Annotated in this window: 107 protein-coding genes, 3 tRNA genes and 1 pseudogene (1 of these 111 cut by a window edge); 48 read left to right on the top strand and 63 right to left on the bottom strand. The window is 63.5% G+C overall.

Annotation, left to right across the window (positions count from 1 at the left end; all coding sequences use genetic code 11):
- The 10 genes in view from GXH28_RS04865 to GXH28_RS04820 are tightly spaced (at most 6 nt apart) and all read right to left on the bottom strand, a layout consistent with a single transcriptional unit that may run on beyond the window.
- A protein-coding gene (locus GXH28_RS04865) for a DegT/DnrJ/EryC1/StrS family aminotransferase (RefSeq protein WP_169237891.1) crosses the window boundary here: on the bottom strand, positions 1-67 show its start. 1,076 nt of this gene lie to the left of the window's left edge; only the first 67 of its 1,143 coding nucleotides appear in the window; its start codon is at positions 65-67; its stop codon lies off the left edge, out of view.
- Complete coding sequence (locus GXH28_RS04860; RefSeq protein ID WP_169237890.1) at positions 45-695, bottom strand: acyltransferase; 651 nt, start codon at positions 693-695, stop codon at positions 45-47. Before GXH28_RS04860 ends, GXH28_RS04865 begins: the two co-directional genes overlap by 23 nt.
- Complete coding sequence (locus GXH28_RS16795) at positions 692-1,762, bottom strand: Gfo/Idh/MocA family oxidoreductase (protein ID WP_169237889.1); 1,071 nt, start codon at positions 1,760-1,762, stop codon at positions 692-694. The genes GXH28_RS04860 and GXH28_RS16795 overlap by 4 nt, the downstream gene beginning before the upstream one ends.
- A 3-nt stretch (positions 1,763-1,765) precedes the next feature.
- A complete protein-coding gene (locus GXH28_RS04850) occupies positions 1,766-2,944 on the bottom strand; it encodes a glycosyltransferase family 4 protein (protein WP_169237888.1) in 1,179 nt (392 codons plus the stop codon).
- Positions 2,945-2,950: 6 nt separating this feature from the next.
- Positions 2,951-3,751 carry a class I SAM-dependent methyltransferase gene (locus GXH28_RS04845; protein ID WP_169237887.1) on the bottom strand — a complete coding sequence of 267 codons (801 nt, stop codon included), beginning with the start codon at positions 3,749-3,751 and terminating at the stop codon, positions 2,951-2,953.
- A complete protein-coding gene (locus GXH28_RS04840; protein WP_169237886.1) occupies positions 3,748-4,875 on the bottom strand; it encodes a CgeB family protein in 1,128 nt (375 codons plus the stop codon). Before GXH28_RS04840 ends, GXH28_RS04845 begins: the two co-directional genes overlap by 4 nt.
- Positions 4,872-6,854: an asparagine synthase (glutamine-hydrolyzing) gene (gene asnB / locus GXH28_RS04835; RefSeq protein ID WP_169237885.1), complete on the bottom strand. Its 1,983-nt coding sequence runs from the start codon at positions 6,852-6,854 to the stop codon at positions 4,872-4,874. The genes GXH28_RS04840 and asnB overlap by 4 nt, the downstream gene beginning before the upstream one ends.
- Before the next feature lie 4 nt (positions 6,855-6,858).
- Positions 6,859-7,884, bottom strand: a complete 1,026-nt coding sequence (locus GXH28_RS04830) for a glycosyltransferase family 4 protein (protein WP_169237884.1) — start codon at positions 7,882-7,884, stop codon at positions 6,859-6,861.
- A gap of 2 nt (positions 7,885-7,886) precedes the next feature.
- Complete coding sequence (locus tag GXH28_RS04825; protein WP_169237883.1) at positions 7,887-8,813, bottom strand: FkbM family methyltransferase; 927 nt, start codon at positions 8,811-8,813, stop codon at positions 7,887-7,889.
- A 5-nt stretch (positions 8,814-8,818) separates the two neighbouring features.
- Positions 8,819-10,378 carry an oligosaccharide flippase family protein gene (locus GXH28_RS04820; protein ID WP_169237882.1) on the bottom strand — a complete coding sequence of 520 codons (1,560 nt, stop codon included), beginning with the start codon at positions 10,376-10,378 and terminating at the stop codon, positions 8,819-8,821.
- A gap of 216 nt (positions 10,379-10,594) precedes the next feature.
- Here GXH28_RS04820 and GXH28_RS04815 point away from each other — a divergent pair, with 216 nt between their 5' ends.
- Positions 10,595-10,837: a hypothetical protein gene (locus GXH28_RS04815; RefSeq protein ID WP_169237881.1), complete on the top strand. Its 243-nt coding sequence runs from the start codon at positions 10,595-10,597 to the stop codon at positions 10,835-10,837.
- On the opposite strand, the gene GXH28_RS04810 is transcribed toward GXH28_RS04815, so the two are convergent.
- The 8 genes and pseudogenes from GXH28_RS04810 to GXH28_RS16950 form a co-directional block, all read right to left on the bottom strand.
- The gene (locus tag GXH28_RS04810; protein WP_169237932.1) at positions 10,813-11,562 is read right to left on the bottom strand and encodes an ABC transporter ATP-binding protein; all 750 of its coding nucleotides are present in this window, start codon (positions 11,560-11,562) and stop codon (positions 10,813-10,815) included. The two genes, GXH28_RS04815 and GXH28_RS04810, sit on opposite strands and share 25 nt — an antisense overlap.
- A gap of 32 nt (positions 11,563-11,594) precedes the next feature.
- Positions 11,595-12,485 (bottom strand): ABC transporter ATP-binding protein, encoded by an 891-nt coding sequence (locus GXH28_RS04805; protein ID WP_169237880.1) that lies wholly within the window; start codon positions 12,483-12,485, stop codon positions 11,595-11,597.
- Positions 12,486-12,492: 7 nt separating this feature from the next.
- Positions 12,493-14,331, bottom strand: a complete 1,839-nt coding sequence (locus GXH28_RS04800) for an ABC transporter permease (RefSeq protein WP_169237879.1) — start codon at positions 14,329-14,331, stop codon at positions 12,493-12,495.
- 6 nt (positions 14,332-14,337) lie between these two features.
- Positions 14,338-15,372: a uroporphyrinogen decarboxylase family protein gene (locus tag GXH28_RS04795; protein ID WP_169237878.1), complete on the bottom strand. Its 1,035-nt coding sequence runs from the start codon at positions 15,370-15,372 to the stop codon at positions 14,338-14,340.
- Positions 15,373-15,445: 73 nt separating this feature from the next.
- Positions 15,446-16,600 carry an ABC transporter substrate-binding protein gene (locus GXH28_RS04790; protein WP_169237877.1) on the bottom strand — a complete coding sequence of 385 codons (1,155 nt, stop codon included), beginning with the start codon at positions 16,598-16,600 and terminating at the stop codon, positions 15,446-15,448.
- 389 nt (positions 16,601-16,989) lie between these two features.
- Positions 16,990-17,286, bottom strand: coding sequence for an FAD-dependent oxidoreductase (locus GXH28_RS16630; protein ID WP_255464521.1), 297 nt, complete (start codon positions 17,284-17,286; stop codon positions 16,990-16,992).
- Between the two features lie 58 nt (positions 17,287-17,344).
- Positions 17,345-17,734 (bottom strand): annotated as a pseudogene (locus tag GXH28_RS16625) (FAD-dependent oxidoreductase); the annotation flags it as partial.
- Complete coding sequence (locus tag GXH28_RS16950) at positions 17,676-18,314, bottom strand: FAD-dependent oxidoreductase (RefSeq protein WP_445082642.1); 639 nt, start codon at positions 18,312-18,314, stop codon at positions 17,676-17,678. The pseudogene GXH28_RS16625 and the gene GXH28_RS16950, both read right to left, overlap by 59 nt.
- A 248-nt stretch (positions 18,315-18,562) precedes the next feature.
- On the opposite strand from GXH28_RS16950, the gene GXH28_RS04780 reads away from it, so the two are divergent.
- Positions 18,563-19,324, top strand: a complete 762-nt coding sequence (locus GXH28_RS04780; protein ID WP_169237876.1) for an SDR family NAD(P)-dependent oxidoreductase — start codon at positions 18,563-18,565, stop codon at positions 19,322-19,324.
- Positions 19,325-19,334: 10 nt separating this feature from the next.
- Here the strand turns inward: GXH28_RS04780 and GXH28_RS04775 are convergent, their stop codons facing one another.
- The 14 genes from GXH28_RS04775 to GXH28_RS04710 all read right to left on the bottom strand — a co-directional run bounded on the left by GXH28_RS04775 (position 19,335) and on the right by GXH28_RS04710 (position 34,489).
- A complete protein-coding gene (locus GXH28_RS04775) occupies positions 19,335-20,627 on the bottom strand; it encodes an enolase C-terminal domain-like protein (RefSeq protein WP_169237875.1) in 1,293 nt (430 codons plus the stop codon).
- A gap of 73 nt (positions 20,628-20,700) precedes the next feature.
- Positions 20,701-20,773, bottom strand: a tRNA-Met gene (locus GXH28_RS04770).
- Positions 20,774-20,807: 34 nt separating this feature from the next.
- Positions 20,808-21,827 carry a Gfo/Idh/MocA family protein gene (locus GXH28_RS04765; protein WP_169237874.1) on the bottom strand — a complete coding sequence of 340 codons (1,020 nt, stop codon included), beginning with the start codon at positions 21,825-21,827 and terminating at the stop codon, positions 20,808-20,810.
- Positions 21,824-22,963 carry a Gfo/Idh/MocA family protein gene (locus tag GXH28_RS04760; protein ID WP_169237873.1) on the bottom strand — a complete coding sequence of 380 codons (1,140 nt, stop codon included), beginning with the start codon at positions 22,961-22,963 and terminating at the stop codon, positions 21,824-21,826. Before GXH28_RS04760 ends, GXH28_RS04765 begins: the two co-directional genes overlap by 4 nt.
- Before the next feature lie 89 nt (positions 22,964-23,052).
- Positions 23,053-23,820: an SDR family NAD(P)-dependent oxidoreductase gene (locus tag GXH28_RS04755; RefSeq protein WP_169237872.1), complete on the bottom strand. Its 768-nt coding sequence runs from the start codon at positions 23,818-23,820 to the stop codon at positions 23,053-23,055.
- Positions 23,821-23,905: 85 nt separating this feature from the next.
- Positions 23,906-25,960, bottom strand: a complete 2,055-nt coding sequence (locus tag GXH28_RS04750) for an ABC transporter ATP-binding protein (RefSeq protein ID WP_240550188.1) — start codon at positions 25,958-25,960, stop codon at positions 23,906-23,908.
- An 87-nt stretch (positions 25,961-26,047) separates the two neighbouring features.
- A complete protein-coding gene (locus GXH28_RS04745; RefSeq protein WP_169237871.1) occupies positions 26,048-28,024 on the bottom strand; it encodes an ABC transporter ATP-binding protein in 1,977 nt (658 codons plus the stop codon).
- Positions 28,025-28,067: 43 nt separating this feature from the next.
- Entirely contained in the window at positions 28,068-28,547 is a 480-nt protein-coding gene (locus GXH28_RS04740) for a MarR family winged helix-turn-helix transcriptional regulator (RefSeq protein WP_169237870.1), read from the bottom strand.
- A gap of 149 nt (positions 28,548-28,696) precedes the next feature.
- Complete coding sequence (locus GXH28_RS04735; RefSeq protein ID WP_169237869.1) at positions 28,697-29,578, bottom strand: amino acid ABC transporter permease; 882 nt, start codon at positions 29,576-29,578, stop codon at positions 28,697-28,699.
- A 137-nt stretch (positions 29,579-29,715) separates the two neighbouring features.
- Complete coding sequence (locus tag GXH28_RS04730; protein WP_169237868.1) at positions 29,716-30,630, bottom strand: transporter substrate-binding domain-containing protein; 915 nt, start codon at positions 30,628-30,630, stop codon at positions 29,716-29,718.
- Positions 30,631-30,706: 76 nt separating this feature from the next.
- On the bottom strand, positions 30,707-31,354 hold the full coding sequence (locus GXH28_RS04725; RefSeq protein ID WP_169237867.1) for an HAD family hydrolase: 648 nt from the start codon (positions 31,352-31,354) through the stop codon (positions 30,707-30,709).
- A 130-nt stretch (positions 31,355-31,484) separates the two neighbouring features.
- A complete protein-coding gene (locus GXH28_RS04720; RefSeq protein WP_240550187.1) occupies positions 31,485-32,345 on the bottom strand; it encodes a PIG-L family deacetylase in 861 nt (286 codons plus the stop codon).
- Between the two features lie 40 nt (positions 32,346-32,385).
- Positions 32,386-33,474, bottom strand: a complete 1,089-nt coding sequence (gene ltaE / locus GXH28_RS04715) for a low-specificity L-threonine aldolase (RefSeq protein WP_169237866.1) — start codon at positions 33,472-33,474, stop codon at positions 32,386-32,388.
- A gap of 166 nt (positions 33,475-33,640) precedes the next feature.
- Complete coding sequence (locus tag GXH28_RS04710) at positions 33,641-34,489, bottom strand: sugar phosphate isomerase/epimerase family protein (RefSeq protein WP_169237865.1); 849 nt, start codon at positions 34,487-34,489, stop codon at positions 33,641-33,643.
- A 275-nt stretch (positions 34,490-34,764) separates the two neighbouring features.
- Between GXH28_RS04710 and GXH28_RS04705 the strand changes: the two genes are divergently transcribed.
- Entirely contained in the window at positions 34,765-35,454 is a 690-nt protein-coding gene (locus GXH28_RS04705; protein WP_169237864.1) for a DUF1405 domain-containing protein, read from the top strand.
- 13 nt (positions 35,455-35,467) lie between these two features.
- On the opposite strand, the gene murA is transcribed toward GXH28_RS04705, so the two are convergent.
- The 5 genes from murA to GXH28_RS04680 all read right to left on the bottom strand — a co-directional run bounded on the left by murA (position 35,468) and on the right by GXH28_RS04680 (position 41,104).
- A complete protein-coding gene (murA, locus tag GXH28_RS04700; protein WP_169237863.1) occupies positions 35,468-36,757 on the bottom strand; it encodes a UDP-N-acetylglucosamine 1-carboxyvinyltransferase in 1,290 nt (429 codons plus the stop codon).
- Between the two features lie 112 nt (positions 36,758-36,869).
- On the bottom strand, positions 36,870-38,168 hold the full coding sequence (locus GXH28_RS04695) for a dihydrolipoamide acetyltransferase family protein (RefSeq protein WP_169237862.1): 1,299 nt from the start codon (positions 38,166-38,168) through the stop codon (positions 36,870-36,872).
- Positions 38,169-38,244: 76 nt separating this feature from the next.
- Positions 38,245-39,228 carry an alpha-ketoacid dehydrogenase subunit beta gene (locus GXH28_RS04690; protein ID WP_169237861.1) on the bottom strand — a complete coding sequence of 328 codons (984 nt, stop codon included), beginning with the start codon at positions 39,226-39,228 and terminating at the stop codon, positions 38,245-38,247.
- Between the two features lie 3 nt (positions 39,229-39,231).
- Positions 39,232-40,272 carry a pyruvate dehydrogenase (acetyl-transferring) E1 component subunit alpha gene (gene pdhA, locus GXH28_RS04685; RefSeq protein WP_169237860.1) on the bottom strand — a complete coding sequence of 347 codons (1,041 nt, stop codon included), beginning with the start codon at positions 40,270-40,272 and terminating at the stop codon, positions 39,232-39,234.
- Positions 40,273-40,552: 280 nt separating this feature from the next.
- Positions 40,553-41,104 (bottom strand): cob(I)yrinic acid a,c-diamide adenosyltransferase, encoded by a 552-nt coding sequence (locus GXH28_RS04680; protein WP_169237859.1) that lies wholly within the window; start codon positions 41,102-41,104, stop codon positions 40,553-40,555.
- Positions 41,105-41,150: 46 nt separating this feature from the next.
- Between GXH28_RS04680 and GXH28_RS04675 the strand changes: the two genes are divergently transcribed.
- Both GXH28_RS04675 and GXH28_RS04670 read left to right on the top strand, forming a co-directional pair.
- Complete coding sequence (locus GXH28_RS04675; protein WP_320447918.1) at positions 41,151-42,125, top strand: LysM peptidoglycan-binding domain-containing protein; 975 nt, start codon at positions 41,151-41,153, stop codon at positions 42,123-42,125.
- A 206-nt stretch (positions 42,126-42,331) separates the two neighbouring features.
- Positions 42,332-43,567 (top strand): saccharopine dehydrogenase NADP-binding domain-containing protein, encoded by a 1,236-nt coding sequence (locus GXH28_RS04670; RefSeq protein WP_169237858.1) that lies wholly within the window; start codon positions 42,332-42,334, stop codon positions 43,565-43,567.
- Between the two features lie 19 nt (positions 43,568-43,586).
- On the opposite strand, the gene GXH28_RS04665 is transcribed toward GXH28_RS04670, so the two are convergent.
- The gene (locus GXH28_RS04665) at positions 43,587-44,384 is read right to left on the bottom strand and encodes an HAD-IB family phosphatase (RefSeq protein ID WP_169237857.1); all 798 of its coding nucleotides are present in this window, start codon (positions 44,382-44,384) and stop codon (positions 43,587-43,589) included.
- Between the two features lie 43 nt (positions 44,385-44,427).
- Here GXH28_RS04665 and GXH28_RS04660 point away from each other — a divergent pair, with 43 nt between their 5' ends.
- From GXH28_RS04660 to GXH28_RS04545, 24 genes are all read left to right on the top strand, one after another.
- Positions 44,428-45,966, top strand: a complete 1,539-nt coding sequence (locus tag GXH28_RS04660) for a YifB family Mg chelatase-like AAA ATPase (protein WP_169237856.1) — start codon at positions 44,428-44,430, stop codon at positions 45,964-45,966.
- A gap of 46 nt (positions 45,967-46,012) precedes the next feature.
- Positions 46,013-48,421, top strand: a complete 2,409-nt coding sequence (locus GXH28_RS04655; protein ID WP_320447917.1) for an endonuclease MutS2 — start codon at positions 46,013-46,015, stop codon at positions 48,419-48,421.
- A gap of 26 nt (positions 48,422-48,447) precedes the next feature.
- Positions 48,448-49,533, top strand: a complete 1,086-nt coding sequence (locus GXH28_RS04650) for a type III polyketide synthase (protein WP_169237854.1) — start codon at positions 48,448-48,450, stop codon at positions 49,531-49,533.
- A gap of 7 nt (positions 49,534-49,540) precedes the next feature.
- Positions 49,541-50,806, top strand: a complete 1,266-nt coding sequence (locus tag GXH28_RS04645; RefSeq protein ID WP_169237853.1) for an AI-2E family transporter — start codon at positions 49,541-49,543, stop codon at positions 50,804-50,806.
- Positions 50,807-50,877: 71 nt separating this feature from the next.
- Positions 50,878-51,525, top strand: a complete 648-nt coding sequence (locus GXH28_RS04640; RefSeq protein WP_169237852.1) for a sulfite oxidase-like oxidoreductase — start codon at positions 50,878-50,880, stop codon at positions 51,523-51,525.
- Between the two features lie 84 nt (positions 51,526-51,609).
- A complete protein-coding gene (locus GXH28_RS04635) occupies positions 51,610-53,226 on the top strand; it encodes an MFS transporter (protein WP_169237851.1) in 1,617 nt (538 codons plus the stop codon).
- Positions 53,227-53,246: 20 nt separating this feature from the next.
- Complete coding sequence (locus tag GXH28_RS04630) at positions 53,247-56,276, top strand: FAD-binding and (Fe-S)-binding domain-containing protein (RefSeq protein WP_169237850.1); 3,030 nt, start codon at positions 53,247-53,249, stop codon at positions 56,274-56,276.
- Positions 56,277-56,394: 118 nt separating this feature from the next.
- Positions 56,395-56,766 carry an NADH-quinone oxidoreductase subunit A gene (locus GXH28_RS04625; protein WP_169237849.1) on the top strand — a complete coding sequence of 124 codons (372 nt, stop codon included), beginning with the start codon at positions 56,395-56,397 and terminating at the stop codon, positions 56,764-56,766.
- Between the two features lie 51 nt (positions 56,767-56,817).
- Entirely contained in the window at positions 56,818-57,300 is a 483-nt protein-coding gene (locus tag GXH28_RS04620; RefSeq protein WP_169237848.1) for an NADH-quinone oxidoreductase subunit B, read from the top strand.
- A gap of 53 nt (positions 57,301-57,353) precedes the next feature.
- Positions 57,354-57,863 carry an NADH-quinone oxidoreductase subunit C gene (locus GXH28_RS04615; protein WP_169237847.1) on the top strand — a complete coding sequence of 170 codons (510 nt, stop codon included), beginning with the start codon at positions 57,354-57,356 and terminating at the stop codon, positions 57,861-57,863.
- Positions 57,864-58,056: 193 nt separating this feature from the next.
- Entirely contained in the window at positions 58,057-59,211 is a 1,155-nt protein-coding gene (nuoD, locus tag GXH28_RS04610) for an NADH dehydrogenase (quinone) subunit D (protein ID WP_240550194.1), read from the top strand.
- 56 nt (positions 59,212-59,267) lie between these two features.
- On the top strand, positions 59,268-59,744 hold the full coding sequence (locus GXH28_RS04605) for an NADH-quinone oxidoreductase subunit NuoE family protein (protein ID WP_169237845.1): 477 nt from the start codon (positions 59,268-59,270) through the stop codon (positions 59,742-59,744).
- 101 nt (positions 59,745-59,845) lie between these two features.
- The gene (gene nuoF / locus GXH28_RS04600; RefSeq protein ID WP_240550186.1) at positions 59,846-61,210 is read left to right on the top strand and encodes an NADH-quinone oxidoreductase subunit NuoF; all 1,365 of its coding nucleotides are present in this window, start codon (positions 59,846-59,848) and stop codon (positions 61,208-61,210) included.
- A 12-nt stretch (positions 61,211-61,222) separates the two neighbouring features.
- The gene (locus GXH28_RS04595) at positions 61,223-62,233 is read left to right on the top strand and encodes an OB-fold nucleic acid binding domain-containing protein (RefSeq protein ID WP_169237844.1); all 1,011 of its coding nucleotides are present in this window, start codon (positions 61,223-61,225) and stop codon (positions 62,231-62,233) included.
- A gap of 3 nt (positions 62,234-62,236) precedes the next feature.
- Positions 62,237-64,528, top strand: coding sequence for an NADH-quinone oxidoreductase subunit NuoG (gene nuoG / locus GXH28_RS04590; RefSeq protein WP_169237843.1), 2,292 nt, complete (start codon positions 62,237-62,239; stop codon positions 64,526-64,528).
- A gap of 78 nt (positions 64,529-64,606) precedes the next feature.
- Positions 64,607-65,608, top strand: a complete 1,002-nt coding sequence (gene nuoH, locus GXH28_RS04585) for an NADH-quinone oxidoreductase subunit NuoH (protein ID WP_169237842.1) — start codon at positions 64,607-64,609, stop codon at positions 65,606-65,608.
- Positions 65,609-65,667: 59 nt separating this feature from the next.
- On the top strand, positions 65,668-66,192 hold the full coding sequence (nuoI, locus tag GXH28_RS04580; protein WP_169237841.1) for an NADH-quinone oxidoreductase subunit NuoI: 525 nt from the start codon (positions 65,668-65,670) through the stop codon (positions 66,190-66,192).
- Positions 66,189-66,689, top strand: a complete 501-nt coding sequence (locus GXH28_RS04575) for an NADH-quinone oxidoreductase subunit J (protein ID WP_169237840.1) — start codon at positions 66,189-66,191, stop codon at positions 66,687-66,689. The genes nuoI and GXH28_RS04575 overlap by 4 nt, the downstream gene beginning before the upstream one ends.
- 58 nt (positions 66,690-66,747) lie before the next feature.
- Positions 66,748-67,050: an NADH-quinone oxidoreductase subunit NuoK gene (nuoK, locus tag GXH28_RS04570; protein WP_169237839.1), complete on the top strand. Its 303-nt coding sequence runs from the start codon at positions 66,748-66,750 to the stop codon at positions 67,048-67,050.
- 14 nt (positions 67,051-67,064) lie between these two features.
- Positions 67,065-68,963, top strand: coding sequence for an NADH-quinone oxidoreductase subunit L (gene nuoL, locus GXH28_RS04565; RefSeq protein WP_169237838.1), 1,899 nt, complete (start codon positions 67,065-67,067; stop codon positions 68,961-68,963).
- Between the two features lie 80 nt (positions 68,964-69,043).
- Positions 69,044-69,739, top strand: a complete 696-nt coding sequence (locus GXH28_RS04560; RefSeq protein ID WP_169237837.1) for a dienelactone hydrolase family protein — start codon at positions 69,044-69,046, stop codon at positions 69,737-69,739.
- A 3-nt stretch (positions 69,740-69,742) separates the two neighbouring features.
- Entirely contained in the window at positions 69,743-71,194 is a 1,452-nt protein-coding gene (locus GXH28_RS04555) for a complex I subunit 4 family protein (RefSeq protein ID WP_169237836.1), read from the top strand.
- A gap of 20 nt (positions 71,195-71,214) precedes the next feature.
- Positions 71,215-72,075 (top strand): prolipoprotein diacylglyceryl transferase, encoded by an 861-nt coding sequence (gene lgt, locus GXH28_RS04550; RefSeq protein WP_169237835.1) that lies wholly within the window; start codon positions 71,215-71,217, stop codon positions 72,073-72,075.
- A gap of 4 nt (positions 72,076-72,079) precedes the next feature.
- Positions 72,080-72,946: a hypothetical protein gene (locus GXH28_RS04545; protein WP_169237834.1), complete on the top strand. Its 867-nt coding sequence runs from the start codon at positions 72,080-72,082 to the stop codon at positions 72,944-72,946.
- 50 nt (positions 72,947-72,996) lie between these two features.
- On the opposite strand, the gene GXH28_RS04540 is transcribed toward GXH28_RS04545, so the two are convergent.
- From GXH28_RS04540 to GXH28_RS16045, 4 genes are all read right to left on the bottom strand, one after another.
- Positions 72,997-73,827, bottom strand: a complete 831-nt coding sequence (locus GXH28_RS04540) for a DUF4230 domain-containing protein (RefSeq protein WP_169237833.1) — start codon at positions 73,825-73,827, stop codon at positions 72,997-72,999.
- The gene (locus GXH28_RS04535; protein WP_169237832.1) at positions 73,820-74,113 is read right to left on the bottom strand and encodes a glutaredoxin domain-containing protein; all 294 of its coding nucleotides are present in this window, start codon (positions 74,111-74,113) and stop codon (positions 73,820-73,822) included. Before GXH28_RS04535 ends, GXH28_RS04540 begins: the two co-directional genes overlap by 8 nt.
- 111 nt (positions 74,114-74,224) lie before the next feature.
- On the bottom strand, positions 74,225-75,163 hold the full coding sequence (locus tag GXH28_RS16050) for a vWA domain-containing protein (protein WP_240550185.1): 939 nt from the start codon (positions 75,161-75,163) through the stop codon (positions 74,225-74,227).
- A 38-nt stretch (positions 75,164-75,201) separates the two neighbouring features.
- A complete protein-coding gene (locus tag GXH28_RS16045; protein WP_206156706.1) occupies positions 75,202-76,308 on the bottom strand; it encodes an ATP-binding protein in 1,107 nt (368 codons plus the stop codon).
- Positions 76,309-76,398: 90 nt separating this feature from the next.
- Here GXH28_RS16045 and GXH28_RS04525 point away from each other — a divergent pair, with 90 nt between their 5' ends.
- Both GXH28_RS04525 and GXH28_RS04520 read left to right on the top strand, forming a co-directional pair.
- A complete protein-coding gene (locus GXH28_RS04525) occupies positions 76,399-77,544 on the top strand; it encodes a hypothetical protein (RefSeq protein WP_169237831.1) in 1,146 nt (381 codons plus the stop codon).
- A 235-nt stretch (positions 77,545-77,779) separates the two neighbouring features.
- Positions 77,780-78,754 carry an ATP-dependent 6-phosphofructokinase gene (locus tag GXH28_RS04520; RefSeq protein WP_169237830.1) on the top strand — a complete coding sequence of 325 codons (975 nt, stop codon included), beginning with the start codon at positions 77,780-77,782 and terminating at the stop codon, positions 78,752-78,754.
- A gap of 63 nt (positions 78,755-78,817) precedes the next feature.
- On the opposite strand, the gene GXH28_RS04515 is transcribed toward GXH28_RS04520, so the two are convergent.
- Entirely contained in the window at positions 78,818-80,080 is a 1,263-nt protein-coding gene (locus GXH28_RS04515) for a mandelate racemase/muconate lactonizing enzyme family protein (RefSeq protein WP_169237829.1), read from the bottom strand.
- Between the two features lie 71 nt (positions 80,081-80,151).
- Here GXH28_RS04515 and GXH28_RS04510 point away from each other — a divergent pair, with 71 nt between their 5' ends.
- Positions 80,152-81,255, top strand: a complete 1,104-nt coding sequence (locus GXH28_RS04510) for an XdhC family protein (protein ID WP_169237828.1) — start codon at positions 80,152-80,154, stop codon at positions 81,253-81,255.
- On the opposite strand, the gene GXH28_RS16205 is transcribed toward GXH28_RS04510, so the two are convergent.
- The 4 genes from GXH28_RS16205 to rplU form a co-directional block, all read right to left on the bottom strand.
- On the bottom strand, positions 81,212-82,051 hold the full coding sequence (locus tag GXH28_RS16205; RefSeq protein WP_206156705.1) for a cytochrome c biogenesis protein CcdA: 840 nt from the start codon (positions 82,049-82,051) through the stop codon (positions 81,212-81,214). The two genes, GXH28_RS04510 and GXH28_RS16205, sit on opposite strands and share 44 nt — an antisense overlap.
- The gene (gene rpmE, locus GXH28_RS04500; RefSeq protein ID WP_169237827.1) at positions 82,052-82,381 is read right to left on the bottom strand and encodes a 50S ribosomal protein L31; all 330 of its coding nucleotides are present in this window, start codon (positions 82,379-82,381) and stop codon (positions 82,052-82,054) included.
- Positions 82,378-82,656 (bottom strand): 50S ribosomal protein L27, encoded by a 279-nt coding sequence (rpmA, locus tag GXH28_RS04495; RefSeq protein ID WP_169237826.1) that lies wholly within the window; start codon positions 82,654-82,656, stop codon positions 82,378-82,380. Before rpmA ends, rpmE begins: the two co-directional genes overlap by 4 nt.
- An 84-nt stretch (positions 82,657-82,740) precedes the next feature.
- Positions 82,741-83,040 (bottom strand): 50S ribosomal protein L21, encoded by a 300-nt coding sequence (gene rplU, locus GXH28_RS04490; protein WP_169237825.1) that lies wholly within the window; start codon positions 83,038-83,040, stop codon positions 82,741-82,743.
- 466 nt (positions 83,041-83,506) lie between these two features.
- Between rplU and GXH28_RS04485 the strand changes: the two genes are divergently transcribed.
- Genes GXH28_RS04485 through GXH28_RS04475 form a run of 3 tightly spaced genes read left to right on the top strand, consistent with a single transcriptional unit; the run spans position 83,507 to position 85,284 of the window.
- Entirely contained in the window at positions 83,507-84,481 is a 975-nt protein-coding gene (locus GXH28_RS04485) for a LysM peptidoglycan-binding domain-containing protein (protein WP_169237824.1), read from the top strand.
- Between the two features lie 31 nt (positions 84,482-84,512).
- Positions 84,513-84,842 (top strand): nucleoside triphosphate pyrophosphohydrolase family protein, encoded by a 330-nt coding sequence (locus tag GXH28_RS04480; RefSeq protein ID WP_169237823.1) that lies wholly within the window; start codon positions 84,513-84,515, stop codon positions 84,840-84,842.
- Positions 84,843-84,861: 19 nt separating this feature from the next.
- Positions 84,862-85,284 (top strand): secondary thiamine-phosphate synthase enzyme YjbQ, encoded by a 423-nt coding sequence (locus GXH28_RS04475; protein ID WP_169237822.1) that lies wholly within the window; start codon positions 84,862-84,864, stop codon positions 85,282-85,284.
- Between the two features lie 23 nt (positions 85,285-85,307).
- On the opposite strand, the gene mltG is transcribed toward GXH28_RS04475, so the two are convergent.
- The 4 genes from mltG to alaS form a co-directional block, all read right to left on the bottom strand.
- Complete coding sequence (gene mltG / locus GXH28_RS04470; protein ID WP_169237821.1) at positions 85,308-86,438, bottom strand: endolytic transglycosylase MltG; 1,131 nt, start codon at positions 86,436-86,438, stop codon at positions 85,308-85,310.
- Entirely contained in the window at positions 86,435-86,878 is a 444-nt protein-coding gene (gene ruvX, locus GXH28_RS04465; RefSeq protein ID WP_169237820.1) for a Holliday junction resolvase RuvX, read from the bottom strand. Before ruvX ends, mltG begins: the two co-directional genes overlap by 4 nt.
- A gap of 95 nt (positions 86,879-86,973) precedes the next feature.
- On the bottom strand, positions 86,974-88,482 hold the full coding sequence (locus GXH28_RS04460) for a baseplate J/gp47 family protein (protein WP_169237819.1): 1,509 nt from the start codon (positions 88,480-88,482) through the stop codon (positions 86,974-86,976).
- Positions 88,483-88,508: 26 nt separating this feature from the next.
- Positions 88,509-91,220: an alanine--tRNA ligase gene (gene alaS / locus GXH28_RS04455; protein ID WP_169237818.1), complete on the bottom strand. Its 2,712-nt coding sequence runs from the start codon at positions 91,218-91,220 to the stop codon at positions 88,509-88,511.
- Positions 91,221-91,312: 92 nt separating this feature from the next.
- Between alaS and GXH28_RS04450 the strand changes: the two genes are divergently transcribed.
- The 4 genes from GXH28_RS04450 to GXH28_RS04435 are packed head-to-tail and all read left to right on the top strand — an operon-like array spanning position 91,313 to position 95,396.
- On the top strand, positions 91,313-92,491 hold the full coding sequence (locus GXH28_RS04450) for an AI-2E family transporter (protein WP_169237817.1): 1,179 nt from the start codon (positions 91,313-91,315) through the stop codon (positions 92,489-92,491).
- A 40-nt stretch (positions 92,492-92,531) separates the two neighbouring features.
- Positions 92,532-93,713, top strand: coding sequence for an iron-containing alcohol dehydrogenase (locus tag GXH28_RS04445; protein WP_169237816.1), 1,182 nt, complete (start codon positions 92,532-92,534; stop codon positions 93,711-93,713).
- A gap of 12 nt (positions 93,714-93,725) precedes the next feature.
- Positions 93,726-94,988: a glycosyltransferase gene (locus tag GXH28_RS04440; protein ID WP_169237815.1), complete on the top strand. Its 1,263-nt coding sequence runs from the start codon at positions 93,726-93,728 to the stop codon at positions 94,986-94,988.
- A 57-nt stretch (positions 94,989-95,045) separates the two neighbouring features.
- A complete protein-coding gene (locus GXH28_RS04435; protein WP_169237814.1) occupies positions 95,046-95,396 on the top strand; it encodes a VOC family protein in 351 nt (116 codons plus the stop codon).
- A gap of 18 nt (positions 95,397-95,414) precedes the next feature.
- Here the strand turns inward: GXH28_RS04435 and GXH28_RS04430 are convergent, their stop codons facing one another.
- Entirely contained in the window at positions 95,415-95,921 is a 507-nt protein-coding gene (locus GXH28_RS04430) for a GNAT family N-acetyltransferase (RefSeq protein WP_320447916.1), read from the bottom strand.
- A 105-nt stretch (positions 95,922-96,026) separates the two neighbouring features.
- Between GXH28_RS04430 and GXH28_RS04425 the strand changes: the two genes are divergently transcribed.
- Positions 96,027-97,484 carry a substrate-binding periplasmic protein gene (locus tag GXH28_RS04425; RefSeq protein ID WP_169237813.1) on the top strand — a complete coding sequence of 486 codons (1,458 nt, stop codon included), beginning with the start codon at positions 96,027-96,029 and terminating at the stop codon, positions 97,482-97,484.
- A gap of 108 nt (positions 97,485-97,592) precedes the next feature.
- Here the strand turns inward: GXH28_RS04425 and GXH28_RS04420 are convergent, their stop codons facing one another.
- On the bottom strand, positions 97,593-98,345 hold the full coding sequence (locus GXH28_RS04420; protein ID WP_169237812.1) for a class I SAM-dependent methyltransferase: 753 nt from the start codon (positions 98,343-98,345) through the stop codon (positions 97,593-97,595).
- A gap of 77 nt (positions 98,346-98,422) precedes the next feature.
- Here GXH28_RS04420 and GXH28_RS04415 point away from each other — a divergent pair, with 77 nt between their 5' ends.
- Together GXH28_RS04415 and GXH28_RS04410 are read left to right on the top strand one after the other, a co-directional pair.
- A complete protein-coding gene (locus GXH28_RS04415; protein ID WP_169237811.1) occupies positions 98,423-99,139 on the top strand; it encodes an SDR family NAD(P)-dependent oxidoreductase in 717 nt (238 codons plus the stop codon).
- Complete coding sequence (locus tag GXH28_RS04410) at positions 99,136-99,540, top strand: hypothetical protein (RefSeq protein WP_169237810.1); 405 nt, start codon at positions 99,136-99,138, stop codon at positions 99,538-99,540. The genes GXH28_RS04415 and GXH28_RS04410 overlap by 4 nt, the downstream gene beginning before the upstream one ends.
- A gap of 4 nt (positions 99,541-99,544) precedes the next feature.
- Here the strand turns inward: GXH28_RS04410 and GXH28_RS04405 are convergent, their stop codons facing one another.
- Both GXH28_RS04405 and phoU read right to left on the bottom strand, forming a co-directional pair.
- The gene (locus tag GXH28_RS04405; protein ID WP_169237925.1) at positions 99,545-100,213 is read right to left on the bottom strand and encodes a response regulator transcription factor; all 669 of its coding nucleotides are present in this window, start codon (positions 100,211-100,213) and stop codon (positions 99,545-99,547) included.
- 69 nt (positions 100,214-100,282) lie between these two features.
- On the bottom strand, positions 100,283-100,966 hold the full coding sequence (gene phoU, locus GXH28_RS04400; protein WP_169237809.1) for a phosphate signaling complex protein PhoU: 684 nt from the start codon (positions 100,964-100,966) through the stop codon (positions 100,283-100,285).
- Positions 100,967-101,100: 134 nt separating this feature from the next.
- Between phoU and GXH28_RS04395 the strand changes: the two genes are divergently transcribed.
- Positions 101,101-101,340, top strand: a complete 240-nt coding sequence (locus tag GXH28_RS04395; RefSeq protein WP_169237808.1) for a hypothetical protein — start codon at positions 101,101-101,103, stop codon at positions 101,338-101,340.
- A gap of 42 nt (positions 101,341-101,382) precedes the next feature.
- Here the strand turns inward: GXH28_RS04395 and GXH28_RS04390 are convergent.
- Positions 101,383-101,454 (bottom strand) — tRNA-Arg (locus GXH28_RS04390).
- A gap of 113 nt (positions 101,455-101,567) precedes the next feature.
- Between GXH28_RS04390 and GXH28_RS04385 the strand changes: the two genes are divergently transcribed.
- From GXH28_RS04385 to der, 3 genes are all read left to right on the top strand, one after another.
- Complete coding sequence (locus tag GXH28_RS04385) at positions 101,568-103,004, top strand: aspartate kinase (RefSeq protein WP_169237807.1); 1,437 nt, start codon at positions 101,568-101,570, stop codon at positions 103,002-103,004.
- Between the two features lie 24 nt (positions 103,005-103,028).
- Complete coding sequence (locus tag GXH28_RS04380; RefSeq protein WP_169237806.1) at positions 103,029-103,763, top strand: MIP/aquaporin family protein; 735 nt, start codon at positions 103,029-103,031, stop codon at positions 103,761-103,763.
- Between the two features lie 83 nt (positions 103,764-103,846).
- Entirely contained in the window at positions 103,847-105,349 is a 1,503-nt protein-coding gene (der, locus tag GXH28_RS04375) for a ribosome biogenesis GTPase Der (RefSeq protein ID WP_169237805.1), read from the top strand.
- Here the strand turns inward: der and GXH28_RS04370 are convergent.
- Together GXH28_RS04370 and GXH28_RS04365 are read right to left on the bottom strand one after the other, a co-directional pair.
- Positions 105,346-106,086, bottom strand: a complete 741-nt coding sequence (locus tag GXH28_RS04370) for a DUF554 domain-containing protein (RefSeq protein WP_169237804.1) — start codon at positions 106,084-106,086, stop codon at positions 105,346-105,348. The genes der and GXH28_RS04370 overlap by 4 nt on opposite strands.
- 73 nt (positions 106,087-106,159) lie before the next feature.
- Positions 106,160-106,372, bottom strand: coding sequence for an exodeoxyribonuclease VII small subunit (locus GXH28_RS04365; RefSeq protein WP_169237803.1), 213 nt, complete (start codon positions 106,370-106,372; stop codon positions 106,160-106,162).
- A 114-nt stretch (positions 106,373-106,486) separates the two neighbouring features.
- Here GXH28_RS04365 and GXH28_RS04360 point away from each other — a divergent pair.
- Positions 106,487-106,580 (top strand) — tRNA-Sec (locus GXH28_RS04360).
- Between the two features lie 421 nt (positions 106,581-107,001).
- On the opposite strand, the gene recA is transcribed toward GXH28_RS04360, so the two are convergent.
- The 5 genes from recA to GXH28_RS04335 form a co-directional block, all read right to left on the bottom strand.
- Positions 107,002-108,069, bottom strand: coding sequence for a recombinase RecA (gene recA, locus GXH28_RS04355; protein WP_169237802.1), 1,068 nt, complete (start codon positions 108,067-108,069; stop codon positions 107,002-107,004).
- A 132-nt stretch (positions 108,070-108,201) separates the two neighbouring features.
- The gene (locus tag GXH28_RS04350) at positions 108,202-109,485 is read right to left on the bottom strand and encodes an adenylosuccinate synthase (RefSeq protein ID WP_169237801.1); all 1,284 of its coding nucleotides are present in this window, start codon (positions 109,483-109,485) and stop codon (positions 108,202-108,204) included.
- Between the two features lie 63 nt (positions 109,486-109,548).
- On the bottom strand, positions 109,549-110,217 hold the full coding sequence (locus GXH28_RS04345) for a DUF6483 family protein (protein ID WP_169237800.1): 669 nt from the start codon (positions 110,215-110,217) through the stop codon (positions 109,549-109,551).
- A 5-nt stretch (positions 110,218-110,222) separates the two neighbouring features.
- Positions 110,223-111,317 (bottom strand): histone deacetylase family protein, encoded by a 1,095-nt coding sequence (locus tag GXH28_RS04340; RefSeq protein ID WP_169237799.1) that lies wholly within the window; start codon positions 111,315-111,317, stop codon positions 110,223-110,225.
- 5 nt (positions 111,318-111,322) lie between these two features.
- Positions 111,323-112,693: an MFS transporter gene (locus GXH28_RS04335; protein WP_169237798.1), complete on the bottom strand. Its 1,371-nt coding sequence runs from the start codon at positions 112,691-112,693 to the stop codon at positions 111,323-111,325.
- A gap of 179 nt (positions 112,694-112,872) precedes the next feature.
- On the opposite strand from GXH28_RS04335, the gene GXH28_RS04330 reads away from it, so the two are divergent.
- Positions 112,873-113,059 (top strand): hypothetical protein (locus GXH28_RS04330; protein ID WP_169237797.1); only part of this gene is annotated, 187 nt, incomplete at its 3' end.

The following is a 113,059-nucleotide window of genomic DNA, read 5'->3' as shown; positions in this document are numbered from 1 at the left end:
CTGCGTCGATCTCGAATTTGATCGTCGCATACTGCGCTTTCAGGTCAATGAGCGGGATTTTGCTCATGGTAAGCTCCGATGTAGTTAATTGAATTGATTACGCGAGCCGGGTTGCCGGCCACCACTTCGCGTGGCAAGACGTCGCGCGTGACGACTGCGCCGGCTCCCACCAGCGCTTCAGCGCCGATGCGCACACCCGGCAGCAGAATTGCCCCGGCGCCGATTCGCGCACCACGCTCAATATGGACGCCCTGCAATTGTGCTTTGGCGCGCGGTGAACCCGGGTAGCGCGCGTTGGTCATCACTACGCATGGCCCGATCCAACAGCCTGCCTCCAGGACGGAAAACTCCGGCACAAAGGCGTTAGAGTGAATACGCACATCGTCCCCGATCAGCACATGATGCTCGACAATGCTGTGGCTGCCGATGCTGACACGATGACCAATCTGATTGTCCTCACGGATGAGCACGCCATGACCGGTCTGGAAATCGTCACCGATCTGGTTGCCGGCATAGATGACTGTATGTGAGCGCACAATGGCCCGTGCGCCGATGCGGGTTGCTACCTCGCCGGCCAATCGCCCGCGCGCCGGTTCGCCAACAATGACAAAGGCGCCGAGCGTCACTGCTTCGCCAAGTGCGACGCCGGAGTAGACGATGCATGTAGGGTGGTATGTTGCGTCGGTGTAGCTCATGATGCTTTCTCCATGCCCTGTGTGGGTGAGTGCTTGAGTGTCGCCAAGTGCACTTCCGCACCACGCGCCATAGACTCGTACATTGCCAGCACCAACGCCAGTGAACGGCGGCCTTCGTGGCCGTGCGTCTGCGGTAGCCGTCCGTCGTGAATGGCTGCAATAGTGTCAGCGAGCACCGCGCGATGGCTCGTCCCATATACCGAGGGTGGATCAACTGCTTCGGTGCTAATCAAGTGCCGCTCTTGCTCGAGCTGTCCCTCAACCTTCCAGAGCACCCTGCGATTCAGCGCTGTGCCGCCCACCTTGACCGAGCCGCGCTCGCCGAAGATCGCCACCGAGCCTTCCAAGTTCTCCGGCCACGTCACCGTGGAGCCTTCGACGACGCCTAAAGCGCCTGAGGCAAAACGCCATACGGCCACACCTACGTCTTCGCACTCCATGCGGTGCGCCAGCGTCGCGCCATAGGCAAACACGCTATCCACGTCGCCCATCAGCCACTGGAGTGCATCAATATGATGGATAGATTGATTCATCAGCGCGCCGCCATCCATTGCCTGCGTGCCATGCCAGCCATCCTCATAGTAACTCTGCGGACGATACCAGCGCACGGTGGCGTTGCCGAGCAGCAGCCGACCCAGTTGGCCCGAATCTACTAACCGCTTCAAATCTTGCATCGGCGGGTTGTAACGGTTTTGCAATACTACGGTGAGGGTCACGCCGGCGCGCTCACAGGCCTGAATCAGCGCGTCGGCGTCGGCCAACGAGAGCGCCATCGGCTTTTCAACCACGACGTGTTTACCATGCCGAGCAGCCTCGATACCGATCTGCGCGTGCAGTCCGCTGGGCACGCAGATGCACACCACGTCAATGTCTTTTCGCTCCAGCACGCGCCGATAGTCGGTGAGCGGTTCTGCACCGAATTGCTGGGCAAGATGGATTGCCCGTGACTCGATCACATCCGCGACGGCAACCAGTTTGGCGGACGTACGCAAATCCACTAAGGACTGCGCGTGACGGGGCGCAATGCGCCCACAGCCGATGATAGCGAATCGGAGGACAGTCTTCACAGCTCAAAACCTTTTTGAGTACGCGGCGTCCGCGGCCGCTCGATACACCTTGAGCATGCGCTCGGCCATGATCTCGGCGCGAAACAGGCCGGCTCGTTCCCGCGCCGACTGCTGCCACTGTGCCCGCGTGCTCGCGTCAAGGCCGAGCACGCTGAGGAGTGCATCGCGCAAGGCAGGGGTGTCCGCCGGCGGCACGAGTAGGCCGTGTCTGCCGTGCACCACCACTTCCGGAATGCCGCCGACGCGCGTAGCCACGACCGGCAGGCCCGCGGCCAGCGCTTCAATCACCGATAGGGGCAGCCCCTCACCCAATGAGGGGAGCACAAACAGGTCGCTGCCGGCCAGTAAACGGAGTGTATCGGTGCGAAAGCCTAAGATGTGTACGTGATCGCTCACGTTGAGCGCAGCAGCTTGTTGCGCCAACGCTGCCTGTTCATCCGGCGCGCCGGCAAAGACGAAGTGAGCACGCGGAAAGCGTTGCAGTACCGCCGGCAGCGCCGCGATCAAATAACGGTGCCCTTTGTTAGCCGCCAAGCGGGCCAATGTCAGCGCGATCACGTCCTCTGCCGCAAGGTCTAACTCCGCGCGTAGCTCAGCCCGCGCCTGGGTGATGAACGACGGCTCGAACGTCGGCAAGGAGACGCAATTGTGAATGATCTCGATCTGCGTTGCCGGAATGCCGTAGAGCTGCGTCAACTTCTCGGCATTATCGTGCGAGACGGCGATGACGCGCGCGGCGTGTCGTCGCGACAGGCGGAACAACGTCGGTAATATGGGCTTAAGCGCCAGGGAGATGACGATATCGTTCAGTGGCGATACACTGTGTTCAACGCAGATCAACGGGGTTGCCGTCCCAGATAAAGCAAAGCTAAAGGCAATTCCTAGCCGGCTACCCGGATGATTCGAGTTGAGATGAACAACGTCGTACTGCCCACTCAAGCGACGCAGCGCCGGGATGACGGTTGGCCATTGTCTTGGGTGATCAAGCGGCCACGAATGCACTGAGCCGAGGGCGCTCAACTCTGTAGCGAATGCGCGGAGGTTGGGATGATCGGGTAGAACAAAGCTGAAGCGAGCATACCCCGCCAAGGCGCCGGCCAATTGCACGACATACCGCTCTGCCCCGCCAACTGAGCGAGCGGTGATAATGACCAGCACCCGCACCAATCTACCCTCAGCCATGCGGTATCACCGTGTTCCACGATGCATGGCCTGGATCGGCTGGCACCGCACAAAGATACGGTAGCCTAGCACAGTCCAGCCCCGCTGCGATACCCAACGGTCGAGTCGTTGCCACATGCGCGGTGGATTAGCCATGCGTCCGAACTTGTAGAAAAACTCCAACACGTAAGGAAAGGTCTCCCGACAGGCACGGTCGGTGATGCGCAGCCCGGCCTGGTGAAGGATGGCAAACACCTCATGTTGCGAGAATACCGTGTCAATCGGCTGTTCGGTGCGCAGTGGGTGTTCGTGCGGCAGAAAGCCGCGCATGGGGCGGATCAACGGCGCCAATAGCGCTGCCAGCCCACTGAAGGGCAGCCATGCCGCGCTGTTGGGAAAGGTGATGACAAACGCTCCCTGGGGCTTGAGCAGTGGCTTGAGGGCGAGCAGCGCTTGCAACGGCGAGCGTAGGTGCTCTAAGACTTCGGTCAGAATGACCGTATCAAAAAATGCTGCCGGCAATGGCGGTAGATTCGTAAGGCTCGCCTGCATAATATGAGCTGCATCCCCTAGATGGGTGCGCGCCTTATCAACATTGGCTGACGATATCTCCAGCCCGTAGAGTTCTGCCGTTGGATTGCGCCGGTGGAGCTCGACCAAAAGCTGTCCGGCGCCGCAGCCTGCGTCGAGCACGCGTTGCCCCCTTACATCACCGATAAACTCGGCCACGGCCGGGTAGAAATCCGAGTGCATGGATAGCTCGCCGCCGAAGGCGTCGTAGCGAGCCGCAATCTCAGCATCCGTAAGATCGTGGCCTACCTTGATCATGTCCGCACCTCCTGCATCAAGCGGAGCATCTTCTGGACACGACGCTCCCACGTATGGTCGCGCAGCACACGGGCGCGCGCCGCCTCAGCAATGCGCCGGCGCTCCTCTTCGTGGCTCAGGTAGTGGCGAATTTTGTCCAACATCTCTTCGGCAGTGTCAAAGCACACGATTTCTTTTCCCTCCTCGAAGAATTCGCCGACACTGGGCACGCGCTGCAGCAACTGAAACGTGCCGCAAGCGGCCAGCTCGAATGCTCGCACGTTCAAGCCGCGATCTAGTTCGCCAGGCTGATGGTCGACATGGAAGTTCAAGCCGATCTTGGCCGCGCAGAGCGCTTTGACCTGCTCTTCGCCCCAGATTTGCCCTTGCCATACCTTCAAGATTGGGCTGCCGATAAAGTGCTCGCGGTAGCCGCCCCACACTTTTACGTCCACGCCTTGGACGATGGCGAATTCGATCATTTGCCGGCGCGCTTGATGGAAGCGGTTGCTGAGGCCACCGATGAAGCACACATCGCTGCCGTAGCGGGCGCGCTCGGCTTCTGTGAGCGCGACTGGCCGATGGATTTCAGGATCAATGCCGATCGGCACATAGGCGATTCGGCCGGTCGCGCCGGCGGCGCGCAGCCCGGATTCTAAATTGGCCGGCTGGAAGATAAGATCGAAGTAGGGCAGATTGGCGCGGTCGCGCGGCAGCATGGTCTGGGCTGGCAACCCGCACCACTGCACCAGCGTCAGGCCGCGCTGTTTGAGCGTCTGTAGCGTGGATCGCCAGATGCTGCTGCCGAGCGGGATGAACACCACATCAGGTTTGAAATGCTCGATGCGGTGTAGCAAGCTGCGCTGGAGCAGCCACACATCGAAGCGCGTGCCCCACAGACCGGCGCGCGCGACCTTGGCCAGCGACAACGGCAGATGCGCGCGGCGATGCTGGGGCAACAAGAAGCTGCTGCGCATGTCCACCACTACCTGGCAGCCCAGCTCCTCAAATTCGCGCTTCCAACTGTAGAGCGTGTGCTGGGTGCGCAACAGATGCAAATTGAAATCGCCCCTTTGTGTCCGCCAGCTTTGATAGGCCGATTCGTAGTAACCGCGATCAACCTTGTAGTAAACGTAGATTTTCATGCGCACCTCTCGATCTGGCGCAGCCATACCTCTGCTGCCCCCCAGCGCCACAGGTTGGCGCCCATGATTGAGGCATCGGGTGTGCTTTCCGCTGCAAGCATCTTGCGCACCAAGCCCACGTCCAGCCAGTCGCTCAGGCGTGGCCGGTCGTGAAACAGCTCACGCCAAAATGGACGCAGCGCCCGCATCCACGCTTGTTCGGGCGTGACAAAGCCCTTCTTATCGCGCCGCCATACAATCGCTGACGGTAAGAGATTTCGGATCGCTCGCCGCAAGACATATTTCGACCAGCCGGCATGTATGCGATACACCGCCGGTAATTGACTGATGTATTCGGCCAATCGCACGTCGAGAAAAGGGGTGCGCGCCTCAATAGAGAATGCCATTGAGTTGCGATCCTCTGCCCGTAACAAGCGCGGCAGGTTGTATAGAGTGAGATGGGCAAGGTGGCTGGGCAGGTGAGCGTATGTCTCTGGCGGGAAGGCATGCCGGCGTCGCCGCATAGCTCGTTCGGCGACGCCGGCGCGCAGACCGGTCATGCGTCCCGACCAGCGCTGCTGCACCCAACGTTGGGCTGCCGACGGTAGTTGGTAGGCCACGGCGCGCGCAAGGACGCCTGCCAGACTGCGGCTGCCAACGCGCCGGATGGCTAACGTCTCTCGCCACAGTTGCCGCCAACGCCCAGCGCGTAATAATTGCGATACCCATACGTCAAACGGCAGGTAACCGGCCAGCAGCTCGTCCGACCCTTGACCGTCCAATAGCACAGTCACCCCGTGCTCGCGCGCCAGGCGCATCACACACCACTGCGCGTACATCGAGGTGGTGATCGGCGGCTCATCGTGATGCCAGACGAAGCGTTCGAGATCGGCTCGCAGCCCCTCTGCGGTGGGAAAAGTGCAGTGCCATTCGGCGCCGGTTTGCTCTACCACAATTTGGGCAAAGCGCCGCTCGTCACTGACATGGTCCTCGTAAGCAGCGGTGAAGGTCTTTTGCCGTGCGCCAAGCTGCTCGCGCGGTATGCCGTGTTCCGTCTGCATGAGCACGTTGACCAGCGCCACAATAGCTGACGAATCCAGACCGCCGGAGAGGCACGTGCCTACGGGCACATCACTGCGCAAGCGCAGGCGCACCGCGTCGGTCAGCAACTCCAACACGCGCTGCGCCGGTCCGTCGTCCGGTTGCGCTGGCCCAATGTCGGGGTTGACCGGCAGTGACCAGTAACGTTTGATCACAAAAGCACCCTCGGAGATGCTGAGCGAGTGGCCGCCGGGCAGTTGCCGAATGTTGGCGAACATGGTGCCATCGAGCCGGCTGGCCTCGTAGCCGGCCAAGAAGTCTTCGAGGATGATCTCGTCCACCTGCGGGGGTATGAGGCCGCTAGCCCAAAGCGCTTTTGGCTCAGAAGCGAACGCGAACAGCGTTGGCGTCTTGACGTAGTAAAAGGGCTTCACACCAAAGCGGTCACGGCTACAGAACAAGACCCGTCGTTGGGCATCCCAAAGGGCGAATGCCCACATGCCGTTGAAACGTTGCACACAAGCCTCACCCCATTGGCGATAGGCAGCCAGTAGCACTTCAGTGTCACCGCTGCTGCGAAAGGCATGGCCGAGCGTGACCAGCTCGGCGCGCAGTTCAATGTAGTTGTAGATCTCGCCGTTGAAGCAAAGGGTCAATGCACCGTCCGCTGTGGTCATCGGGGTATGGCCGGCCGGGCTGAGGTCAAGGATGGCCAGCCGGCGTTCGACTAAACCCAAGTTAACAAGCGGTTGTTCGCTTACGGTGCGCATGTCAGGCAAATCCACGCCGGGTGGACTGTCCGGCCCTTTGAGATGCAGCGCGGCGCCGGTTTGCGTGTTGAACAGCGCGAAGCCCTCATCGTCCGGCCCACGATGGCGCAACAGGCCGGCCATGCGCTGAAGCTGGGCTAGGTTGATTGGCGCGCCGTCGAGATGATAAATACCTGCAATGCCGCACATAGGCTCACAGTTTTCTACTGAATACGGCTTCCAGTTCTTCTTTAAGTAATTGCCGGCGGTGGGTCAGCGTGAAGTGATTGAGCACACGCCGACGGGCCGCCTTGCCCAGCTCTGGTCTGGCGAGGGCTTCAGCGATGCCGCGGGCCAGCGCCGGCGGATCGTTGAACGGCGTCAGGATGCCGGTCTCGCCCACGGTCTCTGGCATGGCGTAACGATTGGCGACCACAGGCACACATTCACAGGCCATCGCTTCGGCCAACGAGACCCCGAACCCCTCGTGAGCCGAAGCTTGGACGTAGACGCGCGCTCCTTGAAACGCCTGCGCGCATTCGGCAGCCGAAAAGCGCCGCTCGGTGAACTGTACGTTTGGTCCGGCGATGCGCTTCAGATAATCTATGCTGTCGTCCACAAATGCACCGATCACCAAGAACTCGACGTCGGGCAGGTAAGCAGCCGCGCGCACAAACGGTTCGATCCCCTTTTGCAACAGCGCCGCGCGCGAAATGGCGTGGCAAGCGGTGACAGCGCGCTGTGCGCGTGGCGCATCGCTAGGTCTGAACAGATCGGTGTCCACGGCCAGATGGGCCGTGCGCATGCGGCGTGGGCGCCCGTAACACAGCACTTCTTGCGCGGAGGAGTTTGAGAAGGGTAACACGGCATCGCTCAGGCGCATCACAAAGGCAAACAGTTTGCGCTTCACCGGATCACCCATGTCCCCCCATTGAATGTCCGGCACCCAAGTAGCGTCTATGCCGCCGGTGACGATGATCAGCTTGCGCCGCAGGGCTTTGGTGATGAGCGCCAGCAGCGGCGTGTATTTAGCGAGCACGAAGTAGGCAAATACGCCATCAGCGCGCTGGCGGATCAGGGCATCGAGCAGGCGCGTGTAATAGGTATAACGCTGAAAGCCGGCGCATTCCGCTAAATCCAGCGGGATCACTTCAGTCCATTCCGACAATAGGCGGATGTCGGTGGTCATGAAGCCTGGGTTGATGCGGGGTGCGGTGAAGATCAGTCGCAAGGGATGCATGGTCAAGCATTCTCCATTGTCACTGACGCACCACCCAAACGTGCTAGCACATGCTCCACTTGAGATGCCGGGATAAACAGGCCGTTTAAGGTAATCTTTGGGTTGTGGATCAGCTTTTCAGGTTGGAGTGGCTGTACGCAAAGTTGTGCTGAACTGCGCGGCCCGATGTTTACCTCGAAACCCCGATAGCCCAGATCGTTCAAATAACCGATGAGGTCGCTCACACTTCGTCCAAAGCGCTGATGATACGATTCCATTAATTCGCACAAAATCAGCGGTTGATTGCGGCGCAGCAAGCGGTATGCGCCGCACAGAGCCTCTAACTCGGCCCCTTCAACATCTATCTTCAAAAAGCTGATCTGTTCCTCGCCCAGTACGTCATCCAAGCGCTGTGCAGGGACAGATATGACATGAGTTTGTCGGCCAAACTCGGGTTTTTTAAGACCGGATACCGCCGGGTCTGACTCGACGTAATAAAAATCTAACATCCCCGGATGGTCAGATAGAGCGATCTGGTGAACCTCAATTTTAGGAGCCAAGCGTGGGTTCAGTGCGATGTTGGCGCGCATACGCCTGTAAGTCTCCGGTGCCGGCTCAAAAGCAATGACCCGCGCTGCGTACTTGGCCGCCAGTAAAGCGTACACACCGATATGAGCTCCGATATCTACAACCACGCTATCGCCGCTGAGCAATCTCGGGATGAGCAGCAGATCAGACTCAAGAGCGAATGCATTTCCAAAGAAGTATCCGCGAAACTGTGGCACGCGCAGGTCCAATTCAATGACGATGGTATCGTCAATCGTAATACGCTCAATCGGCGAGATTCGTGCGAGCAATCTTCCTGCACCGGTACCTCTGATTTGATGCAGGATGGGCACCTGTGTAGCTAGTGTGCGCGCGAAGTGCCTGAGTTTTGAGATAAGCGCCATGATTATCAATCCCTTTGAGATGCTTTCCCCATCGCTGACGCAGGCTGCCTGCGCCAGAGTCGCCAGAGATAACTGATCTGTGCGGTAAACTGCTTGGGCTGAAGAAGCAGCGCAAAGAGGAAAAACCCCGATGTACCCCAGCCCATTTTCCAGGCGACAGATAGCCACAACGAGTCGTGCGTATCGAGCAGTCTCACCAAGATCAGATAAGCTGCACAGGTGAGCGCTGCCGCCGCCAGCGGCCCTGCAAAGATGGGCCACAACTTCATTTCAAGATGCCTGCTGAACAAGCGATAGGCTGTCGCGAATGCAATACCGAGCGCCAGCGTAACGGCAACAGCAGTTCCGCCGGCTGAGAGCGTCGCAGTCAGGAGCGTGCCAATGATGGCGAGTAGGACGAGTTGCATCACCGAGACCCCAAGCGCCCAACGGGGCTCTCCGATGCCGACCAAGATTGCCCGACTATTCTCCCAGAGTGGCCTCAGGACAGCAGCGATGAGCAAAAGGCGCAAGAGTGGAACAGCCGGCGTCCATTGTTCGCCGTACAGCAGCATTACCAGATCGGGTGCGCTGAGGAACAGCGTCAGCGCTACCGGAATGGCAACGTTGGCTGAAATCCAGAGCATCATCGTCACTGAGCGTTGAAGCTGCTGTGCGCTCTCGCGCACCTGGCTATAGGTGAACACAGCAGCCCGCTCGATGACGGTGTTCAATAAGAGCGTCGGCCATTGCGCGAGACGATAAGCGCGATCATAGTATCCCAAGGTGGTTGTGCCGGCGAGTGTGCCCAGGATGAAGTTATCGGCGCTGGTCAGTAGGTTGGCAACGAAGGTGCTTAGGCCGGTGGGCGTGCCGAATGACAAGTATTGGCGCGCGAGCGCCGGCCGATAGCGCCAGCGCAGGCGCAACAGGTCGCGTCGCGCAAAAAAAACATACGCCAGAATACCCATGAGCACCAGCACGGTGTAGGTGACCGTTTGACTCGCCAGGCTGTACTGCCCCATGCCTTGCCAAGCCAGCCAAAACGCCGGCCCATACGACAGTGGCGTAGCCAGGGCTGTTGCAACGCTTAGCGGCTTGTAGTGCAGGTTCGCTTCGAAGACGATGGCGAATGGCATTACCCAACTCCCTGCAAATGACAATATGCACATTGCTAACATGGCGATTGCTGTCATCGGGGCATAGCCCAGCGCCAGCAAGACGGGCGTAGCTAGTAGCGCGAGCAGCAACGTGCCTGCGCCCATCACAACGCTGAGGATGGCCAGTGTTCCTATCGTCTCGCCGTTGACTTCGCGCTGTTGCGCAAAAGCAAAATTCAAACCCACTTTGCTTTGCAGATCGAAGAGGGTGTAGAAAAACATCGCCAGCGCAAACTCGCCGTAAATGGCCGGCGTGAGCAGGCGGATCAGCGCGATATTGGCGACAAAGCCAAAGCCGATGACCCAGTATGAGCCAAGCGCCACCCACACGCCGTTGCGCACTGCGCGATAGGCCAGCGGGGTAGCCGATTGTAGCGAGTTTTCACGCCTATCTTGAGTTTCTGCTTGGGATGGTCCTTTTACCATGGGCGAGTTTGAACGAAAGCCCCCCTGACAGGCACGAGGCGGGTTCTAGGCCGGTTGCACTCATGATAACCCCATCGCCCGCTCCGGCCCCGCCACGCGCTTCACCCCGCGCATCCCTACCCCACGCTGCCAAATCCGCCCAATCATCCGCTCAACACGATCATTCGTCGCCGGCGCCTCCGCCCACCTCCGATCCCGTCCATATCGCTCCCATTGATGGTGTCGGTGATCGCCAACGCGCTGATGTTCACGTTGCAAGAGCGCGACCCGCTGCGCGCCAGCGTGTGGTTGTTGGTGGCGCCGGTGTTTTCGCCATCTGCCAGCAGCCCGGGGCCGGGCGAGCCGATTCGCGCATTCGACGTGGGCGGCGCGGCCCTGGTGGTGGGCGGCCTGGTCATCGCCAGCGTGGTAGATGTGAGGCGCACCCTGACCATTCAGCGCGCGTCGCCGCCCAGATAGGCGTCGCGCACCTCCGAGCTGCCGAGCAGATCGCGCGCTGCGCCTTCCAGCACGATGTGGCCGTTTTGCAGCACGTAGCCACGGTGAGCGATTTGCAGGGCCAGGTTGGCGTTCTGCTCCACCATGAACACCGTCACGCCCTGCTGGTTGATGTGCTGGATCAGGTCGAGCACTCGGTCCACGAACAAGGGGGAAAGCCCCATCGTCGGCTCGTCCATGCAGATCAGCTTCGGACGGCTCATCAGCGCACGCGCCATGGCTAGCATCTGCTGCTCGCCGCCGCTGAGCACGCCGGCGCGTTGGTCCAGCCGCTGGCGCAGGCGAGGAAAACGCTCCAGCATTTGTTCGTAGTCGCGCCGCACTTCTTCGCGGTCGGCGCGCGCATATGCGCCCATCAGCAGGTTCTCGCGCACGGTCATCTCGGGGAAGATGCGACGCGATTCCGGCACCGACGCAATGCCGCGTCGGATGATCTGCGGCGTCGGCAGGTCGGTGATCGGTTGGCCGTCGAACAGCACGCGGCCCGCGCGCGGCTTGACCAAGCCAAGGATCACTTTCATGGTGGTGCTTTTGCCGCTGGCGTTGCCGCCCAGCAGACACACGATCTCTCCCCGGCAGACATGCAGATTCAAGCCGAAGTGCACCTGCAACACGCCATAGAAGGTCTGAATGCCCTCAAGCTGGAGCAGGAAGGGCGCGGATGCCGGCAGCATCGCTTGCGCCATCGGTGTTGAGGGGGGCGCGACCGGGGCGTTCATCAGCTCACCGAAGAAGGGCGCGTCTGCGCCAGAACGGCGCGCCGATCGTCTTCGCCGGCCGGCTGCACATCCCGCGCATCGCTGCCCGGACGCTTATGGCCCAAGTAGGCTTCGATCACCTTCGGGTCGTTGCGCACGCTTTGGGGCACGCCTTCGGCGATCTTGCGCCCGTCGTCCATGACGATGACGCGGTCGGAAAGCTGCATCACCAGCGACAGCTTATGCTCGATCAGCAAGAGGGTCAGGCCGCGTCCCTTGAGGGAGCGGATGAATTCGAGCATCTCGGCGGTCTCGGTTGGATTCATGCCGGCGGTTGGCTCGTCCAACAAGAGCAGTCGAGGGCGCAACGCCAACGCGCGGGCGATCTCGGTGCGCCGACGGTTGGCATAGGAGAGGCTATAGGCCGGCTGGTCGGCGCGCGGCAGCAGCCGGTCGCCGAACAAGGCCAGCACGTCGCGCGCTTCCTCGCGCAGCCGCCGATGCTCCTCACGCCACGCCGGCGGCTGAACCAGCGCCAGCGCTAACTCGGCGATCATGCCCAGCACCGGCGCGCGCAAGCGATGCGCCGCCTGGCGCGTGTGCGCCCCGATCAGCACGTTATCCAGCACGCTCAGGTTGCCGAACACGCGCCCGTGCTGAAAAGTGCGCGCGATGCCCAGCGCGGCCAACTTCTCCGGCGGCCAACCGGTGATTGGGCGCCCATCCAACAACACCTGGCCGGCATCCGGCTTGTCCAGGCCGGTGATCAGGTTGAACAGCGTGGTCTTGCCTGCGCCGTTCGGCCCGATCACGCTCACCGTCTCGCCCGCCTCGACAGTCAGATCCACACCGTCCACCGCAACGACCCCGCCGAATTCGCGGCGCAGGCCGCGAACTTCTAACAGCGCCATGCCTGCCTCACACCGTCCCCAGCAACCCCTGGGGGCGAAAGCGCACCAACAACAGCAACACGACGCCGTAGATCAGATAGCGCGCATCGGCCAGCGGACGGAACAGCTCCGGCAGCGCCGTTAGCGCGATGGCGCCGACGACCGCGCCGCTCATGTTGCCCATCCCGCCCAAGATGACCATCGTCAGGCCGAGGATCGAAGTCGTCGCCGCGAAGGTCTCGTTGTTGATATACGAATACATGTGCGCCGTGAACGCCCCGCTCAGCCCGGCGATGAACCCGCCAGCGATGAACGCCAGCGCCTTGTAGCGGTTCAGCGAGACGCCGAAGGCGCGCGCGGCAACCTCGTCCTCGCGCATGGCGCGCCACGTCCGGCCGAGGTGCGACTGCATCAGCCGCCATTGGAAGAGCGCGGCGACGACCAGCATCGCCAGGGCAAACCAGTAGATCGGCGACGTCTCGATGATCGGCAGGCCGAACAACGACAGCGGCGGGATGTTGCTCAGACCCAACACACCATTGGTCAACCCTTCCCAGTTGAGGATGATCTGATTGATCACCTCGCCGATGCCCAGCGTGGCCAGCGCCACGTATTGGCTGCGCAGGCGGAAGACCGGCCACGTGAGCAGCGTGCCCAGCGCCGCCGCAATGGCCGCGCCGGCGAGCAACGACAGCTCCAACGGCCAACCCAGGCGCATAGCCAACAAGGCCGAGGCGTAGCCACCGATGGCCAGGAAGCCCGCCTGGCCAAGCGACATCTGCCCCGCCGTGCCGGTGACCAGCGTGATGCTCAACGCCAGCATGGCGAACAGCCAGGCGTTGGTGAAGATTTGCAAGAGGTAGGGGTTGGATGAGATGAAAGGCAAGAGGACGGCGGCGACCAACCCGCCGATGACCACAAACCGCGGGACGCGCACCGGCCTGCTATTCGCCACGAACGTGCCGGTGAGCGGCTCAGGGGGCATCGCGCGACGCGCGCCGAACAAGCCAGTCGGTCGCAGCACCAGCACGCCGATGAGGATGACGAAGGTGAACAGGTTGCGGTAGGTCGAGCCAAGCAGCGCGACGCCAAACGTCTCGATCAGGCCCAGCAGCAAGCCGCCGATCACGGCACCGGGCACGCTGCCCAGCCCACCCAGCAGGTTGGCCGCAAAGCCCTTGAGCATCGCGCCGTAGCTCATGGTCGGATAGACCGAGGTGAAATACATGCCGATCATCACGCCGCCGATGCCGCCTAGAACCGCCGCGACCGCAAACGTGAGCGCCTGGATCGCGTTTACGTCCACGCCCATCTGTTGCGCTGCCTCGCGATCCTGCGCCGTCGCGCGCAGCGCCCAGCCCAGCCGCGTGAAGCGCAGAAAGGCAAACAACATCGCCGCGCTGGTGACCGTGATGACAGCGATGAGCGCGTCGAGCGCGCCGATGCTAACCCCGCCCAACATGACGCGCGTCGCCGGCAGCGGGCTGGGGAAAGACTGCGGGTTGGGCGAGAAGATGAGCTGCACCAACTGGTCGAGCGCAAAGCTGATGCCGATGGTAGCCAGCAACGGCGCGATGCGCGCTTCGCTCTGTAGCCGGCGCAGCCCAAGGCGTTCGATCAGCACGCCGAGCGCCGCACAGGCCACGGCGACCACAATGAACGTCGGCCCCAACGGCCAACCCAGCCAGGTCACGCACACCCATCCCACGTAGGCGCCGATCATGTACACCGAGCCATGGGCAAAGTTGATTAGGTTGGCCACCCCGAAGATGAGGGCGAGGCCGATGGCGATCAGCGCGTAGATGTTGCCGATGACCAGCCCGTTGACGAGCTGGTCGGCCAGTGTGCGCAGCGTGAACTCAGGCATGGGCGATCAGGCCGATAGAGGCAGCTCGGCGGCGCGACGCAGCGCGTGCAAGTTGGCCTCAGGTGCGTCCACGCTCACGCCGCAACCCGGCGCCAGCATAAAGCGGCGTCCGCCGGTGGCGCGAATGGCTTGTTGCGCTTCGGCGATGACGTCATCCGGCGCGCCGGTTTGCAGCGTCTTCAGCTCGTCCACCCCACCGACGAGTGTGCGCTGCGTCAGACATTGCGCCGCGCCCACGGTGGGGTTGTCCTGGTTGAGCGTGGCCCAATTGATGGCATGCACCGGATAGTCCATCACCGCGTCGAAGTACACCTGCGGGCCGCACACATGCAACAGGTTGAACGGCGCGCCCTGCACCGCGCCGAGCACGCGCAGGTCGTAGGGCCGGCCAAACTGGGCATATTCTGTTTCCGTCAGCACACTGCGACGGGCAAGCTTGACGATGGCGAAGAAGATGCCGCTGGCCCCGGCGTCCACCGCCGCAGCGGCGTAGCCGGCCAGCGCGTCGGCGATCACGCTCAGCGCGTGGTGAACCCCCTGTGGATTCTCGGCGATGGCGCGCCGGATGCCGTCGTACTGCGCCTGGATCAACTGGCCGGCGTCGTGCTGATCCGCGCGCGCCATCAGGAACGCCAGCACCGACAACGGTGAGAACACCGTCTGCACGAAGTGTGCTTCGCCGATGCCGGCTTTCACCCGCCGCACCAGGTCGAGATGTTCGGCAAAGACGCCGCCTTTGGGATCCACCGGCTCGAGTCGGTCGAGGTCGGCCGGCGAGCGAATCGGGCCATCCACCAGCCTGGGGAAGACCGAGGCGTAGTCGCCGAAATCGTAGCGGTTGCCCCACGCTTCGGCGTAGTATGTCGCGCGCGGGTTCAACTTCAGCCAATCCCAATCGAACGCGCGAAAGTGGGCGAGGCTGGCCATAGCTAATCGCTCGGCCGAGACTTCCTCGGGCACAAAATGCCGCCAAGCCGACACCGGCACCCGATCTACCGGTTCGCCCTTGAGCGCGGCTTCCACGCGCTCGCGTTTGTTCATGTTCATGATGATCTTCCGGCTCAGAGACTCAGTTCCTGCTAGAAAACTGGTCTCTGAGCCTCTGAGCCCTGACTCACCGGCCGGCCTTCTGGCTGCCGTCCCAAGTGACGAATTTGCCGTCCTTCACGATCAGGTCCACGAACTGCGGGTTGGCCACACGACGCGTCTCGGGGTTGAAGGTCACTTTGCCGTAGATCACGCTGGGCACATCCTTGATCTTGGTGAAAGCGTCGCGGATGGCCTTGCGGTCCGGGCCGGCGATTTCGATCAGCGCCGCGACGATGTTCATCGTGTCGTAGGCGTGGGCGGCGAAGAAGTCCGGCTCTTCGTTGTATTTGGCGCGATAGGCCTGCACGAAGGCTTGCACAGTTGGGCGGGGGTCTTCGGGCGAGAACTGGCCGCGAATGTACACGCCTTCCACCGCAGCGCCACCCAGCCGCAGGAAATCCGGCGAGTGCAGCGAAGACGCGCCGACGATGGGCACCTTGAGGTCGGTAGTCGCCAACTGCTGCACGATCTGCGCGCCGTCGGCCTGATACGAGATCAGCACGATGCCGTCGGGCTGGGCGTCGCGCACGCGCGTCAGCGCCGAGCGGAAATCCTTCTCGTCGGGCAGATACGCCTCGGCAGCGACGATCTCCGCGCCGATCTTCTGAGCGTGCTTTTGGAAGAGGTCATAGGTGGCCTTGCCCCAGTCGGTGTTCAGGTAGAACACCGCCAGCCGGTTCAGGCCCAGCGTGTTGTGCGCGAACTCCGCCAGCGCCGGCGACAGGTCGGCCTGCGTCGCGGAGTTGCTCCACATGTAGTCGCCGCCCTTGGTGAAGTCGGGGTGCGAGTTGGTGAAGCCGAATTGCACCAGGCCGGCGCGCTGATAGATCGGCGAAGCGGCCATCGAGGCCGGGCTGCTGAAGTCGCCTAGCTCGATCACGATGCGGGGGTCGGCGACAAACTTCTGCGCCACGACGACGGATTGCTTCGGGTCGCTCTGCGAGTCCTCAAAGATGTATTCGAGCTTGCGCCCACGCACACCGCCTTTGCCGTTGATCGCGTCGAGCGCAAGGTCGAATCCTTTCTTCCATTGCACGCCGTAGCGCGCATTCGGGCCGGTGAGCGGGCCGCTCACGCCGATGTAGATCGGCTCAGTCGAAGCCGCCGGCTGGGCTGGCGCAGCCTGGTCGGGCAACTTGGCGGCCGGCGGCGGTTGCACTGCGCAAGCCGATACGGCCATTGCCAACGCTGCAAAGACGCTCAAAAGGTTCAGTTTGCTTCTCCGCACAGAAGCGCATCGGTTGAAGAAACGGTTCATATTGACCTCAAGTTCAGGGATAACAACGCCGAAGGACGAACTCCGGCGCCAACGAAAGATACACTTCAAGAGAAGAGCAGTGCGCGCGCACTGCAGCGACGGAGCGTGATAGACGCGGGCAAAAAGGGCGCGCGGGCTTACCTGCGCTGGTCGGTTCCAGGCCGGCTCGCCCGCGCGGTACACAAGCACGCCTTCCCGATGCAGCAGAGACACATCGGATGAGTCGTGCGCCGTGATTTCGTGATTTGACGTGAACGCATGGGCATCGCTTGACCTGTTGACGCAGATGTTAACGAGATGTGCGGCGCTTGTCAATGGCCACGGCAACCGAGATCCCGTGGGACGCTGCGCTCGCTCAGCCGCTCCCGAAAGCGCACAAGCTGCATCGCGTCGTCGCGCACGCGGCGCGCTATGGCCCCCGCCTCACAGCAGAGCGCAGCCCGCGCGCCGGCGCTCTCCCCGATGTTCCACTCGACCGGATACAGGCGATAGGCGCCGTTGGTCAAGTGCGTCACACCGATGTTCTTGCACGCGGCGATGAGGTTCTCCGTGCGACGCGGGATGAGCGCGCCAAGTGGGATCTGGAACGGCAGGGTCGGCTCGAACATGGATTCGGGGATTGCCGACGGCCGGATGCAGATCCATGGGATACCAGCCGACGCCGACCAAGTCGGGCCAAGCCGCCTGCTTGGCGTCCGGCTGCAGCGCCGCCAAGATGTCCTGCTCGACGATGCGCGTGAGCGCGACGATCTGGCGCGACTCACGGATGTAAGGGAACTTGGACAAGCCGTCGGGCGTGCCCATCACCTCGGGCCGCAGCTTCAGTTCAGGGTAGCCGAAGCCGCCCTCGTCGCGCGGGCATTCGGTTTGCAGCCAATACAGGAAGCCAAGTGAAAGCCGCTTGGCTTCGTCCAGCGCTGCCGCCCGATCCGCGGGCGAAACGTCAATGATGCTGCGCCAGTGATAGTCATTGCTGTTCCAGTTGATCAGGGCGAGATCACGCAGGCCATGTTCCCGTGCGGGTCGAGCAACGCCTGTGAGAGCAACCGGCGACACGTCCAGAACGGCAAGCCGGTGACACCCGGCGCGAACATCTTGAACGGGCGCGGGCTGCCGTCCCGTTTGCGCAGCACCAGGGTGTACGGTTGTGCATCGCGCATGTACTCATAGCCAGGGGCTTTTCGATCACGTGACGCTCGCCAGGGCAATATTCGACCGCGAAACAGTAGGTGAAGCTTTGCACCTCACCGGGTCGCGCTCCGGGCGGCGCGTCCGGCTCACCGGTGTCGGCACGCGACTCTGCGCCGGTGACGTATTCCGTCCCTGTCAACGGCAGCAGGTCGCCCAATTCGGTGGCGTCCAGGAAGAAGCGTGCACGAATCGTCACTTCGGCAAGCTCAGCGACCATAGCAGCTCGAGCAGATGCGTCTGAAGCAACGGTCTGCAGTCGAACTTCGACCACGCGATCGTCTCGCACCACCGCCGACTGCGGTGTGCTATTGAGCAAGATGGCCAATCGGCCGCTCGCGATATGCAGTGCAAGCATCGCCTGCAGCGCAGCCGACCCGATGCGCGGCTCGAAGCACAGCCGGCTCACCCAGCCATCGCCGGGGTTGAGTGGCCGGCCATCGGGCATGGTCGGCACGCCATAGCGCGCCCGGTAATGCGCGCGGATTGCCTCGCGCAGCGCCATGTAGCTGCGTGTGCCACCCCAGGTCTCAATGTGTCGGTCAGCACGACGGATCGGCCGGCCTCACACGCCGCCAGCGCCGCTGCTACACCTCCCAAGCTACCACCCACCGATCACGGCAACGTCTACGTCATAGATCATCGCCGCGAGTATAGTGTGCAACTCAGCTCATTCAATCGTCCAAATCATCAACCATGTCCAACCTACGTTTCGCTGCACCGAAAGAGCGCCGGCTGGCCATCGTCACCGGCGGCGGACGCGGCATCGGCGCAGCGGCAGCCATTCGCCTGGCCGAAGAGGGCCGCGACATCGTCATCGCCGACCTAGACGAAGCCGAAGCCGCCGAAACGTTGGCCGCTATCGAAGCGCTCGGCCAGCGTGCGCTGTTCATCAAAACCGACGCCGCAGACGAGGTGGCCGTACACGCAATGGTGGCACAGGCGGTCGAGACATTCGGCCGGCTCGACATCTTGATCTGCTGCGCCGGGATCTTCGGTCGAGAGACGCCTTTCCTGGAGATGACGAGCGACTACTTCGACCGCATCATGAAAGTGAACGTGTATGGCGTCTTCTACTGCCATCAAGCGGCTATCCCGCATATGCTCCGGCAGCGCTGGGGGCGTTGCGTGACCATCACCAGCGGCGCCCGGCTGGGGGCGACACACAACGTCCCCTACGGCGTAAGCAAGGGCGCAGTCTGGTCGCTCATCATGGCGCTTGGCAACGCTTACCCGAACCAGGGCGTGTTCGTGAACGGCGTCGAGCCAGGGCGCGTGCTGACCCAGATGGTCGTGCCACGCTTCTCCAAGGAACACTTGGAGAACCCTGGCGTGCCGATCGGCCGCTATGCCGACGCCGAAGAGATCGCCGAGGTGATCGCCTTCCTGGCCTCGGAACGCAACACCTACACCACCGGTGCGGTGTGGAGCGTGAAAGGCGCAAGCGGCTGGAGCTGAAGTATCAACCTTACCAGCGCGTCTCCATGAATTTCCAGCCCGGTTGCACCTTCTGCATCTCGGCCTCGTCGTCGCGCTCGGTCAAGCCGCACTTGACGTAGTTCTCGTGCAGCCTGGCCAGCATGGCACGGTCGAGTTCGACCCCCAGCCCAGGCGCATCGCCGACGACCAAATCGCCATCGTCAAATTGCAGGCGCCCGCCGACGATCACTTCTTCGCACTGCCAGGGATAATGCGTGTCGCAGGCGTAGGTCAGATTGGGCACTGCGGCTGCCAGATGCGCCATCGCCCGCAGCGAGATGCCGACGTGGCTGTTCGAGTGCATCGAAAGCCCGCGCCCGAACGTGCGGCAGATGCGCGCCAGCTCGACCGACGCGCGCAGCCCGCCCCAGAAGTGGTGATCGCTTAGGATGATGTGCTCGCTGCCCAGCCGCACGCTGCCGGGGAGGTCCTCAAACGACGTGGTGCACATGTTCGTCGCCAGCGGGATATTCACTGCCTTCGCCACCTGCGCCATGCCCTCCTGCCCACGGGTCGGGTCTTCGAGATACTCCAGCGCGCCCTCCATTTGCTTGCCATACCGGATCGCTGTCTCAACCGACCACACCGCGTTCGGATCCAGTCGCAGCGGCGTGTGCGGTCCGAACGCCTCGCGCAGCGCAAAGATCGTGTCCACTTCGATCTGCGGCGCGAACACACCCCCCTTCAGCTTGAGCGACTTGAAGCCGAACTCGCGACACATCGCCTGCGCCTGGGCGACGATGCCATCGGGGGTGAGCGCCGCCGCCTGGCGCGCGGCAGCCCAGTCGGTCGCCTTTGGATCAATGGCAAAGCCCAATTCCCCACCGGCACCTTCGTACTTGTAGAACAGGTACGCTGAGAACGGCACGCGGTCGCGCACCTTGCCGCCCAGCAGGTCGCACACCGGCCTGCCAACCGCTTTGCCGATCAAGTCCAGGCAGGCGACCTCGACCGCGCCGAACGCCCGCGCCGCGCGCCGGCTGTGAATGGTAGTGCGCATGGGTTGCCAGTCGCCGCTCGTCGCGCTGCCGAAGTGCGCTTCGATGTCGCGCGCGATCGCATTCAACCGGAACGGATCGCGGCCCACAACCAAGTGGCGCACGCTTTCGAGATCGGCAAGCACATCTGCGCCGCCGGGCAGCTCGCTCACGCCGTAGATGTTGTCGTCGCTCACCACCTCGACGATCACGCGCAACGCATACGGCGCGTGCAGGCCGGCGGCATTCAACAACGGCGGATCCGAGATGGCGATGGGGGTGACGTGAAAATCGGCGATGCGCATGATGCGCCGGTTTTAGCACAACCTGCGCCGCTTCAAAAGCGACCAGCCCGACGCCGAAGCGGCCGGGCTGCGATGGTGACGACAGGACTTGAACCTGTGACCAAGGGCTTATGAGTCCCCTGCTCTACCGACTGAGCTACGTCACCGGAGAATTGACGACGCCAATTTTACCATTACGCTTCAACGCGCAAGGTGGGCCGGTTCGGGAATGCCGCCCGTCGCGCGCAGCAACGTCTCCTGTACGAGCAACTCATGCGCGAGCGGCCGGTCAGGCATCTGCGCGCCCGTGATGGTGCGGATGAACGCCTCCAACTCCAGGTTGTAGAGCTGCTGGCGAGATTGCGGCGACACAGGGACGACGTGCTCGCCAGCCTCGAAGCCGCCGCCGGCCTCTTCCAGACACAAGCGCAACGCGCGCGCCGGCTCGAACGGGTCGAGCAAAATCGCGCTGCCTTTGATGCCATAGACCTCGAACCGGCGCGCCATCGGTCGCGGCTCCATCGCCGCGATGTCCACGAAGGCGATGGCGCGCTCGAACTCGAACACACCCAGAGTATTGTCTTTGAACGCAGGCACGATGCCGCTGTCGTTGCGCAGGAAGGCTGTCACCCGCTGCGGCCGACCGAGCAACCAGACGATCTGATCGAGCATGTGGCCGGCCAGGTCGTAGAAGATGCCGCCGGCGTGTGTGCTGATCACCTCGCGCGCCGCCGGCGTGAGCCAGGTGGACATGTGCGCACGGACGGCAAAGACATCGCCTAGAAGTCCGCTCTTTACCCATTCGGCGATTTGCTGAAAGCCGTAGTGGTAGCGAAACATGTAGCCCATCTGGATGTGCACGCCCTGCTGTTCGGCGAGGTGGACGACGCGCTGCCAATGCGCCCAATCGTCGCCTGCCGGCTTGTCGTACCACACATGTTTGCCTGCGCGCACGATCTGCTCGGTGTGCGCCAGGCCCTCTGCGTTCAGCCCTTCCGAGGCGATGGCAACGATGGTCGGGTCGTCGAGCATCTCGCGCGGATCATCGAACCAGTGGACGCGCCGGAACGATTCACTCTCGCGCGACAGCCGCTTGCGCTGCGCGGGATCAGGCTCGTATACGCCGGCCAGCTCGACCTGCGGGTTGGTCTGCATGGCCAGCAACTTGCCTTCGGCATGGCCATGCTTGGTGCCGTATTGCGCCATGCGGATCTTGCTCATAGCGGGGCATAGACATCCGGCTCGTCGTCGCTGATCATGCGCTCACCACGCAACAGGAAGGCGCGAATGTCGTAACGCCCCGGCCGCTGCGGCACAAGATGACCCGACTCGACCATCAGATCGAGTGGGTTGACGCGCGTCTGCAACGGCAGCGTCACTTTCTCATGGCAGCGCGCCGATTCGTACACGGCGTGGATCATCTCCAGCGCCTTGTAGCCGTGGGCGGCTTCGCCGCGATGGGTCGCGATCTTGCCCTCGATCCAATCAGCCAACTCATCGGCCTGCGCCGCGCCACCCTCCAGCCATTCGAACTGCGCGCCCTGCTCAGCGGCCTTGAAGAACTTGCCATCCGGTGTGTGGGTCTGCCACCGGCCGTTGGTCTCGGCGTTGAGAAGTTGCGCCTGTTCCGTCGTCAACTGGATCATGCCGGCGCTGCCGACGATCAACGCGCCCTGAAAATAGTGAGGGACGAGATCGCTCAATAGCAGTGCACGCGCGCCGCTGCGAAACTGAAACACACCGATCGCGCAGTCCTCGATACGCGTGTTGCGCTCATACCGGTCGCTCTTACGTTCGACGTTGCCCATCACCCACTCGCACTCATCATCACCCAACAGATAGCGATACATGTCCGTTTGATGCGAGCTGAAGTTGGGCAAGCCGTCGCCACCCAGGCTTTGGATCAACTGCACCTGACCGATGGCGCCTCGAGCGATCCACTCGCGGGCGAGGGTGTAGGCCGGCAGGAAGCGGCGCTGGTGCGCGATGGCCAGCTTAACCTGGTTGCGCCGGCAGGCGATGATCATTTGCTCGGCGCGACCGAGCGTATCGGCCATCGGCTTTTCGCACAAGATGGCTTTAGGACGGTGCGCTGCCGCGGCGATCGTCCAGGTCGCGTGGCCGATGTGCCAGGTGCAGACCGAGACGACATCGGGCTTCTCCCGCTTCAGCATCTCGCGTGCGTCGGTGTAATGCCGGGGCAGGATGCGGAACTGTTGATCCACTTCGTGCATGGCCGAGGTGTTCAGATCGGCCAGCGCGACGATCTCGAAGCGGCCGCAGTCCAGATAGCCGCGAATGTGGTTGCGCGCGATCAGGCCGCAGCCAATCACTGCAACGCGATGCAGCGTAGGCATAGTGGGGTGATGAAGTCAAACGCAAAACGTCACACTTGAGGCGAAAGACGCTAGACGCAAGCCCAAGGACGCACCACGTGATGCGTCGCTCAGATCGCCGTGTAGCCACCATCCACGCACAGCACCTGGCCGGTGATCATGCGCGCCGCGTCCGAGGCCAAGAAGACCACCGCGCCGGCGATCTCCTCCGGCTCGGCGATGCGTCCCATCGGAATCTTCTCCAGGTTCTTCGCGAAGGCGGGGTTCTGCAGCGCTTTCTCCAGCATCTCGGTGCGCGTGAACGTCGGCGCGACCGCATTGACAGTGATCCGATGCGGCGCGAACTCGGCAGCCAGCGAGCGGGTGAGCTGGCCGACTGCGCCCTTGGCGCCGGCGTAGATCGAGCGCAGCGGCCCGCCGACAACACCGACCTGCGAGGTGATGTTGATGATGCGCCCGGCGACGCCGCGCTCGATCATGCTGCGAACCACCGTGGTGGTCATGAAGAACGCGCCCTTGAAGTTCACATCGGAGATGCGGTCGAAATCTTCCTCGGTGTAATCGAGAGCGGGCTTGGGCGCGTTGTAGCCGGCGTTGTTCACCAGCACGTCAATCCGGCCGAAGTGCTCCAGCGTCGCGTCTACGAACGCGCGAATGCTGTTCAGGTCAGCCACATCTAAGCGCCACGCTTCGGCGCGGCGGCCGAGCGCCCGGCATTCGGCCGCGACAGCCTCACATTCCTCAACCGTGCGGCTGCCCAGGGCGAGATCTGCGCCCCACTGCGCGCAGACAAGCGCGATGGATTTGCCGATGCCTTTCCCCGCGCCGGTGACGACGACGATTTTGCCGTTTAGGTCGAAGCTCAGAGGTGTGGTCATGATGGCGCCCATTGTAGTGGGCGACGTCACTTCATGCACAACCACGGGGGATAGGCGATGTTGCGAAGGTCGCGACGGCGCCGCGTCACGCCGGCTGCAGCTTTGGCGCCCGCGCCATGTCCTCCGGCGCAGGGGCGCGACCATCGTCGCCATCGGTTGGGCTATCGCCGCGCCAGAATTGGCTCATGTACAGCTCGTAGTAGAAGCCTTTGCGTTCGAGCAGCTCGCGGTGCGTGCCGCGCTCGACGATGCGCCCCTTGTTCAACACCAGCAGCATATCGGCGTTCTGGATCGTGCTCAGCCGATGCGCGATGACAAAGCTGGTGCGGCCCTGCAACAGGTGATCGAAGGCCGCCTGGATCAGCCGCTCGGTGCGCGTATCCACCGACGAAGTCGCCTCGTCCAGGATCAGGATGCGCGGGTTCGCCAGCGTCGCGCGAGCGATGGCAAGCAGTTGGCGCTGTCCCTGGCTCAGGCCCGCGCCGCGCTCGCCCAGCACGGTCTGGTAGCCCTGCGGTAGGCGCTCGATGAACTGGTCGGCGCGCGCCAGCTTCGCTGCGGCGATGCACTCTTCATCCGTTGCGTCCGGACGCCCAAACCGAATGTTCTCCATCACCGTCGCGCTGAACAGGAATGTGTCCTGTAGCACGATGCCGATCTGCCGACGCAGGCTCTCCTGAGTCACATCGCGCACGTCAACCCCATCAATCATGACGGCGCCATTGGTCACGTCGTAGAAGCGCGGGATCAGGTTGACGAGGGTGGTCTTGCCTGCGCCGGTCGGCCCAACGATAGCGATGGTCTGACCCGGCTGGGCCGTGAAGCTCACATCCTGGAGCACCGGTTCGCCTGGGTTGTACTCCGCCGTCACATGCGAGAAGGTCACTTCGCCCTTGATGGGCGGCATGGGGATGGCGCCCGGCTTATCCACGATGTCCGGCTTTTCATCGAGTAAGTTGAAGATGCGTTCGGCGCCGGCGATGGCGTTCTGCAGATTGGTCCACAGCACGGCGATCTGCTGGATCGGCTGGTTGAAGCGCTGCACGTAACCCAGAAAGGCGATGATCAAGCCGAGAGAGACCGTCGCGCCGAGCAGCGTCCCGCTGCCGAGCAACGCTGCGCCGCCGGCGCACGTGACGATGGCCAACGCCACGTAGCCCAGCGCTTCGAGCGTCGGGGCGAGCGCGCTGGTGAACGACACCGCGCGCACATTGGCGTCGCGGTTGGCCGCGTTCACCACTTTGAAGTTCTCGATGTTCTCGTCGGCGCGGTTGAAGGCCTGCACCTCGCGCACAGCGGCGATGGTCTCCTGCAGTTCGGCGTTGACGCTGCCCATCTCTTTACGGCTTTGGCGAAAGGCCCGGCGCGCCTGCGACGAGAACCAGAACGTGGCCCCGATCATGAAAGGGAGCACCGCCATGCTCAGCAGCGCGAAGGGCAGGCTCAGCGTCAGCATCTTATAGACGATCCAGATCAACAGCAGCGCACCGCTGAAGACGTTGACGAAAGCAAAGCCGAGCGCCTGTTGGATCGCCTCGGCATCGGCAGTGATGCGCGTCATCAGGTCGCCGGCATCATGCTTGGTGTAGTAGCCCAGCGACAGGCGATGCAAGTGCTTGAACACATCTATGCGCATCGCGCGCAGCACGCGCTGGCCCACCCAGGCCATGCTGAAGAACATCGAGCCGGTCAGTGCAGCGCCGATGACGTAGAAGAACACGATGAACAGCGTCAGGCGGCCGAGGCCGGCGATGCGGTCGCCTAGCGTGATTGCTTCCGACGGCGAAGGGAAGCCGCCGGCCAAAAACACCGATCGGATCAGGTTTTGCGTAAAGCCTTGGGGGGGCGCCTCGGCCGCCAGCCAGCAATTGGCCTGTGCGTTCTGCTGCACTGGGCCGGCCGGCGCTTGCATCACGCTTGATGCGATCGGCGTCAGGTAGCAGTCCACCGTCTGGCCGATCAACTCCGGGTTGATCACCTGCGCCCACGTGGACACGATCATGAATGCCAGCACGGCCAGCAAAATCGGCCACTGCTGACGGAAGTAGCGCCAGAGACGCCGTAGCGTCACCAAGACGTGGGTCGGCTTGGGCGCCGTCTGGCTCATCATTCGGCGCATGGCTTCGGGGTTATTGAACATCTTTTCGCCTCTGGTGCGTCCTGCGCTTGCGCTTCACATCTGACGCTGATACTTCGCGCCGAGCCGTCGCGCGGCGCGTGATGAATCCTACGCCGTCGCCGCGGCCAACGATGGCCGCGCATCCTGATGCGCGTCATCCACCAACTGCGAGCGATAAATCTCGGCATAGATCGGGCTTTCTTCGAGCAATGTTTCGTGCTTGCCGCGTGCGACGATCCGGCCTTTGTCTAACACCAGGATTTGATCCGCGTTCATCACCGTGCTGATGCGTTGGGCGATGACGATGCTGGTGCGCCCTTTCATCAGCCGGTCGAGCGCGCGCCGGATGCGCACCTCGGTCGCCAGGTCCACGCTGCTGGTGCTGTCGTCGAGGATGAGGATGCGCGGATCGAGCAATAAGGCACGCGCGATGGCGATGCGCTGTTTCTGACCACCGCTCAACGTCGCGCCGCGCTCGCCCACCGGCGTGTCGTAGCCCTGCGGGAAAGCCATGATGAAGTCGTGCGCCGCCGCTGCCTGAGCGGCGGCAATCACCTCGTCCATCGTCGCATCGGGCTTGCCGAAGGCGATGTTGTCGCGGATCGTGCCGCTGAACAGCGTCGTCTCCTGCAGCACGATGCCGATCTGCGAGCGCAGCGAGTCAAGCGTGACATCGCGAATGTCGTAGCCGTCAATCTTCACGCTGCCCGCATTAGGATCGTAGAAGCGTGGGATGAGGTTGATGATGCTGGTCTTGCCGGATCCGGTCGCGCCGAGCAAGGCGATGGTCTGGCCAGGCTCAACGGTGAAGCTGACCTCTTGCAGCGCTGGCGCATCGCTGCCAGCATAGCGGAAGGTCACATGATCGAACTCAATGCGGCCCCGGACGGGCGGCAGCGAAATCGCATCCGGCTTTTCGGTCACGTCGCTCTTCGCATCGAGGATCTCGAAGATGCGCGCGGCCGACGCGCCGGCCTGTCCCACTTGCGTGACGATGATGCCGAGCTGAGCGATGGGCAGGAACAGATACACCAAATACAGGCTGAACTGTTGCCACTGGCCCAGCGTCAACGCGCCGTTGACAATCTGCACGCCGCCGAAATAGGTCACCGCCGCTTGTCCCAGGTTCGCCACCATGAAGATGACCGGGAAGAGGAAGGTGAACAAGCGTGAGACTTTGAGCTGCTGGTTCATCAGCGCGGTCGCTGCGCGCTCGAATTTTTCCTCTTCGCTTCGTTCGCGGGCGAACGCCTTAACGACTTTGATGCCGGCGATGTTCTCCTGCAGGATGGTGTTCAACACCGAGAGGCGCATCTGCACTTTGGCGAACAACGGCCCGCTCACCGCGCCGAACACCATGAACAGGATGAGCGCAATCGGCAGGATCGGCAATGTGACTAGCGCCAGTTGTGCGTTGGTGACGAAAAGGATGATCAACGTGCCCACGATCAGGATCAGCGCGCCGACGAGTTGCATCAACCCCTGGCCGATGAATAGGCGCACCTTCTCCACGTCATCGGTCGCGCGGATCATCAGTTGTCCGGTCTGGTTCCGATCGTGGTAGGCGAAGGAGAGCTGCTGGATTTTGGCATAGAGGTCGTTGCGGAGATCGTAGGCTACGGCTTGCGAGTTCTTCTCCGCCCAGAACGCCTGCAAGAAGGCGAAGACGCCGCGCACGGCAGCGAAAAGCACGATCGCCAGCCCGGCGGACACCAGCATCGCCGGCGCGTCGGCAACGTCGGCATTCAGCCGATCGGTGAGTTGCTGCAGCGACCAATCCGCAGGCAAGTTGGCGGCGGCCAGCAAGCGCGGCAACGCCTGAGCGGCCATGGCCTCCGGCAGTTGCGCTGCTGCGTCGAGCAAAAAGCGTGCGCGGGCGCCGACGGTGACGGCGTCAATGATATTGCTGACCAGCTTGGGCACGGCCAATTGCGCCAGCGTCGCGATGATGAGGAAGAGGTAAGGCAGCGCAGCCTGCAAGCGATAACGCTGAAGATAGGCCAGTGACCTGCGGATGGCCTTGGGATCGGCCGGCGGCGCATCGGGGCGCCCCCGGCGGCTTCGCGGCAATTGGGTGTTTTGCATATCGTTTCGATGCCTCCTCTCCGCAGAACTCATGCGGGCTTTGTCAACCCCTGCACTTTCGTTCTGGCCGATTGGCCAGCAGCGCCTCTACGAGTGCCGGATCATCCGTCATGGCCATGAGCAACTGATGCAGCAGGGCGCGCAGGCGTTTCGCGCGTTCGGTCCCCAGCACCTCGACGGAGCGGATGAACGCATCGTCGTCATGGATGGGTGGAATCGCCTGGAGCGCCCGTCGGCCGGCCTCGGTGACGATCAGCGGCGCGCGGCGGCGGTCGTTCGGGTCTTTGCCACGCACCAGGTACCCCTCGCGCTCCAGCTTATCTACTGCCGGCACCAGCGTGGACGGGGTGAGCAGCATATGGTTGCTCAACTCGCTGAGTGTACACGGCTCATCCGCCAGTCGGCGCAGCAAACCATACTGCAACACGCTCATGCCCGGCAGCGCCTCGTTGAGGCGCTGCTCCATGGCGCGCAGGTTGAATTTGGCGATGATGGAGATCAGAATGCGGATCTCGATAGCCAAATCAGGGGTCGTCCGAGATGGCCGTTTGCGGGAACGCACGGCAGCGGTCGTCATATCATTCGCAGGCGAAAGATTCGCCTGCGAATGTTACGCGGGCGTATGAGCGCCGAATGAGGGCAAGCTGAAAACGGAGAAAGGCGCGCCGGCGATCACCGGTCGCTGCGGGCCAGCCGGCGCTCGATGCGCGATTGGCCAGCTTGTAACAGGATGGTCAGCAGCCAGTAGAACGCTGCGGCAATCAGCAACGTCTCCATCGAATGGAAATACTGCTGGCCCACCTTCTGGGCGCGCCACAGCAGTTCCTGCACACCGATGACCGAGACCAGCGCCGAGTCTTTGGTCATGGCGATGAACTCGTTGCCGACCGGCGGAATGACGACGCGGAAGGCCTGCGGCAAGATGATCAGTCGCAGGGTCTGCCAGGGCGACATGCCCAGAGCATACGCCGCTTCGCTCTGGCCTTTGCTGATGGACTGGATGCCGGCGCGGAAGGTCTCGGTCATGTAGGCGCCGTAGTTGATCGCCAGCGCCAGAATCCCGGTAGGGACGGCGGGCAGCAACAGTAGGCTGCTGATGAAGGGATATTGTTGCTCGAAGCCGGGGATGAGCTTGTTGAGCTGCTGGTTGATCTGCGGGAGGCCGAAGAACAGCAGGAAGATCTGGATCAGGAAAGGCGTGCCGCGAATGAGCGAGACATAGAACGTGGCGATGCCGTAGGCGATGGGGTTCTTCGACAGCCGGCCCAGCGCCCCGAAGAACGCAAAGACAACCGCCAACGTGATCGAGACGACGGAGATGAACAACGTCATCACGATGCCCACGCGGAAGATGTCGTCCGTGCCGGCACCGTACACAATGAACCCCCACCACTCGCGCATGAACGTGGTGTCCAGACGAATTGCGGCCAGAAAGGCGAGGATGCAAGCGAAGATCGCGACCCAAACGAGGGCAACTTGGGCTTTGAAAGAGAGCGCGGCGCGCGGAGGACGCGGTTCGCTTCGTATAGGTGAGGGATAGAGCGGAGCGTCCATGCAGTAACGTCAGAAACAGGGCGATCTCGAGGATGTCGTCAGGGCCGGATCCCTCGACCAATCAGACCCCGAGGTTCTTGAAGCACCTCAGGGTCTGAGCTGATCCCACGGCGAAATGCTCCGCACCATGCTGCGTGTCACTTCGTCAGCTTGGTCAGGTCGAAGCCGTCGTAATACTTCTTCGAGATGGCCGACAGCGTGCCGTCGGCGTGCATGTCCTCGACGATCTTGCTCAGCGCCGCCAGGAACTTGGCGTTGGGTTGCGCGGCCTTGTCAATGCTGATGCCCACCCGGTCGGCGAACACGGTGGGACCGAGCGTCACCACCGGCGCGCCTTTCTTGATCGCGTCGGCCAGCACGTTGGCCGCCGTCAGCACGGCGTCGTAGTCCTTGCGGCCGGCCTGCATGGATTGAATGCACTCCAGGTCCGTCTTCACCGTCGCCACCTTCGCATTCTTCGGCGGCGGAATGACCTCACCTTCCATTTCAAGCGTGCCATTCAGGTACTGCTCATAGACGGTAGACTCGCCCACACACACCGTCTTGCCTTCTAGGTCGCTGAGGTCCTGGATGGCGTCCTTCAGGTCAGCGCGCACCCCGAACTGCGCCGCGGTGTAGTAATACGGCGGGGTGAAGTCGAGCACCTTCTGCCGTTCGGGGGTGATGGTCATGCTGCCGATGCTCACGTCCCAGCGGCCGGCCCAGTTGCCGGCCGTGATCGCGCTCCAGTCTGGGGTGACGAACTCCACCTTGACGCCCAGCCGCCGGCCCACCTCATAGGCCACATCAATATCGAAGCCGGTCCAGGTCTTGGTCTTCTCGTCGAAATAGCTTTGTGGCGCATAGTTCGCATCGGTGCTGACGCGCATCACACCGCGCTCTTTGATGATGTCGAGAAGATCTTTCTGGCCGGCAGCCGGCGCGGCCGTCGGCTGCTCCGCTTGCGGCGCCGCCGTGGCAGACGAGGCCAGTGGTGGTGGCGGAGGCGCGGCGCAGGCGCTCAACATCGTGGCAACGAGACATGTCACCGGCAGAACGCGTGTACGTTTCATGGTTCTCACCTCTTCGCTCTATTAGGATGGACGATTGCGCGGGATTGTAGCGACAGGGGGGAGGGATGCAAGCGCCTCAGTAAAAATACTCGATCGGCCAACTGCGCTCTCGCGCGTAGCGCCTCAGCATCCGGTCGGGGTTGACCACGACGGGATGACCCACAACATCCAACAACGCGCGGTCGGAATACGAGTCGGTGTAGAAGGTACACTGGCTCAGCGACGCACCACGCTCGGCGGCGATGCGCTCGCCCCAGATGCGTTTACCCTCGCCGTAGCATGGCTCGCCCACAATGCCGCCGGTGAACCGGCCGTTGACGATCTCCAGCTCCGTACAGCGGTAGGGGATGCGCAGATGGCGCGCGACCGGCTCGACGGCAAACTGCGTCGAGGCCGAAAGCAGAACGACGCAGTCACCCTGCTGCTCATGCGCCCTCAGCCGGGCCAGCGCCTTCGGTGCAATGTGAGGAAGCACATCCTCCTCCACCCACCGATCGCACAACTGCTTCGTCGCCGCTGCATCGCCGCCGCGAACGCGCTGGCTCAAGCGCGCCATCGCCCTCGGAAAGTTGAGCAGGTTGAGCGAGTACTGCATGCTGATCATCATCACGCCGATCAACTCGCGCGTGGAGATCATGTTTCGCCGCCACAAATACTTCACGTAGAGCGCGCCGCTGCTTGCATCCAGCAGCGTTTTATCCATATCGAAGAAAACGATGCCCATAGTCCGTTGGATTGGGGATTGGGGATTAGGGATTAGACTCCAATCTCCAATCCCCAATCCCCAATCCCCAATCCCCAATCTCCAATCTCCAATCCCCAATCCCCAATCTCCAATCTCCAATCTCTAATCTCTAATCCCCAAACAACCCCGTCTCCAACTTCTCGCCGCGCCGATAGGGCGGATAGGCGCGCGCGAAATACTCGAAGCTCGAATTGCGTCGGAACAGGAAGCGCACGATCCGGCTTCCCCTCGCCGGCGGTTGCTGGCTGGCGTGGCAATCCGATGCGGCCTGCTTGATGCGAGCGTAGCGCCGCGTGTCTATGCGCGTCGTGACCGGCACGTCCCAAGAAGCAATTTGCACCAGATCAATATCCTTGTTACGACCAAAACGGCGCGGGTCTTGCCGGAGCAGCGGCATGACGCGCACGCCCAGCTTGAGCAGGCGCTTCGGGATAATCGTGAAGTAGAGGCGCGGCGCCGGCGCGTTTTGCTTGACCACCGACCACAGGCCGTCGGGCTGCAGCTTCCATTCGATACCATACAACAGCTCGTAAGCGCGCATAGTCGCCTGATGCAGCTTGACATGATCAGGGTGGCCATAGCCGCCGTATTGATCATGCGTGATGATCGCGTCGGGCCGCAACCGCTCGATGAAGCTGGCGATGCGTCCAGCTACTTCATCCAGAGGCGCAGCGTGCAGCGTTCCTTCCATGCCGTTGTGGGGCGCGCCGGCCATGCCGCTGTCGCGGTAGCCCAGGAAGTGCACCCCCGCCAGGCGCAGTTCCTTCGCCGCACACGCCAACTCCGCCATGCGCAGTTCGGCGACGTCGGCATAGCCATTCAGGCGCTCGGCGTCCACCGTGCCGGATTCGCCGCGCGTGCCACACAGGTAATGCACGGCTACGCCGTGATGGGCATACTTGGCCAGTGTGCCGCCCGGACCGAACGATTCATCGTCGGGATGAGCAAGGATGACGAGCAGCGTCGCCATGGCCAACAGCATACACGACGGGTAGATGCCGGCTGATTCATCAGTAAGCATGAACCTTGCCGTCCGCCGCCCGCCCACGCCCGTCATGCGTGACGTGCGCAATCACCTGCGCCGCCTCGACCACTTCGTCGCGCGAGACGTAGCAGTGCGTCACGGCGCGGATGCGGCGCGGGCCAGTCGGCAGCATCTTCACCCGTTCGGCGGCGGCGCGCTTGCACAAGTCGGCGGCGTCGAACGGCAAAGCCGGATCGAGGTCGAAATACACCATGTTGGTCTTCACCCCAGCCAGGTTGACGTGCAACCCCTCGACGCAGGCGATGCCCTCAGCCAGGATGCGCGCGTTTGCGTGGTCGTCGCGCAGGCGCTCGACCATCTGCTCTAGCGCCACGATGCCAGCCGCGGCGATCACGCCGGCCTGGCGCATGCCCCCGCCCAGCGCCTTGCGCCGTTTGTGCGCGATGCGAATGAACTCCTTCGACCCGCACAGCACGCTGCCGACCGGGCCGCTCAGCCCCTTGCTCAGGCAAAACGTCACGCTATCGGCGCACTGCGCCAGGGCTTTCACATCCACGTTCTGCGCCACAGCCGCGTTGAAGATGCGCGCGCCGTCAATGTGCAGCTTCAATCCGCGCGCATGGGCGAGATCGGCAACCTGGCGCGTGTACTCTGGCGTGAGATAAGCGCCGCTCATCCGATTGTGTGTGTTCTCCAGCGCAATCACGCGGGCCGGCGCAAAGTGGGCGTTGTCGGGGCGAATGGCCGCTTCGATGTCTTCCAGCCGGAGCGAGCCGTCCGGTTGGTTGGGAACGACATACGGCAAGATGCCCCCAATGGCGGCCAATCCGCCGGCCTCGTTGGTGTAGACATGCGACCCATCGCCAACGATCGCCGCGTCGCCGCGTCCGCAGTGCGCGAGCAGCGCTGTCAGGTTGCCCATCGTCCCGCTGCTGACCAGCAACGCCGCCTCGTGGCCCAACTTCTCGGCCGCCAGCTCCTGCAGCGCGTTGACCGTGCGGTCTTCGCCGAACACGTCGTCGCCCACTTCGGCGGTTGCCATCGCCTCGCGCATGGCCGGCGTGGGTATGGTCAACGTGTCGGATCGGAGGTCAATGAAGCCGTTGAGCGCCATGCGCGGATTCTAGCGCGGACTCACCTCACGGGGCGCTTTTGGGGGCATTCGTCAGTGGGGTCAGAAGTGTACGCTGGGCGCGTTCTGCCCCATTCGCGGCACAGATAGGCGCGGAACGGAGTCCAGGTGCGAATGCGCCCGGTGCGCTTCCGAGATCGGAGATTCATCAGGCATCATCCAACACGCGAATGCCGAGCTCGTCGGCGATGCGATGGAAGAGCGCGCTCACCTGCGGTAGCTCTTCGGTTGTGTTGCCCTCAGCGATCACCGGATAATCGGGCGAAAGCGCTTCCATGTGCCGGAAGAGCGCTCGAAAGTCCACCAGCCCCCGCCCCGGACAACCCTGATCCACCCGAACGTTCAGATGGTTGACCGGCCAGGCGTCTTTGGCGTGGCAACTGACGATGTATTCACCCAGCGTGTCGAAGTCGGATGCGATCGCCGCTGCCGAGTCGTATACCGTCTTCAACGTCAGCCAGTTGGCCGAGTCATAGTCGCTGCGCACCCAAGGCGAGCCGACTTCATCCAACACCTCGCGGGTCACGCGCGCGTTCTCCAACGTCACCGTCTGTGCGCCTTCCAAACAGAGATACACACCGGCATCCTCGGCAGCCGGGGCGCACTCTTTCAGCGTCTTCACCAATTGGTGGCGTGCTTGGGCCGTCCAGTTGTATGGATGCGGCCACCATGACGCAGCATGTACGCCGGCGCTGTCGGGATGCATCGAGCCAGGTCCGGTGTCTATCGCCCGCGCGCCCATCCATCCAGCCAGCCGAAGCGCCGCCTGGATCACGCGCACCGATTCGCATCGGACGCTCTCATCCGGCGTGATCATGTTCTGCCAGTAGCCGGTCGCCTGATACATGCGCAGACCTTCGCCAGCCAAGATATCGCGCACGCGCTGCGCAACATGGCGCGGTGTTTCGCGCGGATCGTTGGCGGCGAAGCGCGTGAAGATGCCGCTGAAGCCGAGCGCGCGCACTCGGCGGCATAGCTCCGGCGTCAGATCGTTCATGTCTGCGGGCAAGAAGCATCCGCTCATTCCCAAGCGCATCGTGCATCGCTCCTGTGTCGAAGAGATTCGTCGCAATCGTAGCATTCTGTCAGACCAAATAGCGCTCAACGCGCTCCAAGTGCGTTGAGCGCTAGCTGCTTCACAGTGGCCTACCCGCGACAGGTGAATGGTTCATTTGTAACTCGTCTGAACAGCCCCATGAGTTCGGCGGCCTGATGCAACCATGCGGGCTCGCTTCGTGCATCTGCGCTACACTTCCGGCCACGAGGTGACCGATGCGGTGGATTCGCACATTGAGCGATTGGGTGATCTGCACGCCAGCGCTGGCCTGGTCGGCGTTCGGCGCTTGTGTTTTTGCGTTCGTCTTCGGCACGGTCGGCTGGTATGGCAGCTTCTTCGGCGAGGTCAACGCGCCGCTATGGGCATACCCGTTCATCCCCGATTGTCCGCTGGCGGCGCTGATGTTCGGCATCGCCTTCATCCTGATGCACCTGAACCGCACCAGCAACCTGCTCAACCAGCTCGCAGCGGTGTTCTGCATCAAATACGGTGTGTGGACGATGTCGTTCTGGGCGCTGTACTGGGCGCGCACCGGCAACGTCGAACTCAGCGGCGTGTTCAGCGGGCCGGTGATGTTCGTTACGCACCTCGGGCTGACGATCATGGGGCTGTTGCTGCTGCAATACGCGCGGCCCGGCGTGCGCGACTCGCTCCTCGCGTTCGGGTGGTTCGTGCTCAGTGACATCGTGGACTACGCGCCGATCGCGCCTGGTCGGTTGGGCGGCTACGGCTACTACCCACCGCTGCCTTGGATCAACGGCGATCCGGCGGCGCTCACGCCGGCCATGATGTGGAACGCCATCGTCATGACCTGGCTGGCGAACGGACTGTTGTTGATCCGCGCACTGGCCCATCGTCACAAGGTCGCGGAGCAGCCCGCGCCGGCGCGCGCATCGGCGCGGTGACCCCGGTGAGGCTTCAAATCGGCCGGCGCTCGATCTGCGCGCCAATGGCGCGCAGCTTCTCCTCGAAGCGCTCGTAACCGCGATCAATCTGCTGCACGTTCTGGATCACGCTCTCGCCCTCAGCACAGAGCGCCGCGATCACCAGCGCGACGCCGGCGCGAATATCCGGGCTTTGCACGCGCTCGCCGCGCAGCCGGCTTGGCCCTTGCACCACACAGCGGTGCGGGTCGCACAGCACGATGCGCGCCCCCATACTGATGAGCTTGTCCACCCAGTACAGGCGGCTCTCGTACATCTTCTCGTGAAAAAGCACGCTGCCCTCGGCCTGCGTGGCGGCCACGATGGCCGAGCTGATGGCGTCGGCGGGGAAGGCCGGCCAGGGGTTGTCGTCAATTTTCGGCATATAGCCGTCGAACTCCGGCTCGACCACCAGGCGCTGACTGCCCGGCACGAAGACGTCCGCGCCGTGCGTCTCGAAGCGGATGCCGAGCCGGCGCAACACCAGCCGCGTCATGCCCAGGTGCTGTGGGTCGGCGTTACGAATCCACAGCCCCCGTTCATCGGCGCAGAGCGCGCCGATGACGATGAAGCTGGTGACCTCGATGTTGTCGGCGCCCAGCGTGAACTCCGCCCCGCCCAGCCGGTCGCAGCCATGAATCACCAGCGTGTTCGAGCCGATGTGCTCGATGTGCGCTCCCATGCGATTCACGCAGCGGCACAGGTCTTGTACGTGCGGCTCGCTGGCAGCATTGCGCAGCACCGTGACGCCCTTCGCCAACGCCGCTGCCATGATGGCGTTTTCGGTGGCCGTCACGCTGGCTTCGTCGAGCAGAATATCGGCTCCGGTCAGGCCGGAAGTGCGGATCTGAAATTCGCCGTTGACGCTGATGCTTGCGCCGAGGGCGTTGAAAGCGAGGAAGTGTGTGTCGAGCCGGCGGCGGCCGATCACATCGCCACCCGGCGGCGGCAGGTTGATGCTGCCCACGCGCCCCAGCATCGGGCCGGCCAGCAAGATGCTGGCGCGAATCTCTCTGCACAAGTCGCGACTCAGCGCACGGGCGTTCACGTCGGCTGCCTGTAGGCGCAGGCTATTGGGCGCAATCCACTCTACCGACACGCCAAGCGTCTGCAGCAGGCGCGCCATGATTTCCACGTCACGGATGCGCGGCACGTTGTGCAGGATCAGCGGCTCTTCGGTAAGCAAGCTGGCAGCCAGCAGCGGCAGCGCCGCATTTTTGTTGCCAGAAGCAACAACCTGACCGCCCAGGCGCACGCCGCCTTGAATGATGAATTCCGAATTCATTTTGATTGGAATGATCTAGGGAACAGCCTCATTGCGTGCGCGCAGGTTTGGCGTCGCACGACAAAAAAGCCGCTTGTCGTCTGGGACGGCAAGCGGCGTCGCATGGCGCTCCCTAGAGCACCAAGCTCCAGGGATTCTCGAGCAGACGCTTGATCTCGTTGATGAACTGCGCACCCTCAGCGCCGTCGGTCAGGCGGTGATCGCCGGAGAGCGTCATGTTCATCATGGTGCGGATCACGATCTCGCCATCGCGCACCACCGGGGTCGGCGTTGCCGTCGCCACGGCCAAGATGCCGGCGTCAGGCTGGTTGACGATGGCGATGAAGTTCTCCACGTTATACATGCCCAGATTGCTGATGGTGAACGTCTGCCCCCCCGTATCACCCGGCTGCATCTTGTTGCTCCGTGCGCGCTCAGCCAACGCAGCCATCTCCTGGCTGATCTGCTTGAGCGTCTTCTTGTCGGCGTCGCGCACGGTCACCGTGACCAGCCCCCCTTCGACCGTCACGGCGTTTGCGACGTGCACGTAATCGCGCCTCTGAATGCCCTCCGCCGTGAATGCAGCGTTCATGTTGGGGAAGCGGCGCAGCGCCAGCGCCACCGCGCGGATGACCATGTCGTTCACCGAGACCTTCACTCCCTCCGGCTTCAGCGACTCGTTGATCTGAGCGCGCAACGCTAAGGCAGCGTCCATCTCCACGGCCACCGTGATGTAGAAGTGCGGCACCTGCTGCTTGCTGGCGACCATGCGCGCCGCGATGGTCTGGCGCATGCGCGTGAGCGGTTGCATGACGCTGGGCGCGGCAGGCGCTGCGGCCTGGGCGACGGGCGCGGGTGGCGGCACTGGCTCCGGCGCCTTGACGACCGGGCTGACCGTCGGCTTGCTCACCGGCGCAGGCGACGAAGGCACAAACGCCTCGACATCGGCCTTGGTGATGCGGCCATCCGGGCCGGTGCCTTTTACGTAGCGCAGGTCAATGCCGCGCTCCTCGGCCAGCCGCCGGGCGACCGGCGTCGCGATAATCCGCCCCTGATGAACGATCTGCGGCGCAGCGCCAGCCGGCTGCGTCCGAGGCTCGGTTTGGGGAGCCGCGTTCGACTTCGACGCCTCCGGCGCCGGTTGAGACGCCGACTGCGGCGAAGCGGATGGCGGCGCACCCGCGATAGGTTCATCCGGGGCAGCGATGATGCCGATGACCTGGCCCACAGGGACTTTTTGGCCGGCCTGCGCAAGAATCTTGCGCAACACGCCGCTGCTGAACGACTCAATTTGGATGGTCGTCTTGTCGGTTTCGATCTCCGCGATCGGCTCGCCTTTCGCCACAGGATCGCCTTCCTTCTTTAACCAGGCGGCGATCGTGCCTTCGGTCATGTCGAACCCCATCTGGGGCATAGTGATTTCTGTAGCCATATTTTGGAACGCAGCACTGAGAAGCGAGCATTCGTCGAGCGGATATTCTCGTGTTTTGCTCGCTCGGTGCTCGATTTTAGTATTGCTTCTGCATCATCGCGTGCACGGCGGCGATCACATCTTCCGCGAACGGGAGCGTTGCGCGCTCCAGGTTTCTCGCGTAAGGCATCGGCACTTCCAAGCCGGCCACCCGCGCGATCGGTGCGTCCAGGTCGTTGAACGCCATTTCCTGTAACGACGCGGCGATCTCCGCGCCCAAGCCGGCCGTGCGCCAGCCCTCTTCAACCACAATGACGCGGTTGGTCTTGTGGACGGATTCCAGCGCCAGCGATAGGTCGAGCGGGCGCAGCGTGCGCAGGTCCACGATCTCGACGTCTATGCCCTCTTCGGCCAGGATGCGCGCAGCTTTCAGGCTCTCCATCGTCATACGCCCCCAGGTCACGAGGGTCACATCCTTGCCCCGCCGCTTGTAGTCCGATACACCGATGGGGATCAGGTATTCCTCATCGGGGACCTCGCCGCGCGTGCCGTAGAGTTGCAGATGCTCCAAAAATACGACCGGGTCGTCATCGCGGATGCTGGTCTTCAGCAGCCCTTTGGCATCGTAGGGCGTGGACGGCGCAACCACTTTCAGACCGGGGACATGGGCGAACCAGGCGTCGAAGTTCTGCGAGTGCGTTGCCGCAGTGCGGCCGTGGCCGTTGGGCGTGCGGATGACCATCGGCACCTTGATCTGGCCGTTGAACATGTGGCTTTGCTTAGCGGCGTGGTTGACGATCTGATCCCAGGCCACGAGCGTGAAGTTGACAGTCATGATCTCGCACACCGGACGCATCCCCCCCATGGCGGCGCCGATGCCGACGCCGATGATCGCCTCTTCGGCGATAGGCGTATCGCGCACACGTCCGGGGAATTCTTTGGCCAGGCCAGAAGTGACGCCGTATGCGCCGCCGCCCGCATAGGCCACCACATCTTCACCCCAGATCACAACGGTGGGATCGCGCTGCATCTCCTCACGCAGCGCGCGCTTCAATGCTTCGCGATAAGTGATTTCTGCCATGGCTCATGCGTGTTTGCCGTTCGTCGGGATGTCTTTTGCAATCGTGGGCGGGCGGATGAGCGAGCCAGCGATTTGCATATTCCGAACGGGTTGTTGGTAGATGTAATCGTAGAGCGTGTCCAGCGCAGGCTCCGGGCTCTTATCGGCGAACTCGATCGCGTCTTCGACTTCCTGCTCAACGCTCTTTTGGATGTCATTCAAGTCTTTCGGCGTCACCAGGTTGCGCTTCAGCAACACCTCGGTCGCGAAGCGGGTGATTGGGTCGCGCTCCTTCCACCGCGCGATCTCGGCCTTGTCGCGCTGCACATCGGGGTCGGCCATCGAATGGCCACGGTAGCGGTAGGTGACCACGTCGAGGAAGGAAGGACCTTCACCTTTGCGCGCGCGCTCCGCCGCACGACACACCGCTTCGCGCACCGCCATCACGTCCATGCCGTCCACCTGTTCAGCATACATATCGTAACCGGCGGCTTTTTGGATCATCGGCACGGCGCTGTGCACGTCGTAGTGCGTCCCCATCGCGTACTGGTTGTTCTCGACCATAAAGATGATCGGCAAGTTCCACAGCTTGGCCCAGTTCATAGCAGCGTGGAAGGTGCCGATGTTGGTCGAGCCGTCGCCCATCGAGCAGAGCGTCACCCGGCCGGTCTTGAGATACTGCGCTGCGGCGGCCAGCCCAGCCGCCAGCGGCAGATGGCCGCCGACAATCGCGTAGCCGCCCCAGAAGCGGTTCTTCACGTCCACCAGGTGCATCGAGCCGCCGCGCCCGCCGGTGGTGCCCGTCGCGCGCCCGAACAGCTCGGCCATCACTGCGCGCGCGGACGAACCGCGCGCCAGCGCCCAGCCGTGATCGCGATAGTTGACCACCACATCGTCATCGGGATGCAACGCCGAGACCGACCCAACCGCGACCGCCTCTTGCCCGTTGTAGAGGTGCAAGAAGCCGGCGATCTTCGCTTTGGCATACATCTCTGCCGCGCGATCCTCGAACACGCGGATGAGGACCATTTGCCGGTAAAGTGCAACGAGATTCTCTTTATCCATCTACTTCTCCGTAAAATGTTTCTCCTCGACATGCGCCGAGCCGGCTTATGCGCTCATCGGATTCCTTGTTGAATTGGACACAGCCAGGGCGCTCACACGCGAGCCGAAGCGCTTACTCGGCGTTGATAGGTAGAACACCACATCGCTGTCGGTGGTTCATCGCAGCGCAGCAACATGGATGCGCTTGAACGAAGACGTACGATATAGCGCCGGAGCGCGCAGATATTTTACGCATACCCACCCAAGCTGAACCGCTCAGGCAGGATAGCCATCGGATCGTTCAGCCTTTCGCCAGCGTCACATTGCTCACGCCGGCCAGGGCATTTTCATACAAACTCAGCACGAACAACAACGATGACAGGCGATTGAGATAGCGCACCAATTCCACGTTCTCCACCAGGCCATCGTGCACGAGATGCACGACCAGGCGTTCTGCGCGACGAACGACGGTACGCGCCAGGTCAAGGTACGCGCCCGGCAGCGAGTCGCCCGGCACGACGAATTCCTTGGGAAGCTGGATCAACGCGGTGATGGCGTCAGTCTGCTCTTCCAGCCAGGCTACGCGCTGCGCGTCTATTTTGCGAAATTGTGGCGCCGCCTGTTGTGTAGCAGCCAGCTCGGCCATCAGGTGATATAAATCGCGCTGGGCCGTGAGCAACAACGCGCGCGTGCGCTCGCTCTGCGCTGCGGCGCGCGCGATGCCAATGGCAGCGCTCGATTCGTCCACCGTGCCGTATGCCTCTGGCTGCGGCATATATTTGGCGACGCGCCCTTCGCCAAGCAGGTTGGTGAAGCCATCATCCCCGGTGCGCGTGTAAAGCCGATTGACCATGACCATGTCATTATAGGGGGTTGAGCTGTATCGGTATAATGCTGGCGTGTTGCCTCGCGCGTCGCTTACGTATGCTGCCGGCCTGCTCGCTTCACTGATGATCTCCGGCTGTTCGGGCGCAGTGAGCAACCAGCCGCCGACGCTGCCCCCTACGGTCACCTTGCCCACCCCGCGGCCCACGCTTACTCCACGGCCCACGCCCACGCTCGTTGCAGCAACGCCGCCGGCGCCCAGTCAACCGGCCGCCACGCCCACGCCGGTGGTCTACATCGTGCAAGCCGGCGACACACTGATCCCCATCGCAAATCGCTTCGGCGTGAGCGTCGCCGAACTGATCGCCGCCAACGGCAACCTCGACGCTACGCGCCTGCAAATCGGCCAGCGGTTGATCATCCCGCAGTTGCGACAGCCGGCCCCATCCGACGGCTCACTCCTCCCCTCGCCAACGCCGGTGCCTTATGAGATACGCAGCTTGAATTCCGTCCGCTCGCCGGCGGGCAGCCTGGATGTGATGGGTGAAGTGTTCAACCCCGGGCCGACAGGTATGAGCAACGTGAAGGTGCTGGTGACGCTCCAAGACGACGCCGGCAATGCGTTGCAGAGCGCCGTCGCCTCTGTTCCCCTCAGCGTTGTCCCGGTCAACCAGACCTCGCCATTCCGCGTGTTATTCACCAACCCACCACCAGGCTTCGCCAAGTTCGTCGTGGTGCCGCTGCGCGCAGAAGCCGCCGACCCCCGCGCGTTCATCATCCCGCTCGCCATCAGAAACGTAACCGGCCGGCCCGACGGGCCGCAGTTCCGCGTCACCGGCGAGATTGCCAACACCACCGCCGATACGGCCAACCAAGTGCGCCTGCTGGTGACGATCTACGACGCCGAGCGGCGCGTGGTGGGCTACCGCTACTTCGCCCTGAGCGAGGCACCGCTGGCGCCGAACGGCGTCTTGCCCTTCGACGTGCTGCTGACCACGGCGACGCCCAACGTTGCCAGCTTCGCCGTATACGCCGAGGGCGCGCGGTGATGTCGCGCGCGCTGGGCTTGTCGAGACCTATAGCCATCCGCCACTGCCTTCAGGCACCCGGAAGTCCCAAATTGCCTGAGGGTAGAATTAAGGCGCTCGCTTCGTTCAGCTCCCGTCCAAGTCCGCGCGCTCAATCATTCCCGGTTGCCGGCCGGCCATCGCCCCCGCCGTCATCGCCTACGGCCGGCCCGAGAGAGCAACGCGATATGGAAGAACGCTATCGAACGTCGCGCCTTCCCCCTGGCCTGCTGATCCTGGGCGCATCCGGCGGCGTCGCCCAGGCCCTGTTACAACTCCTGCCCGAATACCGCCACGAGTTCGGCGAGCTGGTCTTGATGGACGGGCGACGCGGCGTGACCGATTCACCCTTCCTGGATCATCGCGCCCTGCGTTACACCTTTATCGAGCACCACCTGGACATCCGGCGCGCCGATGCCGAATTGGCGCCTATCTGTACACGACACGCCATCGGAATCGTCCTTGACCTGACCGACGCGCGCAGCCTCCCTATTCTCAAGGCGACGCACCGCGCCGGCGCCAGCTACATCAACACCATGCTCAACGACGAGCGCTTCACGGTGCCGGAACAGCACGCCCAAATCCTCTCTTGCAGAGCCGAGTTTGCGAGTCGGCCGCATCTGCTCTGCACCGGCATGAACCCCGGCATCGTCAATCACTGGGTCAGCCAAGCTATCGTGCGCCATGGCCGGCCGCATGAGATCGCCTTCTTCGAATTCGATAGTTCTGCGCCGGCCGACATGCCGCCGCACGAATGCGCGCCGTTTATCACCTGGTCGCGCAAGGAGTTCCTGCACGAGATCGCGGAGGAGCCCGGCGGAAGGCTAAGCGACGGCGGCGAGATCGAATGGCTTCGGCCGAACGCGCTCAGCCATCCGGTGGACATGCGCCCGCATTTAGCGCCGATCGTCGCGCGATCCAGCTATCCGCGCGGCATGTTGTTGCTGCATGAGGAAGTCGTCACCCTCGGGCGGCGGTTCAACCTGCCGGCGTCGTTCACCTACGGCATTCACCCCGCGTCGCTGGCCGCGCTGCGATCGAGTTGGCTGAGCAACGACCGATTGACCGTCGCGGACTTGCTGCTGGCCGACAACGTGACCGTGCCCCTCGCCGGCAGTGACCTCGTCGGCGTATGGTTGCAATACGACGATCGCGATGTGCGGATCTTCAATGTGATGCACAACCGCGACTTGCGCGGCACGAATGACACTTATCGCCAAGTCGCCGTCGGCGTGTTGGCCGGCATCCGCGCGATGGCGCACGGGCAGATACCGTGCGGCGTGCACTTCGTGGAAGACCTAGACTCGCTCGTATTCGCAGAGACGGTGCGCACCCACATGGTCGTGCAGGAGCACATCGTCTGGAAGCCACAACCGGAAGTGCAACCGGTGCGGCGCGACGTTCCGTTGGCGCGGCATACCTGAACCCCGCCCGCGCCGACGCTCAGTGCGTGCACACGACCAATGCCTGCGGATCGGCCTCGATGAGTTGCCTGGCACGGCGCTTCACCGGCAGATGCTCACCCTCGCCATCGTCTAAGGCCAGCAACAGCACCGGGGATAGGCTGGGTGAGCGCAAAAAGATGGGGGAATTGGCTGCCACGAGCGGCCGCACCACGACGCCGCCGAAACCGACGAAGACGTTGACGGCGTGGGCCGCCGCCAAGTCGCTCGACCCATCGCCCACCAGCATGGCCCGGCAACCACGCTCCCGCAGCCGGCGGATGACCTCGGCCTTGCCATGCTGCGTGGTCAGCGGCGACTCGTCGTACATTAGATACGACTCATCGGGATTGCCGATCTCGCTGCAGCGCTGATAGTCCCACCAGCGTCCGCTCAACTGGTTATAGGACAAGCCGACGGCATGAATCCGCTCGCGCGGCACCCCCAGCCACAGGCCAAAGCCAACAACCGCATCGGCCAGGCCGCCGCTGACGATGAACACCTTGCGCCCCAGCGCGTGCAGGGCCGCGATCGTCTCGCGCGCATCGGGCGTGACGGTGCGCTTGTAGGCTGCCTCGATGGCGCGCAAGTCGGCGCGCGTCGGCGCCAGCAAGCGCAGCCGTTCGGCATAGACCTCCTGAAGCGGGATGCGCCCGTCCATGGCCGCATTGGTCAGCGCGGCGATGCGCTCCTCCACGCCCTTGAGCCGCGCCAGCTCGTCAATGCCCTCGATTGTTGAAAGGGTGCTATCGCAATCGAAAAACACCTCGTCCACCGGCAGGGGACGCCGCTTCAACATGCGATTGATTGTATGCGCGAGCACGCTATCATCGGCGGTATCCATGCTGGCTAAAGTCTATTCGTGCGCCATCCTCGGGCTAGAGGGCCACATCGTCGAGGTAGAAGTGGACAGCGGACGCGGTTTGGCGACATTGACGCTGGTTGGCCTGCCCGATGCCGCGGTGAAGGAGAGCGGCGAGCGCGTCCGCGCCGCCATCCGCAACAGCGGCCTGCGCTTCCCCACCAACCGCGTCACGGTCAATCTTGCCCCAGCCGACCTCAAGAAGATCGGCCCCAGCTACGATCTGCCGATTGCCCTTGGCCTGTTGATGGCGTCGGAGCAGCTCGCCCCGGGCTGCCTGGACGGCGCCATGGTGATGGGTGAGCTGGCGCTGGATGGCGCCGTCCGACATGTGCGCGGCGTCTTGCCGGCTGCAGCCTTCGCGCAGGCGCAGGGCTTTCGCCGCATCTTCGTGCCGGCTGCCGACGCCGGCGAGGCAGCGCTGATCAACGGCATCGAGGTCATCGCTGTCGAATCGCTGGGGCAACTGGTCAGCGGATTGAACGGGACAGCGCCACTGCAGGCTGCGGCGCCAAGCCTGCCGGCGCGTCCGTCCACAGCGCCGATCGCGCCTTCACCGATCACCGATTTCGCAGAGATCAAAGGACAAGAAACCGCCAAACGCGCCTTGGAAGTGGCCGCCGCCGGTGGGCACAATGTGCTGATGATCGGCTCGCCCGGGGCCGGCAAAACGCTGTTGGCGCGCGCTTTGCCCGGCATCCTGCCCGATCTGACGCTCGAAGAGGCGCTCGACATCACGCGCATCTACAGCGTGGCCGACATGCTGCCCACGGATACGCCGCTGATCCAGCAACGCCCCTTTCGCGCGCCGCATCACACCATCAGCCATGCCGGCATGATCGGCGGCGGCAAGCTGCCGCGGCCGGGGGAGGTCTCGCTGGCACATCGCGGCGTGCTCTTCCTGGACGAGCTGCCCGAATTCGACGCGCGCACCCTGGAGGTGCTGCGCCAACCGATGGAGGACAAGGTCGTGACGATCTCACGCGCCTCCGGCGCGCTCACCTTCCCCGCCAACTTCCAGCTCGTCGCAGCAATGAACCCCTGCAAGTGCGGCTGGTATGGCGACCCGATCAGGCCGTGCACCTGCACGCCGGCCCAGATCAGCGCCTACCAAAAGAAGATCAGCGGCCCATTGCTGGACCGGATAGACATCCATTTAGAGGTCACCCGGGTGCCTTTCGAGAAGCTCAGCGACCTACGCCCGGGCGAGTCATCGGCCACGATTCGCGCGCGCGTCCAGGCGGCGCGCGACCGTCAGGCGCATCGCTTCCGCGGCACATCGCTCACTTGCAACGCCGACATGGGCGTGGGCGACCTGCGGCGCTATTGCGAACTCGATGAAGCCGGGCGCAGCCTGATGAAAGCTGCCATGAACCGGTTGCAACTGAGCGCGCGCGCCTTCCACCGCGTGCTCAAGCTGGCGCGCACCATCGCCGACCTGGCCGGCAGCGACCGGATCGCCTCCATTCACCTTGCGGAGGCATTGCAGTACCGCCCGCGCAGGCAAGAGGGAGCTTAGCGCCGAGCGTCGGCGACAAAGCGGACGCCAATGCTACAATCTCGACGTGATTGCCAAGCATCTCCATACGCTTGAGCTACCAAAGATCCTGGATCGCCTGGCAACATATTGCTCCTTCTCCGCCAGCGCAGCGCTGGCGCGCGCGCTAGAACCGGCGACGGATCCTGTGGAAGTGGAGCGCCGATTGGCCGAGACCACCGAGGCGCGCGATGTGCTTGGCAAAAACGACCAACTCGGCATCGGCGGCGCGCGCGACGTGCGCGAAGCCGCGCGGTTGGCCGCCCGTGGCGGCGTGCTGGAGCCGCAGGCCCTCCTGGAAATCCGCGATACATTGCTGAGCGGGCGCAACATTCAGCGCGCTCTATCGCGCCTCGGTGAGCCTCACCCGCACCTCACCGCCATCGTTCACGCTATCGAGCCGAACGGCGCGCTCATCGCCGAGATCGACCGCTGCATTGATGATAGGGGCGAAGTGCGCGACACTGCCTCGCCGGATTTAGCGGCCATCCGCCGCGCAGTGCGTACGGCGCACGACCGGCTGCTGGCTAAATTGCAGCGCATGGTCAGCGACCTCAGCAACGCGCCGTATCTGCAAGAGGCGCTGATCACGCAGCGCAACGGCCGCTACGTCATCCCGGTCAAGGCCGACTTCAAGGGACGCATCCCCGGAATCGTGCATGACCAAAGCGCCAGCGGCATGACGCTTTTCATCGAGCCGCTGGCCACGTTGGAGCTCAACAACGAGTGGCGCGAGCTGCAACTTGCCGAAGCGCGCGAAGTGCGCCGCGTGCTGACGGCGTTGTCCGGCTGGGTCGGCGCAGAAGCCGATAGCATCACGCGCACGGTCGAGGCCATCGCGCGTTTCGACCTTGCGCTGGCTAAGGCGAAGTATGCCGAGGCGACGCGTAGCGTGAAGCCACAGATTGACAACCGCAGGGGAACAGACGGACAGGGGGATAGGCCCCACGAGGGCGAGTCGGGCTTGTCCGGGCCTCGCATCACCATCCTGCAGGCGAGACATCCGCTGCTGAATCCCGACGCGGTGACGCCGATTGATGTGATGCTGCCGGAGGGCGTCCGCATCCTCGTCATCACCGGGCCGAACACGGGCGGCAAGACCGTCGCGCTCAAGACGATCGGCTTGCTGGCGCTGATGGCGCAGTGCGGCTTGCACATCCCTTGCGCGCAGGCGCGCCTGCCGGTCTTTGAGGCGGTCTACGCCGACATCGGCGACGAGCAGTCCATCGAACAGAGCCTCTCAACGTTCAGCGCGCACCTGACCAATCTGCGCGGGTTCCTCGAACGCGTGAACGAGCGCGCGTTGGTATTGCTGGATGAATTAGGCGCCGGCACCGATCCGGCGGAGGGCGCAGCGTTGGCGCGCGCGATCCTGGAACACCTGCTCCAAACCGGCGCCGTCTGCGTCGTCGCCACGCACTATCCTGAACTCAAAGCCTGGGCATCGCTGACGCCAGGCGCTGCGAACGCCAACGTCGCTTTCGATTACGAGACGCTGCGCCCGCTCTACCAATTGTCCATCGGACTGCCCGGCCGATCGAACGCATTCGCCATCGCGCAACGGCTGGGCATGCCCGAAGCGATCGTATCCGCAGCGAGGCGCTACTTGGATGCCAACGTCGCGCGGGCGGAAGACATGCTGGCCGAGATCGCCCGGCTGCAGCAGCAGACCGAGCGCGCGCTTGAAGCCGCGCGCAAGTCGCAACGCGAGGCGGAGGCTAACGCCGAGCGCATCCGCGCTCGCCTGAACGCCATAGAGGACGAGCGCAAGGCGGTCATCGCGCAAGCGCGCGAAGAGGCCCGTCGCGAGACCGAGCAGTTGCGGGCCGAAGTGCGCCGCCTGCACAACCGCATCGTCGCTGCCGGCGGGCCGCTCGATGAGGTAAAGCGCATCAAGCAAGCGGTGGAGCAACTGGCCGAAGCCGCGGCGGCGCGCGCGCCACAGCCGGCGCCGCGCGAGCCGCTGCGCAAAGACGCCATCCAGGCCGGTGACACGGTGCGCATCCGGTCGCTCGGCGTCACCGCCGAGGTCAACGCCGTGGATGGTGAGGAAGCCGATGTGCAGATCGGGCGCATGCACACGCGCGTGCGGCTGAACGACCTGGAACGCATCAGCGCGGGCGAACTGCTTCACAAGACCCAGCGCGAGGCGCGCGACGAAGTCGTCTCGCTGCCGCGTGTCCCTCCCCCGCCCCTCGAACTCGACCTGCGCGGCTTGACGACCGAGGAAGGTGTGGCGCGCGTGCAAGACTACCTGGACCGCGCGGCGCGCGCCGGCCTGCCGTTCGTGCGCTTGATTCACGGCAAAGGCACGGGCGTCCTCCGGCGCGCCATCCGCGACGCGATCAAAGCAGACCCCGCGGTCCAGTCGTTCGAGACCGGCCTGGAGGGCGAAGGCGGCGACGGCGTCACCGTGGTCAGGTTGAAGGCGATGTGAGCGCGTGACATGCAACACCGGTAACGATGGCTTATCTTCTGTCTGTCGGCACAGCGCTGCCTCCCTACGCCGTAACGCAGGAAGAAGCTGCGGCGTTTTCGTTGCGCCACTTCGAAGGCAGACTCGCACGCCACGGCCAGTTGATGAGCATCTTCAGCAACGCACGCATCGCCAAGCGCCACTTCGTCGCCCCACTCGAATGGTTCTCCACCCCCCACCACAGCCTGAAAGAGCGCAACGACCTCTACATCAGCAGCGCCGAGGCGCTGGGCATGGCGGCCGCGCAACAAGCGCTCGACCGAGGCGGCGTTTCGCCGCGCGAGGTGGACTTTATCGTCTTCGTCTCAACCACGGGACTAGCCACGCCGAGCCTAGACGCGCGCCTGATCGCCAAACTCGCCATGCGCTCCACCACCAAGCGACTGCCGGTGTGGGGGCTGGGCTGCGCCGGCGGCGTCGCCGGACTGGCCCGCGCTGCCGAATTCGTGCGCGCCTTCCCCGACACACTCGCGCTGCTGGTCGCGGTGGAGACGTGCAGCATCACCTTCCAGTTCTACGACTTCTCGAAGAAGAACTTTGTGGCTACGGCGATCTTCGCCGACGGCGCAGCAGCGGCAGTGATAGCCGGCGAGGCGTGGGCGCGGCGCCGCACGTTGGCAGGCCGAGCGACGCTGCAATATGTCGCTTCCCATTCATACCTCTTCCCCAATTCGGAGCACGTCATGGGGTGGGATGTCGTGGACACCGGCTTATCGGTGGTCTTCGCGCCGGAGATTCCGGCCCGCATCGCGCGCGACATGCGGCCGGTGGTGGACGCGTTCCTGAATGAATGTCGGCTCGACCGGAGCGACTTATCGCACTATGTGCTTCACCCCGGCGGCGCGCGCGTCATCGAAGCCTACCGCGAAGCGTTCGGGTTGAGCGAAATCGCCTTGCAGTCGTCAAGCAACGTGCTGTGTGAATGTGGCAACATGAGTTCGCCGACGGTACTCTTCGTGCTGGAGCGCGCGTTACAAACGAATCATATCGCGACAGGCCAATACATCCTGATGGGCGCGCTGGGGCCGGGCTTCAGCTCGGAGCTGGCTTTGTTGAGAAGCGCTGTCTTGTAATGATGACATGGGACACTCTCGCCTCGTTCGCCTTGCGTTGATCCTGCTGATCATCGCGCTGCTGTTGTTCATCGTCGAGCGCGTATGGACGTTCGGGCAATTCCTGGGCGGTGTGCTCTCGACCTTGGTGGCGGCGTGGTTCGTGGCCTTTCTCATCAAGCCACTCGTCGTCCAACTGCAGACGGGCATCATTCCCTCGCCGGTGATCGAGCGGCTGGAGCAGCATTATCCGACTTTGCCCGCGGACAAGCTTCGGCTCATCCGGCTGCCGATGTCGGTCGCCATCGTCGTCGCATATCTCATCTTCCTCATCGCCCTCATCGGCGGCGTGACCGTCGCCACGGCGACGATCATCCCGCAAGCCGCCGACTTGATCAGCCGCATACCGGGCTTCGCTGCAACCTTGCCCGAGCAACTGGCTGAATTCTGGGCCGGCTTCGCGGCGCGCTTTGGGCTTGATCCTGCCGCACTGGAGCAGTTCATCGCCAGTCAGGACATCCCCGGCGCCGTGACACAAGCCGCAGGCATCGCCGCGACGCAGGTGCTGAACGTCGCCGCATTTACGGCCAGCTTCATCGGCCAGTTCTTTTTGGTGCTCGTCCTCAGCCTATACATCGTGGTCGAGGATCGTCTGCTCATCCGACAGCTCTTCATGGTGCTGCCGCAGCGCACTCATCAGACGGCGCGAGCCATGCTGACGGCGGTAGACCGCGCCTTTAGCGGCTATCTGCGCGGCCAGTTCATCGGCGCCATGTTGCGCGGCCTGTTCACGCTCATCGTTTTCGGCCTATTCCAGCTCAAGTTCAGCGTTGTGGTGGCGATCGTCTTCGCGCTATCCTCTTTTGTGCCGTTGATCGGCGGGCCGATCGGCATTGCGTTTGCGGCCATTGTGGTGCTGATCGTCAATTCGGACGCCGTACTGCCGGTCGTGCTGCTCATGTTCGCCTTCGACCAGTTCGTCGCCTATGGCATCATGCCGCGCTTGACGAAAGACTTGGTCGGCGTGCCCGGCCTGGTCGCACTGTTGGCCATTAGCGTCGGCGTGCAGTTGCTTGGCTTCTGGGGCGTGATCTTCGGCGTGCCATTCATCGGCGCGGTATATGCGCTGGTCTTCGATTTCTACTTGCCGCGACGCGGCAAAGCCGAGGATTTGCCAGAGGGCCTCGTGGAATCGCCGATCGAGCAGCCATCGCGCGCCGCCCGACCGCCGGACGCGCCGCCGGCGCGAGAATGCGAAGAGCCTCCTGCGCCGGCGCTCAAGCACTCGCCGTGAGCGCGCCGCATCAGGTATGCTCAGGCGGCGTTGTCAACCTGCTAGTGAAACCGATAGCCAGGAGAGGAGAGATGAATCTGTTCAACCCGCGCAAAGAGCGCGAAAACGAGCTTAAGCTGATGGGCAGGCTGCCGCCGGGCCAGTCGCTGACCGAGAAGTTCCCCGTCCTGCACTATGGGCCGGTGCCACATTACGATATGAGCCAATGGACCTTCAGCATCTACGGCGAGGTCGAAGCGCCTAAGCAGTGGACGTGGGAGGAGTTCTTGAAGCTGCCCATGCGCGAGATCACCATGGACATCCACTGCGTCACGCGATGGAGCAAGTTCGACACGCGATGGAAAGGGGTTTGGCTGCCGGACCTGATCGAGCAAGGCATCATCCAACTCAAGCCCACCGCTCGCTTTGTGATCGAGCACTGCGAGTATGGCTTCACCACGAACCTTGACCTGCAACACTTCATGAAGCCCACGACGCTGCTGGCGATCGAATACGATGGCAAGCCGCTCGATCCCGAGCATGGTTATCCCCTGCGCGTGGTCGTGGGCGCGACCAAAGAGAACGCCAAAGACCCGGACACACGTTATTTCTGGAAGGGCGGCAAGTGGCTGCGCGCCCTGGAATTCACTCAGACCGACCGCCCCGGCTTCTGGGAACAGGCGGGCTATCACAACGTCGCCCGCGTGTGGCAAGAAGAGCGTTTTGAGGGCCAATGGTGAGAAATGATGTGCTTCCGAAGTTTCTGGAACTTCGGAAGCGTTTTTAAACCTGCCTTCACCGAAAGCCGGCACACTACACGCACGATGCACGTTCAGAACCAAGCAAACGCCGCAGCCGAGCTTCCACTCGAGCAACCCACCAACAATCGCCGTGAGATCATCGGCTGGGCGATGTATGACTGGGCGAACAGCGCCTTCAGCACCACCGTGGGCACGGTGTTCCTGGGCCCGTATCTGGCCTCGCTGGCCGACGCAGCAGCCAAGGCCAGCCCCGATGGCCAGGCGCGCTTCTTCGGCCTGCCGGTCGCGCCAGACTCGTTCTTGCCCTACTGCATCGCGTTCTCGGTCGTGCTGCAGGCCGGCTTCTTGCCCATCCTGGGCGCCATCGCCGACTACGCTCACCGCCGCAAACAGATGTTGCAACGCTTCGCGATCATCGGCGGCCTGGCGACGACGCTGTTGTTCTTTGTGCAGGGCGACCTGTGGTGGCTGGGCGGCGTGCTGTTCATCCTCGCCAACTTGTGCTTCGGCGCCGCCATCGTCTTCTACAACGCCTATCTGCCCGACATCGCCAGCGAGGGAGCGCGCGACCGCGTGTCGTCCTTCGGCTGGGCCATGGGCTATCTGGGCGGCGGGGTGTTGCTCGTCATCAACCTGATCCTCTTCTTGCTGCGCGACCGTCTCGGCCTGGACAGCGGCCTGGCCGTGCGCATCAACCTGGCCTCGGCCGGCATTTGGTGGCTGGGCTGGTCGGTCTGGACGTGGCTCACGCTGCGCCCGCGTCATCGCGCGCGCCGGCTTCCGGCCGGCAAGAGCATCCTGCGCGTCGCCTTCGATCAGCTCGGCGAGACGATGGAGACGCCCCCGCGCACGGTCGCCAGTTTGCTGCTCTCGCCGCTGCTCGTGTTTGTCCTCTTCCCGTTGGTCTCGGCGCTCAGGCTGCCCCTTGAAGCGATCTTCATCGCGGTCGTCGGCCCGGTCATCATGATCGGCGTCTTTCTGTGGCGCAAGTCGCGCAGCCGGCCACAGACCGCCAAGTTCCTGCTGGCCTATCTCATCTATAACGACGGCATCCAGACGGTGATCGGCGCAGCCACGTTGTTCGCCGCAGCGCCGGCCATTCGCGGCGGCCTGGGCATCCCGGTCGAACGGCTCACGCTGCTGATCTTGATGATTCAGTTCGTCGCGTTCTTCGGCGCGCTGTTCTTCGGCGCGCTGGCCGGCCGCATCGGCGGCCAGCGCGCCCTCGTCACCAGCTTGGTCATTTGGAGCAGCGCGGTCATCTACGCCTTCCTCGGGATGCGCGACTACAGCCCTGCGGCGCTGGGCATCCCGCGCGCCGAGCTGGAGTTCTGGATCCTCGGCGCGATGATCGCGACCGTGCTCGGCGGCAGCCAGGCGCTCAGCCGCAGCTTGTTCGCGCAGATGATTCCGAAGAACCAGGAAGCCGAATTCTTCTCGATCTATGAGATCAGCGAACGCGGCACGTCTTGGATGGGGCCTTTCCTGTTCGGCTTTGTCAATCAGGTCGTCGGCAACTTGCGCCCGGCGATTCTGTCCGTGGTGATCTTCTTCGTGGTCGGCCTCGCCATTTTATTGACTGTGAACATGGCGCGCGCGATCGCCGAATCCGGGCGACGCGAAGAGGAACAGGCGCGCCGCACCATCGCCGAGGAGCAACCCGCGCAAGCGCCGGCATGACCCGCGCATAAAATTGGCGCGTGCGTTCTATCCCTGATGACCACCCGCTGGCGCGGGCGCTTGCGCGCCATGTGGCCGGCGAAGTCCGCTTCGACACGCCGACTCGCCTCATCTACAGCACCGACGCCAGCAACTACCAAATGATGCCGCTGGGTGTGGTGCTGCCGAAAACCCCGGATGACGTTACCGCCACGGTGGCGCTGTGCGCAGAATACGGCATACCGATTACCCCGCGCGGCGGCGGCAGCAGTTTGTGCGGCTCATCCATCGGCCCAGGCGTTGTCATTGACTTCACCAAGTACATGGACGCGCTGCTCGACCTGGACGTCAGCGGGCGCGCCGTCCGCGTGCAGCCGGGCATGGTGCTGGGACAGTTGAACAAACGCCTGGCACAACACGGGCTGCAGTTCGGCCCCGATCCGGCCAGCGCCGAACGCGCCGCTGTCGGCGGCGTCATCGGCGCCAACGCGACCGGCGCGCATTCCATCCGCTACGGCATGACCGCCGACAACGTCACCGCGCTCGGCGTGGTGTTGGCCGATGGGACGCCGGCGGAGTTCGGCCCAAACGAGCACAACAAGGGAATGGGAGGACAAAGGGACGGGGGGAATCACCCGGCCACCTTGTTTCCTCGTCACTTGGTTGAGAGAGTACAGGGGATCGTCCGTCGCTGGGAAGAAGCAATCCGCCGCGACTTTCCCAAGGTATGGCGACGCGCCAGCGGCTACAACCTGGACTACGTGGCCGAGATGCTGACCTACGATCCGGCCCGGCCGACCGCCTGCTTGACCGAAGCGAACACCAGGCGACAAGGCGAGAACTTGGAGAACCATCTGCGCCAGGTTAGCCAACTGAACTTGGCGCCGTTGTTTGCCGGGGCAGAGGGCACCTTAGGCGTCGTGGTCGAAGCCACGCTGCACCTGTTCCCCAAGCCCAAACACACGGCGCTGGTCATCACGGCATTCGATGGCCTGGTTGAAGCAATGCGTGCGGTGCCGGCGCTGCTCACGACTAATCCTGCGGCCATCGAGCTGATCGGCGGCATGTTCATCCGCATTGCGCGCGAGCTGCCGGAGTGTCGCGGGCGAGTCGGTTGGCTGGACGGCCAGGCCACGCCGGAGGGGCTGCTAGTCGTCGAATTCGACGGCGAGAGCGAGGCCGATGTGCGCGCCGGCGTCGAGCGCCTCCGGCAACTGGTCGCGCGCGAGCATCTGCCCTGCGCATTGCGCCCGCTGTTCGACCCGGCAGCGCAGGCCGACGTGTGGTATGTGCGCAAGATCGGCCTGAACGTGCTGACGAGCATCCGCAGCCAGGCCAAGCCGGTCAGCGTTGTGGAGGACGTCGCCGTGCCGGTGGAACGGCTGGCCGAGTACGTCGAGCGGCTCAGCGCGATCTTCGCCGCGCATGACACCGAAGGCGCGTTCTATGCCCACGCCAGCGCCGGCGTCCTACACGTCCGGCCGCTGGTCAATCTGCGCACGTCGCACGGTGTAGCGCAGCTTAAGCGCATTGCCCGCGACGCGCTGGCGCTCTGCCGCGAGTTGGGCGGGGCGATGAGCGGCGAACACGGCGACGGCTACGAGCGCTCGCATCAGAACGAAGCGCTCTTCGGCCCCGATGTATATCAGGCGTTCTGCGCGCTCAAAGATGCCTTCGACCCACGCGGGCTGCTCAACCCCGGCAAGAAGGTGCGCGCAGCCGAGATGGAATCGCATCTGCGCTATGGCCCAGATTACGCCGCCCGCTCCCTGCCGACCACCTTCGCCTTTCGCCGGGACGGCGGCTTTGTGGAGCTGGTGGAGCAGTGCAACGGCAACGGCATATGCCGCAAGCAAGAAGGGGGCGTGATGTGCCCGTCATATCGCGCCACGCGCGAGGAGATGCATAGCACCCGCGGGCGAGCCAATCTGCTGCGCGAATTCCTCTCCGCAAAGCCGGCGGCCAGCGCGACCGACGGCGCTTCACCGCTCGCGTCCCATCCACCCTTCCGCAAGCCCTCACTGGATGAGGTGAAGGCGGCCCTCGACCTGTGCCTGAGCTGTAAGGCCTGCGCCACCGAGTGCGCCGCCGGCGTGGACATGAGTAAGCTGAAGAGCGAGTTCCTGGCGCACTTTTACGAAACCCGCGGCCTGCCGCTGCGCGCCTGGCTGCTGGGAAGGATCGCGTCATTCGCGCCCCTCGCATCGGCGTTCGCGCCGGTTTCCAACTGGCTGGTGAACCACGCGCTGAGCAAGCGCCTGCTGCGCATCGCGCCGGAGCGCGCGCTGCCGGCGTTCCAACGCCAAACGTTCGACCGTTGGTGGGCGCGCGTGGCTGATGCGCGCCCACCGAATTCGGCCAGGCCGCGGGTAGTGCTGTTTGTGGACACCTTCTCGCGATACCACCATCCCCAAGTCGCCATCGCTGCGGTGCACGTGCTCGAGGCGGCGGGCCGCGCGGTGATCGTGCCGCCCTGGCGGTGCTGTGGCCGGCCGCTCCTCTCTCAGGGCCAACCGCAAGCTGTGTTGTCCTGGGCGCGCTTCAACCTGGCGCAACTCGCGCCGCTGGCCCGGCAAGGCGTGCCCATCCTCGGCATCGAGCCAAGCTGCATCAGCGCGCTGCGCGACGACTACCCCGATCTACTCCCGGGCGAGGATGCCGAGATCGTGGCGCAAATGACGCAGAGCGTCGAGGAGTTCCTCGTCGCGCAGGGCGTATCCTTCCCTGAGCCGCGAAACGATGCCAGGCCAGGGCTATTGCTACACGGCCATTGCCATCAAAAGGCGCTGTGGGGCACCCGCGCAACGCGCACACTTTTAACAGCCGCCGGCTATGACGTACGCGAGGTAGATTCGACATGTTGCGGGATGGCCGGCGCGTTCGGCTACGAGGCGGAGCACTACGCGCTGTCACAGCGGATCGGCGAGCTGGCGCTGTTGCCGGCTGTGCGAGCGGCCGGCGCCGAGACGCTGATCGTCGCGCCCGGCACTTCATGCCGAGAGCAGATCGCGCATTTCACCGGCCGCGCCGCGCTCCATCCGGTCGAGGTCATCGCCCGGCATTTGGCATGACGCCGAAGCCGTCTGAAAGCGCAGGACATGCGACTGAGACGCGACTATTTGTGATAAACTTCTCAAGCGAAATCGAACGGGCAGGCCGTATGCCGTGTCTCGTCGAGCTCAATGAGCCATGAACGATTTTCTCCCGGTCTTCATCCTGTTATTCCTTTCCACGGCGCTGGCGGTCCTCGTCGTCTTCATCTCGATCCTGTTCGGGCCGCGCCGCCGGGCGAACAACCTCACGAAGATTCAGCCTTACGAGAGCGGCATGCGCGCCATCGGCCAAGGCCAACGACGCTTCCCGGTGCGTTTCTACCTGATCGCTGTGCTCTTTATCCTGTTCGATATCGAGGTGATCTTCTTCTATCCTTGGGCGGTGGCATTCCGGCAATTGGGTTGGTTCGGGCTGATTGAGATGCTGATCTTCGTCGGCATCTTGTTGGTGGGTTACTTTTGGGTTTGGAAGAAGGGCGCGTTGGAATGGGAAACCATGGACAAATGAGGCATTGAGGATCGCGCATGCGCGATCCTCGGCGGGACAAGGAGTTTGGGAATGGGACTGGAACAGAAACTGGGCGATATGGGCATTGTCACCACTTCGCTGGAGAAGGCGGTGAACTGGGCGCGGTCGAACGCGATCTGGCCGATGCTGTTCGGGCTGGCGTGCTGTGCGATCGAGATGATGAGCACACAGGCGTCGCGCTACGACTTGTCACGATTCGGCATGGAGCTGATGCGAGCCAGCCCGCGCCAAAGCGACCTGATGATCGTGGCCGGACGAGTGAGTCGAAAGATGGCGCCGGTGCTGCGCAATCTCTACGACCAAATGCCCGACCCCAAGTGGGTGATCGCCATGGGCGATTGCGCCTCGTGCGGCGGCGTATTCAACAACTATGCCATCGTGCAGGGCGTGGACGAGATCGTGCCGGTGGACGTATACGTGGCCGGCTGCCCCCCGCGCCCGGAGACGCTCATTGACGGCATCATGAAGCTGCAAGAGAAAATTCGGCACGAACCGCTGAGGAAGTGGCAGTAAGCTGCTATCGTGCGCCGAGCTGGAACGCGCGGCGCAATACAGAATACGCAACGATGAATCACCCTCTCAGTGAACTGCTCAAGTCCGCGCTGGGCGATGCCATCAGCCAGGTTACCCTCTTCCGCGACGAGGTGACGCTGCACACATCCCGCGAACGCATCCTCGACGTGCTGACCCACCTGCGCGACGTGCAGCAGTTCGACATGCTGACCGACGAGACGTGCGTGGATTACTACCCACGCGAGCCGCGCTTCGGCATCCTGTATCAGTTGTATTCGATCCCGCGCAATCTTCGCGTGCGCGTCAAGGTGATGCTGAGCGAATACGACGCCAGCCTCCCGTCCGCCGTGCCGGTGTACCGCAACGCCAATTGGCTGGAGCGCGAGATCTACGACTTGTTCGGGATTCACTTTGAAGGCCACCCCGACCTGCGCCGCATCCTGTTGCCGCCCGATTACCCCGGCCACCCGCTGCGCAAAGAGGTGCCGGTGACTGTGGAAGAAAACGCTTTCTCGTTCAACCGCGCGCGCATTGACGCCGCCAAACCCTACGCGACGGAGTAAAGCGTCGGGTGGGGCCCAGCGCAACTGCCGCGCCCTGAGTTCCGTTCCCTGATCCAAAATGACAATCGTGGAATCCCCAATTCGAGTCGAGGATGCCCCACAGAACGCGGTGCGCGTGGAGGATGTCCAACTCGACATCACCCTGGAGCAGTTGAAGAAGCTGGTTAGCCCGCGCGCGCTGACCGGCGAAACCATGCTGCTCAACATGGGCCCCCAGCACCCCAGCACCCATGGCGTGCTCCGGCTGCTGCTCGAGCTGGACGGCGAGACCATCGTCAGTTGCATCCCCGACATCGGTTATCTACACACCGGCATCGAAAAGACTGCCGAAGGCAAGACCTATCTCAAGGTCATTCCGCTCACCGACCGCACCGACTACCTGGCCCCGATGAGCAACAACCTGGCCTTCTGCGGCGCCGTGGAAAAACTGGTGGGCATTGACGTTCCGATCCGCGCGCAGTATCTGCGTGTGATCCTGATGGAGCTGACGCGCATGAACAGCCATTTGGTCTGGCTGGGCACGCATGCGCTGGACATCGGCGCGATGAGCGTGTTCCTCTATTGCATGCGCGAACGGGAGATGATCCTCGACATCTACGAAGCCGTCAGCGGCGCGCGCATGATGAGCAGCTACATCCGCCCTGGCGGCCTGTGGCGCGACGTGCCGGCGCACTTCCCGCAGTTGGTGCAGCGCGTGCTCGACGTCTTTCCCGGGCGAATCCTGGAATACGAGAAATTGTTGAAGGAGAACCCGCTATGGAAGGAGCGCACCGTCGGCATCGGCAAGATCAGCGCCCAAGACGCCATCGCCTGGGGTATGACCGGCCCATGCCTGCGCGGCAGCGGCGTGAATTACGACGTCCGCAAGGCGCAGCCGTATTCGAGCTACGACCACTTCGAGTTCAGCGTGCCGTTGGGCAGCCACGGGGACGTCTACGACCGCTACAAGTGCCGGATGGAAGAGTTCAATCAGTCGCTCAAGATCATCAAGCAAGCGATGGATCGCCTGCCGCCTGGACCGGTGATGACCGACGATCGCAAGGTAGCCCCGCCGCCCAAGCACGAGATCGCCTACTCGATGGAATCGCTGATTCATCACTTCAAGTTGTGGACCGAAGGCTTTCGAGCACCGGAGGGCGAGGTGTATTTCGCCGTCGAGAGCGGCAAGGGCGAGTATGGTGTGTTGCTCAGCGGCGACGGCTCGCCCAAGCCGCGCCGCGTGCACTTCCGCGCGCCGTCGTTTCACAACCTGCAGCCGCTGGGGGAGATCAGCAAAGGCGCCCTGCTGGCCGACATCGTCGCCATCATCGGTTCAATTGACATTGTGCTGGGAGATGTGGATCGGTAGCTGCGAGCTTTGAGTGTTCTACTCACAGCCCACAGCTCATCGCTTACCGATTGACTATGCTAAAAGAAAAGCGAGCCGCCGACATTGAGAAAGTGCTGGCCAAGTACCCGCCCGAGCGCAAGCGCAGCGCCGTCATGCCGCTGCTGTACATCGCACAGGAGGAATACGGCTACTGCAGCGATGAGGCCATCCGCGAAGTGGCCGAGATCATCGGCTGTGACCCGACCGAGGTGAAGAGCATCGTCGGCTTCTACACCATGTTCTACGAGCAGCCGGTCGGCAAGTACGTGATTGACGTGTGCGACGACCTGCCCTGCGCGTTGCGCGGCGCAGGTCAGTTCGTGACTTACTGCGAGAAGAAGCTGGGCATCCGCGCCGGGCAGACCACCCCCGACGGTAAGTTCACCTTGAACACCGTGATGTGCATCGCCGCGTGCGACCGCGCGCCGGTGGCGCAGGTGAACCGCGAGTATCGCTACGATCTCACCGAGGCATCGTTCGACCGGATGCTCGACGAACTTTCACGGAGCTAGACGTGGGACCGACTTTTCAAGCGCCTGCGGCGACCCACGTCGGTTTGGCCGTGTCGGCTCGATGTCATGTTGGTTTAACGTGATGCGTGGAGCGAAGGAGTATGTCTCGATTTTACGGAACGAAGTATAAGACGATGGACCGGCACGTGCTGCTGCGCGATGTTGACGTGCCGGATATTCGTGAGTACGACGTGTATGTCGCTAACGGCGGTTACGCCGCCTGGAAGAAGGCGCTGACGACGATGACGCCTGACGAAGTGATCAACGTCGTCAAGGACAGCGGCCTGCGCGGTCGCGGCGGCGCCGGCTTCCCCGCCGGCATGAAGTGGAGCTTTATCCCCAAGGATATCTTTCCCAAATATGTCGTGGTCAACGGCGACGAGAGCGAGGCGGGCACCTTTAAGGATCACCAGATCATTGACGGCAACCCGCACCAGCTCATCGAGGGCGTGGCGCTTTGCGCGTATGCGGTGCAGGCCAATACGAGCTACATTTACCTGCGCGGCGAGTTCTACGAGCCGGCCCAGACACTGCAACGCGCCATAGACGAGGCCTACGCCCACGGCATGCTCGGCAAGAACGTGCTCGGCAGCGGTTTCGACTTGGACGTTCATATCCATCTCGGCGCCGGCGCATATATCTGCGGCGAAGAGACGGCCCTGCTGTCGTCGCTGGAAGGCCAACTCGGCCAGCCGCGCCTGCGCCCCCCGTTCCCGGCGGTGCAAGGCTTATACGCCAAGCCAACGGTCATCAACAACGTCGAGACGCTGGCCAATGTGCCGCCCATCGTGATGCACGGGGCGCAGTGGTATCGCCAGTACGGCACGGAAAAGAGCCCCGGCACGAAGGTCTTTTGTGTGAGCGGGCGCGTGAACAAGCCGGGCAACTACGAGTTGCCGCTGGGCAAATACACCATCCGCGAGTTGATCGAGATGGCCGGTGGAACGATTGACGGCCGGCCGGTGAAGGGGGTGCTGCCCGCCGGCTCATCCGCGCCGATCCTGCCGGCCCCCCTGCTCGACACCAAGCTGGACTACGAGAGCATACAAGCGGCCGGCTCGATCCTGGGCTCGGCTTCATTCGTCATCCTCGACGACACGGTGGACATCGTCTGGGCGGCGCGCAAAATGGTGCGCTTCTTCAAGCACGAGAGCTGCGGCAAATGCACGCCCTGTCGCGAAGGCACCTACTGGGCGCTCAAGCTCTATGACAAAATCCTCTCCGGGCATGGCACGTTGGCGGACGTGGACATGATCGGCGAGGTGGCTGGGCAGATGGCCGGCAAGTGCTTCTGCCTGCTGGGCGAATTCGCCACGTCGCCCATGCAAAGCACACTCAAGCACTTCCGGGCAGAATACGAAGCATTCATCGCCAACCATCAAGGCGGCACAATGAACGGTTACGCCGACGAGTTGATCCGCGAAGGCGTGATCGCCGGACCGGAGGGCGTCATCGCCCATCATTGATTTGACTGATCCATGCTGGCTTTCCGAGGACGACCTGAGCGACGCGCTGCGGTGGACGCAAAGCGAGCGTGCGCCGTGTGTCTCGCCGGAGCGCTGGTGGTGCTAGCCGAGTGGCTGCCGGCGCATGCGGCGGAGAAAATCGTCACGCCCATCGGCAACATCACCGCCGAATACAAAGGCAAGTTCGTCACCGTCCAGGGGGTGATCGAGAGCGAGCGGCGCTTCAAATCCGGCATGCGCTATGGGATCAGCGACGACACCGGCAAGATCACACTGGTGTTGTTCGACCGCGAGTTGAAACAAGCGCCAGGGCCGGATCGTCTGATCGAGGGCGCACGGGTGAACGTCACCGGCAAGGTGGACTTCTTCAACAAGGCGGCGCAGATCGTGCCGGTGCGCGGAACGGATGTGGTTATCGTGCAGCCCGCGCCGCCGGTGGCGTCGCTGGCTATTGGGGCCATCAGCGCCGACAACGTGGGACAAATGGTGGCCGTGCAGGGCGTCGTCATCGAAGCATCCAATTTCTCGGCGGGCTTCAAGCTGCGGCTGGGCGACGAAACCGGCCAGATCGCAGTCACGCTCTTCGAGAATGTGTTCGATGCACTGGCCAAGCCCGAACAGATTAACGTCGGCGCCACGCTGAGCGTGACGGGTGAAGTGAACACCTTCGGCGGCAATTTGGAGATCACGCCCAGCTCGGCAAGCCGAATTCGCGTCGTGGCCGCGCCGCCCCCGCGCGATGTGCGACATTACTTGTTTTGCAACATCAGCGGAAACGACCACAACGCGATCGTGCGGGTGATCGGCGAAGTCGCCAACATTCGACCGTTCGATAGAGGCATTGAGGTATTGCTCAAGGACGAGACCGGTGCGCAATACCTACGGCTGTATCAGGTGGTGGCCAAGCGCGTGAACCTGAACGTCGGCGATGAGATTGAAGCAATCGGGCGCGTGAGGGCGTCGAGGACCAGAGGCATTGCCATCGAAGTGGCGTTGCCCACCGATGTGCAAGCAAAGCAATGACGTATGGCTGATTTAGTGAATCTGACGATTGACGGCGTGCCTGTGTCGGTGCCCAAAGGCACGCTCGTAGTGGACGCAGCAAAGACGATCGGGAACGACATCCCGGTATTTTGCTACCATCCCAAGCTCAAGCCGGTGGGCATGTGCCGCATGTGCCTGGTGGACATCGGCATGCCGAAGATAGACCCGGCAACCAAACAACCGGTGCGCGATGAGCAAGGCAACGTGGTGATCGCCTTCCTGCCCAAGTTAACGACGGCCTGCACCACGCCGGTCAGCGAGGGCATGGTCGTCCGCACGGCGACCGAGCAGGTGCGCGCTGCGCGCGAGGACATCCTGGAGTTTCTGCTCACCTCCCATCCGCTCGATTGCCCAATTTGCGACAAAGGCGGCGAGTGCCCGTTGCAGAATTTGACGCTGGGCTTCGGCCCCACCGTCAGCCGCTTCGACTACGACGCCAAGTTCCACAACGAGAAACACGTGCCGCTCGGCGATTTGATCTACCTCGACCGCGAACGCTGCATCCAGTGCTCGCGCTGCATCCGCTTCCAGGATGAGATCGCCGACGACCATGTGTTGCAGTTCCACGACCGTGGGCGGGGCATGGAGATCATCACCTTCAGCGATCCGCCGTTCGACTCGTACTTCGGCGGCAACACAACCGACATCTGCCCGGTGGGTGCGCTGACTACGGCGGACTTCCGCTTTAAGGCCAGGCCGTGGGAGTTGGCGAGCACGCCAAGCCTTTGCACACACTGCCCGGTCGGTTGCAACATCACGCTGAACACTCGCCTGGAAACAAAGTTCGGCGATTACGAGATCAAGCGCATCATGCCGCGCCAGAACGAACAAGTCAACGAAATCTGGATTTGCGACAAAGGGCGCTATGCGCACCACTTCACCCGCGCCAGAGACCGCCTGCGCCAACCGATGATCCGGCGCGACGGCCGGCTGGTCGAGGCAACGTGGGAGCAAGCCTTGCAGTTGGTGAGCGACCGGTTGAAGGCTGCAGGGACGAGCGTGGCCGCTGTCATCGGCGACCGGATCGCTAACGAGGACGCCTATCTCGTGGCCAAACTCATGCGCGCGTTGAACGGCGCTATCGGCATGTCGCCGTCCGTGCCGGCGCACTATGCAGATGTGGCGCGCGCCTTTGGCGTGGGCGCACATGCCAACTTCGCTCGCCTGGGCAAGGGCGATGTGATCCTCGTGGTGAACGGCGACGTAGAAGAGCAAGCGCCGGTGTGGTTCTTGCGTCTGCGCCAAGCCGTCGTGGATCGCGGCGCAGCGCTGGTCATCGCTCATTCGCACAGCACCAAGATGCATCGTTACGCGCGGACGATCCATCGCTACGCGCCCGGCTATGCCGCCCAGTGGGTCGCCGATCGAAGCGCAGAACTCATCGCGAAAGAATCGTTGAAAGACGCCCGCAACTTGCTGATCGTCTTCGGCGATGAGCAACTCGACGGCCCCGGCGCGCGCGCGTTGGCGCAAGGCCTGGCGAATGTACTCATCGCCACAGGCCACGCCGGCCAGGCCGATAGTGGCTTGTTGCCGCTCTATCCCCACGCCAACACGCAAGGCGTCTTCGATATGATCGCAGGCACCACAGCCACGTCCAACGGCGCGAACGGCAAGGCCGGGATTGATGCGCGATCTTCCCTCGCCAATTCGAGATTCGCGGTGGCCTGGTTGATCGGCGTGGGTGATGCAAGCGACGCGCCATCGGCCGAATTCACCGTCGTGCAAGAGCTGTTCATGACGGCGCTGGCGCAGCAGGCCGATGTCGTGCTGCCGGCGTTGAGCTTCGCCGAACGCGAAGGCACGTTGACCAGCGGCGACCGGCGCGTGCAGCGCTTCTACCGCGCCCTTCCCCCGTTGGGCGAAGCCCGGCCCGATTGGTGGATAGCCCAGGAGATCGCCAAACGGCTGGGCTACCCCTGGGGCTTTCAGGGTCCGCTGCACATCTTCGCCGACCTTGCGCGCAGCATCCCGCACTACCACGGCCTGTCCTACGAGGTCATCAGTGAGAGTGGTCCACAATGGCCGCCGATGGGACGCGGCGACCTATACTATGGCGGCACGGTATACGACAACACCGGCGGCCTGGGCGCGCGCTACGCCGGCGACGCCGAGCGCGATCCCGCCGGCGTGCGTCCGTACGACTGGGCTGCGCCCGAGCCGACCATCGCCGGCCTGGAACGCCGGCTGCGACCGCTCTATCGCGATGGCGAACTCATCCGCCGCAGCGCCGTGCTCGCGTCGCACATCGTCCCGGCGCCGGAGGCTGCCTAGGGAGAGTCGACATCCTTGCGCTGCGCACTTGCGCAGGCGTGCGGCGCAAGGTAAAAGAGAAACGCGAAATAGAAAAGCATGCCTGTTCTACTCGAAGCCACTTTGAAGTCGGTCGTGTTGATCTTCGTGCTGCTGACCGGCTTCGCTTACCTCACGCTCATGGAGCGCAAGGTGCTGGCGCGCTTACAGGCGCGCATCGGCCCCAACCGCGCCGGCCCGCTGGGATTGCTCCAACCATTGGCCGACGGCCTCAAGCTCATCTTCAAGGAGAGCATCACCCCTGCCGGGGCGGATAAGCCGATCTACTTCCTCGCGCCGGTGCTCGTCGTCGTGCCGGCGCTCATCCTGTTCGCGGTGATCCCGGTCGGCAAAGGGCCGGCCTTCCAACTGGCCAGCGAGATCAACGTCGGTGCGCTTTACGTCGTCGGCGTGATGGGCGTAGCCGTATACGGCATCACGCTGGCGGGATGGGCATCGAACAACAAATACGCCGCGCTGGGTGGCTTGCGCGCCTCCGCGCAGGTGATCTCATACGAGCTCGGTATGGGTTTGTCCATCGTCGCCGTCGTCTTGATGGCGTCGAGCGCGAGCCTGGCCGATATCGTCGAGGCGCAAATGCCCGGCAACATCCTGGGCTGGTTCATCTTCCGCCAACCAGTCGCGGCGGCGATCTTCGCCATCACTGCTATGGCCGAATTAGCCCGCGCGCCGTTCGACCTGGTCGAAGCCGAGCAGGAACTGACGGCCGGCTTCATGACCGAATACAGCGGTATGAAGTTTGCGCTGTTTTTCATGGGCGAATATGTCAAGATGATCGCCGTCAGCGCGTTGTTCGCCACGTTCTTCCTGGGCGGCTGGAGCGGGCCATTCGTGGATCAGGTGCCGATCCTCTCAGTCGTGTATTTCACAATCAAAGTCGTCGCTTGTCTGTTGCTGATGATCTGGACGCGCGCGACGCTGCCGCGCATGCGCTACGACCGGCTGATGAGCTTCGGTTGGAAGGTGCTCACCCCGGTGGCGCTTGCCAACGTGATCGTGACGGCGTTCTTGATCGCGCTGGGCGTGCCGGGCTATCAGTAGCGACGACGCTGACACTACTCGCTTAAGTCACGAGTTGCTCGTCACAAGTCACACAAACGATGGGTCTGAAAGACGTGCTCACCCCAATCGTGGTCGGCTTCGCGACGGTGCTGAAGACCGTCACGCGCAGGCCGGTGACGATTCAATATCCTGAACAGCATAAGCCGATGTCGGCGCGCTTCCGCGGGCGTCATCACCTCAAGCGCTACGATGACGGCCTGGAGCGCTGCATTGGATGCGCGTTGTGCGCGGCGGCCTGTCCCGCCGATGCGATCTACGTCGAAGCCGGCGAGAACACCGACGAAGCGCGCTACTCGCCGGGCGAACGCTACGCCAAGACGTATGAGATCAACATGCTGCGCTGCATCTTCTGCGGCTACTGCGAAGACGCCTGCCCGACGAATGCGATCGTGCTGGAGCCGATCGAATTCCCGACCGGCTATACGCGCGAGAGCATGATCTACACCAAAGAGATGCTGCTCGAATCACCGCCGATCAACGTGCCGGCCACGCCGCAGCGCACGCCGCCGGGCAAATACGACCGCGCCATCCTGCCCTTCCCACCGATTGACGAAAGCCAATGACCCCCGATCTGCCTATCCTCATCGTGCTCGGCGCTGTGAGCATCGCTTCGGCGCTGGGTTTGTTGCTCAGCCGCAACGCTATCTACGCCGCGCTGTTCCTGGTGCTGAACTTTGGCGTCGGGGCGGTGATCTACCTCGTCTTGAACGCGCCGTTCATCGCCGTGGTTCAGGTGAGCGTATATGCCGGAGCGATCATGGTGCTCTTCCTATTCGTCATCATGCTGCTGGGCGCAGAGCGGCTCAGCCCAGGCGAGAATCCGCCCGGGATCTCCTTTCAACGGCCGCTGGCGATCGCGCTCGGCGGCGTGTTGTTGGGGCTGGCGCTCTACGCGCTGTTCGTCCGGCAGCCGCCGACCACGGCGACGGCGCTGGCCGATTCCAGTCCGACGGCCATCGGCTTATCGCTGTTCGGCCCTTACCTCTTCCCTTTTGAAGTCGTGTCCATCCTGCTGCTGGTCGCAATGGTCGGCGCGGTGGTGCTGACGCGGAACCGGTAACGGCCGATGTGCGCGACGCTTGATCAATTCGCAGAACACCATACGCTGCAAGATTCTTATGGACTCAACGACCTTCGTCGCCTTGCTCTCGTCTGTTTTGTTCACCATCGGCGTGCTGGGCGTGTTGTTGCGCCGGAGCGCGCTGCTGATCTTCATGTCGGTCGAGCTGATGCTCAACGCGGCCAACCTCGCCTTCGTCGCATTCGCCCATCGCTGGGTGCAGCTCGACGGGCAGATTTTCGTGTTCTTCGTGATGGCGGTTGCCGCTGCCGAGGTGGCCGTTGGCCTGGCGCTTATTGTGACGATCTTCCGCACCAAGCGCAGCACAAACGTGGATGACTTGGCCGCGCTGAAGGGATAGGAGGAGATCACCGCATGGCGCTCTTCATTCTTTCTCCGATCCTGTTCCCGCTGCTCGGCTTGCTGATCAACGCGCTCTGGGGCCGGCGCATGAGCGAACGCGCCATCGGCGGGGTGGCCACGCTGGCCGCAGCGGCCGCGTTCGTCGTGAGCATGTTGATGCTAGGCCAGTTGACTGCCGCAGAGGACGCCCGCCTAACGGCAACCATCGCGCCGTGGATCGCTGCCGGTGCGCTCAACGTATCGTTCGGCTTCCTGGTAGACCGGCTGAGCATCGTCATCATGCTGATCGTCACGGGCATCGGCACGTTGATCCACATGTTCAGCATTGGCTACATGCGCGGTGACGAGCGCTTCCAGCGCTACTTCATCTATCTCAACCTATTCCTGGCATCCATGCTGACGTTAGTCATGGCCGACAACTTCCTGGTGATGTTCATGGGCTGGGAGTTGGTGGGCTTGTGCTCGTACCTGCTCATCGGTTTCTGGTTCAAGAACCTCAAGAACGCCGAGGCAGGCCGCAAAGCGTTCGTCGTCAACCGCATCGGCGACGTCGGCTTCGTGCTGGGCATCTTGCTGATCTTCGTCACGTTCGGCAGCCTGAGCTTCGCCGATGTGTTCGGGCAAGCCGAAGCGCAGGGCGAGACGCTGGCCGGCGCCATCGGCCTGATCACCCTGTTGCTGTTTATCGGCGCGACGGGCAAGAGCGCGCAGATCCCGCTGTTCGTTTGGTTGCCCGATGCCATGGCTGGCCCTACCCCGGTCTCCGCGCTCATCCACGCCGCGACGATGGTGACGGCCGGCGTGTATATGATGACGCGCGCGAGCGCGCTGTATGAGCTTGCGCCGGCCACGCAGGCCATCGTCGCCCTCGTCGGCGCGTTGACCGCATTCGTCGCCGGCACAAGCGCGTTGCGTCAGCTCGACATTAAGAAGGTGCTGGCCTACTCTACCGTCAGCCAGCTCGGTTATATGGTCGCCGCATGTGGCCTGGGGGCGTTTATCGCGGCCGACTTCCACTTGCTCACGCATGCCTTCTTCAAGGCAGCGCTGTTCCTCGCCGCCGGCAGCGTGATCCACGGCATAGAGCACGGCATGCACGCCGCCCACAACAGCGCGCCAGTGGATCCGCAGGACATGCGCTACATGGGCGGGCTGGCGCGCAAGATGCCGGTCACCTTCGCTGCCTTCCTGCTGGGCGGATTGGCGCTGGCCGGCGTGCCGCCGCTGTCCGGCTTCTTCTCCAAAGATGAGATTTTGTTGGACGCCTTCAAGCACAACCTGCCGGCGTTCGCCTTGTTGGCGGTCAGCTCGGTAGTGACGGCGTTTTACGTTGGCCGGCAGTTGACGCTGGTCTTCGCCGGGCGACCGCGCAGCGAAGCCGCCGCCCACGCCGTGGAGTCGAACTGGTTGATGACCATGCCGCTGATCGCGCTGACGATCGGCACGGTATTTGCCGGACTGTTCAACTTCCCCGGCGCGCATCCGCTCACCGATTGGCTCGCGCCGGTCGTGCGACATGGCGATGCCCCGAAGTTCGACGCCCCGCTGGCAGCCGTGTTCAGCGCGTTGGCGATTGGCGCGCTGGCTATCGCATGGTTTCTGTATCGCAACCCCGATCGCGCCCAGGCGGAGGCCGAAACTGGGATGGGGCGCTTGTTGGCGAAGGCATGGTGCTTCGACGACGCTTACAGATGGGCGATCGTCAAGCCCTTCTACATCATCAGCACCGTGTGCGCACAAGTCATTGACGTAGGCGTGATTGACGCCGCAGTGAACGGCGTCGGGCGCTTGTTCCACACCCTCGGCAATTCACTGCGCAGCTTGCAGACCGGCTTCGTGCGCAACTACGGCCTGGTCATGCTCATTGGCGTCGTCTTCGTTGTGGCATATTTCGCGCTGAATGCGAGATGATTCCTAACGTCCGACTCCCGACCGGCCAAGCACAGCAGGCGGGGAGTGGAGAGTCGGAAGTCGTACGAAAGGAGGTTGCCATGATCGTTCAAGCTTCAACCGTTCATACCGATCCGAATGACCCTGCACCACAGGGCTACCTGGTGCGGCCGGACGACGGCAAGACTTATCCCGGCATCGTGCTGATCCAGGAGTGGTGGGGCATCGAGCCGCACATCCGCGAGCTGGCACAACGCCTGGCGACATCCGGCTTCGTGGTGCTCGTGCCCGACTTGTATCACGGCAAAATTGCAACCGAACCGGACGAGGCGCAGAAGATGCTGATGGCCACCGTGCAGAACATGGACAAGGCCATCCGCGAGATCGTGCTGGCGCTGGACTATCTGCGCAACGATCCGGGTGTGCAACCGAAGAAGATCGGGCTAATGGGCTTTTGCATGGGCGGCCTGCTCACCTACAAGACCGCCGAGCGCTACCCGCACCTGGGCGCAATCTCGCCATGGTACGGCGGCGGATACGACCCTACACCGGAAGATGTCGCCCGGGTGAGCGCGCCGGTGCTGGCCATCTACGGCGAGAAGGACAGCGCCATCCCGGTTGCACAGGTGAAGAAAATCGAAAAGCTCTACAAAGACGCCGGCAAGGACATCGAGGTGCGCATTTATCCGAACGCCGGCCATGCGTTCAACAACCCCGACCACGGCATGTATGTGGCCGAGGCCGCGAAGGACGCTTGGGCGCGCGCGGTGGCCTTCTTCAAGAAGCACTTAGCTTAAAGGATGCTCTCACTGATCACACTCGTCCCCCTGGTCGGCGCAGCGATCGTCGCCCTGGCGCCGCAGCGCCTGGCGCGGGTCGTCGCGCTAAGCGCCGCGCTGGTCGCGTTTGCCCTCTCACTGGCGTTGCTGGCGGGCTTCGACGCAGCGCAATCCGGCTATCAGTTCGTCGAGTCCGTGCCCTGGATCCCTCAGTTCGGCATCGGCTACAAGATGGGCGTAGACGGCATCAGCATTTGGCTGGTATTGCTGACCACGTTCGTCTTCCCGGTCGCGTTGTGGTTCTCCGGCGAATCCATCCGCGAGCGTGAGCGCGCCTACTACGCGCTGATGCTGCTGATGGAGACGGCGACGCTGGGCGTGTTCCTCGCCCTGGACATGTTCCTGTTCTACGTGTTCTGGGAGTTCGCGCTGGTGCCGATGTACTTCATCATCGGCCTATGGGGGGGCGAGCGGCGCACATACGCCTCGGTCAAGTTCTTCATCTACACCATGGCCGGCAGCGTGCTCATGTTGATCGCCATCCTGGCGTTGGGGCTCAGCGCCGGCATCTTCGACCTGGAGGCCATCGCGCGGAATAACGGCGCCTTCGCAGCCAACACGCTGCTCTTCCTGGCTTTCGCCATCGCGTTCGCGATCAAAGTGCCGGTCTTCCCCTTCCACACCTGGCTGCCGGATGCGCACGTTGAGGCGCCGACAGCCGGTTCGGTGATCCTGGCCTCGGTGTTGCTCAAGATGGGCGGCTACGGGCTGATTCGCTTTAACCTGCAGCTCTTCCCCGAGGCCAGCGCAGCCTTCGCCCCACTGATGATTGCGCTGGCGGTCATCGGCATCTTGTATGGCGCAGTGGTCGCCTTCGCGCAAAGCGACGCGAAGAAGCTCGTCGCCTATTCATCGGTGAGCCACATGGGTTACATTTTGCTGGGCATCTTCGCCCTCAACCCGATCGGCCTCCAGGGCGCAATTTTGCAAATGGTCAATCACGGCTTGAGCACCGGCGGCTTGTTCCTGATCATCGGTTTTATCTACGAGCGTCGCCACACGCGCGAGATGAACCGATTGGGCGGCCTGTGGGCCAAGATGCCGCTTTACGGCACGCTGGCGCTCATCCTGGCGCTCAGCTCGGCCGGCCTGCCGGCCCTCAACGGCTTCGTCGGCGAATTCGTCATCCTCCAAGGCGCATTCGCAACAAACCCGCTGGCGACCGTCTTCGCAGCCTTCGGCATGGTGCTCAGCGCAGCTTACCTGCTCACCATGTTCCAGAAGATCTTCCTGGGCGAGAGCCGCGACCCGGCCAACGAGGCGCTGCGCGACCTGAACTGGCGCGAGGTGATCTCGGTCGCGCCGCTGATCGTCATGTGTTTCGTGATCGGTCTATACGCTGCGCCCTTCTTCCACCTGATGAGCAGCAGCGTGGCCGGCTTGTTGACCGGCGCCGGCCTCGCGATGCAGTAACACCCGGGGGAGCAAACGCTGTGGATCCGCGAATCGCATTCGAGCTTGGCCCGCTGCGCGTGCATTGGTATGGCGTCATCGTCACGACCGGCATGATCGTGGCCACTTACATCGCGGCGTTGGAGATGAAACGCCGCGGAGAGGATCCTAACGTGGTCTGGGATGGCGCGCTGTGGGTCATTGTGCTGGGCATCATCGGCGCGCGGCTATACCACGTCTTCTCTTCACCCAACGACGGCAGCAACAGCGGTTGGGCCTATTACCGCCAGAACCCACTTCAAATCTTCGCCATCTGGAACGGCGGGCTGGGCATCTACGGTGGCTTGATCGGCGGCATCATCGGCGCCTGGCTCGTCAGCATCAAGCACCATGTCCGCTTTCGCCGGTTGGCCGACAGCGTGGCGCCCGGCCTGCTGCTCGCACAGTCCATCGGCCGCTGGGGCAACTATTTCAACCAAGAGCTATACGGCGGGCCAACCGGCTCCACCTGGTGGGGCATCACCATAGACCCGACCTTCCGCATCCGCACTCCGAGCGTGGATTTCACCGACCTGCAACGCTATCCGCCAGAGACGCGCTTCCACCCCACCTTCTTCTACGAGTCGGTTTGGAACTTCATCGGGTTCATTGGGCTGATGGGAATCGCACGGCGCTTCCAAGATCGTCTGCGCGACGGCGACATGATGGCGATGTACTTCATCTGGTACGGGCTAGGCCGGTCGTGGGTGGAACTGCTCTTTCGGCCCGACGCCTGGACGTTTGGCGCGCTGCCGACGGCCGTTTGGATCTCCCTCGGCGGCATCGTCCTCGGCGCCGCAGTGCTGCTCGCCAATCACATCGTTCGCCCGCCCCTTGCGCCGCAACGCGCGACTTCGGCGTAACCCTATGCCGCGCTATCGCATCGCCGACTCGTATGAGTTGCCCGACGACGATCTGGACGAGGAAACCTACGAAGGCGCATTCCATCGTCGCCGGCGTCGGTCGCCCACCGGCGCGCTCTTGGCGCTCGGCGTGCTGATTGCGGTCGGCATAGGCGCGGCGAGCGCGTTCACCGTCATCGAGCGCCAAGAGCGCGATGCGTTTTGCTTAGCGTGCCACACTGCCCAGCATCGCGCCTACGTCGAGCGCGCTCAATCCGCAATCGCCGGCGCGCTTGCGCCCGATCTATCCAGCTATCACTACCAAAGCATCCACGGCGCAGGCGGCGAACTGCGCTGCATTGACTGTCATCGCGGCAACGGCGGCACACGCCACCGCGTGGAAACGCTGATCCTCAGCGCAGAGCTGACCGCGCTATGGCTGGCTGGTCGGGACGACCAGCGCCTGGAGAAAACCGCCATCACGACGACGGTGACCAACGGGATCACGCGGACGGTGGCGCAGACCACGCTGGGCTTGCGTCGGCCGCACCTCACCAACGAGGGCTGCGTGACATGTCACCAAGCGCAGTTGCTCATCGCGGGCGCGGCCAACCACATGCACAACACGCTGCCGGCCGCCTATGAAGTGTGGAAGCGCGGCGCGCCGTTGACCGCGCCAAAGGATGAACCGGACCCGCAAGCCATCATCGCAATGGGACTGGTGCGCTATGAGACAACCGTGCAGTGCGCCAACTGTCACCAGGCGCATCGCTCATCAGACGCAGCGCGCTTCCTCGATCTTCAAGGCGTCGTCAAACCCGCCTGCGAGCAGTGCCACCGCGAGACCGGTCAGGGGCCGGCCGAGGTCGAGGTGACGATAGCAGAGGAATAGCAAAGGCGCAGAGGGTGTGCCGGATGTCAGCGTGCGTCTTGGGCGCTGCGCTACTCTTCGATGAACTCGACCCGTTCGTAGCCGGTATTCAATAAGATGCGCTCGATGGCGATTTGTGCGTTGCGACGAGCGTCGCCCAGCAGGCCGCTCTCTATCGCCGTCGTCCGGATTGCCTCCAGCGCCTTCTCTCGCGCTTGCGCCTCCAAATCTTTGCTCTCCGGGATCAGCAGCAGGTTCGTGCGGTCATACACGCGCGTCGTGCATGGCTGCGTCGAGTCGTCAATCAAGTACGCGTCGAGCAGTTGGGCGCGCGGCAGCTTCACGCGCACCGTCTTGCCGTCGTCCAATACGTCCACGTCGCTATCTCTGAGCTGAGCAAGCGCAACGCCGGCTTTCACCCGACCACACGCGATGAGCACCAACTTCTCGTAGAGCACATTGCCCACGCGCGCCTGTTGAACTTCGACGATAGTCGAAAGCAGCGACTGCGCAGTCGCCAGTTCGCTGATGGCGCGCACCTGCAGCACAGCCGGCGGCCGTGCCACAACCGTAGGCGTAGGCAGCGGAATCACCGTCTGGATGATGTTGGCCGGGTTGGCGCGCTCGACCGTCTCCGCCACGCGCTGGGTGGACTCACGCACGGCAAAGGCGACCAGCGCGCCGGCGATCAGCAGCGCAAGCGCAATAATGCCGGCGCCGATCAGGCAGCCCAGCGTCGCCTGCGACAGGCCACGCGCCGGCGCCTGAATCGTTGCCGGCGCAGGCGCCGATGTCGTCTGAACATCCGGATATGGCTCTGGGCGCTCCATCTCCGATGCCGGCAACGCTTCCGCAGGATGACTGCGCGCGGTGACCCGCCGGTGCGCGCTCGGGTCAGACATCAGCAGATTGCTCGGGCGCCGACGGGATCAAACCCAGCTTGCGCGCGTGCTCTTCCAGCTTACGCACGCTGGGCTCGGTCAGCCGTGAGCCGTCGGCGAAGACGATCGTCGGAATGCTACGGAAGCCATTGTTGACCGATTTGACGAACTCCTCCGCCTCTTTGTTCTTGTCCACATCTATCCACTCGTATGGGATTTTATGGTTGTCAAACCACGAGCGCGCGCGGCGCGTATCGCCACACCACATGGCGCCGTAGAACTTGATGGGGGGATGGGTGTCGGACATCGCTTCTTTCGCTTTTCTCCAATTCTTCGAACTTCGACGTTATTATAAGAGGCAAGGAGCAGAGACTGAGAAGCCGGCAAATGGCTGCTCCCCGGCGTTCCGCAGGACATATTACAGCTCCCGCTTCACCGCCTCGTAGAGCGCCTCGGCGCACAGTTCGCGCAGGGAGAGGCAGCTCGCGTTGAGGTGCTCGGCCAGCTTGCGCGCCAGGCCTTGGTCGAACGCGACATGCTCCATGTTGATCACCACCGAGCGAATACGTTCGTCGCGAATCTGGTTCGCAATGCGATGCGCTTCGACCTGCGGCGGCAGATTACCCATGCTCACATTGCCAGCGCCGTCGGTGAGCACGATCAGCAACGGCATCACCTCGGGATGCAGGCGTTTCTCGCGTAGGGTGACGTGCAGCGACAGGGTGAGGCCGGCGCTGAGCGGCGTTTTGCCGCCAACGGGGATGTCGCGCAACGCCTTTTGGGCCAGCTCCACCGACGACGTGGGCGGCAACACCAAGGTGGCGCTGTTCTTCTGAAAGACGATCAGGCCGACGCGGTCGCGGCGCTGATAGGCATCTGTCAGCAGCGACATGATCGCGCCCTTAGTAGCGGCCATTCGCTCAGCCACGGCCATGCTCCACGATGCATCTAGGACGAACAGGATGAGGTTGGCCGCCCGGCGCACGCGCACCTTCCGGTGAATGTCCGACCGGCGGACGTACAGGGCCGGCTGAGATGAAGGCGCCGCCTGTTGACCTTCGCTCGCGCTCAATTGTTCGTCAGCTTGCTGGCGACGCGCTCGCTGGTGCACAGCGGCAGCGCGCAGCGTCGCGTCGAAAGCCACGTCTTCGATGCGCCCCTTGGACGGCACGGCCTTGATGTAACGGCCGCGCTTGCGCTTGGTGCGGGTGGTGCTGCGTTTGCCGGCGCTGTTGCGCGTGATCTTATCGAGCGGCGTGTTCAGCTTGCGCGCGCGGAACGCCTCGCCCGGGGCCATCTTCTGACCGCCCTGCCAATCCTGCGCCTGTTGCGGCACCGTAGGAACAGTTTGCGGCATGAGCTGCGCGGGGCTTTCCGGGCTGTCTATGTCCTCGTTCAGCCCCGACTCACTTTTTTTGTCGTTGCCTCCGGCGGAGTCGGCGGTTGCGAATCGGCAGCAGCCTGGGCCTGAGTCTGCTGCTCGATCTGTTGCAACTTCTCACTGAGCGTGGCCATGGCTTGCTCGGTGTCCTGGAAGGGATGGCGCTTCAGGCGGTGCGGCAGGGCCAGCTCCGCTGCCAGCAGGATGTCCTGCTCGGTGATCGCGTCGCGGCCCATCAACGCAGCGTGCGCCCGCGCCGTTTTGAGGATGACCAGGTCGGCGCGGTGGCCATCCACGCCGAGGCTGGCGACCAGATTGGCGATCGTCGCCAGGTCGCGTTGAGTGTGTTTGACGGAGGGCAACCGCTCGCGCGCCTCGGCGATCTCCAGCGTGAGCGCCTTCTCGTAGGGCTCCCATGCCTTAAGGAACGCCGCCGGGTCGCTTTCGAAAGCCAGATTGCGTTCCAGGATGGTCATGCGGGCGCGCGGGTCGCGGATGCCCATGATGTCCACGCATAGCGCAAAGCGGTCGAGCAACTGCGGGCGCAAGTCACCCTCTTCCGGGTTCATCGAGCCGATCAGCACAAAGCGCGCCGGGTGACTGAAGCTGATGCCTTCGCGCTCCACTACGTTGACTCCCATCGCGGCAACGTCGAGCAACAAATCCACGACGTGGTCGTCGAGCAGGTTGACTTCGTCCACATAGAGCACGCCGCGGTTGGCTGCGGCCAACACCCCCGGCTCGAAGTGCTTCTCACCTTTCTGGATCGCCTTTTCGATGTCAAGCGTGCCAACCACGCGGTCTTCGGTGGCGCTCACCGGCAGATTCACAAAGCGCGTTTTGCGTCGCACGATCTTGAACGACTCGCCGGCCGCTGCGCGCCGCTTAAGATCTTCAGTAAACGAGGCGGGATGGGCCGGATCGCACGAGAATGGATCATCTTCGATCACATCTATTTCGGGCAAAATGGCTGCCAGCGCGCGCGCGGCGGTGCTCTTGGCCGTCCCGCGTTCGCCGCGAATCAATACGCCGCCGATTTGCGGATAGATCGCATTCAGAATCAGCGCACGCTTCATGCGGTCTTGTCCGACGATCGCAGTGAAAGGAAAGATGATGGCCATATCAATTCAATGCTATCACACCGACCGGGTGCAATCGCGCAGCGCAGTTGCGCTGCCGTGGCGCAGCGACACAATTCCGATGACCGTAGCATGATCCGCATCATCGAAGTAGATACAACCGACCGGGCCCGGGTGCGTCAATTCCTGGACTTCCCGTTTCGCATCTATCGCGATATTCCGCAGTGGGTGCCGCCCCTGGCCGGCGACGCGGCGCGCCAACTCGACCGCACACGTCATCCGTTCTTCCGGCACTCGGACGCGGCCTTCTTCCTGGCCTATCGCGACGGCGATGTTTGCGGGCGCATCTGCGTGTTGGACAATCGTCACTACAACGCGTTCAACGCCAGCCGGACGGCCCACTTCTTCTTGTTCGAGTGCGAGGATGACTTCGCCACGTCACGCCGCTTGTCCGACGCGGCGTGTCAATGGGCGCGCCGGCGCGGTCTGGACTTCATCGAAGGGCCGAAGGGCATGACCGCGCTGGACGGCTTGGGCCTGCTGGTTGAAGGGTTTGCCCACCGTCCGGCGCTGGGCGTCCCCTACAACCGCGATTATTACCCAAAGCTGTTAGAGGACGCCGGATTCATCGGCAAAGGCGACATCGTCTCCGGCTACCTCAGCCCGCGCACACTGAACCCGGCGGCGTTTGAGCAGATTGACCGCGTCGCCGAACGTGTGAAAGCGCGACGCGGGCTGCGCGTCGCGCGCTTCACCTCGCGGCGCGCCCTGCGCCGCGCCGTGCCGGCGCTGCTCGACCTATACAATGGCGCGCTGGGACGCGCAGCGGGCAACGTGCCGTTCACGCCGGACGAAGCTAAGGTAATGGCCGATCAGATCATCTGGTTCGCCGACCCCCGGCTGATCAAACTGGTATACCGGGTGAACGAGCCGGTCGGATTCTTGCTGGCCTACCCCGACATCTCCGAAGCGATCCAACGCGTGCGCGGCCGGCTGTGGCCAGTGGGATGGCTGGCGCTGTGGCGCGCGCGGAAATCCACCCGTTGGGTAAACATCAACGGCATGGGCATCGCAGAGGCCCATCGCGGCGGCGGAGGCACCGCCGTGCTGTTCAGCGAGATGCGTCGGAGCATCGTCGAGGGCGGCTATGAACACGCCGACCTGGTGCAGATCGGCATCGAGAACTTGCCGATGCAGCGCGAGATGCGCGATCTGGGCATCACGTTTTACAAGACGCACCGCATGTATGCGCGGGCGCTGGGGTCCACAGTCACTTGACGCCGGACGCGCGATGTCCGATGGGCGCGCCCCGCGCTCAAACAGCGTAGATGTAGATAATCAAACAGGCCTAAACATCCGGCTTCCGTTGATGCATACTCAGCCCAACACGCGTTGAAGCGCCTATCCGTTGACGCTCGATGGGTGGGCGAAGGCGCTGCCCTCGCCCGCCCGAGACACCCGCTTTGTGCCGTGCGTCCTCGCATAGGCCGCTGAAAATAAACTTTCAAGCGCAATGAAGCGAATCGCAGTAGTTACTTCCGGCGGCGACGTCCCCGGCCTCAACGCCGCCATCCGCGCCGTCACGCGCTCGGCGCTGGCGTATGGCGTCCAGGTGATCGGCGTTCATCGCGGATACGAGGGACTCATCGCCGGCGAATTCACCGAAATGACCTCGCGCGACGTGGGCGGCATCTTGCGCAAAGGCGGCACAATCCTGGGCACCTCGCGCAGCGAGCGGTTCATGACGGCGGAGGGACGTCGCATGGCCAAAGAACGGCTGGAGCAGGCCGGCATCGAAGGCCTGGTCGTGATCGGCGGCAACGGGACGTTGGCCGGCGCATACCAGCTCTACAAGCTGGGCGTGCCGCTGGTCGGCGTGCCCAAGACGATTGACAACGATCAGTATGGCACCGACACGGCCATCGGCGTAGACACGGCGCTCAACACCATCGCCGAGGCGGTGGGGCGCGTCAAAGACACTGCCTCCTCCCACCGGCGCGCTTTCTTGATCGAGGTGATGGGCCGACGATGCGGTTACCTGGCGCTGGCCAGCGGCATCATCTGCGGCGCGGAGATGGTGCTCATCCCCGAACGGCCGGCCTCGCCGGACGACGTCGCGCGCCGCATCATCGAGGCCAGCCACATCGGCAAAGCGCACTGCATCATCATCGTCGCCGAGGGATGGCCGCCCGGCACGCGGGCGCTGAAGGAGCACCTGCTCACCAACCACGTGGACGAGGGGTTCGATGTGCGCGAGGTGGTGCTGGGACATGTGCAGCGCGGCGGCACGCCGACAGCTTTCGACCGGTTGCTGGCCACGCGCATGGGGGTGCGCGCCGTCGAGTCGCTGCTGGACGGCAGCGGCATCGGCCACATGGTCGGTTTACATGGCGGCCAGCTCAGCCTGGTGCCGCTCGAAGTCGCCACGTCGCAGCAAAAGCCGCTCTCGGCCGAGATGTTGCGCATCGCCGAGATGCTGTGCCGCTAACTCAGCAGGCGCCTCTCAGGGTTCGGCGCGGGCCATGCCTTCGCGCCTGCCTGTTCCCGCCCTCTAGATGCGCGTGACCACCGGCCCGGCCTGTGCGCGGGTGAACAGGTCTGCCCACGCACGCGAGCCATCGTCCGGGTGCGTCGCCATACGCACGCCGCGCGCTTGCGCGGGGATGTTGCCGTGCTGCGCATCCGTCCACACCTGCCAGATGTCGGCATAAAAACGGCGATGGTTGTCCGGCCAGATCACCTCCAACAGCAGGCGCGGCTTAGGCAGCACATACGGCGGATCCATGCGATACTTCATCAGCGCGGATTCGTCCACAGGAATGCCCAGGCCGGGCGCTTCGGGCACGCGGGCGCAGCCGCCGACGATCTCGATCGGCTGCGCGAGTAAGTCATCGGCGTAGTTGTTCAGGCAATTGACTGCCGGCCACTGGGCGAAGGGTAGCACGGCGCCGAGGTGCAGCGCCATCAGCGTGGTCAGCCCGGTGCCGACGAGTTGCAGCCAGAACGGTTTGTCGAACGCCGCGGCCTGGGCGGCTTCGCGCAACACGCGCGAGACGCCTCCGCCGACGACGAAGCCATCGCAAACCTGATCGCGCGCAACGACAGGGAAAGGAGGATCGCCGAAGTGCAGTGCGATCGGCCGGCTGGTCTTGCTGCGTAGCTGACGCAGGCCCTCGACATCGCGCTGCATGATGGGCGATTCGTAGATCGCCACGCGCGGCTCACGATCCAATTCGGCCAGCACCGGCGCGGCGTTGCCGGCGTTGATGAGCATCTGGTTCCAATCCAGGTCAAGCCGGAAGTGCGGCGGGGTGACCTGAGCGATGGCCTCGACCTGAGCGAACACGTCCCACCAGGGCCGAGCCTTGATCTTGTACGACGTATAGCCGCGCGCCACTGCTTCCTGCGCCTCGGCAGCATTGTCCTCCGGCGAAGCGTCAATGTTCCACCAGGAGATCGGACACCAATCGCGCACTTTGGGCAAGTTGAACAAGCGATAGACCGGGACGCCCAGCGCCTGGCCCACGACGTCGTAGAGCGCCATCTGCAGGCCGGCGCCCAACGCGTCGTCGCCGAGAAAGTCGGCAGGGTTGCCGCCTTTGACGCGCGCAATTGCCTCATCGCTCACGCGGCCCCAGGTATAGTGCGGCAACGTTTCGCCATAGCCGACGATGCCGGCGTCGGTCACCACGCGCGTGATCTCGCTGACGCGCCAGTTCCAGACCTCGCGCGCGTTCAACCGCTCGCAGCGTTCGGTGAAAGGAACGTTCAAGGTGATGCGTTCGACCTCGATGATTCTGAGCTTTGCAGTCATAGCATGTTCCAGGTAAAAAGATTTGCCTATACTTTCGTCTCAATCGAGCCATTGCACAAGAAGGTCATGCGATGCGAGAGATTATCGAGGCGATTGGCCAGTGGAGCGAGCAGGGCGAGCCGATTGCAGTGGCGACGGTGATCGAGACCTGGGGATCGGCGCCGCGCGAGGTGGGCGCAAAGATGGCGCTCACGCCCAGCCATCGCATCGCCGGCTCGGTGAGCGGCGGCTGCGTCGAGGGCGCGGTGTTCGAGGCCGGCGTTGCAACACTGGAATCGGGGCGCCCGCAATTGCTACGCTTCGGCGTCGCCGACGAAACGGCTTTCGAGACGGTCGGCCTGGCCTGCGGCGGCAGCATCGAGGTCTTCGTCGAGCCGCTCGCGCCGGCGCTGCGCGCATTCTGGCAGCGCATCTACGAGCGAGATATCCCAGCCGCTACGGCAACCATCGTCCAAGGCCCGGAGGCATGGCTGGGCTATAAGCTGATGCTCGACGCCGAAGGTGAGATCGTACAGATCGCCGGCGCCGCCGAGACATCGGAAGTCTATACGGCATTGCTCCATGCAGCGCAGGAGGCGCTACGCGAGGGCACATCGCGACGGGTGACATCGCCTGCCGCCGGCAGCACCCCGATCACTGCCTTTGTCGAGGCCCTGCTGCCCAAGCCGACCCTCATCATCGTCGGCGGCGTGCACATTGCCATCGCCCTGACGACCCTGGCCAAGGCGATGGGTTACCGCGTCATCATTGTGGACCCGCGCAGCGCCTTCGGCAACGACCAACGCTTCCCACACGCCGACCGCATCATCAACGAACACCCACGCCGGGCGTTCGAGTCGCTGGCAATCACGCGCTCGACCGCCATCGTCACACTGACGCACGACGCCAAGTTCGACGACCCAGCGCTGTGCGCTGCGCTGGCCAGCCCGGCGTTCTATGTCGGTGCGCTAGGTGGGCGGAAGACGCACGCGGCGCGGCGCAAGCGACTGGCAGACTCTGGCCTGGACGAGGCGCAGTTGAGCCGGCTGCATTCGCCCATCGGCATAGACATCGGCGCGCGCACGCCCGAGGAGATCGCGCTGGCGACGATGGCGCAGATCGTGGCGGCCAGGAACGCCGGAGGCGCACACGCTACGCGCGCTGCTGCGTGGCGTTGTTCACTGCGACGCCGCTGATGAAGCCGAGATAGGCCGGCACAAGCGGCAGCACGCATGGCGAGAGGAAGGAGAGCACACCGGCAGCGGCGGCCACGGGGACGCTCAACGCCGCGCCCCCCAACACCTGCGATTCCAACTCGAACGGCAAGCCGGCCAGCGAGGCGCTAAGCTGGGCGATCTGGCCGAATAGGAGCGCCAAGCCCACGGCGATCAAGAGGATGCCACTGGTGATCTCAACAGCGCGCATGTGTTTCTGGGCGCGCCGCAGAGCGGGCACCAGTTGGTCGGCCAGCGCGGCAACCAGCAGGAAGGGTATGCCCAAGCCGAGTGCGTAGGCGAAGAGAAGCGTAATGCGGGCGCCGAGTTCGCTGGTGACGCTCAGCGTCAGAATCGCGCCGAGGAACGGGCCGATGCAGGGCGTCCAGCCGGCGGCGAAGGCCATGCCGGTCAGGTAAGAACGCACTGCGCCGGCGCTGCGGCCGATCGCGCCCAGATCGCGGCGGGTGTCGCGGTAGAGGAACGGCAGATTCACGACGCGCAACGTGAACAAGCCGAAGACGATCAGGGCCATTCCCCCCACTACGCGCACGCCGTCGCGCAGGTCATAGAAGACATCGCCGAGCAACGTTCCGACGAAGCCGAACACGCCGACGACGAAGGTGGCGAAGCCGGATACAAAGATCAACCCTTGCCAAAACGTGCGCCAACGTTGAGCGCGTGTGAGCGGCGCTGCAATAGCGCGCGCAGAGGGCTGAGTGATCTGCTCGGCCATGCATCCAAGTGACAACCGATGCGTCGCTGCATCGGTTGTCATTCATTCTTTCACACTCTTTGATTCGCCGGATTCCGCCTCGGCGGGTATCTCTTCGTCCACGATTTCGGCGATCGCCCGCTTGCTGCGCCGGCGCCGCGCCTTCTCGGCTTTGTCCACCAGCTCGGTCGCCTTTCGCTCCAGGCGCTTCTGGAAGCGATCAACTTGACCTTCGGTGTCGAGGATGCGCTGTTGTCCGGTGTAGAAGGGATGCGTGCCGCTCCACACGTCCAGATGTAGCTCAGGGCGTGTCGAACCCACGGTGCCGATGAACTCACCACCGACGTAGACCTTGGCCTCGTCGTAATATTTGGGGTGAATGTCCTTCTTCATCGCACTCCCTCCTTAACTACAGCCACCGGCCGAACGCTGACGCGCTTGCTTCCGTTGGGCAGGGTGTCGAATACAACGACGCCATCCGCCGTGGCGAACAACGTGTGATCTTTGCCCACGCCGACGTGCGCGCCTGGCTTGAACTTCGTGCCGCGCTGGCGCACCAGAATATTGCCGGCCAGCACGAGCTGACCACCAAAGCGTTTTACGCCTAGCCGCTTCGACTCACTATCACGACCGTTCGTTGTGGAGCTGCCACCTTTCTTGTGTGCCATCTCTGCTACCGATTAGCGACAACCGGCGATGGGCGATGAGCCGCTTGATGCAGCCATCACAACGTCCGCCGGTCATTATCATCATCAACCCATGATCTTCAGCTTCGTATACGTCTGGCGATGGCCGGCCTTCTTGCGATAGCGCTTCTTGGGCTTGTACTTGAAGACGATCAGCTTCTCGCCTTTTTCTTGGCCCAGGACCCGCGCCGAGATTTCTCGGCCGCTGATGCGCGGTTTGCCAACCTGCACGCCATCGTCATCTGATATCAACAGGACCGGCAGCTTTAGCTCACTGCCGGCTTCCGCTTCAAGTTTCTCGACGTAGATTTCGTCGCCGGGCGACACGCGGTACTGTCGCCCGCTCAATTCGACCACTGCGTACATGCTCCCTTCTCGCTAACTCGTCGGCAGCACGTTCACACGAGAGAACTGCGCGCGAGTGAGAGTGATTCGATGACCGGTCGTTCGACCGGCGCTCAAGCTCCGCAATTATATGTGACTCACAAGGGGTGTCAATGCGTGGGAAGTTTGAACAAACGCCTCTCCCTGGGCGGGTCTTGAAGCGGTCGGGGGACAAGCTTCATCCCGACGCAAGCCCTGGTGGTTCATCTACGTGGTGCAACCCGGCAAGACGCTGAGCCGCGGTCGCAGCGACGTGTCGCGCGCCGCTCGCCGACGTGGTGCGCGTGAACGCAGTGGCTAACCCCGGCCCGGCGCGTGCGGGCCAGCGGTTGATCATCCCGGCCGATGGGCTGCGCGCAGGTCGGTCGCGTATACTTAACCGTCGTTCCCTTGGCATCGTGGGACAGCCGCTACCCTGCAAGGGTTTCGTCTACAAGCGCGAACTGCTATGAAGAGGTATTTCATCCTGTGCGCGTCGCTGGCCGTGATAGCAGCCGGCGTCGTCGGCCAGCCCCGGAGCGCGCGCGCTGCCTGGCCCGCAAATTCTCCCCGCGAGTATGTTGTGCAACCCGGCGACACGTTGCTCGGCATTGCGCTCGCCTTTGGCGTACCCATGGCCTCGATTCAGGCGCTCAATGACCTGCCAGACCCAGACATGATCCAGGCCGGGCAGAAGTTGAGGATTCCGACGGAGCCATTGCAAGCCGGCGCGGGCGCGCGCTCGACGCTCTACGTCGTCCGGCCAGGCGACACACTCGGCGCCATTGCCGCGCGCTTTCAGCTTCGGGTCAGCGACTTAACCCGCGCAAACCAGATCACGGAAGACGCCATCATCCGCGTAGGCCAAAAATTGGTCATCCCGTTCAGAGGCGCGGTTCAAGCAGCGCGCTCCCCCGCTCCGGGTGTTGAACTCATTCCGCTCGTCCCGGTTACGGCCTCTGCGCCGGCAAGTAGCGCCTTGCCGGCGCCTCCGGCAAGCCCCGAATTGGGCGCCGCGCCGACGGCATATCCCGTCACAGCAGTTGCGGAGATTGAAACGATGCGGGCGCGCCTATTGGAGTTGTACAACCAGGCGCGCATGGCCAACGGCATCCCGCCGCTGGCTTACTCATTCGTTTTGCAGGCCGCTGCGCAGGCACATGCCGAAGACTGCGCCGCGCGCGGCACGGGCAGTCACATCGGCTCTGATGGCTCGCGCGCCAGCCAGCGCATCGCGCGCGCCGGCTACGCCGGTCGCGTGACCGGCGAGAATTGGGCGTTCGCCCGCAGCGCCGATCAGGCCTTTGAGATGTGGTATACGAAAGAGATCCCAAGCCAAGGCCCGCACCTGAAGAACATTCTCTCGCCGCGCTACAAAGAAGTCGGCTTCGGCATTGCGCCTGCACGCCACGGTTTCTTTCTCATCGCCAACTTGGGCGGGTGAGTTTGGGCGCGCACGGCGCGCCGCATCGCCTATGAACTTCTCCGACTACCAACGCCTGTCGCGCTGCACAGCGCAATATCCGTCCATCGGCCATGCGGTGATCTACCCGACGCTCGGCCTGACCAACGAAGCCGGCGAAGTGGCCGGCAAGATCAAGAAAATCTTCCGCGACAAAGCCGGCGCCATCGGCGAGGCCGACCGCGAGGCGCTCAAGGCCGAGCTGGGCGACGTGCTGTGGTATTTAGCCCAGGTGTGCACTGAACTCAACCTATCGCTGGAGGACGTTGCCCGGCACAACCTGGACAAGCTCGCCTCGCGCCAGGCGCGCGGCGCCATCGGCGGAGAAGGCGACGAGCGATAAACTCAGAACTGCGACCGCGATGAAGTCCTACCGCAAAGAAATCTGGATGAACGTCCCTAAACGGCGCGCCTTCATCAACATCACGCCACAGGTTGAACAAGCGCTGCGAGAGAGCGGCATCCGCGAGGGGCTATGCCTGGTGAACAGCATGCACATCACCGCCTCGGTGTTCATCAACGACGACGAGAGCGGCCTGCACCACGACTTTGAGCGTTGGCTAGAGGCGCTGGCGCCGGCGGTCCCCGGCCCGTCGCACTACCGACACAACCTGACCGGCGAGGACAACGCCGATGCGCACCTCAAGCGCCAGGTGATGGGGCGGGAAGTCGTGGTGGCCGTGACCGATGGCCGGCTGGATTTCGGCCCGTGGGAGCAGATCTTCTACGGCGAGTTCGATGGGATGCGTCGCAAGCGTGTGCTGGTCAAGATCATCGGCGAGTGACGCCGACGACACGCGCGCCCTCCCTATCGGCACAGTTTAGCCTGGTGCTCTTGAAAGGTCACCGAGAACTGATGCGAGCCGTCGCCATTGCACGACGCGACAAAATAGTAAAAGTTGGTCTGCGCCGGCTGGAGCACGGCTTGGATGGAGGACAGGCCCGGGTTGGCAATCGGCCCAGGCGGCAGGCCGGGGTTGGTGTAGGTGTTGTAGCCGCCCGGATCCACGAACTTCAAGTCCTCTAGCGTTAGCCCTTTCTTCCACCACGTGCCTTGATCTGGCTGATAGCCCAGCGCATATTGAGTGGTGGGGTCCGCCTGCAAGGGTTGCCCCACCCGCAAGCGGTTGAAGAACACGCTAGCGATGATCGGCCGTTCGGCCGGGATGACCGCCTCACGCTCGACGATGGACGCCAGAGTGAGCAGCTCATGCGGGCTGCGCCCTGCCTGGCGGGCCTGCTCCAACAGCGGCGCCGCTTTGGCGCCGAAGTTATCCAGCATGCGCAGGATAACATCTTGGGCAGTGGGGTTCTCCGGCAGGCGATAAGTGTCCGGGAAGAGATAGCCCTCGAGCGTGGCGTCGGTGGGCGCCCCGCGCAAGAAGGGATAGCTGTATGCGCGGGCGCGGCTGGTCAGCCGAATGAACTCATCGGCGCTCAAGCCGAGTTGTTGCTCCAGCAGCTGAGCGATCTCCTCGCGCCGCCGGCCTTCGGGAATGGTGACTTGAACTTCGCGGGCAGTGCTGCGTTGGAGGGCGAACGCGATCTGCTCAATGTTCATGTTAGGCCGCAGCGTAAATACGCCGGCGTTGATGGTCGCATCCAACCCTTTGAACCGCACATAGAGCCGGAATAGGTCGGGGTCGTCAATCAGGCCTTGGGCCTGCAACTTGCGCCCGATCTCGGCCACGGACTCGCCAGGGGCAACTACGAAGGTCTGCGGGGTAGGGTCGTCGCTGGCCGGGCGGCTCAGGTCGTTGCTGCGCAGCAGGTCAAGATACGTGCCGATCAGCCAGCGATCCAGGCCGGTCATGCGTTGGGCATCCGGGACGCCGACGCCGCGAATGCGCTGCGTCCACGTCGCGCCCGCGAAGACGAGCAGCGCCAGGGTTGCAGCGAAGACCCCTAACTTCAAGATCGAGGATCGTGCTCTGTTCATGGCCTGTGGATGATCGCGGGCGATGAACGCGCGCCGCCCACGCGCTCGTCGAGATAGCGTTGCAAGATGACCGCGGCCGCGATCGCGTCATCGTGATCGGGCTGCTTGCGCCGCCGAACCTCGGCGAGCACCCGTCTCGCGTCCTGCGTCGTGTAGCGCTCATCCACCCAGCGAATCGGCACACCGAGGCGCGCGCCCAGCGCTTCGACAAACGCCTGCACTTGCCGAGCCTGCTCGCTGAGGTTGCCATCGGCATGCAGCGGCAGGCCGACGACGACCTCATCGGCTTCGTGCTCGGCGACCAGCGCGATGACGCGCGCGACCGCGTCCTCGCGCTGGCGGTCTATCACGCACAGCGGCCGGGCGATCAGCTTGGTCACGTCGCTCACCGCTGCGCCAATACGGCGGTTGCCGATGTCCAGGGCTAAGGTTCGCGCCATCGCTGGATGATAACTGATGATTACCAACTCTCCACTCCCGACCTGCCAACTTCCTAGAGGCGTCGAAACTCGGGAGTGAGGAATCGGAATTACACCTACTCACGCTCCACCTTCGTCTCGATGCGCAAGGTGACGAGCGGCAGGCGATTGACGAACTGCATCAACCAGTCGGGGCCGGCTTCGATGCGCGGGTTGCGTTTGAGCGCGAAATTTTGCAACAGCGCCGCCTGCGCATCGGCCGGCGTCCTGCCGCGCACCAGCCGCCGGACGACGTTCTCGTCAATCGCTGCGCCGGCCAGTCCGCGCGCCTCCACGAACAACAGTGTCTCATTGCCGGTGCCCTCTTCGGCCACCTCGCCGAGCCACGCTTCTGCGGAGAGCAGATCGAAATCCTCGGGGGTCTTCAACCTGAGCGCCTCGCGCGCCACGGTCTCCAGATCGCGCGACGACACGGCCAACCCAGCGACCTGCAGGCGCATATTCAAGGTGACGCTGTCGGCCTGCTCGGTCACGAAGCGATCGAACGTTTCATCTTGTCGCTCGGCGATGAACAGCGTCTCCGGGAGGACGATCAAGTCGTCGTTGACGATTTCGCGCTGCCGTTGCATCTTCTCAACGGCTTGTCGGAGCAGCTCATCGCGCAAGGCGCGGCGCAGCTGCCGATAGTCTTCTTCGGTCACGGCGGGCAAAATCACGTTGCCGCCGCCGCCCGTCGGCGCGGCATTGAATACGGTCACGGCCAGCGCCGGCACACCCTCCACCTGGTTGATCTGGCCAACGGCGACGTTGCCGTTCGGCCCTGCTTCGATCGCTTCGATCTCGACTTCCGCCCGGCCGCCGGGCGGCACTTCCACATCGGCCAGGGTGACGAAGCGCACCGGCGCGCTCGTCGCCGTGGTGCGCACCACCGTATTGCGCGGCACGACGAAGGGCGTGGCCAGCACGTTGGTGAAGGTCACCTGACCGCGCGCCTTCGCGCTCGGGATGCTCTTCTTGCCGGTGGCATTCGTGCTCATCCGGCCTTCGACGATCACGTCAATGCGCGTCGCCGGGATCGTGCGCGCGGCCAGGTTGACCCGGTCGGCGCGGGTATCCAGCGTGACTGGCACAATGGCGCTGATGCGCTGGCTGGATGCGGTGAGCGTAACTTTGGCGTGAGGCAGCAGGATGAGGGCGGCCGCCGCCATGACCGCGAGGGTGACGAGCGACACAGCGGTCCGACCGATCATCAAGGGCCGACTACGGCGTGGGAAGAAGCGCTGCAGCGAATCGGGCGCAAAGCGGCGCGGCGGCGTCAGGCGGCGGATCGGCTCAACGTGCTCATCGGGCAGCCATGGCCGGTTGATCGCGTCGTTGACGCTGGCGAAGGCCGCCAGGCCGACCTCGCGCGCGGCCATGCGCTGCGCGCGGTCGGGGTGGACGACCGCGACTTCGACACCGTAGTCTCGCGCAGCGCGACGCACATGCGCAAAGTCCAGCTCGCGCCAGCGCATGCCTTCGGGCATGACCAGGGCGACGCGATCCGCGTCGGCCCATTCAATGCGATCGCACGCGCCGGGGGCGTCATCGGCAGGGTCGAGCGTGATGATGCGTCCGATCATCATGAGCGAGCTTCGCCCGGACAAACAGGCTAGGCGAGAGGCAGGTCGGCCAGCAGCCGGCGCGCTCGATCGAGCGCCTCGTCCAGCTTGCCGGGGTCTTTGCCGCCGGCCTGCGCCAGTGTGGGGCGGCCACCTCCTCCGCCGCCGACGATCGGGGCAATTTCACGGATGAGCTTGCCGGCGTCCAAGCCTTTCTTCGTCAAATCCGGCGTGACCGAGACGAGCAGCGACGGTTTGTCGCCGATGATCGCGCCAAGCACGGCCACGCCGCTATGATACTTCTCGCGGTACCAATCGCTCATCTCGCGCATCAACTCGGGCGTATCCGCTTGAACCTGCGCGACAAGCACGCGCGCCCCGTTGCGCACCTCAGCCTGCGCCATCTGCTCGGCAAAGCGCGCGCGGGCCAGCTCGCGCTGCACCTGCTCCAGGCGCTTTTGTGCCTTGTGAAGTTGAGCGACGAGCTTGCCGACTTGCTCGGATAGGTGATCGGGCGCGGTGCCAAGCGCGCGCGCCATCTCGTTCAACTGGCGCGCCTGTCGGCGGACATATTCGAGCGCGCCGCGCCCGGTGAGCGCTTCGATGCGGCGCACGCCGGCGCTCACCGCGCTCTCGCTGACGATGATCGCGCTGCCGATTTCGCCGGTCATGTGCACATGCGTGCCGCCGCACAGTTCCATGCTCCAGGGTTGTTCGCCATCGCCGCCGATGCTCACCACGCGCACTACATCGCCATATTTCTCGCTGAAGAAGGCCAGCGCGCCGGCAGCGATGGCCTGTGCATAGGACATTGAGCGGGCCGTCACCGGCAGGTTGCTCAGGATGGCGTCGTTGAGCATGTCGGCAACCTGATCGAGTTCGTCCTTGGTCAGCGGTGCGTCGTGCGAGAAGTCGAAGCGCAGACGATCCGGTGCGACTAGCGAGCCTTGCTGGCTGACGTGATGGCCGAGAACCGCGCGCAGGCTGGCCTGCAGCAGGTGTGTGGCCGTGTGGTTGCGCATGATGGCCCAGCGGCGCGCTGCATCTACTTGAGCGGTGCACCGGTCGCCGACAGTCGGCTCGCCCCACTCCACCTGACCCACATGCACGATCAACTCCGGCGATGGCCGACGCACGTCTTTGACGGCGATGCACCAGGCCGGTTCCGCTTCCGTGTGTGGGTCGGCGCGCGCGCAGATCAGGCCGGTGTCGCTGACCTGGCCGCCGCTCTCGACGTAGAACGGCGTAGCGCGAAGGATGACCTCCACCGTCTCGCCCTTCACAGCGCGATCGGTCATCTCGCCGTCGCGCAGGATGGCGAGCACCTCGGTCTCACGAGCCAGCTCGCTGTAGGGGTCATAGGTCACGCCGCCTTCGGGCAGCTTGCCGTCGGCGCGCAACGTCTCGAACGCTTCGCGATAGGCGCGCGCCGCGTCGTAATCGCCGGCGAACTTCTCCTGGCCGGCTGCGCGGGCGACCTCCTTGGCACGTTCGCGCGCTGCTTGAAAGCCGGCTTCGTCCACCACCAGGCCGTGTTCCCTCGCCACGTCGCGCGTGATCTCGAAGGGCAGGCCATAGGTGTCGTAGAGGCGAAAGGCGAGTTCGCCGGGGATGGTGGGAGATCGGAGATTGCAGATTTCTTGCTCCAGCCGCTCCAGCCCCTGGTCGAGCGTGCGCGCGAAGCGCTCCTCTTCGGTCTGGATGGTGCGCAAGATGTGGTCGCGGCGGTTGACCAGTTCGGTGTAGTAGCCGCCCATCTTTTCGATGACTGCTTCGGCGACCTGATACAGGAACGGCCCATGCAAGCCAAGCTGTCGCCCGAAGCGCATGGCGCGGCGCATGACCATGCGCAGCACGTAGTTGCGACCCTCGTTGCCGGGCAGCACGCCATCGCCGATCAGGAAGGCTGCTGCGCGGGTGTGATCGGCAATGACGCGGTAGGCGACGATGTGCTCGCGGCGTTGCGCGTCGGTCTGGCGCGCCAACATCTGCACACGGTCCATCAGCGGCAGGAACAAGTCGCTGTCGTAGTTGCTCTCGCCGCCTTGCAGCAGGCGCACCAGGCGCTCGAAGCCCATGCCGGTATCCACGCCGGGCTTGGGCAGCGGGGTGAGCTTGCCGCTCTCGTCGCGGTCGAACTGCATGAACACCAGGTTCCACACCTCGACCGTGGTCTCGTTCGGGTCGTTGTCGTTGTTGACCCAGCGGGCATCGTTGTCTTCAAGTTTGCCGGTGAAGTAGTGGATCTCGCTGTTCGGTCCGCACGGGCCGGTCGGCCCCATGCTCCAAAAGTTATCCTTCTCGCCGAAGCGCAGGATGCGCGACGCCCGGATGCCGACTTTCTGCCAGAGGGCGTATGATTCATCGTCGTCCTCGTAGATGGTGAACCATAGCCGTTCGCGCGCGAAGCCGTATTCGCGCTCCAGCAGCTCCAGGGCGAACTTCATGGCGTCTTCCTTGAAGTAATCGCCGAACGAGAAGTTGCCCAACATCTCGAAGAAGGTATGGTGGCGCCGGCTCGGCCCGACGTTCTCCAGGTCGTTGTGCTTGCCGCTCACGCGCATGACTTTTTGGGCGGTCACGGCGCGGGTGTAGTCGCGCTTCTCCAGGCCGAGGAACACGTTCTTGAATTGGTTCATCCCGGCATTGGTGAAGAGGATGGTTTTGTCGCCGTACGGGATGAGCGACGACGACGGCACATGGCGGTGGCCGTTGCGCACAAAGTAGTCTATGAACGTCTGGCGAACCTGGTTGCTGAGCATGCCACTGAATTATAAGGACGGTCCCAAGCGCTGGGTGCGGGGTTAAGGTGGGGCACATTTCGCCGCGCTTGTGCGATATACTTCGAGCTGCTTTGATCTCCCGAAGCACCGCGCGCGTGATCCTCGTGGGGCTCACGATCAGCCTGATCGTCGGCCTAATCATCGTCGCCGGCTCGGCGTTAGCGCCCTTCCTGATCGGCAGTGTGCTGGTTTATCTGTTGTTGCCGGCTGTCAATGCGTTAGATCGGTGGATGCCGCGCTGGGCCGCCATTTTGTTGCTCTATGTCGCGGGGCTGCTTGTCGTGATCACGCTCCTGATTCTGCTGGTGCCGTCGCTGATCAGCCAGACCATCCGCCTCACCATCAACGTCGCTCGGCCGGACCAGTTGGAGCAGCTCATGGCGCAAATCGTGGTCTGGTATCAGACCAACGTCCCAAGAGAATTTCAATCTCCGCTCGAGCAGATTCTGCGCGCCAGCCTGCCCGGCATTCAAGCCAATCTGAGCACGCTAGCCACGACGACCGCGACCTTCCTGCTGGGGCAAATCCGGCAGGTCTTTAGCTGGTTGTCTTTTGTCGTCGGCCTGCTGATCGTGCCGATTTGGGCCTTCTATGTGTTGAACGATGTGCGCAAGGTGCGCCTGTTCATCAATCGTCAATTACACTATCGCATCCGTGCGGACTTTTGGAACGTGTGGAGCATCCTCGACCGCGCGCTCAGCGCCTACGTTCGCGGTCAGCTCCTCTTAGCGTTGATCATCGGCATTGCTGCCGCCGTCAGCCTCCTCGTGATCAACTTGGCGCCGGGCATGAAGGTGGATTACATCTTGCCGCTGGCGCTGTGGGCCGGCATTGCCGAGCTGGTGCCGATGATCGGCGCGACGCTTGGCGCGATCCCGGCGGTAATCGTCACCCTGTTCGTCGGGGGCTTGCCCTCAGCCCTGGCCGTGCTCATTGCATTCACCATCATCCAACTGGTCGAGAACAACCTACTGGTGCCTCGCGTGATCGGCGATAGCGTCGGCGTGCACCCGGCCATCCTGATCATCATGCTGGTGATCTTCGGCAAGCTGTTCGGGTTGCTCGGCGTCATCGTGGCAGCGCCCGCCACTGCCGCCGCGCGCGATCTTTACCGCTACGCTTACCATCGGTTAAGCAACCGCTCGCCTGCCGAAGCGCGCGCCCTCGTCCTATCGCCGGCCAGGCCGGTGGCGCGGCCAGACCGCCCGCCGGCCGCCGCAGCCTTCATGCGCGAGCGGCCACTGCCGTAACGCGCGGTCGCCAGGCAAGCGTGATACCATCCACGTCGCGATGTGGTTCTTTCGCGCCCCTACCCTCGTTCACGGCGAAGACGCGCTGCAACACCTCGGCGAGTTACAAGGCAATCGCGCCTTCATCGTCACCGACCCCGTTATCCGACAGGCCGGCCTGCTGGAACCCGTACGGGATGCGCTGGCCGCGACAGGCATGCAACTTGCGACGCACGACGACGTCGAGCCGGAACCCTCCCTGGCGACCATCCAACGCGGCGCGCAGGTCATGCGACAGTTCGCACCTGATTGGATCATCGCCGTCGGCGGCGGCAGCGCTATAGACGCCGCCAAGGCGATGTGGGTGTGCTACGAAAATCCCGAAATTGACCTGGAGGCGCTCAGCCCGCTGGAGCCGATCGCGCTGCGCCGCAAGGCGCGCCTGGTCGCCATTCCCACCACCGCCGGCACGGGCAGCGAGGCGACATGGGCTTTCGTCATCACCCTCCCCGGCGACCCACCGCGCAAACTGGGCAGCGGCCATCCGCTGGCGGTGCCCGACCTGGCCATTGTGGATCCGCGCATGACGCGCACCGCCCCACCCCGCGTCATCGCCGATAGCGGCATGGACGCGCTCACCCAGGCCATCGAGGGCTATCTCTCCACCTGGGCGAACGACTACACCGATGGACTATGCCTCGTCGCTACCCGATTGGCGCTGGACCACTTGGCGCGCGCGTATCACTACCCCGACGACGCCGCGGCGCGGGAGAAGATGGCCAACTGCGCCGCCATCGGCGGGCTGGGCTACATCAACAGCATGGTCGGGCTAGCGCACTCGATGGGGCACGCGCTCGGCGCGATCTTCCACCTGCCGCACGGTCGCGCCGTCGGGTTGTGCCTGCCCTACGTCATCGCGTTCTACGCCAGCCCGGCGCGCTCGGCCCAGGTGAAGACGCGTTTCGTCGAGTTGGCGCGCTTTTGTGGGCTGCGCGGCAACGACGAGCCGTCCGCCGCGCAGGCGCTGATCGAGCGCATCCGCGCCGTGGCTGCCGAGATCGGCCAGCCGCTGACCATCGCCGAGGCCGGGATCGCACCGGCAGATTTCGAGCGCCGGCTCGATGCGCTGGTGGACAACGCGATGAACGACACGGTGATCTTCGCCTCGCCGCGTCAGCCATCGGCAGACGAGCTGCGCGCGCTCTTCGAGTGCGCCTTCCACGGCAGGCCGGTCGAATTTTGATTGACGCCGACGATGCGCATCGCGCTGATCAGCTTTCACACTTCGCCGCTGGCGACGCTGGGCGGCAAAGACACCGGCGGCATGAACGTGTTCGTGCGCGAGGTCGCGCGCGAACTCAGCCGGCGCGGCATAGCCACCGACGTATTTACCCGCAGCCAGAGCGCGCAGTCGCTGCGCATTGACCCGCGCCTCGGCCCGAACGTGCGCGTGATCAATGTGCCGGCCGGCCCCGAGGCGCCTGCGCCCAAGGACAGCCTGCACCAGTTCGTCCCCGCCTTTACGGAATGGATCTGCCGCTTCACGCATGAAGAATCGCGTCGGCGCCCCCCCTACGATGCGATTCACGCGCACTACTGGCTCTCCGGCCTCGTCGCCGAGGCGCTGCGCGCCTGTTGGGGCGTGAAGTTCGCCATCACCTTCCACACGCTGGCCGAGCTGAAGAACCAGATCGCGCCACGTGACCAGGAGCGGGAGAGCGAAATTCGGTTGCGCAGCGAATGCCACCTGTGCAGCGTGGCCGACCGCATCACGGCCAACACCAGCGTAGAGAAGCAACAACTCGTGCGCTTCTACGGCGCCGGCTCCTCGCGCATCCGCATCGTCCCGCCCGGCGTAGACCTCTCCCTTTTCCATCCGATCGAACAAAACTACGCCAAATCGGTTGTCGGCATCCCACCTTCGCATCGCATGATCCTGTTCGCCGGACGAATCGAGCGGCTGAAGGGCATTGACACGCTGTTCAAGGCCATGGCGCTGTTGAAGGCCAAGCGCGACGACTGGGACTGGGACCACCTGTGCGTGGTTGTCATCGGCGGCGATCCCAGCGCAGCCGGCCAGCGCGAGAACGAGGAGATGGCTCGCCTGCACGAGCTACGCGACGAACTCGGCCTGGACCAGTTGGTAATCTTCCTGGGCGCGCGCGATCAAGACGTGTTGCAGTATTACTACGCCGCCGCCGAGATGCTGGTGATGCCGTCTCATTACGAGTCGTTCGGCATGGTCGCGCTCGAGGCGATGGCTTGCGGCACGCCGGTGATCGCGTCGGACGTGGGCGGGCTGAGTGTGCTGGTGCAGCATAACAAGACAGGCCTGCGGGTGAAGGTGAATGACCCGGCAGAATTAGCCCGCGCCATCGAGAAGCTCATGGATGACGATGTTCATCGCCGGCGCATGGGCCACGCCGCCTCATGCTACGCCGAGGCCTACGCCTGGCCGAAGGTCGTCGAGAAGTTGCTGGGTGTGTATCGGGAGCTGGCGGAGATGGGCGGCCGCTAACCCCCTGCGAGAGAGGCGATGCGCCCTCCACGCTCCCAATTCAACTACAATCCGTTTATGCCAATCCGCGGAATCAGCTACGTCGCCATATGGTCGAAGGACCTGGCGGCCAACCGGCACATCTTTGCGAACGTGCTGGAACTGCCCATCGCTTACGAAGACGAGCACATCGTCGTGTTCGAAACCGACGGCGCTCAACTGGTATTGCAGCGCGCAACCGGCGCCGATGAGCACCTCGACGGCACAATTCAATTCGGCTTCGACGTCACCGACCTAGAAACGCTCACGCGCGCTTTAGTCGAGGCGGGGCAGACCATCGAGCTGGATCGGGAAGACCTGGGCATGAAGCAACACGTTACCGTCCTGCGCCTGCCCTCCGGCCAATCGGTCGAATTCATCGGCGAGTAGCCCGACCCTGCGCCCAGCTTAATCCCGCAGGATGCGCTCCAGGTCGGCGCGCGTCAGGCGATAGGGATGCCAACCCTGCAGGCGCGTCGCCCCCATGCGTTCGTAGAATTCGATGGCGGGCGTGTTCCAGTGCAACACTTGCCACTCCATCCGTCCGCACCCCGCATCGCACGCCACTTTGGCACAGTGCTTGAACAACGCAGCGCCGATCCGCTGCGAGCGGTATTCGGGCAGCACAAAGATATCTTCGAGATAGAGCGATGGCAGGGCCAGGAAAGTCGAATAGGTGAAGAACGTGATCGCGTAACCTACCGGCCGACCCTCCACCTCGGCCAGCCAGGCGTCGAATCGCGGCGACTCACCGAATGCGTCGCGCTTCAGCCGTTGGCGCGCCGCTTCGTCCGGGCGCGGCAGCCGCTCATAATCGGCCAATGCGCAGATTAGCTCACACAACACATCGCCATCCACCGGCGTGGCCTTGCGAATTTTCACTATAGCCCGCCCTTTGTGCATAGATGCAGACACGGACCGAGTCATCCCCCACGCCCTCCATCGCAAAAGCCGCAGCGCCGTGGCTGTGGCGAAGTTTTGTCGAGATTGTATCCGAGAGGTGTGATACAGTCGCGCGTGATGACGAAGAGGACGAAGCGTCTTTTGGTTTGCTTACTGGCCTGCGCATGGACGCTCACCGCATGTGCGGCTCTGCCCCGCATAGACCTGAACGACCTCGTCGCCGGGGGTGAGATCGTACGCCTCGCAGCCACGCCGGCCGTGGTCACGCCCGGGGTCGCGCCCACCGCCGCGCCGCCGACGGTCTCGACCGCGATGCGCGTCAAACAGCGGACGAAAATTCGCGTCGGCATTCGCTACGATGCGCCGCCGCTATCGCGCGTGAATGCCGATGGCGAACTGGAAGGCCTGGATGTAGATTTGGCGCGCGAGTTCGCCCGACGCTGGCTGGGCAGCGAACGCAACGTCGAATTCGTGCAGGTCACGTCGCAATCTGCGCCGAGCAAAGTGATGAACCGCGAGGTGGACTTGGCGCTCGGCGGCCTGATCCACACCCGGTCGACCGAAGCGGCAGTGGACTTCGGTCTGACGTATCTCTACGATGGCGAAGCGTTGCTGGTGCGAGCCGGCGAGTTCGCCGACTTCCCTAGCCTAGCCCGGCGCACGGTCACCTATATCGACTTCCCCTCGGCCGTGGCGCTTGGCGATGCACAAAGCACAGCAAACATCACCGTGTCGCTTCAGTCGCGCAACTCATACCGCGCGGCAGTCAACGACTTGCTGGCCGGCGCGACCGATGCGGTGGCCGGCCGGTGGCGGCGGCTGCGCGCCACAGCCGCCGGCGATCCGGCGCTGGCCATCGCCGCCGTGTTCACAGTTGAACCGGTCGCCATCATGTTGCCCCACAACGACTCCGATTGGGCCGATCTGGTCAACCTGACGCTGACTGCGATCATCGCCGACGGCACCTTCGGCGCGCTCCATCAGAAGTGGTTCGGCGCGCCGCCAGACCCGATCCAGACAATCGCCCAACCTGTGGCGCTGCAACTGGTCAGCCTGCCGGATTCGATCACGCTGCGCGATACGCTGAGCGTGATCCGCCAATCCGGCGTCGTGCGCGTTGGCTTTGACCCGCAAGCGGCGCCGTTCTCGGTGGCCAACGCAAACGGCGAGCCAGCGGGCTATGAAGTTGAACTTGTGCGCGAGATGGCGCGCCGCTGGTTCGGCAACGCGGCGCAGGCGCAATTCACGCCGCTGCCGGCGGATCAGTTGGCCATAGCGCTCGCCGACAAAAGGGTCGAGATGGCCATCGGCGGCATCCGGCGCACCGGCGCGAACGAGCGCATCATGGACTTCAGCATGACCACGTTCGTATCGGCCGGCACACCGTTGGCGATCGCCCTGCCCACCAATGACTCAGCGTGGAGAGACTTGGTGAACTTGACGTTGCAAGACATGCGGGCCGACGGCCGATACGCCCGCATCTTCGCCCGGTGGTTCCCCGATCAGCCCCTCAACGAGATCACGCCCTGGCCGGGCAGCGAGCCGAGCATCGGCTCGCTGCTGGCCGGCACCTGACTCATGCTCGTTCGGGTCGTCGCTCCTGGCCCGCGGTGAATAGATCCAACAGTTCGACCAGGCTGCCGGTTTGTTCGCAATCGGCGCAGCGGCCTGCCGCGCACAGCGTCACACCTTCTCCACGACCAACAGATGCGACAGCCCGAAAGCGCGCAACGGCGACGATTCGAACCGATGCGCCGCCGCCCGCAAGGCCCGGCCGGCAAGGCCGGCGCGCGCGACGATGTTGTCGAAGCCCGGATACACCTGGGTGTGTAAGACCAGGCGCACGGGCGCGCCATCGAACAGCGCACGCAGTTGCCGCGACGTATAGGCGCGCACATGGGGCGCAAGCGCGTTGCGGATCACGTCCGGCAGCCAGTTCACCAACAGCTTGTTGCCGAAATGATATTGGCCGCGCCAATAGATGCCATGCGTCTCAAAGGGATACAGCCGGTTGGGCGCAAAGATCACCGCCCGACCGCCAGGGCGCAACACGCGCGCCATTTCGCGACAAGCGGCGCGGTCATCCACCACGTGTTCGAGCACCTCATTGCTGAACACCACATCGAACGCGTTATCGGCAAACGGCAGCCGCTCGGCCGCAGCCGCCAGCAACCCCGTCCCCCCCGCCGCGCGTCCGGTCTGCAGCCGCTCGATTTCGATATCAAAGCCGAACACATGCGGCGTGTAGCGGCGGATCTCGCGCATATAGAGGCCGATGCCGCAACCGAACTCCAGCACGCGCTTGCCGGCTAACGGCGCTACGGCATTCAGCATGGCCAACCTGCGCTCCTGACCCGCGCGCCACACAAACGACGGATTGCCGCGTTCGGCAGCCTTCGCGGTCGAGGGGTGCAGGGCATCAGACGGTTCGCTCATCGGTGTCCGGGGATTGTAACGGCGCTTCGGCCCAACCGGGCAAGGCAGATCTCCTGCCGCCCTATAATCCGTTCGCAATGCACATATCCCTAGACGGCAAAATCGTCGCTATCGCCGGCGCAACCGGCGGCCTCGGCCCAACGGTCGCCGCGGTATTTGCGAGCGCCGGCGCAACGCTGTCGCTGGTTGATCGAGACGCCGCCAAGCTCGACGCGCTCATCGCGTCGCTCGGCGCACCACCGGGGAAGCACCATCGAGCCACGGCGGACCTGGCGGACGCGGAACAGACGCGCGCATGGGCGGAGCAAATCCGACAACGATACGGGCGCGTGGACGCTGTGCTCCACCTTGTTGGCGGCTATCGCGGCGGGCAAACGATTGCTCAGTTCCCCGATGCCGACTGGGCGCTGCTAAAGCAACTCTTGATCGAGACGACGTGGAACGTCGTGCGCGCCTTTGTCGAACCGCTCAAAGCCAGCGGCGGCCGCTTCATCCTGGTATCCTCGCCCCAGGCCCAAAAGCCCTTACACGTGAACGCCGCCTATGCCGCCTGCAAGGCGGCCAGTGAGACGCTGATCCTGGCCCTGGCCGATGAATGCCGGGGCACCGGCGCGACTGCCAATATCATCGTCGTCAACGCCATCCTCACGCCGCAGATGCGCGCAGACAAGCCCGACGCCGACTATGCGCAGTTCACTGCTGCTGAGGACATCGCCAGCGCGATGCTGTATCTGTGCTCCGATGCCGCAGCCAACATGAACGGCCAACGCCTCTCGCTCTTCGGCGCCCGATGAAGTTCCTCGACCGCGTGAGATTGCTCATCCGCTCGACCGTGGGCGGCGCCCTCGGCGCCGGTCGGTTACACGCCTCGTCCGACCGCCGCCGCGACAGGTTGCTGGGCGAGGCGCGATTACAACTGGAGACCCTGCAAGAGGACTTGGCCGAAGCAGAAAAGCGCGGAGATGGGGCGCTGGCCGGCCGGCTGAGGGATGAGATCGCCGAACTCAGGCGCTTGTGCGATGCAGCGGAGGCCCGTCAGCGAGACGCGCAGCCACAGTCGCATGCGTCTCCAGCACCCCAGCCATCTCCAGCGCAGAGCGCGACTCAGGCCGGCGAAGCCAAGGCGACGTCGGATGCGCAGCTTGACGAGACGCGAATCGCCGATCGGCTTCGCAAGCTGCGCGAAGGGCGATGAACGCTCAGTCTATGCGATACCCTACCCCGCGCACGGTCTGCAAGTGCACAGGGTGAGAGGGGTCTTTTTCGATCTTCTCGCGCAGCCAGCGCACATGCACATCCACCGTACGCATGTCGCCATCAAAGTCGTAGCCCCACACCTGCGTGATGAGAAATTCGCGCGAGAGCACGGCGCCTTTATTGCGCATGAGCGTGGCGAGCAGCTCGAACTCCTTGTGACTGAGCTTGATCTCCTTGTCGCCCAGGAAGACGCGCCGCGAGACCAGGTCCAGTTGCACGTCGCCGGCCCGCAACAGGCTCTCCATGCGCTTGGGTGTGCGCCGCAAGGCGGCTCGGATGCGCGCAGTCAGCTCGGGCAAGCTAAACGGCTTCACCACGTAATCGTCGGCGCCGTTATCCAACCCGATCACGCGGTCGATCTCGCCGGCGCGCGCGGTCAGCAGGATGATCGCCATGTTCGACTCGCGCCGCAAGATGCGACACAGCGACAGACCATCCAAGCCGGGCAGCATCACGTCCAACACGCAAATGTCCGGTTGCTCGCGCCGCGCAATCTCCAAACCGTCATCGCCACTGGTGGCCGTGATGACCGTATAGCCCTCGCTCTCCAGATGTCGAGCGAGTAAATCGAGCAGAATTGTTTCGTCTTCGACGATCAGAACCTTGGGCATATCTGCGTCACAATCCCAGGCGCCCACGCCGGCCGACGACTCGACTCGGCCATGCGCCATGACAACCGATCACTCGACCGGACGGGGCTTGTAATCCCCCAGTTCCGCAGTCACAGCAAAGATCACCCGTTCGCACAGATTCGTTGCCCTATCGGCAATGCGCTCCAGGTTATGCGCAACCCAGAGCAAATATGTTGATTGGGCGATCGTCTTCGCATCCTGCATCATGAACGTCAACAGCTCGCGCAGCACCTGCACATAGAGTTCGTCCACTTCTTGATCGCGTGCGAAGATCGCCTTCGCAGCCTCAACATCCATCTGCACGAACGCATCCAGCGCATTCCGAATCATTTCACAAGCAATTGCTTGCATGCGCGGGATGTCAATGAGCGGTTTGACTAACGGCTCATCGCCAATTCGAATGGCGATAGCAGCGATGCCACTGGCATGATCGGCGATGCGCTCCAGTTCGCCGGCCATGTGAATCGCGGCGACGATACAGCGCAGGTCTTTCGCCGCCGGCTGCTGCATCGCAATCGTGCGCACACACCCAGATTCGACCCGATAACGCAGCGCGTTGATGCGCTGATCCGACTCGATGACTTGGTGCGCCAGCGACAGATCACGATCCTTGAGCGCGCGAACCGCTTTGGCGATTTGTTCTTCGACGAGGCTCCCCATGCGGAGAATGTCGTTGCGAATCTCAGCGATGTCGTGATCGAGCGCCGAGCGGGTGTGTAGAGCACTGGACATCTTAGCCTGCTTTTATAGACACGCCCTGTTAAGCTAAAGTTAACAAGAAGCAAAGAGAGGGTAAAACACCAAACGCAGATGACTTAACTTGAAGTTCACTCTGATTTCACATCTCAGCACTATGCTTGATATGGATGACCAGACAACTCCTTGATGAGACGATCGCTTACTTGAGGAAGGAACTGACGAGCATCCATTACGACTTGACCTGGGCAGACGGGGCGCAAGCCGAATCCTTCCGTGTGCGACAAATGCGCTTGCTCGCAGAGCTCGATCGCCTGGAAGCGTTGCGACGGACGATGGCTGCGCCGGTTACGGCGTGCAACCCCACATCCTCAGCGTATTCCGCCAGCGGCATTTCTGCTGAACGATAGAACAGCGGGCAAACCCACCTCGCCGAGACGTTCGCGCTTTTTTGCCCCTACGCAGATTCGAACTGCGATCTACGGCTCCGGAGGCCGGCGCTCTATCCATTGAGCTATAGGGGCATGGCTGATGTTTACCCCCGATTGTAGCAGCGGTTGGGTATGCGTTCAATCGCAGCGGCTCCCAGAGTGTAGCGCTACACCCGGCTATAATCCACGACGCTACACAACGCACCATGTCACTGGCAGTCCTCAAATTTGGCGGCACGTCCGTCGGCGATGGTGCCGCAATCCGTCAAACCGCGCAGATCATCCGCGATGCGGTCACGCGCTGGGATCATGTAGTGGTCGTGACATCCGCGATGGGCAAATCGGCCGACCCGCGCGACACGTTCAAAGTGACCGATTTGTTGCTGAACGCGGCGCGGTCGGCTGCTGCGGGCGACAGTGAAAGCTATCCACGCGCCCGCCGCCTGTTGGCCGACAAGCACCACGCCGCAATCGAGGCGACCATCGGCAACGCCGACGAACGCCAACGCATCGGCGAGGAAATTGACCAACTGCTCAGCGGCTTCGAGATGCTGTGTGCCAGCGTGCGCGTGCTGGGCGAAGTCACCCCGCGCGCGCTCGACGCCATCGCCGGCCTGGGCGAACGCATGGCCGCCCGCATCCTCGCCGGCGCCATTCGCAGCGTTGGGGTGATGGCCGAGCCGCTCGACGCCACCGAATTCATCATCACTACCGACCGGTACCAATCGGCCACGCCGCTGATGGGTCCCACCCGCGAGCGGACCATTGCGCGATTGATGCCCTTGTTGCAGGCCGGCGTGACGCCGGTGGTGACCGGCTTCATCGGCGCCACACTGTCCGGCGTGCCTACCACGCTCGGGCGCGGCGGCAGCGACTACAGCGCCAGCATCGTGGCCGCAGCGCTGAACGCCGACGAGGTCTACAACTACACCGACGTGGACGGCGTCCTGACGGCCGATCCGCGCATCGTGCCAGACGCGCGCACCATCGAGGTGCTGACCGCGCAGGAGATGAGCGAGTTGGCTTACTTCGGCGCATCCGTGCTGCATCCGATGACGATTGCGCCGCTGGTGGAAAGAAACATCCCGCTGCGCGTGAAGAACACCTTTAACCCGACGCATCCCGGCACGCTCATCGTGCATCGCAGCGACCTCGCACCGAGCGACAGCGTGATCAAGGCCGTGACCGCCATCAAGGATGTGAGCATGATGACTGTGTCGGGCGGCGGGCTGAAGGGCGTGCCGGGCATTGCCGGGCGGACGTTCATGGCTGTGGCGCGCACCAACACCAGCGTGCTGATGATCTCTCAGGCATCGGCTGAACAAAACATCTGCTTCGTCATCCCCAAAGCCGCCGCGCCGAGCGTGGTCGCCGAACTGAGCGCCGAATTTCGCCAAGAGATGGAACACGGCGAAATCAATCCGATCGAGACGTTCGACGAGGCGTCCATCATCACCGCCGTCGGGATGGGCATCAGCGAGACGCCTGGCGTCAGCGGCCGTGTGTTTAGCGCGCTGGGCGCGCAGAAGATCAACGTGTTTGCCATCGCGCAGGGGTCTTCCGAATGCGCAATCAGCATGATCGTGGCCGCCGACCGCTGCGACGAGGCCGTGCGCGCCGTGCACGCGCTGACCAAACGCTAAACCTCGGAGAAGGAGTTCGCACCTATGATCAACTGGAAAGCCCTTTTGGCTGAATTCATCGGCACATTTGCGTTGGTTTTTATCGGTTCGGGGACGGTGTGGTTCGCTAAAACCGCGTCCGGCTATGCGGCGGGTCCGCTCTTGCCCGCATTGGGTCACGGCTTCGCCGTGATCTTCGCGGCCTACTCAATCGGCAAAGTCAGCGGCGCGCATCTCAATCCGGCGGTGACAACGGCCATCGCCATCACCGGCAACATGGACTGGGCCAAAGCTGCAACATACATCGTCGCGCAAGTCGTCGCCGGCCTGGCCGCCGCGCTCGCGCTGAACAGCATCCTGTCGCCCGTGACGCAGAACGGCGTCGCCAGCGCCGCAGCTAACTACTTCGGCGCGTTCAGCTACAACCCGGCCGCCACCAACTCCATCGGCGCGCTGTTCACCGAGGCGATCCTGACGTTCTTCCTGGCTTTTGTGGCAGTCATGGGCGCAGCCTACGGCAAAGCGGGCGATTTCGCCGGCCTGGCGATCGGCCTGACGTTGGCCATGGTGATCCTGGGCGGGGGCGGCATCAGCGAAGCCAGCGTGAACCCAGCGCGCTCAATCGGTCCGGCGATTGTGGCCGGCAAGCTGGATAACATCTGGATCTACATCATCGGCCCCATCCTCGGCGCGGCGGCAGCCGCCGCAACCGCGCGCTACGGGCTGGACCCGAACGCGCCGCCACGCACGCCTCCTGTGCGCAACACCGGCCGGCGCTGAATCCCCCTACGCCCGACGCGCAACGGCTGCAGAGGCGCACCAAGCTGCGATACACTTAGTGGCGCGCCTGTGCAGCCGTTTTTATGAAGAAGTCTTTCGTCGCGCTCGTTGGCCGCCCAAACGTCGGCAAGAGCACCTTGTTCAACAGGTTGATCGGCGAGCGCCTGTCGGTGGTGGACGATCGCCCGGGCACCACGCGCGACCGCATCCAGGCTCCGGTCGTATGGCGCGGCGTCGAGTTCACGCTGGTGGACACCGGCGGCATCGAGCCGCTGGAGCCGCTGCGCCACAAGGACACGCCGGCGCTGGCCGAAGCCTCGGTGGACTTCGTGCGCGAAATTCGCGAACAAGCGGAGATCGCCATCGCCGAGGCCGATGTGATCGTGTTCACCGTGGACGCGCGGGCCGGACTGACGGCGGCTGACGAAGCGGTGGCCGAAATCCTGCGCAAGCTGATCGGCCAACGCCGGCGCCTGGGCAAAACTACGCCTCCCATCATCATCGCTGCGAGCAAGGCCGAGGCGCAAGCCCCGCGCGACGCCAGCTCTGAGTTCTACAAGCTCGGCTTGGGCGAGGTCTATCCCGTCAGCGGCATCCACGGCGATGGCGTCGGCGACCTGCTCGATGCCATCGTCGCGGCCATCCCGCCCCAGCCAGCGGAGGAAGCCGCGCCGGATGAATCGGTCAAGATCGCGCTGGTGGGCCGCCCCAACGTCGGCAAGTCTTCGTTGTTCAACTGCCTGATCGGCGAGAAGCGGGTGATCGTGAGCGACGTGCCGGGCACCACGCGCGACGCCGTTGACACGCGCATCGAGTTCGTGGAGGCGGGGACAGACGGAGCGATCGGCGACGATTCAGGCGCCACGCCCCCCTGGCCGCATGTGACCTCGATCACGCTGATAGACACCGCCGGCATCCGCAAGCGCGGCAGCATCACCCCCGGCGTGGAGAAGTGGAGCGTGCTGCGCGCGTTCAAGGCTGTCGAGCGCAGCGACGTGGCGCTGCTGCTGCTCGACGCCACCGAAGGCGTAGTCGCCCAAGACGAGCACATCGCCGGCTACATCCTCGACGAGAACAAGGGCGTCGTCGTCGTGGTCAACAAGTGGGATTTGATCGAGAGCGCGGAGAAGGTAGCTCGCACCGTGCAGCCGGTGGCAGGCTTGGGCTTGCTGACGGCTCAGATGCAGGACTTCCTGAAGCTGGTCCAGGAAAGGCTGAACTTCATGGCCTACGTGCCGGTGTTGTTCGTCAGCGCCAAGACCGGCTTTCGCACCGATCACATCCTGCCGACCGCCCTGCGCGTGAACGAGGCGCGCGCCATGCGCATCTCGACCAGCGACGTGATGCGCATCGTGCGCGAAGCCAGCGAACGACACGCGCCGCCGACGCGCGTCGGCAAACGCCTGAAGATCTACATGGCAGCGCAAGTCGGCGTGAACCCACCCACCTTTGTCTTTCACGTCAACGACACGCAACTGGTGCACTTCACCTACCAGCGCTTTTTGGAGAACCGGCTGCGCGAAGAGTTCGCCTTCCTCGGCACGCCAATCCGCTTGATCTTCCGCGGGCGAAAGGAGGATCGCTAGACGAAGCCGGGCAACCCCAGTGCGCCGAGCGCAGCCACAATGGCCGGCCCGATCACTAACGCAGGTAAATAGTTCGCCAACCGAATCTGCTTCAGGCCGAGCAGGGTGAGGCTGATGCCGATGATGAGCAGTGCGCCGGTGGCCGACAACACGGCCAGCATCGGCGAGGTGAACCAACTCTGAAGCTGGCCGGCCAGCAGCGCGATGCCACCTTGCACCACAACGATGGTGATGATGGAGAAGCCCACGCCGACGCCGAGCGAGGCGGCGAAGGCCAGCGCCGCAAAGCCATCGAGCGTGCTCTTGATGGCCAGCAACGAGTAGTCCCCGTTCAGGCCATCCTGGATCGAGCCGAGGATGGTCATCGGCCCAACGCAGAACACCAGGCTGGCGGCGACGTAGCCGCGGATAAAGCGCGCGGTGTGTTCTGCGTCCTCGCTCTTGGCGAAGCGCCGCTCCAGCGCCGCGCCCAAGCGATGCAACGCGCCGTCCACATCCATCAACTCGCCGACCACACCGCCGATCAGCATGCTGAGCAGAATGACGATGAACTTGAACGGCACGTTCTGCTGCTCCGCCATCGCATCCACAATGTTGAGGACGGCGTAGCCGGCAGTGCTCAGGCCCAAGCCGATGAGCACCGTCTCGCGCATCCGCGCCGACAGGCGGTTGCCCAGCGTTACGCCCAACGCAGTGCCGACCAGCACCGTGACAACGTTCAGGATCGTGCCGACCATCGTTGGATTAGAGATTAGAGATTGGGAATTGGAAATTGCGATCCCTCATCCTCCAATCGCTGATCTCCGATTTCTAATCTCGAATCTCCCGCACCCGCAACTCCGCCCGATCGAGGAGCTGCGCGCAGTGCGCCGCGAGCCGTTGGCCACGCGCATACAGTTCCAGCGATTGATCGAGGGACAATTCGCCTCGCTCGAGTTGCGCGACGATGGCTTCGAGCTGCTGGAAGGCTTGCTCGAATGTCAACTGTTCGACGGCCGCCTCGGCGGTTTCTTTTTTGGCCATGCGCGAATGTTACTGCATGGCGCAGCGAACGCCGAGCACGCACTGCTATCATCGCGGGGCGAGGGCCCCAGCGCGCGTCACGCCGCTGTCACGCTACAATGAGGCATCGTCCGTGAGGGTGGATGCGCCCCGGTGGGCGTCCTGGTCTTCAAAACCAGTGGCAGGTTGCTCGGCAAGCTGCGGTGAGTTCGACTCTCATCCGCCCTCGTTGATTTCAGAATTCGGCGGCGCTGGGCGCACAAAAGCGCCGCCGAATTCCCGCGAAATTCCCGTGATCCCTCGGCTCGGCAGCTTGCTCGTTTTCGGAATACGCCTGCGAAAATCGCCGAGCCCGGCTACAGCATCTCCAGTATGTTCAAAATTCACCCCAACGCCCCCGAGCGCCCCCGGCTACGGGGCTGAGCCGTGCGACGGATGCGCATGGGAGTCACGCCCGCTGACCGGCCGCCTGCCGGCCATCCATCCTCCTGGCGTTCGACATGAGCGGCCGGCGCATTGTCGGACGAGGGATGGAGATGAGCGCGCCGGACGCCATGGTGCTCTTCAGGGCGCTGCAACAAGCCATCTGCCGGCGCCGCACGCCTAGCGCGCCGGCGTGGCGGAAGGAAATGGCCGGCTGATCGCGGGGCTCAATCGTCGAATTCGTCTGGCCCTTCGTCTTCCTCGCCGGCCTCCGGCTTGGTCGTCGGGGCGAACTTGGCAGCTTGGCCGCTGGCGATGGACTCGCGCACCTGCGCTTCGATCTTGGCGGCGACTTCGGGATGCTCGGCCAGGTAGGCTTTGGCGTTTTCGCGCCCTTGGCCGATGCGCGCGCCGTCGTACATGAAGAACGTGCCGCGCTTCTCGACAATATTCATGCTGGTGGCCACATCCAGCATATCGCCGAGCGTGCTGATGCCCTCGTTGTACATGATGTCGAACTCGGCTTCTTTGAAGGGCGGCGCCACCTTGTTCTTGGTCACGCGCACGCGCGTGCGGCTGCCGGTCACTTCCCCGCCCGACTTGATAGCTTGCACCCGGCGCACATCCAGGCGCACCGAGGCATAGAAACGCAGCGCCATCCCGCCGGTCGTGGTCTCCGGGTTGCCGAACATCACGCCGATCTTCTGGCGGAGTTGGTTGGTGAAGATGATGGCCGTGTTGGTTTGCTTGATCACACCGGCCAGCCGTCGGAGCGCCTTGCTCATCAGCCGCGCCTGGACGCCGGGCTGCAGGTCGGTGATCTCGCCTTCGATCTCGGCCTTCGGCACCAGCGCAGCCACCGAGTCAATCACCACGACGTCAATTGCGTTGGAGCGGATGAGTTGTTCGGCGATGTCGAACGCTTGCTCGCCCGTGTCGGGCTGCGAGATGAGTAAATCGTTCACGTTCACGCCGCAGCGCGCCGCATAGGCCGGGTCGAGGGCGTGCTCCATGTCAATATATGCCGCGATGCCGCCGCGCTTTTGCGCCTGCGCCACAACGTGTTGGCAGATCGTGGTCTTGCCCGAAGATTCGGGGCCGTAGATCTCAGTGATCCGCCCGCGTGGGATGCCGCCGACGCCCAGCGCAATGTCCAACGCCAGGCTGCCGGTTGGAATGACCTCCACGTTCATCTGGGATGCTTCCCCCAGGCGCATGACCGCGCCATCGCCATGAGCTTTGAGGATCGCGGCGAGCGCAATATCGAGCGCTTTCTTCTTTGCGTCTGCTGCCATTTTTCTTCTCCTGAGAGCGCCGCCGGGTGTTCGCCAACCTGGGCCGGCTACTCGAACAACTGTTCTAATTATATCTCGTGTGCATCGCCGAGCAAGGCGCTGGGCATGCCCGGTCGCCATTGGGATGGCGCGCTAACGCACCACCAACTGCTCTCGCTCCGGCCCCACGCTGACCATCGTCACCCGAACGCCGGCCAGCGCCTCGATGCGGGCGATGTAGGCGCGCGCCTCCGCCGGCAGGTCGTCGAAGCTGCGCGCCGATCTGACGTCGGCCTGCCACCCCGGCAGTTCTTCGTAGATCGGTCGGCACTGAGCGAGGATGTCGCTATCCTGCGGGAAATCCTCCAGTTGCGCGCCGTGGTATGCGTAAGCCACGCAGATGCGCAGCGGATCCAGGCCGGTGAGGATATCCAGCTTGGTGAGTGCCAGCTCGGTCAGCCCGTTCATTTGCGCGGCGTAGCGCAGCGCCACGCCATCGAACCATCCCACGCGACGCGGCCGGCCGGTTGTTGCGCCGTATTCGTCCCATGGGTTGGCGCCGGTGCCGCGCAAGCGCAACGCCAGTTCGCCATCCAGTTCGGTGACGAACGGCCCTGCGCCGACGCGCGTGCAAAACGCTTTGGCCATGCCGACGACGCGCGTGATCGCCTGCGCCGGCACGCCCAGGCCCGTCAACACGCCGCCGATGGTCGCGTTGGACGACGTGACGAACGGATACGTGCCGTGGTCAATATCGAGCATGACGGCTTGCGCGCCTTCGGCCAACACGCGCCGGCCCTGCGCCAGGGCGCGGTGCAGCGTGCGAAAGGTGTTGGCCAGGTAGGGCGCGACGTGTCGCGCGGCCTCGGCGTATTGGTCGGCGACCGCCTGGGCGTCGAGCGGCGGGCGCCGATATTCGCGCTCGAGCGCGCGATTGACGCGCTGGGTGTGTTCGTACACAGCGCCGGCGAATCGCTCGGGATCGCGCATCAGCCCTGCGCGCAGGCCCAGGCGCGCGGCCTTGTCGCTATAGGCGAAACCGATGCCGCGCTGCGTGGTGCCGATGCCGCCCTGCGTCGCCTCGCGCGCAGCGTCGAGCGCGATGTGCCCCGGCAGGATGACGTGCGCGGCTTCGCTGATCTGCAGGTTCTCCGGCGTGACGGGAAATCCGGCGGCGACGATCTCATTGCGCTCCTTGAGAAAGTGGATCGGATTGAGCACGACGCCGTTGCCGATGAGGTTCAGGCATCGTTCGCGGAAGATGCCGGCCGGCAACAGATGCAACTTGAACACCCGCGAGCCGATGGTGATGGTGTGGCCGGCGTTGTCGCCGCCGTTGAAGCGCGCGACGATGTCGGCGTCCGCCGCCAGTGCATCGGTGATCCGGCCTTTGCCTTCGTCGCCCCATTGGGCGCCCAGTAAGACGGTGATGGACATGGGGATTGCGTCTGGTGGTTAATTTTTTGGTATCGGGTAGCTGCCTGTTGTCCTCGGCGCGCATCAGGCAGGTGGACGCCGCGCCTTCAGCTCGGCCAGGCCGGCCTCCGCTTCGTCGCGCGGCAGGCCGCCCAGTAACAACTCGTGATCTTTGAGTCGCAGCAAACGCTCGTAAAACGCCACGCCGGCTTCGAGCAGCGATTCGTCCTCCGGCGCATCTTCGAGCAGGCCATACAGGTCGTCCTCGGCGTCGGCGAAGCGATGAATGCGCTCATGATAGCGGAACAGGCGCGCGCGCGTCGCAAACGGCACATCGGAATGCGCCAATTTTTCGATCAGCGCATCCGCCCGCGCGACATCGTCTTTGGCAACACCAAAAGGCTGCCGCAACAGCGCCTCGAGCAGCACATTGGCCGCTTTCACGTAGCAGGCTTGCGCCACATCATATTCCCCGGCCAGGGCGTGCCAATCGCCATCGGCGCTCAACAACTCGCTGAGCACCACGCTTTTATTCATGTCGCCGACTTGGGCGAGGCCGGTCGCCAGGATCAAGTAGTCGTCGGGCGCGTCGCGGACGAATTGCGGCGTCATGCCCAACAGCTCGCGGTAGGCCAGGTCAAGTTGTCCGCGGGCTTCCGCGCGTTTGTCTTCGGCGAGCAGTTGCTTGAGTGCGAGCAAGAATTCGCCAAACTGCTCGATCATGCGTTTGATGTAGTCCTGTGAATAGCGCATGGCGGTCACGTCAGGCCGTTGAGCGCGGCGAAGGCGGCGATCAAGTCCTCGACCGGCGCCTCGGGAGCTGGACACGGGCCGAGTGGATCTTCGACATCGGCGTGGCTGCCCTGCATGACGCGCAACGTGTTGAGCACGCCGTAGCTGAGGGCCTGCAAATCGTAGCCGCCCTCGAGCACAACGACCATCCGGCCGCCGCACAGCTCATCGCTCAGATCGCAGAGCACACGCATCATGCGCGCAAAGCCGGCCAGCGAGACGCGCATATGCGCCAACGGGTCGCGCCAGTGCGCATCGAAGCCGGCCGAGACCAACAGCAAGTTGGGGGCGAACTGTCGCGCAGCCGGGACGAGAATCTCGTCAAAGGCCAGCGCATATCCTAAGTCGCCCGTCTCCGGCGGCAGCGGCACGTTGATCGTCGTCCCGCGACCCGCGCCCTGGCCGCGTTCGTCGGCGGCGCCGCTGCCGGGGTACACCCAGCCATACTCGTGGATCGAGACATAGAGCACGCGCGGGTCGTCGTAAAAGAGGGCCTGCGTGCCGTTGCCGTGATGCACATCGAAGTCCACGATCATGACGCGTTCCGGCCGGGCGTTGCGATGGTTGCGCATGGCCGAAGGCGACCAGGCGTAATCGTGGTCTGCGTTCATGTCGTCCAGCGCATGCTTGGCCGCAAATGCGATGTTGTTGAAGAGGCAAAATCCTTCCCCGTGGTCGGCGAAAGCGTGGTGCCCTGGCGGCCGCACCAGCGCAAAGGCGCGCTGCACGTTGCCTTTCAAGACGGCCTCGGTTGCCGCCAAGCTGGCCCCCACGGCCATGGCCGCGGCGTTGAACGATTCGGCCACAATATAGGTGTCGGGGTTGAGCGCGCTGCGCCCGCGCTCGCTAAGCGCATACACGCGCGAGACGTAGAGCGGCGAATGCAGGACAGTCAACTGCTCGAACGTGGCCGCCCGGAACGGCAGGGGGGTCAGGGAAGCCAGCGCATCCCGCGCGCGCAGCAAGTCCATGATCGCCTGCAAACGTTGGGCGTTTTCTGGATGCCCCGGCAGATCATGCGCGAGGAAGATGGGATCGTAGAGATAGCCAACTGCGGGCATGGCGATCACTTCGCGATGCTCACGAGTGAGCGGCGCCGTTTGGCCGGATCCTGCAACACCGTTACCACCAACACGCTGCCGATGATCAAAATGACGGCGTTGGCCAGGAAGGGTCCGGCACGATCGCCATCGTAGAGGATGCCCATCAGCAATGGGCCGAACACCTGTCCGGTGGACTGCGCCAGGGTATACAAGCCGAAGCCGGTGCCGCGTTGTTTGCCACCGGTCATGTCGGCGACCATCGCTTGCTCGGCCGGCACGGCGGCGGCATAACAGGCCGCTTCGAGCGTCGCAAAGAGCATGAGCGCGAAGATGGCCAGGCTGACGCTGGGGAAGACCATGCTCAAAAAGGGGATGGTGAGCGAGAACAGGCCGCTCATCGTCAGGCCGACGACCATCGGCGGCTTGCGCCCGACGCGATCCGTCACCCGACCCAGGCGTGAGGGCAAAAACGCCCAGATCAGCGCTGCCGGCATGTACGCCACAGCAATCAGCAGTATATTCTGCGTGAGATGATCTTGAATGAACGTCAGGATGAACGGCGTCAGCCCATAAGATGACGCAGTGGTCAGCGTGACAATCGCCATCAAGACATACAACTGCGGGTCTATCTTCTGCTGAGTCGCTTCCTCACGCTCCGCTTCGATCAAGGCGTATTTGTGTGTCTCCGGCACCGTGCGCACCGCCAGGACGAAGGCGAGCAGCGTCCCGAGTGCATACACTGCGAAGAGCACCGACCACACCGTTTGATTCAATCGCAACCCATGGGTGGGATCGAAACCGAACAGCAGCAAGATAAGAACAGCGATCAGACCGCCATACAACCCGCCACGGTATTGTGCTTCCTCGGTGTAGCCAAAGCTAGAGCCGCGGCCGCTCTGTCGTGACAGATCCGCCGTGATGGTGTATGAAGAGAGCAACATCGTGCCCAGCCCAAAGCCCTGAATCATGCGGGCGACGAAGAGCATGGTCACCGCGAATGAGGCATCTGCCCGAATCACCATTCCACCGAGCCGGAAGCTGAATTCGCGGGCGAAGATGAACAACACCATGGCCAGCAGCAAAATACCGACGCCCAGGCAGAGGAAGAACCGACGGCCGTAGAGGTCCATGCTGCGCCCGATGATTGGTCGGGCGATGGCCATCATGAAGGCCGGGATGGCGAACAGCAGGCCCTTCTCCAGGCCGCTGGCGTTGAAGTTGCTCGAATAGATCGGCAACGCAACGACCAGCACAGAAGTCGCGAGCGAGGCTAAACGGATGACTGTCTGCAGCCGATGCAAGTTACGGCGTGCTTCCAGCAAGTGAATGGGCGCCTTCGCCGCCGCCTGCACCGCTGTGAGCCCATCCTGCGCGCTTTCAATTGTCTGCTGCATTAAGCGTGCATTGTAACCGCATCAGCCGGGATTAGCGTGAGCGTGCGCCGGAACGCGAGCTGTGACCCGGCTTCGGCAGGCTTGGTCCGCAGCAACGGCATGATGCGTTTGGGCCATGCGGCAGCCTCCTTCGTCTAATACCGCTTGCGGAGTCAAGGTGTGCTAAATAAACTTGGCGTATGAGAACAGGACGACCGCGACAACCGATTGAGATCGCTGAGAGCGTCGAGCAGTTGTATGCCCTGTATCGCCAGGAGAAGGATGGCCTGAAGCGCCGGCGTTACCAGTTCGCCTACGAACTCAAACGTGGCACCAGCACCGATGCGGCCGCTAAAGCATGCGGAATCAGTGGCACGGCTGCCGATA

The sequence above is a fragment of the Candidatus Roseilinea sp. NK_OTU-006 genome, assembly GCF_012931985.1.
In the GTDB taxonomy this organism is placed as follows: Bacteria; Chloroflexota; Anaerolineae; order J036; family Brachytrichaceae; genus JAAFGM01.
The sequence above is the reverse complement of the archived record's forward strand: the minus strand, read 5'-3'. Positions and strand labels throughout refer to the sequence as shown.

Excerpts from the sequence above, each read along its gene's own strand:
- GXH28_RS04860 (WP_169237890.1), bottom strand. The coding sequence starts at position 695 with ATGAGCTACACCGACGCAACATACCACCCTACATGCATCGTCTACTCC.
- GXH28_RS04850 (WP_169237888.1), bottom strand. The coding sequence starts at position 2,944 with ATGGCTGAGGGTAGATTGGTGCGGGTGCTGGTCATTATCACCGCTCGC.
- GXH28_RS04845 (WP_169237887.1), bottom strand. The coding sequence starts at position 3,751 with ATGATCAAGGTAGGCCACGATCTTACGGATGCTGAGATTGCGGCTCGC.
- GXH28_RS04840 (WP_169237886.1), bottom strand. The coding sequence starts at position 4,875 with ATGAAAATCTACGTTTACTACAAGGTTGATCGCGGTTACTACGAATCG.
- asnB (WP_169237885.1), bottom strand. The coding sequence starts at position 6,854 with ATGTGCGGCATTGCAGGTATTTATCATCTCGACGGCGCGCCAATCAAC.
- GXH28_RS04830 (WP_169237884.1), bottom strand. The coding sequence starts at position 7,884 with ATGCATCCCTTGCGACTGATCTTCACCGCACCCCGCATCAACCCAGGC.
- GXH28_RS04825 (WP_169237883.1), bottom strand. The coding sequence starts at position 8,813 with ATGGCGCTTATCTCAAAACTCAGGCACTTCGCGCGCACACTAGCTACA.
- GXH28_RS04820 (WP_169237882.1), bottom strand. The coding sequence starts at position 10,378 with ATGGTAAAAGGACCATCCCAAGCAGAAACTCAAGATAGGCGTGAAAAC.
- GXH28_RS04815 (WP_169237881.1), top strand. The coding sequence starts at position 10,595 with ATGGTGTCGGTGATCGCCAACGCGCTGATGTTCACGTTGCAAGAGCGC.
- GXH28_RS04810 (WP_169237932.1), bottom strand. The coding sequence starts at position 11,562 with ATGGCGCAAGCGATGCTGCCGGCATCCGCGCCCTTCCTGCTCCAGCTT.
- GXH28_RS04805 (WP_169237880.1), bottom strand. The coding sequence starts at position 12,485 with ATGGCGCTGTTAGAAGTTCGCGGCCTGCGCCGCGAATTCGGCGGGGTC.
- GXH28_RS04800 (WP_169237879.1), bottom strand. The coding sequence starts at position 14,331 with ATGCCTGAGTTCACGCTGCGCACACTGGCCGACCAGCTCGTCAACGGG.
- GXH28_RS04795 (WP_169237878.1), bottom strand. The coding sequence starts at position 15,372 with ATGAACAAACGCGAGCGCGTGGAAGCCGCGCTCAAGGGCGAACCGGTA.
- GXH28_RS04790 (WP_169237877.1), bottom strand. The coding sequence starts at position 16,600 with ATGGCCGTATCGGCTTGCGCAGTGCAACCGCCGCCGGCCGCCAAGTTG.
- GXH28_RS16630 (WP_255464521.1), bottom strand. The coding sequence starts at position 17,286 with ATGTTCGAGCCGACCCTGCCGTTCCAGATCCCACTTGGCGCGCTCATC.
- GXH28_RS16950 (WP_445082642.1), bottom strand. The coding sequence starts at position 18,314 with ATGCCCGATGGCCGGCCACTCAACCCCGGCGATGGCTGGGTGAGCCGG.
- GXH28_RS04780 (WP_169237876.1), top strand. The coding sequence starts at position 18,563 with ATGTCCAACCTACGTTTCGCTGCACCGAAAGAGCGCCGGCTGGCCATC.
- GXH28_RS04775 (WP_169237875.1), bottom strand. The coding sequence starts at position 20,627 with ATGCGCATCGCCGATTTTCACGTCACCCCCATCGCCATCTCGGATCCG.
- GXH28_RS04765 (WP_169237874.1), bottom strand. The coding sequence starts at position 21,827 with ATGAGCAAGATCCGCATGGCGCAATACGGCACCAAGCATGGCCATGCC.
- GXH28_RS04760 (WP_169237873.1), bottom strand. The coding sequence starts at position 22,963 with ATGCCTACGCTGCATCGCGTTGCAGTGATTGGCTGCGGCCTGATCGCG.
- GXH28_RS04755 (WP_169237872.1), bottom strand. The coding sequence starts at position 23,820 with ATGACCACACCTCTGAGCTTCGACCTAAACGGCAAAATCGTCGTCGTC.
- GXH28_RS04750 (WP_240550188.1), bottom strand. The coding sequence starts at position 25,960 with ATGTTCAATAACCCCGAAGCCATGCGCCGAATGATGAGCCAGACGGCG.
- GXH28_RS04745 (WP_169237871.1), bottom strand. The coding sequence starts at position 28,024 with ATGCAAAACACCCAATTGCCGCGAAGCCGCCGGGGGCGCCCCGATGCG.
- GXH28_RS04735 (WP_169237869.1), bottom strand. The coding sequence starts at position 29,578 with ATGGACGCTCCGCTCTATCCCTCACCTATACGAAGCGAACCGCGTCCT.
- GXH28_RS04730 (WP_169237868.1), bottom strand. The coding sequence starts at position 30,630 with ATGAAACGTACACGCGTTCTGCCGGTGACATGTCTCGTTGCCACGATG.
- GXH28_RS04725 (WP_169237867.1), bottom strand. The coding sequence starts at position 31,354 with ATGGGCATCGTTTTCTTCGATATGGATAAAACGCTGCTGGATGCAAGC.
- GXH28_RS04720 (WP_240550187.1), bottom strand. The coding sequence starts at position 32,345 with ATGGCGACGCTGCTCGTCATCCTTGCTCATCCCGACGATGAATCGTTC.
- ltaE (WP_169237866.1), bottom strand. The coding sequence starts at position 33,474 with ATGGCGCTCAACGGCTTCATTGACCTCCGATCCGACACGTTGACCATA.
- GXH28_RS04710 (WP_169237865.1), bottom strand. The coding sequence starts at position 34,489 with ATGAACGATCTGACGCCGGAGCTATGCCGCCGAGTGCGCGCGCTCGGC.
- GXH28_RS04705 (WP_169237864.1), top strand. The coding sequence starts at position 34,765 with ATGCGGTGGATTCGCACATTGAGCGATTGGGTGATCTGCACGCCAGCG.
- murA (WP_169237863.1), bottom strand. The coding sequence starts at position 36,757 with ATGAATTCGGAATTCATCATTCAAGGCGGCGTGCGCCTGGGCGGTCAG.
- GXH28_RS04695 (WP_169237862.1), bottom strand. The coding sequence starts at position 38,168 with ATGGCTACAGAAATCACTATGCCCCAGATGGGGTTCGACATGACCGAA.
- GXH28_RS04690 (WP_169237861.1), bottom strand. The coding sequence starts at position 39,228 with ATGGCAGAAATCACTTATCGCGAAGCATTGAAGCGCGCGCTGCGTGAG.
- pdhA (WP_169237860.1), bottom strand. The coding sequence starts at position 40,272 with ATGGATAAAGAGAATCTCGTTGCACTTTACCGGCAAATGGTCCTCATC.
- GXH28_RS04680 (WP_169237859.1), bottom strand. The coding sequence starts at position 41,104 with ATGGTCAATCGGCTTTACACGCGCACCGGGGATGATGGCTTCACCAAC.
- GXH28_RS04670 (WP_169237858.1), top strand. The coding sequence starts at position 42,332 with ATGGAAGAACGCTATCGAACGTCGCGCCTTCCCCCTGGCCTGCTGATC.
- GXH28_RS04665 (WP_169237857.1), bottom strand. The coding sequence starts at position 44,384 with ATGTTGAAGCGGCGTCCCCTGCCGGTGGACGAGGTGTTTTTCGATTGC.
- GXH28_RS04660 (WP_169237856.1), top strand. The coding sequence starts at position 44,428 with ATGCTGGCTAAAGTCTATTCGTGCGCCATCCTCGGGCTAGAGGGCCAC.
- GXH28_RS04650 (WP_169237854.1), top strand. The coding sequence starts at position 48,448 with ATGGCTTATCTTCTGTCTGTCGGCACAGCGCTGCCTCCCTACGCCGTA.
- GXH28_RS04645 (WP_169237853.1), top strand. The coding sequence starts at position 49,541 with ATGGGACACTCTCGCCTCGTTCGCCTTGCGTTGATCCTGCTGATCATC.
- GXH28_RS04640 (WP_169237852.1), top strand. The coding sequence starts at position 50,878 with ATGAATCTGTTCAACCCGCGCAAAGAGCGCGAAAACGAGCTTAAGCTG.
- GXH28_RS04635 (WP_169237851.1), top strand. The coding sequence starts at position 51,610 with ATGCACGTTCAGAACCAAGCAAACGCCGCAGCCGAGCTTCCACTCGAG.
- GXH28_RS04625 (WP_169237849.1), top strand. The coding sequence starts at position 56,395 with ATGAACGATTTTCTCCCGGTCTTCATCCTGTTATTCCTTTCCACGGCG.
- GXH28_RS04620 (WP_169237848.1), top strand. The coding sequence starts at position 56,818 with ATGGGACTGGAACAGAAACTGGGCGATATGGGCATTGTCACCACTTCG.
- GXH28_RS04615 (WP_169237847.1), top strand. The coding sequence starts at position 57,354 with ATGAATCACCCTCTCAGTGAACTGCTCAAGTCCGCGCTGGGCGATGCC.
- nuoD (WP_240550194.1), top strand. The coding sequence starts at position 58,057 with ATGCTGCTCAACATGGGCCCCCAGCACCCCAGCACCCATGGCGTGCTC.
- GXH28_RS04605 (WP_169237845.1), top strand. The coding sequence starts at position 59,268 with ATGCTAAAAGAAAAGCGAGCCGCCGACATTGAGAAAGTGCTGGCCAAG.
- nuoF (WP_240550186.1), top strand. The coding sequence starts at position 59,846 with ATGTCTCGATTTTACGGAACGAAGTATAAGACGATGGACCGGCACGTG.
- GXH28_RS04595 (WP_169237844.1), top strand. The coding sequence starts at position 61,223 with ATGCTGGCTTTCCGAGGACGACCTGAGCGACGCGCTGCGGTGGACGCA.
- nuoG (WP_169237843.1), top strand. The coding sequence starts at position 62,237 with ATGGCTGATTTAGTGAATCTGACGATTGACGGCGTGCCTGTGTCGGTG.
- nuoH (WP_169237842.1), top strand. The coding sequence starts at position 64,607 with ATGCCTGTTCTACTCGAAGCCACTTTGAAGTCGGTCGTGTTGATCTTC.
- nuoI (WP_169237841.1), top strand. The coding sequence starts at position 65,668 with ATGGGTCTGAAAGACGTGCTCACCCCAATCGTGGTCGGCTTCGCGACG.
- GXH28_RS04575 (WP_169237840.1), top strand. The coding sequence starts at position 66,189 with ATGACCCCCGATCTGCCTATCCTCATCGTGCTCGGCGCTGTGAGCATC.
- nuoK (WP_169237839.1), top strand. The coding sequence starts at position 66,748 with ATGGACTCAACGACCTTCGTCGCCTTGCTCTCGTCTGTTTTGTTCACC.
- nuoL (WP_169237838.1), top strand. The coding sequence starts at position 67,065 with ATGGCGCTCTTCATTCTTTCTCCGATCCTGTTCCCGCTGCTCGGCTTG.
- GXH28_RS04560 (WP_169237837.1), top strand. The coding sequence starts at position 69,044 with ATGATCGTTCAAGCTTCAACCGTTCATACCGATCCGAATGACCCTGCA.
- GXH28_RS04555 (WP_169237836.1), top strand. The coding sequence starts at position 69,743 with ATGCTCTCACTGATCACACTCGTCCCCCTGGTCGGCGCAGCGATCGTC.
- GXH28_RS04545 (WP_169237834.1), top strand. The coding sequence starts at position 72,080 with ATGCCGCGCTATCGCATCGCCGACTCGTATGAGTTGCCCGACGACGAT.
- GXH28_RS04540 (WP_169237833.1), bottom strand. The coding sequence starts at position 73,827 with ATGTCTGACCCGAGCGCGCACCGGCGGGTCACCGCGCGCAGTCATCCT.
- GXH28_RS04535 (WP_169237832.1), bottom strand. The coding sequence starts at position 74,113 with ATGTCCGACACCCATCCCCCCATCAAGTTCTACGGCGCCATGTGGTGT.
- GXH28_RS16050 (WP_240550185.1), bottom strand. The coding sequence starts at position 75,163 with ATGCCGCAAACTGTTCCTACGGTGCCGCAACAGGCGCAGGATTGGCAG.
- GXH28_RS16045 (WP_206156706.1), bottom strand. The coding sequence starts at position 76,308 with ATGGCCATCATCTTTCCTTTCACTGCGATCGTCGGACAAGACCGCATG.
- GXH28_RS04525 (WP_169237831.1), top strand. The coding sequence starts at position 76,399 with ATGATCCGCATCATCGAAGTAGATACAACCGACCGGGCCCGGGTGCGT.
- GXH28_RS04520 (WP_169237830.1), top strand. The coding sequence starts at position 77,780 with ATGAAGCGAATCGCAGTAGTTACTTCCGGCGGCGACGTCCCCGGCCTC.
- GXH28_RS04515 (WP_169237829.1), bottom strand. The coding sequence starts at position 80,080 with ATGACTGCAAAGCTCAGAATCATCGAGGTCGAACGCATCACCTTGAAC.
- GXH28_RS04510 (WP_169237828.1), top strand. The coding sequence starts at position 80,152 with ATGCGAGAGATTATCGAGGCGATTGGCCAGTGGAGCGAGCAGGGCGAG.
- GXH28_RS16205 (WP_206156705.1), bottom strand. The coding sequence starts at position 82,051 with ATGACAACCGATGCAGCGACGCATCGGTTGTCACTTGGATGCATGGCC.
- rpmE (WP_169237827.1), bottom strand. The coding sequence starts at position 82,381 with ATGAAGAAGGACATTCACCCCAAATATTACGACGAGGCCAAGGTCTAC.
- rpmA (WP_169237826.1), bottom strand. The coding sequence starts at position 82,656 with ATGGCACACAAGAAAGGTGGCAGCTCCACAACGAACGGTCGTGATAGT.
- rplU (WP_169237825.1), bottom strand. The coding sequence starts at position 83,040 with ATGTACGCAGTGGTCGAATTGAGCGGGCGACAGTACCGCGTGTCGCCC.
- GXH28_RS04485 (WP_169237824.1), top strand. The coding sequence starts at position 83,507 with ATGAAGAGGTATTTCATCCTGTGCGCGTCGCTGGCCGTGATAGCAGCC.
- GXH28_RS04480 (WP_169237823.1), top strand. The coding sequence starts at position 84,513 with ATGAACTTCTCCGACTACCAACGCCTGTCGCGCTGCACAGCGCAATAT.
- GXH28_RS04475 (WP_169237822.1), top strand. The coding sequence starts at position 84,862 with ATGAAGTCCTACCGCAAAGAAATCTGGATGAACGTCCCTAAACGGCGC.
- mltG (WP_169237821.1), bottom strand. The coding sequence starts at position 86,438 with ATGAACAGAGCACGATCCTCGATCTTGAAGTTAGGGGTCTTCGCTGCA.
- ruvX (WP_169237820.1), bottom strand. The coding sequence starts at position 86,878 with ATGGCGCGAACCTTAGCCCTGGACATCGGCAACCGCCGTATTGGCGCA.
- GXH28_RS04460 (WP_169237819.1), bottom strand. The coding sequence starts at position 88,482 with ATGATGATCGGACGCATCATCACGCTCGACCCTGCCGATGACGCCCCC.
- alaS (WP_169237818.1), bottom strand. The coding sequence starts at position 91,220 with ATGCTCAGCAACCAGGTTCGCCAGACGTTCATAGACTACTTTGTGCGC.
- GXH28_RS04445 (WP_169237816.1), top strand. The coding sequence starts at position 92,532 with ATGTGGTTCTTTCGCGCCCCTACCCTCGTTCACGGCGAAGACGCGCTG.
- GXH28_RS04440 (WP_169237815.1), top strand. The coding sequence starts at position 93,726 with ATGCGCATCGCGCTGATCAGCTTTCACACTTCGCCGCTGGCGACGCTG.
- GXH28_RS04435 (WP_169237814.1), top strand. The coding sequence starts at position 95,046 with ATGCCAATCCGCGGAATCAGCTACGTCGCCATATGGTCGAAGGACCTG.
- GXH28_RS04425 (WP_169237813.1), top strand. The coding sequence starts at position 96,027 with ATGACGAAGAGGACGAAGCGTCTTTTGGTTTGCTTACTGGCCTGCGCA.
- GXH28_RS04420 (WP_169237812.1), bottom strand. The coding sequence starts at position 98,345 with ATGAGCGAACCGTCTGATGCCCTGCACCCCTCGACCGCGAAGGCTGCC.
- GXH28_RS04415 (WP_169237811.1), top strand. The coding sequence starts at position 98,423 with ATGCACATATCCCTAGACGGCAAAATCGTCGCTATCGCCGGCGCAACC.
- GXH28_RS04410 (WP_169237810.1), top strand. The coding sequence starts at position 99,136 with ATGAAGTTCCTCGACCGCGTGAGATTGCTCATCCGCTCGACCGTGGGC.
- GXH28_RS04405 (WP_169237925.1), bottom strand. The coding sequence starts at position 100,213 with ATGCCCAAGGTTCTGATCGTCGAAGACGAAACAATTCTGCTCGATTTA.
- phoU (WP_169237809.1), bottom strand. The coding sequence starts at position 100,966 with ATGTCCAGTGCTCTACACACCCGCTCGGCGCTCGATCACGACATCGCT.
- GXH28_RS04395 (WP_169237808.1), top strand. The coding sequence starts at position 101,101 with ATGACCAGACAACTCCTTGATGAGACGATCGCTTACTTGAGGAAGGAA.
- GXH28_RS04385 (WP_169237807.1), top strand. The coding sequence starts at position 101,568 with ATGTCACTGGCAGTCCTCAAATTTGGCGGCACGTCCGTCGGCGATGGT.
- GXH28_RS04380 (WP_169237806.1), top strand. The coding sequence starts at position 103,029 with ATGATCAACTGGAAAGCCCTTTTGGCTGAATTCATCGGCACATTTGCG.
- der (WP_169237805.1), top strand. The coding sequence starts at position 103,847 with ATGAAGAAGTCTTTCGTCGCGCTCGTTGGCCGCCCAAACGTCGGCAAG.
- GXH28_RS04370 (WP_169237804.1), bottom strand. The coding sequence starts at position 106,086 with ATGGTCGGCACGATCCTGAACGTTGTCACGGTGCTGGTCGGCACTGCG.
- GXH28_RS04365 (WP_169237803.1), bottom strand. The coding sequence starts at position 106,372 with ATGGCCAAAAAAGAAACCGCCGAGGCGGCCGTCGAACAGTTGACATTC.
- recA (WP_169237802.1), bottom strand. The coding sequence starts at position 108,069 with ATGGCAGCAGACGCAAAGAAGAAAGCGCTCGATATTGCGCTCGCCGCG.
- GXH28_RS04350 (WP_169237801.1), bottom strand. The coding sequence starts at position 109,485 with ATGTCCATCACCGTCTTACTGGGCGCCCAATGGGGCGACGAAGGCAAA.
- GXH28_RS04345 (WP_169237800.1), bottom strand. The coding sequence starts at position 110,217 with ATGCGCTATTCACAGGACTACATCAAACGCATGATCGAGCAGTTTGGC.
- GXH28_RS04340 (WP_169237799.1), bottom strand. The coding sequence starts at position 111,317 with ATGCCCGCAGTTGGCTATCTCTACGATCCCATCTTCCTCGCGCATGAT.
- GXH28_RS04335 (WP_169237798.1), bottom strand. The coding sequence starts at position 112,693 with ATGCAGCAGACAATTGAAAGCGCGCAGGATGGGCTCACAGCGGTGCAG.